Below are 114,063 nucleotides of genomic sequence, written 5' to 3'. Positions count from 1 at the left end.
CGACTGGGCTCCACCGACACCTTGGGCTAGCGCAGGACGGAGCGGTAGACCTCCAGCGTCTTCTCCGCGATCGCCGGCCAGCTGAACGACTCCTGCGCCCGGATCCGCCCCAACCGACCCATCTCGGCGGCTCTCTCCGGATCGGAGACGACCTCGATGAGGGCAGCGGCGAAGTCGGCGACGTACTGCTCGGGGTTCAGCGGCGTCCCGGTGCCGTCGGTGGCCTGCTCGATCGGGACCAGCCGACCCGTCACACCATCGACCACGACCTCGGGGATGCCTCCGGTGGCCGTCGCCACCACCGCGGTCTCGCACGCCATCGCCTCGAGGTTGACGATGCCCAGCGGCTCGTAGATCGAGGGACACACGAAGGCGGTGGCTGCCGACAGCAGCGCGACCACGTCGGCGCGCGGCAGCATCTCGCGGATCCAGACCACCCCCGTGCGGGTGGTCGACAGGTCGTCGACCAGGGCGACCACCTCGGCCTCGATCTCGGGGGTGTCCGGGGCACCGGCACACAGCACGATCTGGACCTCGGGCGGCAGCTGGGCCACGGCCCGCAGGAACAGGGGCAAACCCTTCTGACGGGTGATCCGTCCGACGAAGACCACCGAGGGACGGTCCGGGTCCACTCCCTGGGCACGCACCCGATCGGGGTCCACGACCGGAGCCCAGTCAGCGGTGTCGATGCCGTTGTGCACCACGTGCACCCGGGCGGGGTCGATGTCGGGATAGGAGGCAAGGACATCCTCGCGCATTGCCGCCGACACCGCGATCACCGCCGACGCCGACAGGTAGGAGGTCTTCTCGACCCACGACGACACCGCGTAGCCGCCGCCCAACTGCTCGGCCTTCCAGGGGCGCAACGGCTCCAGCGAATGCGCGCTGATCACATGGGGCACGTCGTAGAGCAGCGAGGACAGGTGGCCGGCGAAATTGGCGTACCAGGTGTGGGAGTGCACCAGATCGGTGCCGGCGCAGCCGCCGACCATGGCCAGGTCCACACCGAGGGTCTGGATGGCGCCGTTGGCCGACGCCAGTTCGGCCAGGTCGGCGTACGACGAGGTGAGGGCCTCATCGCGTGGGCCCCCGAACGCGTGTACGTGCGTGGTCAGATCTTCTCGGGCCCGCAGCGCGCGGACCAGTTCGGCGACGTGCACACCGGCACCGCCGTAGATGGACGGGGGATATTCCTTGGAGAGCACGTCAACTCGCATGCGGTGAAACTACCCCTGTCCCCGGTGTGCCGGACAGGGCTAGCCTCTGTGGCGTGAGCCCATCGACGCGCAAACGAGTCCTGGCCATTGTTCTCGCGGGCGGGGAGGGCAAGAGACTGATGCCGTTGACCGCCGACCGGGCGAAGCCCGCCGTACCGTTCGGAGGGATCTACCGGCTCATCGACTTCGCCTTGTCCAACGTCGTGAACTCCGGCTACCTCAAGGTGGTCGTGCTCACGCAGTACAAGTCCCACAGCCTCGACCGCCACGTCACCACCACCTGGCGGATGTCGACCATGCTGGGCAACTACGTCGCCCCGGTGCCGGCGCAGCAGCGGGTGGGCAAGCACTGGTACCTCGGCAGCGCCGACGCGATCTTCCAGTCGCTCAACCTGATCCGCGACGAGAAGCCGGACATCGTGGTGGTGGTCGGGGCCGACCACGTCTATCGCATGGACTTCTCCCAGATGGTCAACCAGCACGTCGAGTCCGGGGCCGCCTGCACCGTGGCCGCCATCCGGCAGCCGATCGCGATGGCCGACCAGTTCGGGGTCATCGATGTCCAGCCCGAAGACCCGAGCCGCATCCGCGAGTTCCTCGAGAAGCCCACTGACCCAGCAGGACTCCCGGACAATCCCGACGAGATCCTGGCCTCCATGGGCAACTACGTCTTCGACGCGGACGCCCTGGTGGAGGCCGTCACGAAGGACGCGGCACTCGAGGGCTCCAAGCACGACATGGGCGGCGACATCGTGCCCGCCTTCGTGGGGCAGGGCAAGGCCGGTGTCTACGACTTCAAGGACAACGTCGTGCCCGGCTCCACCGACCGCGACCGGGGCTACTGGCGCGACGTGGGAACCATGGGCTCCTACCACGCTGCCCACATGGACCTGGTCTCGGTGCTCCCGATCTTCAACCTCTACAACTACGCCTGGCCCATGTACACCTCCTACGGCCCGCATCCGCCGGCCAAGCTCGTTCGCGGCTCCGGAGGCGAGGCACCCACGACGTACGACGCGGTGCTCTCACCGGGCGTCGTGGTGACCGGCGGCAACGTGAGCCGCTCGGTGCTCTCGCCGTCGGTCCGGGTGGAGACCGGTGCCGATGTCAACAACTCGGTGCTGCTCGACGGTGTCGTGGTGGGTCGTGGCGCCACGGTGCGCAACGCCATCTTGGACAAGGGGGTCGTGATCCCGCCCGGGGCGCAGGTCGGTGTCGACCTGGAGCACGACCGGGCGCGTGGGATGCAGATCCACGACGGGTTGACGGTGATGGGCAAGGAGGAGGCGTTCCCGGAATAGTCCGGCAACGCCCCCTCCAGGTCAGCTCAACGGTGCAGTTGAGCTGCCTCCAGTGCCTCGCGCAGGCGGGACAGGGTGACAGCGCGCTGACCCGTGGCCACCCGTGAGCCGCCCGCGGTCGCCGCCGGCGGCGGAACGGGTCGGCAGACCTTGTCCGAGCGACGCCCACTGAGCCGGGTCGGCACGGTGCCGTCGGTGAGGTAGCGCGCGATCGCGTTGTCGGTGCAGGCGATCCCCGACAGTGAGCCGGCGTGCGTCGTCCCGTTCTTGCCCTCGATCAGCGACGCCGTCGGGAACAGGTGACGCACTCGCAGGCTGCCGCTGAACGGGGTGGCGGCGTCGAAGGTCTCGCCGATCATCAGGATCGGGGTGGTGACCGCCGAGCCGTCGACGTCGACCGGCTTGCCGTGGCCGTACTTCCAGTAGGCGCACGGCCCGTTGAACCAGGCGTTCGACCACGTCATGTAGTCGTGGCGCCGGTCCAGTCGCCAGTTGTCCCGGTTCAGGCGGGCCTGGCTGCGCGGCCAGGCAGCGTCGGTGCACTGGGTGCCGAGGTACATCGCGTAGCCGTTGTCGCCACCGCGGGTCAGGTCGACGCTGTCCTGGTACATCGCGACCAGGTGATCGGCCTTGCCCTTGTTCACGTAGCGCGACCACGCGTCGGCGATGGTGTCCCAGTCGTAGACGTAGTAGCCCGCCGAGGTGAACACGTCGGTGAGCTCGTCGCCGCCGAGCACGCCGCGCGCCGCCTTGCGGTCGAGCTGCTTGATGGCGGCCAGGTAGCGCTGGCGCACCTGGGCCCGGGTCTTGCCCACGTGGTAGGCGCCGCGGTGCTTGGCCAGCCAGGCGAAGTAGACGTTGAACGTCTTCTGGAAGGCGCGGTCCTGGTCCTGGTTGGACTTGTAGAACACGCGGTCGGGGTTGACCGTGCCGTCGAAGACGAAGCGCCGGACCCGGTTGGGGTGCAAGGTGGCGTAGACCGAGCCCAGGTAGGTCCCGTAGGAGAAGCCGTAGAAGTTGATCTGCTCCTGGCCCAGGGCGATGCGCAGGCTCTCCATGTCCTTGACGGTGTCGCGGGTCTTGACGTGGCGCAACAGCTCACTGCGGGGAGCCTGGGCGCAGTCGCGGGCGTAGGCCTTCGAACGGGCGACCCACTTCTTCATGATCGCCGGACGGGTGGGGCGGTAGGGCGGCCGGTCGCCGGCGAGGAACTTCGCGTCGCAGGCGATGGCGGGTGCGCTGGAGCCGACGCCGCGCGGGTCGAAGCCGATCCAGTCGTACGCCGCTCCCGCATCGTTGGGGACGAACGTCTGGTAGACCGACATGATCAGGCCGGAGCCCCCCGGGCCGCCGGGGTTGACCAGCATGACGCCCTGGTAGTCGGCCTCGGAGGTGGTGTGCAGCACCCGCGACACGGCGAGCCGGATCTTGGGGCCGGCCGGCTTGGCGTAGTCGAGCGGCACGACCAGCCGGGCACACTCGGCGCCGTAGGCATCCAAGGTCGGGTCGGTGCAGGTCTGCCAGTTCAGCGCCGGAGGCGCGTAGGCCGCCGTGGTGCTGGTCGAGGCGTTCGCGGGGGCCGGAGAGGGTGTCTCCAGTGCTCCCGAGGTGGTGCTGGTGAGGCCGATCGTGACCCCGGCAGCGGCGATGACCGCCATGAGCTTGCGCATGTGACTCCCCAGTTGAGACGCGGACCCCGGGTCTCGGGGTCCATGGCCCGGCTCACCTTGCCCCGAGACCCGACCGATGTCCAGCGTTGTCACGCGTGCCCGCGCGGCGATTCACAGCCAGCCGCGTCGGCCCGCCTCGAAGCCGAGCTGGAGGCGGGTGTCGACGCGGGCCAGGTCCATCATGTGCCGCACGCGCCGCTGGACGGTGCGCAGGGAGAGACCGAGCTGGCCGCCGATCGACTGGTCGGTGAGGCCGGCCAGCAACAGCGCCAGGACCTGGGCGTCGAGCTGGTCGAGCTGGTCCTCGCCCTCCTCGCGCACTCCCTGGGGGGTCAGTGTGATCGGGGCCGCGCTCTGCCAGACGAAGTCGAACACGCAGCGAAGCGCGTCGAGCAGGCCACTGGGGTGGATCAACAGGGCCCCCGCGGCCGGCTGGCGCTCGGCGGCGGAGTAGAGGGGGACCAACGCGATCTCGTGGTCGACGATGAGCAGGCGCAGTGGCACCGTGGGCGCCACCCGGACCTGCGTGCCGTTGGCCAGTGACTCCTGGACCGCCGCGAGGAAGCCGTCGCGCTCGAAGGCCGGTCGCTCCAGGACGACCTGGTACTGGACGCCGCGCGCCTGGGCGACGGACTCGTCGTCGTCATTGTCCTCGGCCGAGACGACGGCCACCTCGGCGCGCACCAGCACCTGGATGTCGCGGCGGGCGGACTGCTGCAGCTGGGCGAACCGGGTGGCGACGGCTCCGGCGCCGCGGACCACGTCGACGACGTCGCCGATGTCGCGGTGGGCGACCGAGGTGCGATAGAGGCCGACCAGCCCGGCGAGATCGACCTCGGCCCGGCGCAGATCCTCCTGGCGCTGGACCATCAGCGCGCCGAGCGCCACGCCCGGTGGTGAGGCGACGTAGCGGTGGGAGTCGTCGGGGGAGCGTGCCACCAGCCCCTTGTGCTCCAGCCTGTCCAGGGCCTGCTGCGCCACGATCAAGGGTACGGCGAGCAGCCCGGCCAGCTCGGGCGTGGAGCCCGAGGTCCGTTGCACGAGCAGGCGGTAGGCGCCCTCTTCGAGCTCGTCGAGTCCGAGGACCTCGAGCATGACGACCCCCAGCGAGTGGCGAAATGTCCGTTTTGGCGGGTTTGTGACATGACGTAAGCCCGCCATGGCGCCCCACCATTCTACGTGGCACATTTATGCCCCTGGGTACTTTTCCCCCACTGGACCCAGATCCCCCCGGTTACGGAGGGTCACGTGCACACGTGGCCCTCCGTATCCGCATTTCGGGCCAGGCGCAGGTCCGGGCCACCTCCGGCATGATGCTCACATGACCGACTCCGCACTGCTCGGCATCGACTTCCCGCGCACCTCCGCCGACCGGCGGAGCACGACGCACCTCGGGCGCGCGGTTGCCGCCGACGCGCTGCGGTCGGTGGATCCGGCCGGCGCGCGCAGCGCCGAGCAGGAGACGAACTGGCGAACCGGCTACCTCACCCACTACCGACGGCTCCTCGAGGCGGGCATCGGGTCTCGGCCGGCGGCAGTGGCGATCGCCGAGGCGGGCCTGGCCTCGCTCCACGACCGGATGTGCGTCGTCACATCTGAGGGTGATCTGCCGCTGCCCTCGTGGCGGGGCGGTCTGGAACTGTCGACCGTGACGATCGAAGGTCGCGAAGCACCCGAGACCGAGCTCACCTTGCCCTACCACGGTGAGCGGCTCGGGGGTGATGCACTGCGCCGCCGCCTCGACACCTGGGTTCTCGCGGGCGTCGTTGAGCCGACCGTGCGCGAGGCCGTGCTCACGGTGCTCGAGAATCCCGCATGGCTCCGGCTCGAGTCAGACGCGGTCGTGGTCCTCGGCGCCGGGGCCGAGATGGGTCCGCTGCGCGCCCTGCTGCGCTGGGGTGCCAGCGTGGTGGCGCTGGACCTGCCGCGGCCGGCGCTGTGGCAACGGGTGTTGGAGACGTCGTCGGCCGGCACGCTGATCGTGCCGGGGCTGGGCCCCGGGGAGCCTGATCCCCAGCGGTTGGGTGCGGACCTCACCACCGACGTGCCGGCGGTCGCGGCCTGGTTGGCCGGGCTCGAGCCGCGGCTGGTCCTGGGCAACTACGTCTATGCCGACGGCGCTGCCAACGTGCGGGTCTCCGTGGCCGTCGATGAGCTCTCCACCCGTCTGCTCGAGCAGCGGCCCGACACCGCTCTTGCCTTCCTGGCCACTCCGACGGATGTCTTCGCGGTGCCGGGCGAGGCCGTGGCTCAGTCGGTGCTGGCCTACGAGAACCGCTCTCGGGGCGCCAAGCTGGTGAGCCGGCCCTTGCGTGCGGTGAGTGCCGGGCGGCTGCTCCGGCCGGCCTACGTGCCCGGCTCCGACCCCGGCGTCATCGACAGCCTGGTTCCCCAGCAGGGTCCCAACTATGCCCTCGCCAAGCGACTGCAACGTTGGCGCGCCATCGCCGCGCGCGAGGCTGGCGTCACCGTCTCGATGAACGTCGCGCCCCCCACGCGGACCCGCTCGGTGGTCAAGAACCGGGCGCTGGCAGCGGCGTACGCCGGCGCGCACCGCTTCGGCGTGGAGGTCTTCGAGCCGGCGACCGCCAACGTGCTGATGGCCGCGCTGCTCGTCCACGACCTGCGGACCGGTGGTGGACCCCGGCATCAGGAGCCGTGGCAGGACGAGGCGTTCGCGGCCGCCCACGGTGGGCTGTGGCGCGCGGCGTATGCCCCGCGCAGCGCCCTCGGACTCGCCGCGGTGCTCGGCTACGGGTCGGCGCGCTGATCCTGCTCGGAGCGCACGGCGTCGGCGGCCTCGTCGATGATGGCGCGCATGGCCTTCTCGGCCGCGGGCGCGTCCTGCAGACGTACGGCGCGCGCCACCTCGTCGTGCAGCGCGATCGCTTCCGGCTTCGGTTGGCTGGGCATCATGCCGTGGTGGGTGCGGCCGGTCAGGAGCTCGCTGACCACGGCGTCGAGGGCACGGAACATCTCGTTGCCGCTGGCCTCCAGCAGCGTGCGGTGGAAGACCTTGTCGGCGAGCAGATAGGACTCCAGATCACCTGAGCGCCCGTGCATGACCATGTCGGACACCGCGGCGGCAAGGATCCGGCAGTGGTGGGCGTTGGCACGCTCGGCGGCCAGGGCGGCCGCCACCGGCTCGAACCCTCGGCGCAGCTCGGAGAGGGAGAGCAGCTGCTCTGCGCGGTCGCCGGCGTCGAGCCGCCAGCGGATGACCCGGGGGTCGAACACGTTCCAACGCTCGCGGGGGAGCACGGTGATGCCGACGCGGCGACGGGAGGTGACCAGGCGCATCGACTCCAGCACCCGGATGGCCTCACGGGCGACGCTGCGCGAGACCGCGTAGGTGCTGCCGACGTCCTCGAGCGTGAGGACCTGTCCGGGGGCCAGGTCCCCTGATGCGATGCGGCTGCCGAGTGCGGTCAGGACGATGCCGTGGTGGTCACCCGATGCCGTTGTCGTCACTCATTCATCCTCTCATGAGGTGGGTTTGAAGAGAAAGAACAGGTTAATTCTGCCAGAAGGGTTGCAATGATCTGATCATTGCGGGCATCCTGTGACGACAGCCACAACCACGGAGGTGCAGATGACCCACCCACCAGCGCTCGTCGTGATGGGCGTTTCCGGTTCGGGCAAGTCGACCGTGGGGGCGGCCATCGCCCAGCGGCTCCGGGTGCCGTTCGCCGACGCCGACGACTTCCACCCGAGCGCCAACATCGCGAAGATGAGCGCCGGTCAGCCGCTCGACGACGATGACCGTCACCCGTGGCTGGACGCGATCGGCGCGTGGCTCGCCGAGCACGCCGATGGCGGCGTCATGAGTTGCTCGGCCCTCAGGCGTCGCTACCGCGATCAGTTGCGACAGCACCTGCCCGGCGTGACGTTCCTGCACCTGCACGGCAGTCGCGAGGTGATCGCCCGCAGGCAGGCCAGTCGCCCCGGACACTTCATGCCCGCGTCGTTGTTGACCTCCCAGTTCGCCACCCTCGAGCCGCTCGCCCCGGACGAGTCCGGTCTCGTGATCGATGTCGACCAGGACATCGACGCCATCGTCCAGACCTACGTCGACCACCTCAACCAGGAGTCCTGATGCCTGACCTGTCCTTCGCCGCCGTCCTCCCGCTCGCGGGCACCGACCTCGTCGAACCCGTCGCCTCCGGCTGGCAGTTGGTCGTGGCCGCGCTCGGGGGCATCGCCCTGATCGTCGCGCTGATCACCTTCGTCAAGCTCAACCCGTTCCTCGCCCTGATCTTCGGCGGCCTGACCGTCGGCATCGTGGCGGGGGAGAACGTCAACGACGTCCTGACGTCGTTCACGACCGGTTTCGGGACCACGGCGTCCGGGGTCGGCATCCTGATCGCCCTCGGTGCGATGTTCGCCAAGCTGCTGGCCGACTCAGGTGGCGCCGACCAGATCGTCGACACCATCGTCGGCAACGCCACGGTTCGCACGCTGCCCTGGGCGATGGCTGCCGTCGGCGCCATCATCGGCCTGCCGATGTTCTTCGAGATCGGCCTGGTGCTGCTGATGCCGGTGATCTACCTGGTGGCCCGTCGCGCCCAGGTCTCGCTCATCGCCGTGGGCATACCGGCCTTGGCCGGCCTGTCGGCCATGCACGGGCTGGTGCCCCCGCACCCGGGTCCGTTGACCGCCATCGACTACCTGGGCGCCGACCTGGGAGTGACCCTGGCTCTCGGCGTACTCGTCGCGGTGCCGACGGTCATCGTCTCCGGACCGGTCTTCGCGAAGTACGCCGCCCGGTGGGTCGACGTGCCGCCGCCGACCACCTTCGACGCCGCCCAGCGCGGTGACCAGCACGATGACGAGAAGAACCCGCAGCGGCCCTCCTTCGCGATCACGATCTTCAGCGTGCTGCTTCCGGTTGCCCTCATGCTGGGCAAGGCGTTGGCCGACATCTTCATCGAGGACGAGACCCAGCTGCTGCGCCAGATCCTCGACGTCCTCGGCACGCCTTTGGTGGCGCTGCTGATCTCCGTCATCGTGGCCATGTTCACGCTGGGCCGTGGAGCGGGGATGAGCGTGCCGCAGATCTCGAAGTGCGTGGAGTCGGCGCTGCCGGCCATCGCCGGCATCCTCCTGATCGTCGCGGCCGGCGGAGGGTTCAAGCAGGTGCTCGTCGACACCGGCATCGGCACCCTGCTGGCCGACTGGGCCTCGGCGGCCAACATCTCCGTGCTGCTGCTGGCCTGGGTGCTCGCGGTGCTGATCCGCCTGGCCACCGGGTCGGCCACGGTCGCCACGATCACGGCGTCCTCGCTGATGATCGGGCTGATGGATGGGCTCAGCACCGGTGAGACCTCGCTGGTGGTGCTGGCGGTCGGGTCCGGCTCGGTGTTCTTCTCCCACGTCAACGACGCGGGCTTCTGGCTGGTGAAGGAGTACTTCGGGCTCTCGGTCGGGCAGACCCTGAAGACCTGGTCGCTGATGGAGACGATCCTCTCGGTCTCCGGGCTGGTGTTCGTGCTGCTGCTCGGCATCGTCATCTGACCCGATCGGCTCACGATGGTTGATCGCAGTCACCTGGTGGCTGCGATCAACCATCGAGACGTGTCCCGGCACGGAACCGGTCGCGAGCGCCTATCGTCTGATCACCATGCGACACACGCTCGGGATCCTCCTCGCCTCCGCAAGCCTGCTGCTGACGACGGGTTGCGGAGCCGACACCCCCGGCGGCGACGTCGCCCAGGAGCCGTCCGGCCCGACGACCGCCACCTCGGAGGCAGCCGAGCCGGTGGTCCTCGACATCCTGTCCCAGACCGCTGCGGGCGGGGAGACCACCGACCTGGCGATCGACCTGAGCACGCCGGCCGGGGTGGAGGAGCTGGTCGGGCCGGTGAGCCGCGGAGGCCTCGACGACCAGGTGCGCCACCGGGTGGCCGAGATCGACGTACCGCAGGGTCAGCGCCTGGTCGGCGCCGTCGTCAATGTCGGTTGCGACGTGCCCAGTGACGTCACGGTGACCGTGGACGGGGACGACGTCCTGCTCGAACCCGTCTTCACCGGTGATCGGCTCCCGGAGTGCCTGGCGGCGGTGACCTCCATCGCCCTCGTGCTCGTCGCTTCGTGAGGCCCGTCGCCGGGGCCGTTCAGCCCAGGGACTCCTCGTAGGCGTCGACCACTTCGTCGACGGGGCCGTCCATGCGCAGCTGGCCGCGGTGCATCCACAGCCCACGACTGCACGTCTGGCGGATCGTGCTCATCGAGTGGCTGACCAGGACGACGGTGCCTGCGGTGTCACGGATCAGGTCGATGCGCTCCTTGCTCTTCTTGCGGAACTTGGCGTCGCCGGTGGCCAGCGCCTCATCGATGAGCAGGATCTCCGGCTGGGCCGCGGTCGAGATCGCGAAGCGCAGTCGTGCGGCCTGACCCGAGGACAGCGCGCGCATCGGCAGCCTGATGCTGGGGCCGATGTCGGCGAACTCGACCACGGAGTCGAACCGCTCAGCCACCTGCTTCGGCGACAGGCCGAGCGCCAGGCAGCCCAGCGTGATGTTGCGCTCGCCGGTGAGGTCCTTCATCAGGGCGCCGCCCACCCCGAGCAGGGAGGCGCGGCCGTCGGTGTAGACCGACCCGCCGGCGAGCGGGACCAGTCCGGCCATAGCGCGCATCAGGGTGCTCTTGCCCGACCCGTTGTGGCCGATGAGGCCGATGGACTCGCCGTGATGGGCCACGAAGGAGACGTTGCGTACGGCGGGCACGTAGTCCACCGCGCCGATGTGGCCCGACATCCATTTGGGGGTGCGACTGCCCTCGACCGAGCGCTTGCTGCCGAAGGTGCGGTAGGTGACGCTGGCGTCGTCCATCACCAGCGCGGGGACCAGGTCAGCCACGGCCGTACCGCGCTTCGGCCCGCCAGAAGTACACGAAACCGACCCCGAGGGTCAGCAGAGCCCAGAAGATCCCCCACGCCCAGGTGGCGACATCGATGGGGATCTCCTCCACCAGGGCCGAGCGGTTCAGCTCGAGGTAGATCGCGAAGGGCTGGTGCTTCATCACGTCGCCCACCCAGCCGTCGCCGTAGCGATCGAGTGAGAAGAACACGCCGGAGGTGTAGAACAGCGCCCGGTTGAAGAACGGGATCAGCTGCCCCAGGTCCGCGACCATCGCGACCATCCGCGCTGCCAGGAACGCGACCCCGGTGGCGAACAGGAAGGTCAGGACCAGTGCCGGCAGGAACAGGAGCAGGTGCAGGCGCAGCGGCTCGCCGTTGGCAAGGGCCACGGCGAAGAGCACGACCACCGCGGGCAGGAACTGGAACAGGTCGGACAGGGCCGAGGAGATGGGGATCAACGCCCGCGGGAACTGCAGGGACGTGATGAGGTTGTTGCTCTTGTCCAGCGACGTGGCCGCATGGCTCAGCGTCCCGGAGAGGTAGCGGATCGTGAAGATCCCCACCACCAGGAAGGTGGCGTAGTCCTCGATGTCGTCGCTGACCCGCTTCAGCAGCACGCCGAAGACCATGTAGTAGAGCACGGCCCAGAGCACGGGGGTGAGCACCACCCAGGCCTGCCCGAGATAACCGCCCTGGTTCTGGGTGTAGGCCTTGGCGCGAGCCAGGCTGAGGGCGAAATGGCGGCGTTCCCAGATCTGCTTCGCATACTGCAGCAGGGGAGGACGGCCGCCGACCTTCTTGAGGCCGAACTCGCGAGCGAGCGCAGCACCGGAGGCGGGATGGGTCACGTCGAGCAATACTACGAGCACTCACCCGCTGAACCTCACATCCCCGCCGAGAGCGCGCGGGCGTCAGCTCAGGAGCAGGGCACCTGCCCGAGGAGGGCGAGACCGCGCAGGTCGCCGCGACCGTAGGTCGTCACGCGTGGCGAGGGGTTCATCAGCTCTCCGATCCGGTTGACGTGATCGAGGCCCACGAGGTGACCGAACTCATGGTCGAGGATGGCCTGCCGGGAGGCTGCGGAGGTGCCCGCCTCGAAGTTGTCCCGGTCCAGCACGATGCTGCCGGTCACGTAGTAGGGGCGTCCGGTACCCGTGAGCATCGAGCTGCCGCCGATCCCCGCGACGTCGCCGGCCAGCTCGGGGACCTCGTCGGCGTCCGCCCAGAGGACCAGCACCGGGTCCGAGCTGTCGCGCTCGGAGAAGTTCCGCTCGCTGGTGGGCCCGGCGTAGTCGAAGCTCAGGCCCGAGGCACTGCTCGTGTGCTCCATTGCGGTCTCCACGAGGTCGCGATAGTCGTCGGGGGCGCCGTCGGGATCGACAGTGACGACGATCGGCGTGCACGGGTCGTAGCCGATCGGGAGGGTCCCGCCACGCGGGTGGGTGTGCAGGAACCGGTACTCGTCGCGCTTCCCGGTCATCTCCGTCCCCCCGAGCAACCGGTCCAGGGGGTCGTGGGAGTCGGCGGCCATCGCGACGAGGGCGGCCGCGAGCAGCCCGAGCACGCCGATGATCGACAGCCACGACCGCCGGCTGAGCGGGGTGCGCGGTGGTGGCGGCGCGAGCGGCTCGAGGTGCACATCCACATGGTGCCTCGGTCCGCGAAGTCGGTCAGCCGAACTGCGGTAGTCGCTCAGTCGAGCGAGCTGAGATCAGGCGGTACGTCGACGGAGTGACTGGTGAGGGCCGAGAGCGGGATGATCTCCAAGGCCCGTCGGTTGGTCGCGGACAGGACGACCGGTGCGGCGTACCCGTCCTCGTAGGCCTCGAGCCAGCGACTGGCGACCACGCACCATCGATCGCCCGGCGTCAGCCCGGGGAACTGCCATTCCGGTCGGGGCGTGGTCAGGTCGTTGCCGGTGGCTCGCTGATGGGCGAGGAACCCCGCGGTCATGACGGCGCACACGGCGTGGACCCCTGCGTCCTCCGGGCCACAGGTGCACGTGCCGGTGCGGTAGAACCCGGTCACCGGGTCGGTGCCGCAGGGCTCCAGCTCACCGTCGAGGACGTTGCGTTCGCTCACGGGCCCAGAGTGTCACCTGCTCGGGTCCGATATCCACCAACCTTCTCGAAGAGGCTGGCGTGCGAGGCCGCAACGCGCTTGAATCAGGGGACACCGCGAGTTCTGGGTCAGTTCGTAAGGAAAGCCCCCGGATCTCGTCCTGTTGATGTACGGTTCAACTAACTCCCGGGGGGGAGTTGACTACGTCCGGGGGGACAGATGTCACAGGAGTGGCTAGCGCTCGTGCGCCAGTTGTGCACGCCGGAGCAGTCGTTGGTCGTCGAGACCATCGCGGCTGCCCACACCGAGGAGAAGCCGGCCTCGAGCACGGCTGCGGCCGCCGGGCTGGCACGCCGTTTCGGGCTGTCGAGCACCGACGCCGATGTCTGGGCGCGCAGCGAGAGCGCACTCAGCGTCCTTGACTGGCCCAGCGCGGCGCTCGACCAGCTCGTGCCCGACGGCCTGCTCGAGGAGATCGGTCTCGACGACGCCGTCGCCGTCGTCGACCGCCTCGCCCGGGCGGTGGTGGAGGACGACCCGAGCGCGGCCGCCCCGGCTGCGGCCGGCCGCACGGCCGCCTAGCAGGGTGATTGGATGGGGTCACACTCGTTGAAGGGGACCTCCATGAAGATCGCTCCGATCGCGAAGGCAGCCACGGCAGCCGGTGTGCTGGTGGTGAAGTACGGACCTCAGGCCAAGCTGGCCTGGGACAACGGTGGTCGACAGACCGCCGAGGCGGCGCGCAAACGGGCTATGTCGCTCAACGCCCGCCGCAAGGCGCTCAACCACGCCTCAGGCCTCGTCGAGGGCACGATCCTCAAGGTCGCGCCAGCCGGGAGGACGGTCTACGTGGTGTTCAGCGGTGACCGACCGGTCGGTGCCTATCCCGAGCAGGAAGCGCCGCTGGCGAGCCTGCTGGAGAATGCCGACCTCGACAAGCGGGTGCATCCCGACAAGGCCACCAAATCCCTGCGCAGGCCCGGCTCGAGCGTGTCGAAGGCCTGAGGCATGGTCTGGAACGAGTTCATCGAGGGTGACAACCTCGAGGTCCTGTCGCGCCTCGACGATGTCGTCGACCTGATCTACATCGATCCCCCCTACAACACCGGCAACGACTTCGCCTACCGTGACGATCACGGTGTCGGCCGCAACCGGCACCGCGACTGGACCGACATGATGCGGCCCCGCCTGGTGGCCGGCCGGGACCGACTCAAGGACACCGGCGTGCTGTTCGTCAGCATCGACGACAACGAGGCGGCTCACCTGCGACTCCTGCTGGACGAGGTGTTCGGTGAGCGCAACTTCATCGCCCAGATCGTGGTGAACCTCAATCCCAAGGGTCGTCAGCTGGGCCGGCACTTCGCCACCAGCCACGAGTACCTGCTCGTCTACGCCCGCGACGCCGGGCGCACGGTGCTCGATGCGAGCAGCTCGCGGACCGTCGACGAGAGCGACTTCCCCCTCACCGACAACGAGGGTCGGCGCTACCGACACCTGCCGTTGCGCAACACCAACAAGAAGTTCAACCCCGTCACCTCCCGCACCTTGCACTTCCCGGTGTGGGGGGACCCGGCAACCGGCCGGGTGAGCAGCGAGACCTTCGAAGGAGCCCAGCAGATCGAGCCGGTCTTCGGTGACGGGCGTCCTGCGGTGTGGCGCTGGTCGCGGCCCAAGATCGATGCCCAGGCCGGCGACCTCGTGTGCCGCGAGATCGTCGGGCGCGGGGGTCGGCGTACCGATGTCTTCCAGAAGGACTGGCTGCACCCGGACGGCCCGACCCTGCGGCGCAAGAAGCTCAAGACGATCTGGCTCGCCGAGGAGGTCGGCTCCACCGACACCGCCGTCCAGGAGCTCAAGGACCTGCTCGGTCACGTCTTCGAGAGTCCCAAGCCGACCGGTCTGATCCTGAGGATCCTGGAGACGATGCCCTCCGACGCGGTCGTCCTCGACTTCTTCGCCGGCAGTGGCACCACCGGACACGCGGTCGCGCTGGCCAACGCCGAGGACGGCGGCACCCGGCGATGCATCAGCATCAACTCCGCCGAACCGACGCGGCCCGGGTCCAACGCCGACCTGGCCGGACTCCGCACGGTCAGCGCGATCACCGAGGCCAGACTTCGTGAGGTCGCCACGAGCATTGGCGGCGGTTTGCAGGTGACCAGGATGATGGCCCCATGAGCAGACGTGTAGCCATCGTGACCGGAGCCTCCAGCGGGATCGGCGAGCAGACCGCCCTCGCGCTCAAGAAGGAGGGCTACGAGGTCTATGCCGTGGCCCGACGGCTCGACCGCATGCAGGGCCTGGCCGATCAGGGGGTGCACGTCTTCGCCATGGACGTCACCGACGACGCGAGCATGACCGCAGGGATCGCTCGCGTCATGGAGGAGCGGGGGCGCATCGACGTGCTGGTCAACAACGCCGGCTACGGGTCCTACGGGGCTCTCGAGGACGTCCCCATCGACGAGGCGCGACGCCAGTTCGAGGTCAACGTGTTCGGTCTGGCCAGGCTCATCCAGCTCGTCACCCCGCACATGCGGGCCGCGAAACAGGGACGGATCATCAACGTCTCCAGCATCGGCGGCAAGTTCTACGAGCCGATGGGGTCGTGGTACCACGCCACCAAGTTCGCCGTCGAGGGCCTGAGTGACAGCCTGCGCATCGAGTTGCGTCCGCACGGCATCGACGTCGTGATCATCGAGCCCGGCCCGATCCGCACCGAGTGGAACCAGACGAGCCGGGACAACCTCGTCGCGACCTCGCGGGACGGGGCCTATGCCGAGCAGGCCGAGACGGTGCGCCGAGTTCTCGAGAGCGGCGACAGCCGGCGGAGGTCCAGCCCGCCCGAGGTCGTGGCTCGCAAGATCGTCAAGGCCGCCGTCTCGAGCAGTCCGCGAGCGCGCTATCCCGTGGGCAAAGGCGCCGGGACGCTGATGACGGCGCGCAAGCTGCTGCCCGATGTCGCCTTCGATGCCCTCGTCCGGCGGGTCTACAGCTGACTAGCTCCGCTGGATGCCGGCAGCCTTCTCGAGCGCGCGCAGCTCGACGTCGAGGTGGGTCAGCAGGCGCTGCAGGTGCGGGACCGTACGCCGGCAGCCGGTCAGGCCGAAGGCCATGTTCCCGTTGTACGACGTGCAGGTGATGTTGAGCGCCATGCCGTGGATCGGGATGGACAGCGGATAGGTGCCGGTCAGCTCCATCCCGTTGAAGTAGTGCGCGGTCTTGGGCCCGGGCACGTTGGAGATCACCACGTTGTACGGAGGGCGCACCAGGCCTTGCAGCCGCAGCATGGGTGTCAGGATCGCCGGAGCCTGCCCCACGGCGCTCATCGCCAGGATCTGGATCGGGGTCATCGCCGACAGCGCTTCCTTGCCGCTCAGCATGGACCCGTGGATCGCCTCCAGCCGATCACCGGCGTCCTCGAGGTCGGTGCCCAGCTTGACCATGATCGAGCCCACCGCGTTGCCGCCGTCGCCGGAGGCGAGGTGCGACTGCTTGGCGTTGAGCCCGATGGGCACCATCGCGATCAGGGTCTCGGGCGGAAGGTCGTCGACATCGAGCAGGTAGGTGCGCAGAGCGCCCCCGCACATGGCGAGCACGACATCGTTGATCGTGGTGCCAGTGGCCTTGCCGATGGCCCGCATCCGCTGGATGGGCCAGTCCTGGGCGGCGAAGCGACGTGATCCGGTGATGTTCTGGTTCAGCAGGGTGCGGGGCGCGTAGAGCGACAGCGACGAGGTCTCGTTGCGCACGCTCCGGTTGAGGGTCCGGACCAGGGCTCCAGGCAGTCCCGCGGCCTCCGCGGTCATCCCGAACGCCGTGCGTAGGGCTTGGATCGTCAGTTCACCGGGATCCGCCTCACTCGACTCGGGCCGGGGCCGGCTGCTCGGGCGGGCGGCCCAGGGCGCGGGCATGTTGCGCCGGTCGGGGTCGGTGGTCAGCACGCTCTGCAGCAGCCGCATCGCCGACACTCCGTCGACCAGCGCATGGTGGGTCTTGGTGTACATCGCCACCCGCCCGTCACGCAGGCCCTCGATGATGTGGGCCTCCCACAGGGGGCGCTCCCAGGCCAGGCGCTGGCTGTGCAGCCGGGAGCAGAGATCGAGGAGCTCGCGCACCCGTCCGGGCCGGGGCAGGGCGCTGTGACGGACGTGGTGGTCGATGTCGAACAGTTCGTCCTCGACCCAGACGAGCTGGCCGGCGGTCTTGAGCGAGCGCATCGGACGCTTCAGGAAGAGCGGGGCGATCTGGTCGACGTCGCGCATCTGCTCGTAGAGGTCCTGCACGAAGTTGCGGCCGGCGCCCTCCGGCTTCTTGAACAGCTGGAGACCGCCGACATGCATGGGCATGTTGCGGTTCTCGCTCAGCAGGAAGCCGACGGCGGTCGGGTCGATCAGTGAGACCACTTCATGCTCCTTCAGCCGCGCGACGTGACGCCGTTCACTCTGGTGCGACCTTAGCCACCCTGTCGACACTCGTCAGCCGATGTCGACCGGGACTGGCAGGATCGAGGCATGGAAGCCAATCCGCTCGATCGGCTCTGGGCTCGCGGCCGAGTCTCGGCGGGCGACCGGGTGCGCAGGTTACGGGCCAAGGGGTTCCAGGTCGCCCAGTGCGCCATCGCGGCCGGAGTCGCCTGGTGGCTGGCCCAGGAGGTGCTCGGGCACCAGACCCCGTTCTTCGCGCCGATCGCCGCGGTCGTCAGCCTCGGGACGTCCTACGGGCAGCGACTGCGCCGGGTGATGGAGGTCGCGATCGGGGTCGGTGCGGGGGTCCTGGTGGGCGACCTCCTGGTCAACCAGATCGGCACCGGCTGGTGGCAGCTCACCCTGATCGTCGGCCTCGCTATGAGCGCTGCACTGCTCCTGGACGGTGGCCAACTGCTGGTCACCCAGGCGGCCGTGCAGTCCATCGTGGTCAGCACCCTGCTCCCGGACCCGGCCGCCGGGTTGACCCGGTGGAGCGATGCTCTGGTGGGCGGAGCCGTGGCGCTCGTCGCGGCGACCGCGGTCCCCGCTGCCCCCCTGCGGCGACCGCGCGACCAGGCGGCCCTGGTGATCGAGAAGATCGCGGCGCTCCTCCGCGCCGCCTCCGAGGTGATGGTCAGCGGTGAGGTGGAGCCGGCCCTCGACCTCCTGGCCGACGCCCGAGCGACCGACTACCTGATCCGCGAGCTCCAGGACGCCGCAGACGAGGGACTCTCCGTGGTCGCCTCCTCACCGTTCCGGATCCGGCACCGGCCAGGGTTGCGCCAGATGGCCGAGCTCGTCGATCCGCTCGATCGCTCCCTGCGCAGCACCCGCGTGCTGGTCCGCCGCACCGCCGTCGCTGCCTACCATCGTCGCTCGGTGCCCCACTCCTACGCGGTCCTGTGCACCGATCTGGCCGACGCGGCAGACGTGGTGGCGGTCGAGCTGCACGCCAACCGTCGCGCCGACGCCGCCCGGCCGCACCTGCTGGCGGTCGGCAACGCCACGGGTCAGGTCGAGCGCACCGATGACCTGTCGACCGAGGTGGTGCTCGCCCAGATCCGCTCCGTCGTGGTCGACCTGCTCCTGCTCACCGGGCTCGATGCCCTCGAAGCCACCGACGCGCTGCCGCCCCCGCGGCGCTGAGTCCGAGGGCAGGAGGTGGAGCGCGGATGACCACGCAGTGGGTGTTGCACGTCGACCTGGACCAGTTCATCGCTGCCGTCGAGATCCAGCGCCATCCCGAACTCGAGGGTCGACCGGTCGTGGTGGGCGGCCGGGGCGACCCTACCGAGCGGGGGGTGGTCGCGACGGCGTCGTACGCCGCCCGTGAGTTCGGCGTGGGCTCGGGGATGCCACTGCGGATCGCGGCCCGCAAGATCCCCGACGCGGTGTTCCTGCCCGTCGACAAGGAGGCCTACGACGCTGCGTCGGCCCAGGTGATGGGCACGTTGCGCGCCCTGACCTGGGGTGGCGTGCCGGTGGTCGTGGAGGTGCTGGGCTGGGATGAGGCGTTCCTGGCTCCCGGTCCCGGTCACGGCGACCTGGGCGACCCCTTCGCGTTCGCCGCGGGGATCCGCGACGCGGTGCACGACGCGACCGGGCTGCACTGCTCGGTCGGGATCGGCGACAACAAGCTGCGTGCCAAGATCGCCACCGACTTCGGCAAGCCCCGGGGTGCCTGGCAGCTGACCGAGTCGACCTGGTTCGAGGTGATGGGGGCACGCCCGACGACCGCCCTGTGGGGGATCGGCGCCAAGACCGCGAAGAAGCTCGCCGCGCTCGGGATCGACACGGTCGCTCAACTGGCCGCGGCCGACCCGCACCAGCTGGCCGAGACCCTCGGCCCCACGATGGGGCCGTGGTATCGCCGGCTGGGGCGCGGTGTCGACTCCAACCCGGTCGACGCCACGCCCTGGGTGCCGCGGGCGCACGGCCGCGAGACGACGTTCCAGGTGGACCTCGAGGACTGGGACCTCGTGGTCGAGGAGGTGCGCTCGCTGACCGGGCGTGTCGTGGAGGACATCGACGCGGAGGGGCGTCCGGCCATGCGGGTGGGGATCAAGGTCCGCTATCGGCCGTTCATCACGGTGACCCGCAGCCTGACGTTGCCTGCTGCGACCAACGACCCGGCCGTGCTCGCCCAGGCCGCCGTCTCGCTGCTCGACCGGGTCGAGCGGGACCGTCCGGTCAGACTCCTCGGGGTCCGCTTGGAGATGGTCGATCCGTCACCAGCGCCTCCAGCAGGGTGAACCAGGGCGCCGAGCTCGCCGCGTCGAAGGGAGCACCCTCGGCGCTGACCAGGGAATGGATCCGGTCGCAGCTCGCGGAGGCCAAAGCGACGATCCGTTCGGGGTAGCCGAACGTGATCCGGTGCTCGGCGAACTCGTCCTCGTCATCGATCCAGATCCGGCCGCTGGTGCCACGCACGACGTCGAGGTCCAGATCGACCGCCCCCAGGTCCTCGCCCTCCCACACCGGGGGAGTGGTGATGTCGACGTAGACGCTCACCGGGCCGCCGACCGCGTGGAAGGTGGCCACGAAGCTGCGGGCCAGGTCGCTGCCTCTGCCCGGCACCAGGCAGACCTGGTCGACCGGAGCGACGTACTGCGCGCCGGGGCGCTCCATGTGCGTCCCGGCCGGGCAGCCGAACCAGTCCCCGTGCTCGTCACTGCCCAGGAAGATCGCCGAGTAGCGCCAGTGGGGCTGGTCACCCCACTTGCTCATCGCCACCCGGATCGGGGCGCCGACGGGCACGGGCACGCCCGCTGCGGGCGACTCCTGCGATGACCCGGTCACGAGGCAGACCTTAGTGGCGAGGCCGGGCCTTTCGCCCGAAGCGCGCCACAATGTCCTGATACCGCGAGCCGGTGAGCTTGGCGAAGTGGTGGATCAGGTGGGCGTCGAGACCCACGAGAACCCGGGCCCGCCCTTTGAGCACGCTGTCCAAGACGATGGCAGCGGCCTTCTCCGGAGGCATCTTGGCGAGCTTGTCCTCGAAGAGGCGGTCGATGGCGTCCGCGTCGAGACCGGGGTTCTTGCGGCCGTTGCGCGAGATGCCGGTCCTGATCCCCCCGGGATGGACCACGGTCACCCCCACGGGGTGCCCGTTGACCAGCATCTCCTCGCGCAACGCCTCACTGAAGCCGCGCACGGCGTACTTGGTGGCGTTGTAGGCCGACTGGCCGGGCATCGAGACCAGGCCGAACAGCGAGGAGATCGTGACCACGTGCCCATCGCCGGAGGCGATGAGGTGGGGCAGGAACTCCTTGGTGCCATTGACGACGCCCATGAAGTTGATGGCCACGATCCAGTCGAAGTCGGCGTAGGACATCTCCTCGAAGTCCCCCGTGGCGGTGACGCCGGCGTTGCTGATGAGCACGTTGACCCGGCCGAAGTGCTCCGCGACCGCAGCCGCCCACTGCGCCATCGCAGCGCGGTCGGAGACGTCGAGCACGTCGCTGCGCACCTGGGTGACGCCGGCCGCCTTCAGCAGGTCGACCGTCTCGGCCAGGGAGTCGGGGTTCCAGTCCGAGAGCGCCAGGAGCGCGCCGCGGCCGGCGGCGTCGAGGGCCAGAGCCCGGCCGATGCCGGAGCCGGCCCCGGTCAGGGCGATCACCTTGCCGTCCAGCGTCAACATGTGCCCACCGTACGACGCCGGGTGGGCAACGGGGCACGTTGAACTTGTCAGGTGGACAAGTTACGTTCGCAGGGTGGTGTTCACCAGCGACTACCCGATCTTCTCCGTCACGGTGGACATGGTCGCGCTGAGCATCGTCGAGGACGAGCTGGCCGCATTGGTGGTCCGACGAGGTGACGAGCCTTTCCTGGGCCAGTGGGCCCTGCCGGGAGGTTTCGTCGACATCGACGAGGACCTGCTGGCGGCGGCCCAGCGCGAGCTCTTCGAGGAGACCGGAGTGCGTTCGGGCGACCTGGTCTTGGAGCAGTTGCGCACCTACGGCGCCCCCGGCCGCGACCCGCGGGGCCGGATGGTGAGTGTGGCCCATCTCGCGGTGCTGGCCGAAGCGCCCAGCCCGACTGCGGGCAGCGACGCGAGCCACGCCGAGTGGGTGCCGGTGCCTGCGCTGCTGGAAGCCGAGATGGCCTTCGACCACCACCGCATCCTGGCCGACGGAGTCGAACGCGCCCGGTCGAAACTCGAGTACACCACCTTGGCGACGGCCTTCGTCAGTGAGCGGTTCACCTTGTCCGAGCTGCGTCATGTCTACGAGGTGGTGTGGGGGCGCGAGCTCGACCCTGGCAACTTCCAGCGCAAGGTGCGCCACACCGAGGACTTCGTGGAGCCCACCGGGGAGACGTGGCCCTCACCGGGTGGGCGGGGCCGTCCCGCTGCTGTCCACCGGGCCCAGAGTCGCGAGATCCGCGCCCTGGCCACCCCGATCACCCGAGGGTGAGCCCTCGGGGCTGAGGGTCTCGCGGGTGAGGGCCTGGGGCGCAGCGTGGCGAAAGATCCACAGGCGCATGGCCGCGAACCGCATCACCGTGACGGCCAGGTTGGTCAGGGTGAGCACCACGACCTCCGCCCAGTGCGGTGCGGAGCCGAGCAACCAGAGGGCAGCACTGGTCAGCGCCAGCCCCAGCCCGAACACCAGCAGGCCCTGGACATGGTGCCGGATCGGGTCACCGCCACGGATCCCGAACGTGAAACGCCGGTTGAGGGCGGTGTTGGCCACCGCGGTCACGAGCAACGCCACCAGGTTGGCGACCTGGGCCGGCCACCACTGCCGCAGCCCGAGGAACAACACCGCGTAGGCCAGGGTCGAGAGCACGCCGACGCACACGAACAGGGCCAGCTGGGTGGCGACCCGCCCCGAGGCCGCGGCCACGCCGAGCCGGCCCGAGACCTCCTCCAACGGCAGCCTGCCGGTGACCAGGGACCAGCCCAGGCGACGGATGCCACGAAGGTCGTCCAGGGCGGTGCGCAGCACGTCGACCCGTGAGTCCGGGTCGTCGACCCAGTCGACCGGCACCTCGTGGATCCTCAGTCCGGTCCGCTCGGCGAGCACCAGGAGCTCGGTGTCGAAGAACCAGGTGTTGTCCTCCACCAGGGGCAGCAGCTCGGTGGCCACCGACCTACGGATGGCCTTGAACCCGCACTGCGCGTCGCTGAACCTGGCCCGCAGGGTCGAGCGCAGGAGCACGTTGTAGGAGCGGGAGACCAGTTCCCGCTTCGGGCCCCGCACCACCCTGCTCCCGCGGTGCAGCCGAGACCCGATCGCGATGTCGGAGTGCCCCGACAACAGCGGTGCGACCAGCGGCAGGAGTGCGTTGAGGTCGGTGGACAGGTCCACGTCCATGTAGACCAACACCTCTGCGCGGGACGCGGACCACACCTGCTTGAGCGCCCGGCCTCGGCCCTTCTCGACCAGCGACACCACTCGGACCCCGTCGTAGGCCCGGGCCATCTGGCGCGCCACCAGGGGGGTGGCATCCGAGCTGGCGTTGTCGGCGATGGTGATCTCCCACGTCCACGGCAGCCGGTCCAGGGCCGCGGTGAGGCGCTCGATCGCGATCGGCAACGCCACCTGTTCGTTGTGGACCGGGATGACGACCTCGAGGGTGGGAGCCGGCTCGATGACCTCCAGCGCGCTCACGCGATCCCACCGGACAGGTCGTAGACCGTCACGCCGTCCACCGTGGTCGCGGTGAAGTTGTCCGCGACCCAGGTGGCGATGTCGGTGCTGTCGCTCGCGCCCCCCGTCTGGGTGCCGCCCAGACCACCTCCCACGCCTGCGCCCAGGCCGTCCCCGCTGGCCAGGAAGTAGTGGATCTCGCCGTTGGCGACGTACTCCTGGAACTGCGCCAGCGTGGGGCTCGGGTCGGAGCCGTTGAAGCCACCGATGGCCATCACCGGTTCCTGGCTGGCGAGCTGGTAGCCGCTGGCCGCGTTGGAGCCCACGGCTGCCGCCGCCCAGGTGTAGGACGCTGCGTCGGTCTGCAGCAGCGCGGTGATCTGGGCCGTCGACGTGGAGCCGTTGAGGAGCGAGCCGACCCCGCCGGCCATGCCGCCCATCCCCCCAGGCCCAGCGTTGCCGCCGGACGTGCTCGGCCCGGCGGTCGGGATGCTCCCGGTGTGTGGCGTCGCGGCGGTGGCCACGGAGTACGCCGCGGGGGCGGCCAGGGCCGCGATCACGGCAGTGGCGGCGACCATGCGGGCGACCCGGTGCGGCAGGTGCCGGACACCGACGATCATCAGGGCGGTGGCGAAGCCGACGGTGGCCACGACGTACTTGAGCCACGGTTGCCAGTCGGAGCGATCGAGCAGGCTGAAGGCCACGGCCGTGGTGAGGGCGAGCGTGAAGCCGAGCACTGCGCTGGAGACCAGCGAGGCGCGACGCCTCCACAGCACCAGGGCGCCGATGGCCGCTGAGGCGGCGATGGCCGGCGCCAGGGCCACCGTGTAGTAGGCGTGGAAGATCCCGGCCATGAAGCTGAAGGTCAGCGCGGTGACCAGCAGCCAGCCCAGCCACAGGACCAGGGCAGCGCGGACACCACGGGTGAGGCTCGAGCGGCCGATCGCCAGGGCGGCGACACCGAGGATGAGTGCGGCTGGGAGCAGCCAGGCGATCTGGGAGCCGATCTCGGAGTTGAACATCCTGAAGACCCCGGTGGACCCCCAGCCTCCGCCGCCGCCGACCGATCCCGTCTCGTCGCCGGTCAGCCGTCCGAAGCCGTTGTAGCCGAGGGTGAGCTCGAGGATGGAGTTGGTCTGCGAGCCGCCGATGTAGGGGCGCGAGGAGGCCGGCCAGAGCTCCACGATCGCGATCCACCAGCCGCCGGCCAGCACCATGGCGCCGAAGGCGACCAGCAGGTGGCCCAGCCGCTTCCACAGCGGGAGGGCCGCGAAGAGCAGGTAGACCAACGCCAGGGGCGGGAGCACGAGGAAGGCCTGCAGCATCTTGGTCAGGAAGGCCAGTCCCACCAACGCGCCGCCCAGGGCGAGCCAGCGCACCGGGTGTCCGAGGCCGGGCGACTCGGTGGCCTCGACCCCACGCAGTGTCGCGTAGGCCGATCCGATCAGCAGCAGCACGAGCAGTGCGTCGGGGTTGTCGAAGCGGAACATCAGCACGGCCACCGGGGTCAGAGCCAGCATGAGGCCGGCGAGCAGTCCCGCCCCTGCGGAGCCGGTGGCCCGTCGTACCGTCGCGTGCAGGAGGGCGACCGAGGCGACGCCCATGAGGGCCTGCGGCACCAGCAGGCTCCACGACGAGAGCCCGAAGATCCGGATGGACAGGGCCATGGGCCAGATGGACAGGGGCGTCTTGTCGACGGTGATCGCGTTGGCGGCATCCGAGGAGCCGAAGAAGAAGGCCTTCCACGACTCCGAGCCGGCCTGGGCGGCGGCGGCGTAGAAGGAGTTGGCCCAGCCGGAGGCACTGAGGTCCCAGAGGTACAGGGCCCCGGTGAGCACCAGCAGCCCGACCAGCCAGCGGCGCTGGCCGAACGGGGTGTCCTGCGCTGAAATGGGCTCCGCCCCGGACAGCGCACCCCCACTGCGGGTCAGGGACCCGGGGGAGGCGATGTCCGGGGGCGGAGGACTGGAGCGGCCGATGGCGGTCCGGAAGGTCTGCGAAGTCATGACCACCACAGTGGTGGCCGGCGCTGGCAGCACCCTCGGACGCGGCTGTCAGCCGCCTGTGAGCGAGAGGACCGGCCTGGGCCGCGCCCTCCCGCCGGGTCAGTTGAAGATGCTCACGCCACCCGGGCCGACCAGCAGGCCGACGATGATGAGGACGACGCCCCACAGGACCTGTCGACGCACGATGGCGAAGATGCCCGACACCACGAGAACGACGGCGATGAGCCACAACAGGGTATGCATTCTTGTACTCCTTGTCTGGCCAGGGCGTCGATGCCCTGGCAACCCCTCACGCAATCACCTGCGCAAGGGGCCGGAATACACCCCTTTGGGCACTATCTGGGGGTCAGCCGGCGGGCCCGTCCGGAATCCGGACGCTCACCCGGGTCGAGCCGGGCTCGCTGGTCAGCCGCACGGTGCCAGCGTGGGCCCGCACGATCGCCGCCACGATGGACAGCCCCAGTCCGGCGCCGCCCGAGCTCCGGGTGCGGGCGGCGTCGCCGCGGGTGAACCGCTCGAACGCGGTCCGGGTGAGGTCCGGCGGGAAGCCCGGGCCGTCGTCGGCCACCACGAACTCGATGCCCGACCGGTCGAGGGCACGAGCCGACACCGTCACCGTCGTCCCGGGTGGGGTGTGTCGGCGGGCGTTGGTGAGCAGGTTGGTGACGACCTGATGCAGTCGCTGCTCGTCGCCGCGGATCTCGAGCGGCTCGTCGGGCAGCTCGAGGCGCCAGCGGTGCTCGGGCCCGACGACCTGCGCATCGCTGACGGCCTCGAGCAGGAGCCGGGTCAGGTCGACCGGCTCGCTGATCAGGGGACGGCCGGAGTCGATGCGAGCCAGCAGCAGCAGGTCGTCGACCAGGGCACTCATGCGGTCGGCCTCGGTCTCGACCTTGGTCATCGAGGCGGACAGGGTCGCTGCGTCGTTCGGCGTACGTCGCGACAGCTCGGCATACCCACGGATCGTGGACAGTGGAGTCCGCAGTTCGTGGGAGGCGTCGGCCACGAACTGGCGGACCTGCTGCTCCGACTCGTGGCGCGCGGTCAGCGAGGACTCCACGTGGGAGAGCAGCGAGTTCAGGGCCGCACCCACCTGGCCGACCTCGGTGTCCTCGTCGGGGTTCGGCACTCGAGGGGAGAGGTCCACCTCGCCGGAGTCCAGGGGCAGGGTGGCGACCTCGTGGGCCGTGGCGGCCACCTCACGCAGCGGCGCGAGCTGGCGGCGTACGACGATCGTTCCGACCAAGCCCGCGACTGCCACCCCCAGCAGGCCGAGCAGGGCCTCGGCCCAGATCATGGAGGAGATGGTGTCATCCACGGTGCTGGTGGGCAGACCGGTGATCACCGTGCCGGCGTTCGTGACCTGTGCGGCGACCCGGTATTCACCGACGCCAGGGAGATCGACCTCGCGGATGCGCCCATCGGTCGGCACGGCGGCGAGCTCGGCCAGTGCCTGGGTCGACAACGGCTTGTAGCCGTCGCTCGTGATCACCGCACCCCCGTCGTTCGGGCTGGCGACCCTCGCGCTGAGCGTCCCGGGCTGTTGACGGTTCGTGAACCCGTCGTCCCCGTCGCGGTCGTCGTCTCCTGGAGGTGGTTGGTAGGCCCCGCCGGGTCCGTCGGTGAACCGCTTCATCGCAGCCTGGATGTCGCGGTCGAGCCGATCGGTGAGGTTGGCCCGCATGGCGATCGTGGTGGCCGCACCGATCAGCAGGGTGACCACGGCCACCAGCAGGACCGCGGTGACGACCAGCCGCGAGGTCAGTGACTTCATGGCTTGAGGACGTAGCCCGCGCCGCGCATGGTGTGGATCATCGGGTCCCGGCCGGTGTCGATCTTCTTGCGGAGGTAGGAGATGTAGAGCTCGACCACGTTGGCCTGGCCACCGAAGTCGTAGTTCCACACCCGGTCGAGGATCTGGGCCTTGGACAGCACCCGCTTGGGGTTGCGCATCAGGAACCGCAGCAGCTCGAACTCGGTCGCGGTCAGGGAGATCTCCACCCCGCCGCGGGTGACCTCGTGGCTGTCCTCGTCGAGGGTCAGGTCTCCTACGGTCAACAGTGACGTGGAGGCTGCCTGCTGTGCCCCGGAGCGACGGAGCAGGCCCCGCAGCCGGGCCACCACCTCCTCGAGGGAGAACGGCTTGGTGACGTAGTCGTCGCCGCCGGCCGTGAGACCCGCGATCCGGTCCTCGACGGAGTCGCGTGCGGTGAGGAACAGGACGGGCAGGTCGGGCTGGTGGCCGCGCATCCTGCGCAGCACCTCGAGGCCGTCGAAGTCGGGAAGCATCATGTCGAGCACGACGGCGTCGGGCTTGAAGTCCTTGGCAGTGCTCACCGCCTTGCTGCCGGTGTGGGCCTGGGCGGTCTCCCAGCCTTCGTAGCGCAGGGCCATCGCGATCAGTTCGGCGATGTTCTGCTCGTCGTCGACGACCAGCACTCGCGGAGGTGTTCCGTCCGGGCGGGTGAGTTCCATGGGGACACCTTCTCCCAGTGCACCCGTCGTTGTCTGTGTCCTGGCTGTGTGTTCGCTGTGCGTGCGTCCGACTGGGACAGCCACAGCACCCCATCATCACCTCCACAGCCCCTTGACAGGTCGGCGGCGCAACCTCGGCGCCATGACAGAGAACCAGAACCCAGTCCCGAGCGATGCCCCGCTGGTGCCGCCGAGCTACGTGCCCGCTCCGGCGCCCGCCCCGAAGACGTCCCTGCGCCACCGGGTCCTCAGCCTGCCGGCCGTGGCCGGGGTGGCCGTGGCGAGCCTGATCCTGGGTGGGGCCGGCGGCGCCGTACTCGGGGCGGTCAGCGACGGCAGCTCCCAGGGCGACTTCCGTGGCGGACCCGGCGGCCAGGGCGGCACCGGGCAGTTCCCGGGCGGCCAGCCGCCGAATGCGAACACCCAGCAGCAGGGCCAACAGCCGGCGTTGCCGACCGATCAGGACGACGACTGACTTTTACCAGGTGAATCGGCCCGCGGCCGGCGTACCCGGGTTAGGCTCCGGCGACCTGACTTCGAATCACGGGGGATCTCCTTGAAGCTGCGCGCGCTCCTGCCTGTCCTGGTGCTGGCCTCGGCCGGCCTGGCCGTCCCGGCCGAAGCAGCCGATCCGCCCCCGGAGGTGACGTGGCCGACGATCAGCGCGATCAACCCGGACTCGAGCTCCTACGCTTTCACGGTCACCGACTCGGGCCCTGGGACGCTGAAGGCCGAGTGGCAGGGTGCTCGCCAGTCCGTCGCGCAGAACGGCGAGCACACGATGGTGTTCGACACCGACGGATCTGGCGTGATCACGATCCTGCGCTGCTCCACTGAGACCGATTGCGTCAGCACGGGCGTCCAGTCGCCGACGATCGCCGTACGGCGCAGTCTCGGTGTCGCTACCGCCAACGTCGATCCTCTGGTCCGGCCGGGCGTCCCCCTGACCGCCGAGCTGCGGATCACCCCCGCGGAGTCGACCTCGGTCGAGCTCACCTGGCACGTCGCTGCGCCAGGAACGCCGCAGACCGATGTGGCCTCAGGCAGCCAGACGGTCACGACGGACGGCGACGGGCGGGTGAGCTTCCCTTACACGGTGCCTGCGGCCACGGCTTCGGGCAGCTACCAGTTGATCGTCGATGCCACCGCCGACGTGACCGACTTCGGGGTGCTCTCCGGATCGAGTCCGGCGCGTCCCTTCACGATCGATGCCGACAGCCCGGTGCCCACCCTCACCGTGGGCGCCACCTCGTTCTTCCCGCAGCCTGACGGCTACCGCGACACCCTCGACGTCACCTACGGGAGCGACGAGGCGGTCTCGGCCACCCTCGACGTGCTCAATTCCAGCAGCGCCGTGGTGCGGACGCTGATGTCCGGGCAGCTCAGCGCCGGTGCCTCGTTCACCACCGTCTGGAACGGGCGCAACACCGCCGGCACGGTCGTCCCAGCCGGCACCTATCGGGTCCGGATCGTCGTCGTCGACCTGACGGGGAACAGCACGACGCTGACCCGCTCGGTGACGGTGTCGGACAAGAAGCTGGTGACCAAGACCTACACCCGGAAGTTCCGAGCGGCCGACACCCTGATCTACAAGAGCGTCGGCAGCTGTTCGACCCTGAAGAAGCCGTCCTCGCACCGCTGGGCCGGCTCGTTGGGGCTCTACTCCCAGACCAAGTGCACCAAGGCGGCCCAGAGTGGCGTGCTCACCCAGCACGGCATCTACATCCCCAAGTCCGTGGTGAACCGCTACCCGTCCCTGCAGGTGACTGCCTACGGCGGTGGGTCCACCACGAAGACCACCAAGCTGAAGTACCTCGTGATGGGCTACTACAAGCCCACCACCGGGTTCGCGGCCCGCGTCCAGTTCGGGGCCAAGGTCGCCAACCACCCCGGCAGGAAGGTCGCGGCCGGCGCCTACGTGTTCGACAAGACCACCCGCCCCTACGTCGTCTGGTCGGCCGGGCTCACCGACGGCAGCCGTTACGACCTCAAGAGCTTCACCGTGAAGGTCAGCTACGTCGGGCTGGGCTGACCACTTGCCCCGCGGCTTCGGCCGCGGGGCACAATGGCGGACGTTGTGGAGATCTCCTACCCCGCCCAGTTGCCGGTCAGCGCGCGCCGTGAGGACATCGCGGCGGCCATCCGCGACCACCAGGTCGTCATCGTCGCCGGCGAGACCGGCTCGGGGAAGACCACCCAGCTGCCGAAGATCTGCCTGGAGCTCGGTCGCGGTGCCGGAGGACCCGGTGGCCGGCTGATCGGGCACACCCAACCACGACGCATCGCCGCCCGATCGGTGGCCGAGAGGATCGCTGAGGAGCTCAAGACCGAGCTCGGGGACGTGATCGGCTACCAGGTGCGGTTCACCGACCGGACCTCCCAGGCAAGTCGGGTCAAGCTGATGACCGACGGCATCCTGCTCGCCGAGCTACAGCGGGACCGGATGCTGCGCCGCTACGACACCCTCATCATCGACGAGGCCCATGAGCGCAGCCTCAACGTCGACTTCATCCTCGGCTACCTGCGTCAGCTGCTGCCCCGGCGCCCCGACCTGAAGGTGATCATCACCTCCGCGACCATCGACCCCGAGCGGTTCGCGGCGCACTTCGCCGATGCCCAGGGGCGGCCGGCACCGATCATCGAGGTGTCCGGGCGGACCTACCCGGTCGAGGTTCGCTACCGCCCCCTCGTGGAGCTGCCCGAGGAGGACGAGGAGGGCGAGCCGGTTGTCCGCGACCAGACCGAGGCGATCGTCGAGGCCGTGGGGGAGCTCATCCCCGAAGGCCCCGGAGACATCCTCGTCTTCCTGCCGGGCGAGCGTGAGATCCGCGACACCGCCGACGCTCTCAACGACCTCAACGCCCGCAACCAGCGGCGGATCCCCCTCGAGATCGTCCCGCTCTACTCACGACTCTCGGCCGCCGAACAACACAGGGTCTTCAGCGCGCACACCGGTCGCCGGGTGGTCCTGGCCACCAACGTCGCCGAGACCTCGCTCACCGTCCCGGGCATCCGCTACGTCGTCGACTCCGGCGTGGCCCGGATCAGTCGCTACTCCGTGCGCACCAAGGTGCAGCGCCTTCCCATCGAGGCGATCAGCCAGGCCAGCGCCAACCAGCGCTCCGGGCGTTGTGGGCGCGTCGAGGCCGGGATCGCCATCCGCCTCTACTCCGAGGAGGACTTCACCGGGCGCCCCGAGTTCACCGAGCCCGAGATCCTGCGCACCAACCTGGCCAGCGTCATCCTGCAGATGACCGCGCTCGGGCTCGGCGATGTCGCCCGGTTCCCGTTCGTCGAGCCGCCCGACAAGCGCAACGTGGCTGCCGGCGTCCAGCTCCTGGAGGAGCTGGGTGCGCTGGCCGACCAACGTCTCACCAAGCTCGGTCGACGACTCGCCAGGCTGCCCATCGACCCTCGACTCGGGCGGATGGTGCTGGAGGCCGAGCGACTGGGCTGCGTGCGTGAGGTCATCGTCATCGCCGCAGCCCTGAGCCTCCAGGACCCTCGCGAACGGCCGGTCGAGTTCCGCGCCCAGGCCGATCAGCAGCACGCCCGGTTCAAGGCCGAGGACAGTGACTTCCTGACGTGGCTCAACCTGTGGCGACACCTGCGCGAACAGCAGCGCGAACTCGGTTCCAGCGCGTTTCGGCGCATGTGTCGACGGGAGTACCTCAACTACCTGCGCGTTCGGGAGTGGCAGGACTTCGAGTCCCAGCTGCGTCAGGTCTGCAAGGAGATGAAGATCGACGTCGGCCAGCCGGCCGACAGACCCGACGCGGACGGCATCCACCAGGCACTGCTCTCGGGGCTCCTGTCGCACATCGGGCTGCTCGAGGAGCGGTCGAAGACCACCACCCCGGGGGAGCGACGGGCGATGCGCGAGTATCTCGGTGCTCGCGGTGCCCGGTTCGCGATCTTCCCCGGCAGTGGGCTGCGGGGCAAGAACCCCCCCTACGTCATGGCCGGCGAGCTGGTCGAGACCTCTCGTCTCTGGGCCCGCCAGAACGCTGCCATCAAGCCCGAATGGGCCGAACGGCTGGGCGGTGCCCTGGTCAAACGCACCTACTCCGAACCCCACTGGTCCAAGAAGCGTGCCTCGGTGATGGCCTACGAGCGTGCCACGCTGTACGGCGTCCCGCTGGTTGCCGACCGCCTGATCTCCTTCGGCCGGATCGACCCGGGGTTGAGCCGGGAGCTGTTCATCCGCCATGCCCTGGTCTATGGCGAATGGGCGACCAGACACAGGTTCTACGAGAAGAACCTCGCACTGCTGGCCGAGGCCGAGGAGCTCGAGCACCGGGCCCGGCGTCGCGACATCGTGGTGGACGAGCACACCCTGTTCGACTTCTACGACGCCCGGATCGGTGCCGAGGTGGTGAGCGGGGCGCACTTCGACCAGTGGTGGAAGCAGGAGCGGCGCGAGCACCCCGAGCTGCTCACCTTCGACCCCTCGATGCTGACCCATGACACCGCCGACGAGGTGCGCGCCCACGACTACCCCGAGGTCTGGCAGGGCAGCGGTGGCGGGCAGGGGCTGACCTTCCCGATCAGCTACCACTTCGAACCCGGATCGGCCGACGACGGCCTGACCATCGACGTCCCGGTCGCCACCCTCAACCGAGTCGGGGCCGACGACTTCTCGTGGGTGGTGCCCGGCCTGCGGGAGGAGCTGGTGACCGCCCTGATCCGGAGCCTGCCCAAGAGTCTGCGGGTCAACTTCGTGCCCGCACCCAACAAGGCTCGTGAGTTCCTGGCCGCTGTGCCGGCAGGGGAGGAGCCCCTCCTCACGGCGCTGACCCGCTACTTCCGGGCCACCACCGGAGTCGTCGTACCTGATGATGCGTGGGACTGGACCAAGGTGCCTGAGCATCTGCGGCCCACCTTCCGGGTGCTCGACAGCGCGGGACGCGAGCAGGCCAGGGGCAAGGATCTCGAGGGACTCAAGGCGCCGCTGCGACCCAAGTTCGCGCAGGCGCTCGCCGAGGTTGCGGCCGACACCGGCCGATCGGTCACCGCCCAGAGGACATGGACGTTCGGGACGATCGAAGCCTCGTTCACCCAGACGCGAGCCGGGCACGAGGTGCGCGGCTTCCCTGCGCTGGTCGACGAGGGCGCGACCGTGGGGCAGCAGGTGTTCGGCTCGGAGGACGAGGCTGCCGCCCGCCACCGACTGGGGGTACGACGGCTGGTGCTGCTCGGTCTGGGCACCGACCCCACCAAGGCGTTGCTCGACAGCCTGTCCAACGCCGACAAGCTGGCGCTCGCCGGTTCGCCGTACCCATCGGTGGCCGAGCTCCTGGCGGACTGCCGGGCCGCCGCGGTCCAGGCCGTCGTCGACGCCCGGCCCGTGGTTCGCGACCGGGCCGCGTTCGAGGGCCTGGTGGCCGCCGCGGCCCTCGACCAGGAGGGCCAGTTGCGTGCGGTCCTCCAGGACGTGATGCGGGCCCTCCAGGCCTGGCGGCACACCGACAAGGTGCTCTCCGGGCGTGCTGATCTGAACACCCTGCCTGCCCTGACCGACATGAAGTCACAGCTGGCTCGACTGTTCGGACGCGGATTCGTGGCCGACACGGGGGCGCTGCAGCTGCGCCGACTGCCGGTCTACTGCCAGGCGATCGACTATCGGCGCGAACGACTCGACGGGCAGGTCAACCGCGATCGGCAGCTCATGGACCAGCTGGCAGATCTGCAGGAGGCATGGCTGCACCGGGTGGCCGCCCTGCCTGCGGGACGACCGCTGGGCGCTGAACTGACTCGGGTCCGCTGGATGCTGGAGGAGTACCGGGTCTCGCTGTTCGCCCAGCACCTGGGGACCGCATTCGCGGTGAGCGATGCCCGCATTCGTCGTAGCCTGAGCGCGTGACCAGACCACACCACCGGCCGATGACCCCCGGCGCGGGGTATTTCGAGTCGATCGTGGGCGGCACCGATCCTGCGCTCGTCAGCGAGGCTGCCGACCGGGCGGCCGCGCTCCTGGTCCGCGGCGCACACCGGAGCAGTGATGCGGGCGTCGCTGCGCGGGTGCTCCATCTGGCGGAGACCGAGGGACTCGAGACGCTGGCTGATGTCTGGGCGGGGTCCCCGGCAGACTCCCTGGCCGGCTGCCTGTTCCGGCTCTACGTGCTGCGCGCCTGGGTGTACGCCGACCCGCTGCTCGCGTCGGCCCAGTTCGACGCCGGCCGCTCGAGCGCCCAGTTCGCCCAGGTCGTCGCCGGGGTGGCCGACCCTCCTGGGCCCGAGCAGCTCAAGGCGATGACCGACGAGGTGCTGCTCGGGATCGCGGTCGGCGAGTTCGCCGACGTACTCCTGCGGGCCTCGGCTTTCGCCCGCGTGGTCGCAGCCGGAAGGGCGGTCCGCGGTGAGGCCGACGCAGTGGCCATGCTCAGCCTGGCCGAGCAACTCGAGGCTGCCGCTCATCTCGAACTGAGGACCGGGCTGGCCTGAGCCCACTACACTGGGAGAGCACGCCGGACCGCGGCAGCCCCGGGTCCCAAAATTAGCCGCTACGAGCGGCCACGCGCCGTGAGGCGCTCCCGGTCCGGCGTGCATCGAGCGGGGCCGCGGAAGACGGCTGTGCTCAATGGCAAACTCGGGTCATGGACGACTCGATGAACCAGACGCTGCGGGGTGTGGGGCCGAGACTCAAGGCCCTTCGCCTGCGCCGCGAGATCACGCTGTCGGACCTCTCAACCCAGACCGGGATCTCCACCAGCACCCTGTCGCGGCTCGAGGCCGGCCTGCGCCGACCGACGCTGGAGCAGCTGCTGCCGCTGGCGCAGGCGCACGGTGTCACGCTCGACGAGCTCGTCGACGCCCCACCCACCGGAGACCCTCGCATCCACCTGCGTGCGATCGACTACGGCGGCGGCACCACCGTGCTGCCGCTCACCCGGAGGCCCGGCGGCATCCAGGCCTACAAGTTCGTCCTCGAAGCCGCCCCTGACAACCAGGTTCCAGAGCCGCGCACCCATGAGGGCTATGACTGGGTCTACGTCCTCAACGGCACCCTGAGGTTGGTGCTGGCCGAGCACCACCTCCTCCTGGGAGCCGGCGAGGCCGCCGAGTTCGACACCCGCACGCCACACTGGTTCGGCGCGACCAGTGCAGGCCCCGTGGAGTTCCTCAGCCTCATCGGCAAGCAGGGCGAACGGGCCCATCTCCGGGCGGCACCGAAGCGACGCCTGACCAGCGAGAACTGACGTCTCGCGACCCCGTCGCTGGGAGCAGCTCAGGTCGCAGCGGAAGTTCGATCTGTGCGCGGCGAGAGTCTGAACATCCCTCTAGGCTCGGAGCATGACGATCTCCTACCAGCCCGACCTCGACGGTGCACCCGATCCCGGTGAGGTGGTCTGGGCCTGGGTCCCCTACGAGGAGGACGCCAGCCAGGGCAAGGACCGCCCGGTCCTGCTCATCGGTCAGGATGGTGCCGAGTGGCTCGCCCTGCAGCTGACCAGTCAGGATCACGACCGTGACGCGGAGCAGGAGGCGGCCGAGGGTCGCTTCTGGATGGATGTCGGCAGCGGGTCCTGGGACCGCGAGGGCCGACCGAGTGAGGTTCGACTGAACCGGCTGCTGAGGCTCCCGCTCGACGGCGTACGGCGCGAGGGCGCGGCGCTCGAGCCGGACCTGTTCGCCGACGTGGTGGCCGCCGCCCGGCGCCACCTCGTGCTGCCCGACTAGCGCAGCGCTGCCAGCAGCCGATTGATCTGTGCCACGGCCAGCGACGCGGGTTCCTTGCCCCGGGCGTAGTTCCAGTCCTGTCCGAGCACGTCGAACTGCACCAGGGAGATGTGCCGGCCGACCCGGGTCATCCCGTAGGCCACGATCTGGGCGTCGGTGCCGTTGGCGGCCAGGTACGAGACCAGGAAGCGGTGCCCCACGCCGGCTCCGACCGGGACCTCGGTGAGGTCTGAGACCCGCTCGTCGTCGAAGCGCATGAAGTCGGCGCACTGGCTCCGCCACGACTTCAGCACCTCGTAGGTCCGCCAGGCCGACTTCGCGTCAGCGAACCGGGCGACGACCTGCGAGGCGGTGTCGTTGCTGCCTGCCGTGGCAGCGGCATGGGTGCGCACCTGAGCGCTCGTGGCCCCGATGCTCACCAGGGGGGTCTTCTGGCAGACTCCGAACGGCTCGTCGCCCTCGGCGCTGGTGTTCGTCGTGCGCCACGAGAATCCGGTGTTGAGCGGCGGCACCTGGGCGGCCGTCAGGAGTGCGCTGCGCAGGCCCGGGGGGCGGGTGGCGGTTGCGGTGGCTGACGGCTCGTCCGATGCCGTGACCGACACCTCGGCGGACGGCTCCGGGCTGGGCTCGTCGGAGGCGCCGGAGGAGGAGCCCGCCGACGGGCTGGCCGCCGCAGTGCTCGGCCCGTCGCCAGCTGGTGCTCCCTGGTCCCCGCAGCCGGCGGCCGTGACAAGCGTCACGGCGAGGGCGAGAAGCAGGGCCGGACGAGCGGGGAGATGGGCCATGATGCTCACCCTAGGTTGGTGCGGAGGGTCCGGCGACGCCGGACACGGCGTGTCCTGTCCTGGGCTTTGGCTAGGGTGATCGGGTGCCCGCGGGAGGGCGACGACGAAGGAGTCATGACGTGAGGTCTCGACGGGCAACTGCTCTGGGTGTCGTGCCCGTGCTGGCCGCCCTGCTGCTCGCCGGTTGCACCGCAGACTCCGAGCCCCCGGTCGAGAGCCCACCGACCACCGGACCGGTGAGCCTGTCCTTCTCCACCTTCGGCCCGCCGGCCGAGCTCGCGGCGTACCAGGCGCTGGTCGAGGCCTGGAACCTCGACCACCCCGACGAGAAGGTCACGATGACCACCGCCGAGGACCGGGGCCAGCAGGCGGCGAAGCTCGAGTCCGATCCCGACGTGCCCGACGTGTTCCTGCTCAACCGCCTCGATCTGGCCCAGGTGATCGCCGACGACCTGTCCCAGCCCGTGGGGGAGCTGCTCGACGAGCCCGACCGGGACATCGACTTGGGCGACGGCTACCCGATCGATGCCGTGCGCGCGTTCGCCAACGACAACGACCTCCAGTGCATGCCCTACGGCTACTCGCCGATGGTCATGTACATCAACACCGACCTCATCGACTTCACCCGGATGGCAAGGCGTGGGCTCGACGTCCCCAGCACTCCCGGGAGGTGGAGCTTCGAGCAGTTCGCCGAGGCTGCCCGCTTCGCAGCCCGGCCCGCCACCCGCAGCGCCGGGGTCGCCATCGACGCGAGCATCGAGGCCCTGGCGCCGTTCATCTACTCCGGGGGCGGCGAGGTCTTCGACGACGCCACCACCCCGACCTCGCTGAACTTCTCCGACAGCGACAGCCAGTCCGCGCTGGCGACCACGCTGGAGCTGCTGCGCAGTTCGCCGTCGGTCACGCTCACCGACCAGCAGCTGGCCCGCCAGAGCGCGCTCGACTGGTTCAAGGACGGCAAGCTGGGGATGATCGCCGGCTACCGCAACCTGACCCCGGAGCTGCGTGCCACCGGCCTGACGTTCGACGTGATGGCGATGCCGAGTCTCGGCAAGGAGCAGACGGTCGGCGACATCACCGGACTGTGCCTGGCCAAGGACGCCGCCGCGCCTGAGGAGGCCGCGGACTTCATGTACTACCTGGCCAGTGCCGGGGCCGTCTCCCGCGTCGCGGACGCCGGCTACCTGGTGCCGGCCAACCTGGAGGTGGCCGCCAGCGACTCGTTCCTGCAGCCTGGCCGGCAGCCCGCCACCGCGACGGTGTTCAACGAAGCGATCCGCACCATCGTCGTGCCGCCGATGCTGAGCGTCTACCCCGAGCTCGAGAGCGCCGTCGCCGCCGACATCAGACGGCTCTTCTCCATGGGGGTGCTCAACCTCCCGCTGGTCACCGAGCAGATCGACACCGACTCGCAGGCGGTGCTGAGCCCGCCGGAGCCCTCGGAGTCCGCCAGCCCCTCGGAGTGACTAGGGCTCGACGGGTCCCTGGGGCACCTCGGGCTCCTCGTCGCCGCGGATGATCGCGTCGACCAGGACCGGTGAGGCCAGCTCGATCTGCCAGGGACGCGCGCCGAGCGCTGCCAGCGCCTCCGGCACGTCGAGCGCCAATTGGTCGCGGTCACGAGCGGCCGGTGGGGTCCACAGCACCCGACGCAGGTAGTCGGGAGTGACGATGTTCTCGACCGGCAGCCGGTGCTCGGCGGCCAGCGCCGTCATCAGCTCGCGGGCGATGGTGAGGCGTCGGGCCGCGACCGGGTCCTTCTCGGCCCAGGCGCGAGGCACCGGCGGTCCGTCGAGACGTGGCGAACGCGTCGGCAGATCGTCCTCGGGCAGCTCGCGAGCAGTGTCCAGCGCGGCGACCCACTGGCGCGAGTAGCGCTCGGCACCGCGTCCGTGGAACCCCTTGGTCTTGAGCAGGGTGCTGCGGTCCAGCGGTGCGGCCACCGCGGCCTCGATGATGGCCGAGTCCGGCAGGATCCGGCCCGGGGTGACGTCACGTTCGCGAGCGATGCGGTCGCGAGTCTCCCAGAGCTCACGGACGGCTCCCAGTGCGCGGCGCCCGCGCACCTTGTGGAGTCCCGAGGTCCGCCGCCACGGCTCGAAGCGAACGGGTGCCTGATGGTTGAGCAGGTGCGCGAACTCCTGGCGGGCCCACGCATCCTTGCCGGTGTCGATGAGCTCCTGTTCGATGACGTCCTTGAGCTCCACCAGGACCTCGACGTCCAGCGCGGCGTACTCGAGCCAGGGCTGCGGCAACGGCCGGGTCGACCAGTCGACGGCGGAGTGCTCCTTGCGCATCGAGCTGCCGAGGATGGTCTCGACCAGCGTGGCCAGCCCGACGCGGGGATAGCCCAGCAGTCTCCCGGCCAACTCGGTGTCGAAGAGCCGGGTGGGGTGCAGGCCGACCTCGGCCAGGCAGGCCAGGTCCTGGGTGGCCGCGTGCAGGATCCACTCGGTGTCCCCGAGGGCGGCCTGCAGGGGCGCCATCGACTCGAAGGCGATCGGGTCGACCAGTGCGGTGCCCGAGCCCTCACGGCGCAGCTGGATCAGGTAGGCGCGCGCGGAGTAGCGATAGCCCGACGCCCGTTCGGCGTCGATGGCCACCGGACCGGTGCCTGCCGCGAAGTCCGCACACACCCGAGCGAAGGCCTCCTCGGTGTCCACCACCGGCGTCAGACCGTCACGCAACGTCAGGAGCGGAGCCGGCGGCTTCGCAGGGGCCTGGGATTCCTCGGTCGCTTCGGTCGCCTCGGCGTCATCGGGGGCGGGGGAGAGGGCATCGCTGGTCACCGTGGGGTCACCGGCTGGGGCCGCGCTGTCCACGTCGACTCGGCATCACGGTGACGCCTTCGGGGACCGGGGGCAGGCCCGCCGCCGTACACAGCAGCTCACCCCAGGCCTCGACGTGGGCAGACAGGTTGGGTACGTCGCTCGGGGTCCAGGATGCCCTGATCTCCAGCTGGGCGGTGCCCTCCTCGTCGGCCATGCTGCCGTAGGACTCCGTCGCGACCCGGGTGACGGTGCCCGAGGGGGCGAGGTACTCGGCGTGATGGGCGTCGAGGGCCTCGGTGAGCCAGGACCAGCCGACCGCGCCCAGCAGAGGGTCGGTGATCATGTCGGGATCGATCTCGGCGCGCACGTAGGCCACACACCGGAAGGTCCCCTCCCAGGCGTCGTTCCCGGCCGGGTCGTGCAGCAGGATGATGCGTCCGGTGCCGACCTCGTCGTCGTCGACGGTGACGTCGGCCGACAGGGCGGAGGAATAGGGAGCGATGCGCTGTGGCGCCGGCATCTCCTCGCAGAAGATCTCGGGACGCAGTCGAGCCCCCTGCATGCTCTCCACGGCCGCCCGAAACTCGGGGGGCTGCGTGCCCGCACCCGTCGAGGGGTGCGTCTCCTCACGGGCCACCATGGCCTCCACAGTAGGCCCGCCCCCCTGGGGCCGATGTACCGCCACGCCGCCTGACCTGCGAAGATTCACCCGTGACTGCTCCCGCCGACCTGGCCGACTCGGCGTTCCTGCGAGCAGCGCGGGGCGAGACGCCGTCGCACACCCCGGTGTGGTTCATGCGGCAGGCCGGTCGTTCGCTGCCGGAGTACCTCGCGCTGCGCTCGGGGGTCGGGATGCTCGAGTCCTGCATGGACCCTGACCTGGTCACCGAGATCACCCTGCAGCCGGTACGCCGCTACGGCGTCGACGCCGCCATCTTCTTCTCCGACATCGTCCTGCCGCTGAAGGCGGTCGGTGTCGACCTGGACATCAAGCCGGGCGTCGGCCCGGTGGTGGCCACACCGGTGCGCACCCTTGCCGATGTCGCCGCCATCCCGGATCTCGATGCCTCGCACGTCCCCTTCATCACGACGGCGATCAGACGGTTGGTGGCCGAGCTCGGCAGCACGCCGCTGATCGGCTTCGCGGGCGCCCCGTTCACGGTGGCCTCCTACCTCGTGGAGGGCGGGCCCTCGAAGGAGCACGCGAAGACCAAGGCCATGATGTTCGGCGCCCCGGACGTCTGGGCGGCCCTGATGCGCAAGATCGCGGGCATCTCGGCGGCGTACCTCGAGGTCCAGGTGGCTGCCGGCGCGTCAGCGATCCAGCTGTTCGACTCGTGGGCGGGGGCGCTGACCCCGGAGGACTACGCCGCTCACGTGATGCCCTACTCCGCGTCCGTGCTGACCCGGGCGGGGGCGCTCGGCGTCCCCCGGATCCACTTCGGCGTGGGCACCTCGAACCTGCTGACCCTGATGGGGGAGGCGGGTGCCGACGTCGTCGGTGTCGACTGGCGCACCCCACTGGCTGATGCGATCGGGTTGGTCGGCCCGCGCGCGGTGCAGGGCAACCTGGACCCGACCTTGGTCTTCGCCCCGGCAGACGTGATGACCGCGCGTGCTGCTGCGATCATCGAGGCCGGCCGCGCTGCCAGAGGGCACATCTTCAACTTGGGCCACGGGGTGATCCCGTCGACGGACCCCGATCAGCTCAAGCGGCTGACCGAGTTCGTGCGGGCCTACCCGCTCTGAGTCGGAGTGCCCGCGGGGTTGCGTGCTCAGGCGGTCTGCAACCGCATGGCTGCGGCTCGGGCCACGCGGTCAGCGCTCACCACGTTGTGGAGTCCCTCGAGGTCGAGGTAGCTGTCGCAGGCGTCGGCGAAGGCCGCCGTCACGCCGGCGCCGCCGACTCCGATGACGTGGGCCCCGTTCGCGCGCAGGCGCTGTGCCACGGGCAGGTAGGAGTCGTCCTCGCACACGATGGCGAAGGTGTTCACCACGTCGGCGTGCTGAAGGTCCAGTGCGTGGATGACCAGCGCGGTCGGGTTCGAGTGCCGGCCGGCCGACACCTCGTTCTGCTGCATGGGCGCGATGGCGTGGCGCGCCAGTTCGCGGGCCCACGCCTGCGAGTCCGGCGAGCCCCAGTCGGCGTACGCGCGCTTCATCGTGATCTCGCCGTAGCCACTGAGTGCGGCCAGAGCCGGCGAGGCGTACTCGGCGCCCACCTTCTCGGCATCGATGAGCACGCCCAGTGTTCGTCGGTTGACAGTCATCAGAAAAACCCCCTCTAAGACTGGCAAACCCCCCGGCCTGCCAGCATCCCCGAGGTCATTGTTCCCATGTTCTCGCCGCCGTGGGCGGCGAACCTGGGTTATTGGGTCGTCTGGCTAGACCACACCGCACGACTCAACGCGCGGGGCGGCGGGCGAAGCGTCGCAGCACGAACCAGGCAGGCACTGCGAAGAAGCCCAGGACGACGGCGAAGGGGAGCACCGCCCCCAGCACGGTGAGAGCGCCGACGACGAAGGTCTTCAGGCCGGACCAGCCCGCCGAGAGGCCTGTGAGGAAGCCCCTGTCCTTCTCCTTGTGTGCGACCGGTACGTCGGTGCGGTTGATCTCCACCGAGATTGTCGCCAATGAGGTCTGGTCGGCCAGCCATGCCTGCTGCGCCTGGAGCGAGTCCAAGGTGGCCTGGCGGCGGGTCAGCTGAGCCTCGATCGCCATGATGTCGCGGATGCTCTGGGCCCGGTCGAGCAACTCGGTGATCCGCTTGATGCTGCGCACCTGGGCGGCCACGCGCACCCGGGTGTCGATGACCTGGGTGGTCACGTCCTCGGCCTTCTTGGTGGACGTCTCCACCTCCGCGACCTTCTTGAGCTCCTCCAGTGCGGCCTCGAAGTCCGAGCCCGGCACCCGCAGCACCAGCCGCGACGTCTTCAGCGACCCCTTGCTGCTGACCGAGCGTTCGTCGGCGATGGTCCCGCTGTGCGCGGCCACGATGTCGGCCACGTCGTCGCGGATCGCCTGCACGTCGTCTCCGCGCAGGGCGATGCTGCTGGTCGAGATGATCGACTGGGTCGCTTCCGGACTGGCCTTGTCGGCGGCGTTGCGGGCTGAGAACGCGTCGCCGTCGACCGGAGCGTCGGCGGCGGGCTCGGACAGCGCGCTGACCCCCCCGGAGTCGGCCGAGGAGTCGTCCGAGCCCGACGAACAGGCGGTGAGCGCCAGCCCGAGTGACAACAACAACGTGGTCGCGGCCAGCCGCCGCGCAGATGAGGTGGTCCAGGAGATCGTCATGCGGGTCCGACGGCGACGGGTGGTCGCCCGGTTCCCTGCCGTGGCACACCGTGACCAGATCGTTGCCGTCCGTGCTCGCTGGCTAGTCTGCAACCCATGCTCCCCGACTCCCAACGGCTGTCCGTCACTCGCGACGTGGCGGCGCCCGCGCCGCGGATCTTCGCCCTTCTCTGCGACCCCCAGGGGCATGTGCAGCTCGACGGTTCCGGGATGCTCGTGGCCACCGGCGCGGACCGACTCACGGCGGTGGGCGACACGTTCGTCGTCGACATGGACCGTGAGCCGCTCGGCGACCTGCCCTGGGGGCGCTACGCCGTGCGCAACACGGTGACGCAGTACGTCCCCGACGAGCTGCTCGAGTGGGATGTCGCCTCCATGGACCACCACAAGCCCCTGGGTCACGTGTACGGCTACGCCCTCGAGCGCCGGGGCGATGACCTCACCCGGGTGACGTCGTACTGCGACTGGAGCCGGCTCAACCCCAAGCTGCGGGACCGGATGACGTTCCCGATCGTGCCGGCCGCCATGATGGAGCGGACGCTGGACAACCTCGTCGCCCTGGTCGCGCGGTGACCCACGTGCGCACGGTCGTCATCGGTGGCGGTATCGCGGGTCTCGCCGCGGCCTGGCAGCTCGCCGCGGAGGGTGCCGGCGAGGTGGTGGTGCTGGAGGGCTCGCCTCAGGTGGGGGGCAAGCTGCTGGGCCATGACGTCGCCGGGCTCAGGGTGGACGTCGGTGCCGAGGCGATGCTGAACCGGAAGCCCGAGGGCGTCGACCTGGCCACGGCTCTCGGCCTCCCGGTCGTGCACCCCACCCACGCTTCGTCACGGATCTGGGTCGCAGACGCCCTGCGGCCGCTGCCCCGCTCCCTGATGGGGGTGCCGTTGGACCTGGAGGACCTGGCTCGCTCGGCGGTGCTCTCCGAGCACGGTCTGGCCGCGGCCGCCCGTGAGCTCGATCTGCCCGCCGAAGACCTCGAGGGCGACATGTCGGTCGGCGACTTGGTGTCGCGGCGGTTCGGGGCCGAGGTGACCGACAAGCTGGTCGAACCGCTGCTCGGCGGGGTCTACGCGGGACACGCCCGCGAGATCTCGGCGCTCGCCGCCGTACCCCAGCTGGTGACCTACGCCCGACGCGGATCGGTGCTCGCCCAGGCGGCCGGGATCCCCACCACCTACGACGGGCCCGTCTTCGCGGGCATCCCGGGGGGGATGAGCCGGCTCCCTGAGGCGCTGGTCGCCTCCGGCACCTTCGGCGTGCGCACGGGCGCGACCGTGCGCGAGCTGCGCCGGACGTCGAACGGTTTCGCCCTGGTGCTCGGCTCCACCCGGGACGCCGAGGAGCTCACCGCGGACCGGGTCGTGCTCGCCACACCGGCGCCCGCCGCCGCGCGGCTGCTGGCCGACGTGGCTCCGATCGCCTCCGGTGAGCTCGCGCGGATCGAGTCGGCCTCGATGGCGGTGGTGACGATGGCGTTCGGGGCGGAGTCCCTGGGTGCGCTGGCCCGGACCACGTTCTCCGGTTTCCTGGTGCCCCCGATCGAACGGCGCCGGATCAAGGCGGCCACCTTCTCGTTCGCCAAGTGGGGCTGGGTGCGGGAGGCTGGCGCCCAGGACGACCTGTTGGTGCTGCGCACCTCGCTGGGACGTCATCGGGAGGAGGCCTCGCTCCAGCTCTCCGACGAGGAGCTGGTCGCGATCTCACTGGGTGACCTGGAGCTGGCCACCGGTGTGGCGGCCCGGCCTGTCGACGCCCATGTCCAACGCTGGGGCGGCGGTCTCCCGCAGTACGCCGTCGGCCATCTCGACCGCGTGTCCCGGATCCGGGCGGACGTGGATCGGGTCCCCGGCCTGGCGGTGTGTGGGGCGCCGTACGACGGTGTGGGGATTCCGGCAGTGATCGCGTCGGCCCGGCGCGCTGTCGCCCAGATCACAGGAGCAGAATGGGGAGCATGACCAGCGAGACCAGCGACCAGACGACGAACGCCGCCCGGATCCGCGAGCTCAACGAGACCGTCCGCTACACGATGTGGTCGGTGTTCCGGCTCGCGGTGCCGCTGGGCGACGGCGCCGACCGTGGCGCCGAGGCAGCTGAGGTCGACAAGCTGCTCGCCGAGCTCGCCGGGGAGGACGTGGTGACCCGCGGTGTCTACGACGTCTCGGGCATCCGGGCCGATGCCGACGTGATGGTGTGGTGGCACGCCGAGACCAGCGAGGAGCTGCAGGCTGCCTACAACCGCTTCCGGCGGACGGCTTTCGGTCAGCGTCTGGTGCCGGTGTGGAGCCAGATGGCCCTGCACCGCCCTGCCGAGTTCAACCGCAGTCACCTGCCGGCCTTCCTGGCCGACGAGCAGGCGCGGGCGCACGTCTCGGTGTACCCGTTCGTCCGCTCCTACGAGTGGTACCTGCTCGAGGACGCCGAGCGTCGCCGGCTGCTTGCCGAGCACGGCCAGCTCGCACGCGGATTCCCGGACGTGCGGGCCAACACCGTCGCGAGCTTCTCGCTCGGTGACTACGAGTGGATCCTGGCCTTCGAGGCCGACGAGCTCCACCGGATCGTCGACCTGATGCGTCACCTGCGAGGATCCGAGACCCGCCGGCACGTGCGCGAGGAGGTGCCGTTCTACACCGGCGCCCGAGCCGAGCCCGCGGAGCTCATCGCGCGCCTGCCCTGAGTGGCCTATCGGTGAGATTGCTGGCGGGAGTCCGCCTTCGTGTTGCACACTGGTGACATGTCCTCCTTCAGCGTGCTCGACGTTCGCGCCTGTGGCGCGGCCGCACGCTGTTGTTGTTTCGCCTGACCCCAGCCCGTCAGCCGAGACCGCACCCGTCACAGGTGCCTGCCCGAGAGACCATCCGCATGAGTGCCACCACCTTCGAACAACTCTTCCTCGACTCCCCGCGTCCGATCGTCGAGTCGCGCACGGTCAGCGCCCGCGCCGCCTACCAGGCCGTGCTCGGTGAGGACGCCGTGCTCGTCGACCTCCGGGCGGCCCGACTGCGACGTGATCAGGGTGAGGTGCATCCCGATCTCGAGCCTGTGGTTCTCTCTCCTGCCGAACTCGCCGGCATCAGCGGCCGGGTGCTGCTGCTGTGCGCCGACGGACAGTTGGCCGCCCGGGCCGCCGAGGCGCTGCGCAGGCTCGGTCACGTCGGTGCGAGCGCGGTGACAGGCGGGTACGCCGCCTGGCGGGCTGCCGGGATGCCCACGACCTGAGCGGTATCTCGGTGTGCCGTCCGTTTGTCAGTCAGTCGCGCTGCCCGTGGCCTGCCTGCGGCGGGACCTGCGGGTGGCTCACGATTCGTCGGCGGGCTCGAGGGTCAGCGAGATCGAGTTGATGCAGTAGCGGTCGCCCGTGGGGGTGCCGTAGCCGTCGGGGAAGACGTGGCCGAGGTGGGACCCGCAGTTGGCGCAGCGGACCTCGGTGCGCTTCATGCCCAACGTGCTGTCGTCGATGTACTCGATCGTGTCGGTGATGGGCTGGTAGAAGCTTGGCCATCCACAGCCCGAGTGGAACTTCGTGCCCGACTCGAACAGCTTCGCCTGACAGGCCTTGCACCGGTAGACCCCGGTCGTCTCGGTGTCGGTGTACTTGCCGGTGAAGGCACGTTCGGTGCCGGCCTTGCGCAGGACGGCGTACTCATCGGGGGAGAGCGTCTCACGCCACTCCGCATCGGTCTTCTCGACGTCATAGGCCATGGGGGCAACGGTAATCGGGCAGGCAAGCGATGCGGCCCTGGAGATGCTACGGATCGGTGACGTCAGCGCATCCACACCAGCTGTGGCCCGACGTCACTGAAACCTGCCTCCAGCGCCTGAGAGAGCTCGGAGCCGCGTTCGTAGCCCACGATCGCCCGGTCGGGCCAGCGGTCCGCGACCACCCGCAGCAGCTCCGCCCAGTCCAGCTGGGGCCCGCCCCAGACGTTCGACACGGACACGACGCCGGCGCAGAGATGGGTGACCGCTCCTGCCACGACCTCCCCGTCGTGCTGCAGGCAAAGGAAACCGAACGCCGAGCGCTCGAGCAGGCCCGGCAGCAACACATCGGTCGTGTCGTGTCGAGCCGTCCACTGCGCCAGTGCGGTGGCCGTGGTGACCGGGGCCCATCCCGTCGGCAGCGCGCGGGTGCGATCCAGGGGTGGGTGGTGGAGCCAACGAGCCTCGAACATCAGATCCAGCTCACTACTCATGGCACCGTCCGCATCGAGGTCACCGAAGGAGTCGGCGACGCTGCAGTGCTCGTGGGCCTCCACCGCAGCCAGGGCGGCGCCGGCAGGCACCGAGGGCTCGACCGTCTTCGCAGCCGAGTGCAGGGGCGGGGGAGTGCCGTGCCCGGTCCAGAGGCCGTTGACGATGCCGCAGCCGACCCCGTGCAGCGCGAACAGCTCGTCGTACCAGCAGACGCTCTCGTCGACCGCGGCGCGCAGGCGTGGATCCATCGCTCCAGTCTGCCCAGGTCGGGGAGTCGGAGCCACAGGTTAAGTTGGGGCCATGCCGAAGCCAGCGGCCGCCGAGGTCGACGCCGGGGGACGCCTGGTCCGGGTCTCGAGCCCCGACCGGGTCATCTACCAGGCCACCGACACCACGCCCGAAGTCACCAAGCTGATGGTGGCGCAGTACTTCGCCTCGGTCGACGACGGCCTCATGCGTGCCCTCCGGGACCGGCCGACGGCGCTGGAGCGGTGGCCCAAGGGTGTGCTCCCCGGCCTGAAGCTGAGCACCGGGAAGCCGGGGGAGAAGGCCGACGCGTTCTACCAGAAGCGGGTGCCGATGGGCGCTCCGGACTACCTCGAGTCCGCCCGGGTCACCTTCCCCTCGGGGCGCACTGCCGACGAGGTCTGCCCGACCGAGATCGCCGTTCCGGTCTGGTGCGCCCACATGGGCACCCTGACCTTCCACCCCTGGCCGGTGCGCCGCGACGACGTCGACCGTCCCGACGAGCTGCGCATCGACCTCGACCCCCAGCCAGGCACCACGTTCGCCGATGCGGTTCGGGTGGCCGGCGTCGCCAAGGAGCTGCTCGACGACCTGGGACTCGTCGGCTTCCCCAAGACCAGTGGCAACCGTGGCATCCACATCTATCTGCGCATCGAGCCGCGGTGGGACTTCGTCGACGTCCGGCACGCGGCGATCGGGTTCGGGCGCGCCCTCGAACAGCGTGACGACGGGGTCACCACGGCCTGGTGGAAGGAGGAGCGGGGTGCGCGGATGTTCGTCGACTTCAACCAGAACTGCCGCGACCGGACGATCGCCTCCGCCTACTCACTGCGCCCCAAGCCCGGCGCCCCGGTGTCGACGCCGATGACCTGGGAAGAGCTCGCAGGGGTCACCGATCCGGCCGACTACAACCTGTTCACCGTGCCCGCCCGCGTCGCAGCCGGAGACCCCTGGGCGAGGATCGACGACGTCGCGAACTCCATCCAGCCGCTGCTCGACCTCTACGAGGAGTCGGGCCTTGGCGAGATGCCCTACCCGCCCGACCATCCCAAGATGCCCGGCGAGCCGCCGCGCGTGCAGCCCTCGAAGAAGGTGGCCGAGCACTGGGACGACCAGGGCAACCGCATCGAGGGCTGAGGCCTACAGGCCGGTGATGCCCTCGCCGCTGCCGCCGGACTGCTCGTCGAAGTTCTCGTGCTCGAGCAGGTGCAGCACCGGCACGCCGATCTTGCGGCGCGCCTTCGAGGTCCAGTCCACGTGGAAGAACTCCGCGACCACGTGCGGCTGAGTGAGGATGATCGCCTCCTGCGCATCGTGGGCGACGACCGCGGCGGCCAAGGCGTCCACGGGCGGGTCGGAGATCACCACGCCCTCAGCGGTGGCCCCGGCCTCGCTCAGCGCGGCGAGGGTCGCGGCCAGGTCGTGGGCCGACCGGTCGACACAGTCGGCGCGCACCGCGGCGAGCTCGTCCTCGTCCAGGGCCAGTGCCGGGGAGACGGTCAACTCGCCGGCACCCAGGGTGCCCATGGCCGACTCGACCCGGGCGGCGGCATCCTCGATGGGCAGCAGGACGTGGTAGGTCACCGGTTGCTCGAGCGAATCGTGGAGGGAGCGCACCTGTCGGGCGTCCGCGGGGGAGAGGGCCTGCTCGACCAGCAGCACCACGTCGTAGGTCTCGAAGTCAGTCACGTCCCGATCCTAGTTCAGTGGGCGATCACGTGGCGCCCAGGATGCGGGCCAGGTCATAGCTCACGACCTCCTCCAGCTGCTCGTAGCCACAGGACGCCGGGTCCCGGTCCGGGCGCCAGCGCTTGAACTGCGCCGTGTGGCGAAACCGGCGCCCCTCCATGTGGTCGTAGCCGACCTCCAGCACCCGCTCGGGGTGCAACGGAGTGAACGACAGGTCCTTGCCCGCCGACCAGCGCGACTGGGTCCCCGGCACTCGGTCCGGATTCGCGATGGCCCACTGCGCCCACTCGCCCCAAGGGTGCTCGGCGATGTCGCACTCCAAGGGCTTGAGCTCCTCCAGCAGCTCGGCACGGCGTACCTCGGTGAAGCTGGCGCTCACACCGATGTGCTGCAGCTTGCCGTCGGCGTACAGGCCCAGCAGCAGCGAGCCCAGGAGCGGTCGCTCCTCGGTCGAGTTCTTGTGCAGCCGGTAGCCGGCCACCACCACGTCGGCCGTGCGGACATGCTTGATCTTGAACATGGTGCGCGCGTTCTCCTCGTACGGCGCCGTCAGTGGCTTGGCCACCACGCCGTCCAGCCCGGCCCCCTCGAACTGCTGGAACCACTCCTCGGCCACCTCCGGGTCGGTGGTGGTCCGGGTGAGGTAGCAGGGACCCGTGAGTCCGCCCAGGGCCTCCTCGAGGGCGGCGCGTCGCTCGGAGAACTCGCGGGTGAGGTAGGAGTCCTCACCCAGTGCGAGCAGGTCGAAGGCGACGTACGACGCCGGGGTGCTCTCGGCCAGCAGGTCGACGCGCGACTTGGCCGGATGAATGCGCTCCTGGAGCACCTCGAACTCCAGTTTCGCGCCGACCGCGACGAAGATCTCGCCGTCCAGGACGCAGCGTTCGGGCAGCTGTTCGCGACACGCCGCCACGACCTCGGGGAAGTAGCGGGTCAGCGGCTTGGTGTTGCGTGAGGTCAGCTCCACTTCGTCGCCGTCCTTGAAGACCAGGCAGCGGAACCCGTCCCACTTGGGCTCGAACGACAGTCCACCGGTGCGCGGCACCCCCTTGACCGACTTGGCGAGCATCGGACGGACCGGAGGCATGACGGGCAGATCCATGGCTTCGACCCTAGAGCAGGACGTCATCGTCCGTGGTCGCCCCGACCACCAGTTTCGATGACGTCCCCGGGTGGAAGTAGCCTGTGTCGACCGATCCCCGGTTGGTCTGTCGGCAGGGCCCGCCTGACTTTGAATCAGGATTAGCGACGTAGGTTCGACTCCTACCCGGGGAGCGAGGAACGTCCGCGCCCGTCTGCGAAGTCCGAGGAGCCCTTGTGCGCGATGTGACAGTGATCGTCCTTGCCGCCGGTGGCGGCACCCGGATGAGGTCGAAGACGATGAAGGTGCTGCACCCGTTGGCCGGGCGCAGCATGATCGGCCACGTGCTTGCCGCAGTCCAGGAGATGGAGCCACACCGCATCGTCGCCGTCGTGGGCAACCAGCGCGAACAGGTCGGCCCGCACATCCTGGACCTGGTCCCCGACGCCATCCTCGCCGTCCAGGAGGAGCAGCGCGGCACCGGTCACGCGGTGCGCATCGCGATGGACGCGGTCGGGCACACCGCGGGCACGGTGATCGTGGCGTACGCCGACACCCCGCTGCTGAAGGGTGAGAGCCTGCGGGCCTTCGCCGCCAACCACGAGGCCGCCCAGCGCGCCGTCAGCATCCTGTCCGGTCACGTCGTCAACCCGTTCGGCTACGGCCGGGTGCTGCGCGACACCGACGGCGACGTCGAGGGGATCGTCGAGGAGAAGGACGCCTCCGACGAACAGCGCGAGATCAACGAGATCAACTCCGGGATCCTGGCCTTCGACGCCGAGTTCCTGGCCGATGCCCTCCCGCGGATCGGCAACGACAACGCCAACGGGGAGTACTACCTCACCGACACGGTGCGACTGGCGCGCGACGCCGGGCTCGCGGTCGGGGCCTTCGCCATCGACGACGTCATGCAGACCGAGGGCGCCAACGACCGGGTCCAGCTCGCCGACCTCGGGCGCGAGCTCAACCACCGCATCGTGACGGCGTGGATGCGAGCCGGGGTCACCGTCATGGACCCGGCGAGCACCTGGATCGAGGCCGACGTGGTGCTCGCCGAGGACGTGACCCTGCTGCCGGGCACCCAGCTTCTCGGCGCCACCGTCGTGGGCGAGGACGCGGTGATCGGACCGGACACCACCCTCAAGGACTGCGAGATCGGGGTCGGTGCCCGGATCGTGCGCACGCACGGCGAGCTCGCGGTGATCGGCGAGGGCGCCACGGTCGGTCCGTTCGCCTACCTGCGACCGGGCACCCAGCTGGGCAGTCGGGGCAAGATCGGGACCTTCGTGGAGACCAAGAACGCCCAGATCGGCGAGGGTGCCAAGGTCCCGCACCTGTCCTACGTGGGCGACGCGGAGATCGGTGAGGGCACGAACATCGGTGCCGGCACGATCTTCGCGAACTACGACGGGGTCGCCAAGCACCGCACGGTGGTCGGCCGGCACGCCCGCACCGGCTCGGACAACACCTTCGTGGCTCCCGTCCACATCGGGGACGGGGCCAGCACCGGTGCCGGCACGGTCGTACGGCGCGACGTACCCCCCGGAGCCCTGGCGGTGTCGGGGGGGGCGCAGCGCAACCTGGAGGGCTGGGCGCTGTCGCGACGGGCCGGCACCCAGCAGGCGAAGGCAGCTCGCGACGCGCTCGCATCGCAGGACGATCCCCCCTCGGTTGTCGCGGACTGAGCCGGGCAGGGCAGAATCAGGGGGACCGGGCGACCCAACCGCGACAGGAGCAGTCGGCGTGAGTGGAATGAAGCGGACCACTGAGAAGAACCTCATGGTCTTCTCGGGCAGGGCGCACCCCGAACTCGCTGTCGCCGTCGCCGAACAGCTCGGCACGCAGTTGGTTCCCCAGGTGGCCTACGAGTTCGCCAACTCCGAGATCTACATCCGTTTTGAGGAGTCGGTGCGCGGTTGCGATGCCTTCGTGATCCAGAGCCACACGGCTCCGATCAACGAGTGGATCATGGAGCACCTGATCATGGTCGACGCCCTCAAGCGGGCATCGGCCAAGCGGATCACCGTGGTCCAGCCGTTCTACGGCTACGCCCGGCAGGACAAGAAGCACCGTGGTCGCGAACCGATCTCGGCTCGGCTGATGGCTGACCTGTTCAAGACCGCGGGTGCCGACCGCCTGATCGTGGTCGACCTGCACGCCGACCAGATCCAGGGTTTCTTCGACGGCCCCGTCGACCACCTCATGGCCCTGCCGATCCTCGCCGAGTACGTGCTCGAGAAGTACGGCGACCAGAAGCTCGCCGTCGTCTCGCCCGACGCAGGTCGCATCAAGGTGGCCGAGCGCTGGTCGGCCAAGCTGGGTGGTGCGCCGCTGGCGTTCATCCACAAGAGCCGGCGCACCGACCGACCCAACGAGACCGTCGCCAACCGGGTGGTGGGTCAGGTGACCGGGCGCATGTGCGTCTTGGTCGACGACATGATCGACACCGGCGGCACGATCGTCAACGCTGCCGAGGCCCTGATGGCGGACGGCGCCGCGGGAGTCATCATCGCCGCGACCCACGCCATCCTGTCCGACCCGGCCGTGGACCGACTCAAGAACAGCCCAGCCATCGAGATCGTCGTGACCGACACCCTCCCGGTGCCCGAGGACCGGACCTTCGACAAACTCACCTGCCTCTCGATCGCGCCCCTCATCTCCCGGGCCATCAAGGAGGTCTTCGAGGACGGCTCGGTGACGAGCATGTTCGACGGTCACGCCTGAGCTCACAGCAGGTCGTCGAGGCGGTCCTCCCACGAGCGGGTCCGGGTGCCGGTCCCGGATTGGCCGTGCCGCGTCGCGGCGGCTAGGATTCACAGGTTGCCTCGGCGAGGGAGCCCCAGTGATGGGGAGTCCGTGATCGACAGGGCACGGTGCTCCCGGTGCCGCGCGTCCTGTCGGACGTGCGGCTTTTTTGTTCCCCGCGCCCGCAGCCCACCGTTTTCTGAGCCACGAGCACGAGGAGAAGCATGTCCGCCGAGAAGATCACCGCCGAGACCCGCACCGAGTTCGGCAAGGGTGCGGCCCGCCGCATCCGTCGCGACAACAAGATCCCCGCCGTGATCTATGGACACGGCAACGACCCGATCCACGTGACCCTGCCGGGCCACTCCACGATGATGGCGCTCAAGCGGGGCGGGTCCAACTCCCTGCTCGAGCTCGAGATCAACGGCAAGCCCCAGCTCGCGCTGACCAAGGCCGTCCAGGTCGACCCGATCCGCCGGGTGCTGGAGCACATCGACTTCGTCGCGGTCCGTCAGGGCGAGAAGGTCACCGTCGACGTGCGGATCCAACTCGTCGGCGACGCGGCGTCCGAGACGCTGGTCGTCACGGAGAACACCACGATCGAGGTCGAGGCCGAGGCCACGCACATCCCCGAGATGATCGAGATCGACATCGAGGGTCTCGAGGCCGGCGTGCAGATCCACGCGAAGGACCTCAAGCTTCCCGAGGGCACCACCCTCCTGGCCGACCCCGAGCTCCTCATCATCAACGTCACGCAGGCCCAGACCACCGAGGACGTCGAGGCCGAGCTGGCCGAGGCCGAGGCCGAGGCCGGCATCGAGCGCGACGAGCCCGAGGCCGAGTCCGAGTCCGAGGCGCCCGCCTCCGAGTGACCCCTACGCAGGACGCGACCGGGATACTCCTTCCATGACCACCTCCAGCACGGGCGCAAGCGACGTGTGGTTGGTGGTCGGGTTGGGGAATCCCGGTCCTTCCTATTCCGGGCACCGACACAACGTCGGATACCTGGTCACCGACGAGCTCGCGCAGCGCCTCGGAGCGCCCTTCAGGGCCCACAAGTCGGGTCGTGCCGAGGTGGTCGAGGGCCGGCTTGGCGCCCCGGGCCAACCAGCTCCTCGGGTGATCCTGATGCGCGCTCGTGGCTACATGAACGAGTCCGGTGGCGCGGTCTCCACGCTGGCCAAGTTCTACAAGGTCGAGCCGCACCGGATCATCGCCATCCACGACGAGTTGGACCTCCCCTTCGGCAATCTCAGGGTGAAGCTCGGCGGAGGTGATAACGGTCACAATGGTCTGCGATCGATGCGTTCGTCACTCGGATCCGGAGATTTCTACCGGGTACGCGCCGGAATCGGTCGTCCACCCGGCCGTCAGGACGTGGCCGACTTCGTGCTCTCCAACTACTCGAGCAGTGAGCGCAAGGAGCTCGATTTCCAGGTGATCCACGCTGCAGATGCCGTGGAATCGTTGATCTTCGAGGGCCTCGAACGGACCCAGTCGCGGTTCAACTCCTGACTCTTCAGTCAGCCTAGATTCCACCCATGTAGTTCAAGGTTCTGCAACCCCAGCATTCGACCCCAGCAACGACCACTGGGGGCGCCTGCCCCAAGGTGACCATCACCCGAGTATCAGAATTGACCGCCCAAGTTGCGTCTCATAGGCGATACCTGACGCTCCTGTTCCCAGACAGTCTTGTGGGGTGCCCCGGGGGGAAACGGGGTGCCAGTTCTATTGGGGGTTTGGGTGTCAGAAATTCAGGTCGGGATCAGTCTCCCGCAGCTCAACCATGATTTGGCACAAATCTTCGAAAACGGTCAGGAAACAGCTGTCGACGTCCGGGTGCCCGGCCCTCGACCTCCGTCGGATGAAGCCGGCAGTCGCCATCACCTGCACCTCGCGCCTCCGGTCCCCGAGATCGCGCTCGAGCCGGTCCGCGAAACCTTCGCCGTCGGGCGCCAGTGGCGCCAGTCGCCCTGGGTCTCCGACCTTCCCGTCGCGGCTGCGGCGGCGATCGTGGTGGGTCTGGCGGCCCAGACGCCGCTTTCCTACATCTTCGGCGTGATGCTGGTCTGGTCCTACTCAGCCCTCCACGCCAGTCACGCACTCATGGCCCCCGGAGTCACCGCGTTCCGTGGCCTGATGCCGGCGCTGTCGCCGCCGATCGCGGCCGCAGGCCTGGCGGTCGCCCTGACCGACACGTCCACGATGGTGATCGGCAAGGCCGCACTGATCGTGTTCGTCGCCACGCTCTCCGTCGTCATCCTGCGCGCCCTGCGGGTGACCCGCCCTGTTCGCGCCGTGGTCCTGGGCGACGGCGCCGCCATCGCCGCGGCGGCTGCCCGCTGGCAGGGTCACCAGAGGATCAAGGTCGTCGGTGCCTGCTCGGCCGAGTCCGCGGAGGACGGTTCGCTGCCCGGCGACTTCGAGGGCCTGCCGTGGGTGCACGGCCCGAAGCTGCTCGGCACCCTGGTGGACGACACCCGTGCCGACCTGGTCGTCATGGCACCCGGCGCGAGTGCCGAACTGTTGCGCCACGCGTCCTGGGAGCTGGAGGACCGCCCGGTTCGGCTCGCTGTCCTCGGAGCCCTCGACGCTGTTGCCCCGCACCGGCTGAGCACCACCTCGTTCGCCGGGTCGACGCTGGTGCACGTCGCGCCGAGCCGGCCCTCCACCCTCACCCGCACCATCAAGGGCATGCTGGACCGCACGCTGGGCCTGGCGCTGCTGGTGGCCGTGGCCCCGCTCCTGGCGATCTTGGCGGTGCTGATCCGATTGGACTCGCCCGGCGCTGCGATGTTCCGGCAGACCCGGGTCGGCCTCAACGGGCGTCCCTTCACGATCTTCAAGCTGCGCACGATGTCCGACGACGCAGAGGCCCTGCTGGCCGACAACGAGGTCGACGGCAACCTGTTCAAGATCAAGGCAGACCCGCGGGTCACCAAGGTCGGCAAGTTCCTGCGCCGCTCGTCGCTCGACGAACTTCCGCAGCTGATCAACGTCGTGCGTGGCGAGATGTCGATCATCGGTCCGCGCCCGGCGCTGCCTGAGGAGGTCGCTGCCTACGACACCGCCACGAGCCGACGGCTCGCGGTCAAGCCGGGCATCACCGGTCTCTGGCAGGTCAGCGGTCGCTCGGACCTGCCCTACGACGAGGCCGTGCGACTCGACCTGCACTACGCGGACAACTGGCGGATCTCCGATGACGCGGTGATCGTGCTGCGCACGGCCCACGCCGTGGTCGCCTCCCGCGGCGCCTACTGAGCAGCTTGGTCGAAAGCCCCCGCCGGCGTAGGTTGCGTCGATACCATCGGCCCACCCACATCCCTGCAGAGGAGCACGTTCCACGATGATGTCTCGGCGTGGTGCCGACCGTCCGGACGAGCCGCGCGTGCTCCTGGTCGGCTCGAGCGGTGGTCACCTGACTCAACTGCTGGCCCTCGAGCCGTGGTGGGGTCAGCACGAGCGCGGCTGGGTCACCTTCGACACGCCGGACGCGACGAACGCGCTGGCTGACGAGCCGAAGGTCTGGTGGGCCTTCCATCCCACCACGCGCAACGTGAGGAACCTGCTGCGCAACTCGCGGCTGGCTGTGAGCGTGATGCGGACCTTCCGTCCGACCAGTGTCGTCTCCACCGGGGCAGCAGTGGCATTGCCCTTCTTCATCCTGGGACGGCTCATGGGAGCTCGGACGGTCTACATCGAGGTCTACGACCGCATCGAGACCCCCACCCTGACCGGTCGGCTCTGTCGCCCCTTCACCGACCTCATGCTCGTGCAGTGGCCCGAGCAGGCGGCCTTGTACGACGACGCGATCGTCGTGGGGCCGCTGCTGTGAAGGCCCCCACCATCGTGATCCTGGTCGGCACCGACCACCATCGCTTCGACCGCGTCGTCACCTGGGCCGACCGTCGGCAGCGGGCACACCCGGACGGCCAGGTCTACGTCCAGTACGGCCAGTCCACCCCTCCGAGCGCCGCCGCCGGCGCCGCATTCGTCTCGCCCGTGGAGCTGAAGTCGTTGGTGGCAGGTGCCGACGTGGTGATCACCCACGGCGGGCCGGGGACCATCCACGACGCCCGCAGCGCCGGGCATCGACCCATCGTGCTGCCGCGGGACCCCGGTCACGGCGAGCACGTCGACGACCACCAGCAGCGCTTCGGTGCTTGGTGTGAGGAACGAGGGCTGGTGAGCCTGGCGCGGACCGTGGAGGACCTCGATCCGCTGCTGGACAGCCTCGGCGCCACCGGCACCCGCGTGACCCCCACCGAAGCCGAGTCACGGGTCAGCGTCGCCCTGGTCGAGGCGCTCGTGGCCGCGCCCGCCGGTCCACGTCGCCGCATGCCCCTGGTCCCGGGCAGTCCCCTGGTGCTCAACGTGGGGGCGGCCACCGACGCCGGGGGTCGCAGACGGCTCGAGGATGCCTTCTGTGGTGTGGGCGGTGCCCTGGTGCTCGGGAGTGTCGCCGGGGTCTGGGACGCACTGCACACCGGCGATGCCGCGTGCGCGTGCGGCGCCCCGTTCCGCGGTTGCGCGTTCTGGGTCGAGGTCGGTGAGCGCGCCTACGGCGGCTGGGACCAGCTCGATCCGGCGGAGCGTGACTGGCTCGCGGCGTTCCCGTCCACCACGAACGTGCTGGCGGCCTCCCGCAGGCACCCCGGCGCCCGGGTTCGTGCCGACCTGCTGCGCCACGCGAGCCACCAGCGGCGCGTCCTCGCTGCGGCGCAGGCGGCCACCGGCGCCCGCGTGCTGGTGGACAGCAGCCCACTGATCTCGCTGCTGACGCAGAGCCACGATCGCCATCTCGACGTACGCCTGCTGTCCCAGCAGCCAGGTGCCGGGCTTGCGGGGACGGCGGCCGTCGCGGCCGCCAACCACCGTCGGGTCCCGGTGCTGGCGCTGCCCGGCGCGCCGGGGACCGCGGAGCTGACCCGGCTGGTGTCCAGTCTCGGTGGGCCGGCCGCGGCCCCGGGCCAGGTCGACCACGGCCCCGACGTGCGGCTGTCTGCTGTCTGATGGTCTAGATTCCGTAGCCGTGAGTGCCCAAGCCCCCTCGGCAGTGATCCTGGTCCGTGCCACCAACTTCGTCCCGAACCCCGCGACTGCGGCGGACAACGCCTTCCAGGCAGAGCCCCCGGAAGGGCAGTCCGACGACGCCACGGCCGCGAAGGCCCTGGCGGAGATGGACGCCCTCGCGGACGCCCTGCGGGATGCGGGCGTGCGGGTCCACGTGTTCGCCGACGAGGACCACACCCGACCTGACAGCGTGTTCCCCAACAACTGGCTCTCCACCCATGCCGGTGGCTATGTCGCGGTCTACCCGATGTACGCCTCCAACCGGCGCCACGAGCGCCGCGCCGACGTGCTCGAGATGTTGAAATCGGACTACCGGGTGCAGTCCATCGTGGACTACTCGGGCCTCGAGCCCGACGGGATCTTCCTCGAGGGCACCGGGGCGATGGTGCTCGACCATGTCTCCCGGGTCGCGTACACCGCGCGGAGCTATCGAGCCGACATCGCGGTCCTGGAGCGGTTCTGCACGGACTTCAACTACGAGCCGATGGCCTTCGAGGCCGTCGACTCCGACGGGGTCCCGGTGTACCACACCAACGTCATCGCCTGCGTGGGCACTGACGTCGCGATGATCGCGCTCGACATGATCCCCGACAAGAACCGCCGTGAGCAGGTCCGTGAGCGGCTCTCGGTCAACGGACGCCGGGTCGTGGAGCTGAGCGAGGACCAGATCAGGGAGTTCGCGGGCAACGCGGTGGAGCTTTGCGGACGCACGAGCGAGGGGCGTCGTCGCTACATCATGGCCATGTCGGCGCGCGCTCGCCGCAGCCTGCGGCCCGACCAGGTCGCAGTGATCGAGGAGTCGTGCGAGATCGTTGCCGTCGACATCCCGACGATCGAGCTTGCGGGAGGTTCCGTGCGCTGCATGATCGCCGGCGTGCACCTGGACCGTCGCCCGGACCAGGAGCCGGTGCTCACCGAAGCCGTCGAGGCGATCAATGAGGACGATCCCGTGACCGCTGACGGTCGCGACGTGGCCTAGGCGCTGGCCTGCTGCCGGTTGCGACGGCCCAGCCTGGGCGCGACGGCCGCGAAGAGCTCCACCAGCAGCAGGGGGCCTCGGAAGCGCCACAGCAGGGCCACGAACATGAGCAGTCCGACGCCGAGGAGCAGAGCCTGCCCGGCGTCGGTGTCGAGGCCGGCCAGGCGCCCGGCCAACGGCAGGGCTCCGAAGGGCACCAGCGTCGCGCCCACAGCGAACAGGGTGGCGCGGTCCCACGGATTGCCCAGCACCTTGCGGATCTGCCAGGTGGGCAGCGCGTTGCTGACCAGGATCGAGGCAGCCCACGCGGTGGCGGCTCCGGTGATGCCCATGATCGGGATCAGCAGCAGGTTGAGGGCCAGGTTGGTGACCAGGGCCGCCATGTTGTTGGCCAGGCTCTGGGTGCTGCGTCCCAGCATCAGCAGGGCGATGTCCACCGGACCGGCTGCGGTGCCGATCAACATCGCCAGGGCGAGGATGACCACGACCGGCTTGCCCGAGGAGTAGTTCGGTCCGAAGAGCGACAGCACCAGGTCCGGCATCGCCGCACAGGTGAGGTAGAGCGGCCAGGCGACCAGCACGTTCCAGGTGGTGGCCGTCCGCAGCGCGGTCCCGGCTTCCTCCAGGCGCCCCGCACCGACCAGACGGGCCATCTGCGGGCCGACCATCTGCTGGGTGCCCCGGATCGCCTGCAGTCCGGCCGCGACGAAGCGCGAGGCCGCTGTGTAGACACCGGCCGCGGCCGGACCGGCGATGGCCGTCACCAGCGGGATGTCGGCGCGCCGGATGCCGATCTGAGCGATCTGGGTGACGCTGCGCGGAGCGTGGAAGCGCCACACCTCGGCCCAGACACCTTGGGTGCTCGGGGACCACGGGGCGGTGATGGGGGCGACCTTCACCTTGCGGCACATCCGCACGTAGGCCATCCACCCGGCGACTGCCGACACGGCGTACGGCGTCACCCAGGCGGCGACCAACCAGAACGGATCGGACGCCTGCCAGGCGACCACAAGCGCCAGCAATGGCTGCAGGCCCTGTCTGAGCAGGCCGTCGATGGTCACCGTGGGACGCACGGTGCCCAGTCCGCGGGTCCCCGCCAGGGACAGGTTCGAGATGGCGGCCATCGGCAGGAACACCGCCAACAGCCGCGCCATGTCGGTCTTCTCGGTCGAGAACACCAATGGGAGTGTGAACCAGAGGGCGCTGGCAGTGGCGATCGAGAGGAGGATCACCGGGCCGAGGGTGACGGCCATGACGGCAGAGAGATGGTCGTCTCGTCCTTGGGCACGCTTCACCGCCAGGAAGCGCACGATGCCGACATCCGTGCCGAGAGTGACCACGGCGACCGCGATGAGGAACAGCGAGGTCAGGGCGAAGGTGGTGCCGACGTCGGCCTTGGAGAAGCTGCGGGCGGCGATGGTGATGAAGACGAGGCCACCGAGCCCGGACACGGCGGCAGCCATCAGGCCGCCGACGCCGCCGCGAGCGAGCCTGCGGAGCTCGGTGTTGTCGCTCATGCCTTGCGCTGGCGCCAGCGCCGTACCGGGTGCGGCATCCGCACCCAGGAGGGCAGCCGGCTGGTCTTGCTGGCGGCGCTCGCCAGCACCACGACGCCCACGGGCTGGGTGCTGGTCACCTTGGCCCAGCTCAGTGCGCGGGCCAGCTCTGCGCGGTTGGTCGACTCCAGCTCCACCACGAGGACCCAGTAGTGACAGGCACCCACAGCAGCCCGGCCGGGTGAGGCGCCCGCATCCTCACCCTGGACCAGGACCCAGGGGAAACGCTCCTGGGCATCGCGCAACAGGTCACCCATGCGCGAGGAGGCCAGCAGCTCTGCGGCCTGGTCCGGCTCCCGGCCGACCGGCAGCCTGGTCACCCCGCGCGGTGGAGGGCCCTGTTGGCGCATCCGCCCGTTGCCCTGGAGGGCGTCGGAGAGGCCGGGCTTGGCGGAGGGCTCCTTGGCCGCGGCATCGATGAGCAGCACGCTCTGCTGCCCGCGTCCGAGCACCCGCGCCAGGTCGTTGGTGAACGACTCCACGGGCAGGGACGTGCCGATCGCGCTGACCGCGATCGTGGCCGGGGACTCGACCCGGCGATGCAGGACCACACCGGTCATCATCGCCACCGAGGCCGGCGGGTCATCGGTGTCCGTGGCGCCCGACGTGGGCACCTGGCCGACTCCCTGGCCGATCACCGGGACGCCGAGGTACTCGATGTCGTCGAACGTGTGCAGGAGGTCGGCGCGGCGGACCCGGGTGAAGGCGATGGCGATCGCCACCATGAGGCCGCCGATGAGGCCGGCCGGGATGGTGAGGAACAGGGGCAGCTGCAGGCCGACCGACTTGGCGCTCGCCGTGGCGATCACCTCGCCGGGGCTGCTCGAGGTGTCGATCGCCGCCTGTTGGAGCTTGACGTTGAGCAGCTGGCCGCCCAGCGCCTTCACCTCAGGAGAGTTGTTGCCCTTGCCCTGCGCGTTCAACCGGTCCAACTGCTCGGTGAGGCTCTTGCTCCGCTCGTTGAGCTGGTCCTCCCGGGCGCCGATGAGGGTGTCGCGGCGCGATTCACGGTAGGAGAGGTAGCTGGCGGCGTACTGGTCGGCGACGGCCTCGATGAGCGCCTTGTCGGTGCCCTCGTAGGCCAGCTGGATGATCTGGGTGTTGGAGGCGACCGAGACCGACAGCAGCTTGGCGAGGTTGTCGCGGCGGTATTTCGGGTCGATGTTGTCCAGCACGTCCTGGGTGACCACGTCGGACCCGGCCACCGAGGCCTCGGTCTCGAGGTTGACCAGGTCGCTGCCCTGTCCGGTGGGGTTGTAGGGGTTGCCCTCCAGGGGCTGGATCAGGACTCTCGTGGTGGCGACGTAGTCCGTCGGCAGCAACGAGCCAAGGCCGACGGCGACGAGAGCCCCCAGCAGCGGCAGGGCGATGAGCGTGGCCTTGTGTGCGCGCAGCGTGTTGCCGATGTTGATCCGGCTTCGCTGCCCTGTCGTGGCGTCCATCAGGTGTGCCCTACCTCCAGTCGGATCCGTGGCTCCGGCGCGTCGGCATCGGCACGATGCTCTCCCTGCAGCCCCCCTGCTCGGGCCAGAATACAGGGGCCCGACGCCTCCTGTTCACGGCTGTCACGAAGTCGTACGGCGGGCTCGGTCGTCATGAGCGCTCCCATGGGGCGGGCCGGGGAGCCGAGGTGGCCTGCACCACACCGGCCGAGAGCAGGGCGAACAGGAGGCCGAGGGCAAGACCACCGGCAACGAAGACGATGAGCTCGCCGGGGCGGCCGGCATTGATCCGCGGCTGCGTGATCACCGAGCTGCGGGTGTTGTTGGTCGCGGCGGCCTGGTCGAGCCGGGTCTGGGCGATCTCCAGCGCGTCGACGACGTTCTGCGACGTGGAGCTCGACGTCAGCTGTTCCTGCGCGGCGGCCTGCAGCACGTTGACCCGGTTGCGGAGCAGTCGCACCCGGTCCTCGGGGAGCGCGAACTTCTCCGACTGCAGCGACAGCAGCGCGGCGATGGCGGCCCGGCTGCCCGACGCCGCCTGCTTCGAGGTCACGCCGGTGATCCGGATCACCAGCACCCGTGACAGCGGCTTGGCCGAGACGATCATCCGGTCCGAGGCCTCCTGGGGGCTCAGCCCCATGGACTGCCCGATCAGGTCCAGCGCCTCGTCGGAGCGCAGGAGTGCGGCAGTGGTGTCGACGGTGACCACCGGTTGCTTCTCGGGCTTGGGGTTGAGCGACAGGTAGGTCAGCTGTGGCGACAGGGCCACGGTGGAGGTGGCGCGGTATTCGTCGGCGCGTTGCAGGAACAGGGCACCTCCGATGGCGGCTCCGAGCACGCCGAAGACCAGCATGCGCTTGTAGTAGCGCCGCACGTGCGTGAAGTAGTCGCCGATCCTCGGCAGTGGCCGTTCTTCGCTCACTCAGTCGACCGCCAGACAGGCGCGTGCCCGAGCAGGTCGCCGAGGGCGGCGTCGTGCGGGGCGAAGTGGGCCTCGAGCTCGGCACGCACCTCCGGGCTCAGCCCGCGCCCCGGTCGCGCGTTGTAGCGCTCGAACTTGTCGGGCACGAACGAGGACACGTCGAGGAAGGCGTTGACCCGGGCGTACTCCTTCTCCGGCTCGGACCAGAACGACTCGCTCTCGATCACCAGCACGTTGTCGCGCCCCAGAGCCTTGATGAACGGCTCGAGGAGGCGGGCGTACTCGCCGCGCCGGCGGTAGGCGTGGTGGCGATGGTTGAAGCTGGCATAGGTCGGGTCGGCCACCATCCGCTCGATCTCACCCTCGAGCCGGGCGTCCTCGAGCTCCAGGGCGCGCTCGAAGCTCTTCTCCCACTCGAAGCCGCGGGCGAACTCGTGCTTGTACGCCGAATAGGCCCGTTCCACGGGGTCGCGGACCATCGCGATCACCTTGATGCCGGGCAGGTCCGCGCCGATGCGCTCGGCTGCGAGCGGGTGGAACATGTAGTAGCCGCTGGCGTCGAAGACATGTGTGTCCGCCGCCGCCGCACGCATCGGGAAGTGGGCGCGGTACCACGCCTCGCCCTGGTCGTAGTTGAGGTCGAAGTAGTTGACCCCCTTGTGCATCGTGGGCCGCTCGATCTGGGGGTGGTCCATCAGGGCGCGGAAGAGCGACGTGGTGCCACAGCGCTGGCCCCCGATGACCAGGAAGTCCGGCAGCGGCCGGCGACCGACCGTCCGCTTGCCGAAGGCGACGCTGAGCCTGCGGCCGCGCACCTGCACCCAGTCCGGTGCCATCTTTCGTAGGTTCATTGCGGACCTTCTTCCTCGAGCAGCTCGATCTGCGAGCCCAACAGCCGGATCACCCAGTGCAGTCGCTTGACCACCGCGGGCGCCGGTGCCCGCTCCAGGTCGCGGGCGTAGCGCCGCCCGATCGCGAGCAGGTAGGTGCACAACAGGGTGGTGGTCAGCACCGGCTCGACGTCGCACCGCTCGAGCTGGCGGGGGAGGGTGTCCATGAAGGCGGGCTCGGTCACGTCCGTCTGGAAGGACAGCACCTTGGAGGCCTCGAAGTGGACCGCGTCGAAGCCCTGTGGCACGCCGGTGGCGAAGCGCTCCCAGTCCCACACCTCGAGGTCCTCGTTGCTCCAGGCCATGTTCCACGGCGTCCAGTCGCCGTGGGAAGCCCCGAGCGGGATGCGTCGATCGCCGACGACGTCCATCAGCCGGGCACCGAGCTCCTCGAGGCGGACCCCTTCGCCGGAGCGCGGCGCCTCGACCAGTGCCATCCCGGTGGCGGCCTTCAGGGGCACATCGACCTGTGAGCACTGGGTGAACAGGGTGCGGGTGGCGGCGATCGGGAGCTCCGAGGGCTGACGCTGGTCGGCGTCGAGAGCCAGCGCCGCGGTGAGGAGCACCGAGCGGCCACGCCAGGTGCCGTGCTTGAGGACCGCAGGGACGATGATGCCGGGCAGGTCCAGCTCGCCGACAGCGGTGAGGGCCGCGATCTCCTGCTCGACGAGCTGGTTGGTCAGGTCGTTGATGCCCATCTTGGCGTAGCCCCAGGTCTCGCCGTCGGCCCCGAACAGCCGGAGCACCGGCTTGCGGTTGGCGCGCGGCGGCCCGACCATCACGCCCACGGTGGCCGCCGGCCGTGCCGGGTCGCCGAGCCAGCCGAGCAGTTCGGCCAGCGCAGGGTCCCGGGTCTGCAGCCGCCGCAGCGGCAGTCGGCGCGACCACGTTGCGCCCAGGCTGCGGCGAGCCAGTTCCCGGCGTACGACGGCCACCCGGCCACGGGCTCGCCGTTCGGCGATCATGGGCCCGGCACCCTGGCTCAGCGGCACCAGCACCTGGGGTCGCTTGACCGAGGGCAGCACCATCCAGCCCGGACCCTGCTGACGGGTCAGCCGGGACGCGGCCGGGTCCAGCCCGAGCTCGAGGAGCAGATCGTTGAGAGCGGACGACAAGTGGTCCGCCGGCGCCCTGGTCACGTGACCCCCTGAGGTGGTGGGAGCGGAGGTGGCGAGTGCTCGCGCGCCGACAATCCGATGGCCATCATGGTGACCAGCATGGGCACGTCGAGGGAGTCGTAGAACAAGAAGTAGAAGACGCTCGCGAGCACGACGGTGGAAGTGACCAGGCCGAGCGTGGTCGGGACCCGCATGTTGATCCAGAACTGGGTCATCAGGAAGCCGACGAGCAGCACGGCTCCCACGAAACCGGTCATGAAGATCAGCCCCCACAGGAAGCCCTGCGTGCCGAGAGGTGGCGCCGAGCACTGGTGACACTCGGGGTTGCCGCCGGCCAGCGAGTTGAAGTTGGCCACCATGTTGCGGGTCCCGCCGTAGCCGAGGATCGGGGAGGCGTCCCAGGTCGAGCGGATCACCTCGGTGGCGGTGTCCTGGCGACGGTCGTCGCTCTGCGGTGTGGCCAGCCGGGTGGTGATGGTCTGCCCCAGGGGGGTGAGCAGCAGGGCCCCCGCGACCGTCATGACCGCCGCGGTCGCGGCGATGAGTGCCCGGAAGTCACCGGCCCACAGTCGGCGCACGGTCACCCAGGTCACGGAGACAGCGAGCCCGAGCCACAGTCCGCGGTTGAGGGAGTAGACGATGGGGACGACGGCCAGCAGGAGGATGAAGGGTGAGACGAAGCGGCGCCACCCGGCGGCGCGTCCGAACCAGGTGGCGATGAAGAACGGGAGCAGGAGTCCGACGGCGTTGCCCCAGGTGTTGGGGTAGGAGAAAGGCGCGGTCACCCGCGGCTGGGAGTAGCCCAGGAACTCGGAGTTCAGGACCACCCGGGGATGGAAGATCGTGTTGAGGAACTCGGTCTTCATCGCGCCCTTGGGCAGCCCCAGTTCCAGCAGCGAGGGGAAGTCGAGCGTCGGCATCGCCAGGCCGAGCAGCCCGCCGGAGATCGTGATGAGGAACAGGAACGCGAGCATGCGCCCCAGTCGCACCGCGGTCAGCCGGGTGCGATCCGCGTTGAGGACGTAGAGGCAGGCGATCGTGACCGAGGCGTACCACAGGATCCGGAAAGTGAAGCCGATGAGCGGACCCAGCCCGTGCTTGGGATCGGTGCCCGGTGCCTGCACCCAGAGCATGGTGACCCCGAGACCGAACCACATCAGGAAGAGCAGGTAGAAGCCGAACCCTCGGGGCACCCGCAGGTCGTGGTGGCGCACCAACGAGACCAGCATCGGCACGGCCATGAAGAAGATGATCAGCTTGGACAGGCCGAGCACCCACCACAGCGGATAGAGGTAGAAGTAGAGCGTCAACGGCCAGAACTCGTCGAGGCGTCCCCGGATGAAGGTACGCCGCGGCCTCCTCACCGCTGTCGTCTCGAAGTCGGCGAAGGAGTGCGTGAGGGTCTGGACGCTCACACCCAGCCCCAGCGAGACTTCAGCTCGAGGCCGTAGTCGCGCTCGAGCCGATCGACCTCGTCGGCCAGGGACTCCCGGACGAAGTCCACGGCGTCTGCATCGGGACGAACCGCGGCGCGGTCGATCTCGCGGTAGAGCACCTTGTGCACCAGCGGGGACCGCTTGACCGCACCGACGATCCGGGCGCCGTCATGCTCACGCGCCCAGTCCGCGGTACGGCGCACGAGATGCGCGATCCTGGTCGACCGGGCGGCCGCCGCAGGCAGGCGCGCCTTGACCTGCTCCTCCGAGAGGGGCATCCGGGCGATGCCCAGGAAGTCGGTCGTCGCATCCAGGAAGGCCTGCGGGTCGGCGGCGAGGTCGTCGAACACGGCGATGTGGATGGAGTCGCGCTCGAAGTGCTCCAGGAACCGGTCGAGCCCCGAGGCGTAGCGGCCGTGTTCGAGGAGGGCGGGCTCGGTGCGCAGAGCGGTCAGGAAGTCGTCCGGCCCGACGCCGTGCTTGCGGGCATAGAGCCACGACGACCAGGCCCGCTCCACCGGGTCACGCAGCGACACCATGGTCTGGACCGTGCCGAGCACCTCAGCCATGCGGGCCGGTGTCGGCGGGTCGAACAGGTAGTCCTGGCAGACCTCGCCGACGATCTTGTGCTGCGGTTGGGCGTCGGCGAACTGGTCGGCGTACCACTGTGGGCCGCGGTCGAAGTAGCGGTCGAAGAAGTAGAGGTCCTTGGCCGGAGTGAAGTAGACCTCGGGGTGGTCGATCAGGATCTCGTGGAGCCACGAGGACCCCGCCTTGTCCGGGCCGATGTAGATGAAGTTGGGCAGCCTGCTCACGAGACACCCCGTCCGAACTTGCGGGCCACGAGGAGGACCCGCTGTGGGTCGACGCCGGTGGTCGCGCTCATCAGCCCCAGCCAGGCGTGCGGTGCGACCGGGTGGATCCTCAGCGCCTTGGTGGACTGGCGCAGCGCGGTGCGGCGCTCACCGGCGGTGGCCCGGGCGTAGGCGATCTGGCCCAGGATCCGGGCGTGCCCGCGGGGATGGGTCGCGAAGTCCTTGTGCTTGTCGAGCATGTATTCGAGCGCGTCGGCGGTGTTGAGAGACTTGCCCCGGAACCACGACGGCACGTCCTTGCGGATGTCGGCCAGGATCTCGTTGACCACGCCGACCTTGCCGACCCGCGAGGCGCGCAGCAGCCAGTCGTAGTCCTCGCCGTAGCCGTGCGGCAGGTCCTCGTCGTACTCCCCGGCCTTGGCGAAGGCGGTGCGCCGGATCGCCAGCGTGGAGGAGTGCAGCTCCTTGACCCGGTTGCCGAGCAGGCGCTCGTGGCTCACCACGGCGGACTGCCCCGGCCAGTCGACGTCGCGGTCACCCATCAGCAGGCGGATCCCGGCGCCGACGGCCAACAGGGTGGGGTCCGCGGTCAAGCGGTCCATCTGCTTGCGGATCTTCTCAGGGTGCCAGAGGTCGTCGTCGTCGCAGCTGGCCACCACCACGCCCGAGGTCTTCCGCAGACCGGTGTTGCGACCTCCGGCGAGACCCGGGGTGCCGGTGTTGGTCATGGAGCGGACCTCACGACCGGGCTGGCTCAGCTCGGACAGGCTCGGGTCGGCGTCCTCCCGGTCGTGCACGACCAGGATCTCCATGGGGCCGGCGTAGTCCTGGGCGATGATCGTCGCCAGCGTCTCGCGCAGGAGCTCAGGGCGGCCCCGGGTGGGGATGACGACCGAGACCAGGGGGTGCTCGGTCGGGTCCGGCTGGGTCACGAGGGGTGCTCCGTTCGCTGGGCGGCTCCGGAGCCCTGGGGGTTGCCCGAGGTGCTCGCGGAGGGTCGTGGTCTGACGTCGTAGCCGTAGGCGGTGAGCCACGGCAGGGTGAGGGCGGTGACGGTACGGCGCTCGCCGGCGGGCAGGTCGCGGGCCCACTGCTCGTCGAGCTCGAGATCGATGCGGCCGTTGCGGAAGCGGCTCGGGTTGCCGGAGAGCCCGTGACTCGAGGTGAGGGTCACAGCATGTTCCTCGAGGTGGTCCAGGCCTCCGTCGACGGCGGCCAGGCCCAGCCGCTCGAGCAGCCCGCGGACGGTGGCGCGGGGGTGGGCGACCAGGTCCTCGTAGCGCACCCGGTGGGACTCGATCGGGCGCGCGACGAGCTGCATCTCAGTCTGGAGCGCGGCCCACTGGGCGGCCGAACGGGTGGGGGAGATCGTCCACATCTCGGTGTTGGTCGCCCCGGCCTGGGGGCGTGACCCGGTGCGTCGCGACCAGGAGTAGGCCACGCCACGGGGGTCGCGCACCAGATTGACCATGCTCATGCCGTAGCCGCGATCGGTGACGAAGCTCGGGTCGGGGGCCGCGGCCAGGGCCAGCCCGTGGGCGGGGCCTTTGCTGGCGTCCACGACGACGCTGGCCCCGCTGGCCTGGGCGACCGCCTGGTAGATCCGTCCGTAGGCCTGCTGGTAGTCGCGGACCTGGGCCAGGTGGCTGGCTCGGGCGCGACCCGAGGCCAGGGCCAACAGGGCCGGCAGGTGACGCTGGCGGGCGACGCCGATGCGCAGGTCGGCGAGGTGGTTCATCGTGTCCTCGCTCCAGCCGCCGAAGGCGATCTCCCCGACCTCCAGCCACAAGGGACACGCCGAGAATCGTTCGCCGCAGCCGCAGAGCTCGTCCTGCGGCCAGACCGAACGGGGCAGGTCGACCAGCTCGCCGACGTTGGCCCAACCCGGGATGGCGCCCAGGATGCGCTCGAGCAGCGTGCTTCCCGACCGCCCGAACCCGCCGACGTAGACGACGTGGACCGGCGCCGTGGATGACCCGAAACTCATGGGGAGATGCCGCCGTTCTCACTCGGTCTTGGCAGGACTGGACCAGTTTAGGTGCGGTCGCGTGGCCACGGTGCCAAACGGGGGTCGTGGGACGCAAGGTGACCTGGACGCGTCAGGCGCGTCCAGGTCACCGTGGTCCGGAAGGACTAGTTTCAGCCTCGGGTGAACGTCAGGTAGTCGATCATTCCGCTGAAGTAGTCGCAGGTGACCTTGACCTGGTCGCAGTTGATCTTGCCGCCGATGGTGAGCGGGATCTTGTTGTCGATCACTCCGGTGCTGCCGTTCTTGAGGCTCATGAAAGCGCCGTCGACGTACATCGTCACCCGGGTGGGCGTCTTGACGCACTTCAGGGTGTGCCAGGCGTTGTCGTTGAGGGCGACCTTGGACCGGGTGGCCACCTGGCCGGACGGTCCCTTGAAGAGGCAGGAAGGCATGCCGCCGGGGTTCTGGATCTTGAACTGGCCACCCTTCGTGGCTGACTGACCCTTCTGGGTGATGTTGCCGAACTTGTACTTGGTGCGGTAGCGCAGCTCCACGGTCCAGGTGTCGTTGCGTGGGTCGAGATTGGGGTTGTCCGGGACCTGGATCACTCGCTCCGGTGAGGCCGGAGGAGCGGTCGGGCTGCGGAAGGCCCACTCGTAGCCGGTGGCGCCGTTGAAGGTGACGCCGGTGTCAAGGCCAGCCTGGTTGATGGTGCCGTTGAGACCGTTGCCCGAGCTGTCCACCATGACGGTGGCGCCCGAGGGCTCGTTCATGTCGTACGTCGCCTCCATGGTCGCGGCCGAGGCCGGCGACGCGCAGAGCGCGGCGAGCACGCCACTGGTGACGATGACGGACAGGTAGTGCGCGGTTCTGCGCATGAAGCGCCCCCCTACATAGACAAACATGCGGGCACCGCCGATCAGCACCCCAGAATGTCCAGATTGTCCGTCGCGCGGACGAAGTGGGTCCACCCCTATTACGGCCCGCTGGGGAAAGGCTGGGGGGCGGGCTGATCCGAAAGGGTCATGGGCCCCGCACTTGTGTGCGGACCGGTGGGGTCCGTTTGTGCGGTCGCACGCGATCGGCTCGTTGGGGGCATTGCGGATGTGACAGGCTGGTCCGGTGCCAGCACCTGGAGCGAAGCAGCCCCTGCTCGTGACCGGCGTGCCCAGGTCGGGCACCACGTGGGTGGCTCGACTGCTGGCTACCGCGCGAGGGACCGCCCTGACCGGACGCGAGCCCATGAACCCCCGGGAGCGGCAGTACGCCTTGGGTGGCACTCTGACCGGTTGGGTGCGACTCGAGTCGATCACCCCACGCCAGCGGCGGGCGCTGCGCACGGCGTACCGCGGACTGAACCCGCGGGTCTTCGGACGTTATGGTCGGCGCCAGGCGCTTGCCCCGCTGCCCGGCACCCGGGTCGTGATCAAGGATCCCTTCGCGATGCTCTCGGTGCCGCTGATCACTCGGGAGACCGGGGCGCGAGCCGTGCAGGTCTACCGGCACCCCGGAGCCGTCCTGGCCAGCTATCGCCGGATGGGGTGGACGCCCGACCTCGACGAGATCGCGGACCTGATCGAGGCACACCCCGACGGCGACGACGGCGTACGCCGATTGTGGGACCGGCGCAGCGACGGGCTGAGTGATGCGGAGGCGATGGGCATCTTCTGGGCCGTGCTCAACACCGTGGTCCTCGAGGACCTCGCAGCGGCGCCTGACACGGTCCTGCTGGCCCACCACGAGCTCGCCGCAGCCGGCGCACCGGCCGTGCGCTCGATGTTCACCACCCTCGGCCTGGTGCCCACCGGCGCGACCGCTGCGGAGATGACCAAGGAGGGCCCGGCTGCCCCGGCTGCCCCGGGGACCCCGACGACCCCGACGACCCCGACGACGGAGCCTCAGACGCTGCACCGATTCGACCGGAGCCCGGCGGAGGTGGCGCAGTCGTGGCGCAACCACGTGACGGCCGAGGACATCGCACGAATCGAGGAGATCACCGGCACCGTGCAGGCCGGCTTCGAGCAGCACAAGCTGTCGCTCGACATCTGACCGGTCGCCGACCGGCCGCATGTGACTATCCCGAGGGCGAGTGCGGCCAGGACCGTCAGTCGGTGATCCGGGCGACCTCGGGGCGGTCGAGCAACCCGGCGAGCGTGGCGCGTTCCGCCGCGTCGAGGCGGAACTCGATGTCCTCGGCGTACTCGGAGTTGAACCAGGCCAGGCCGACCACGCCCAGCCAGTGGGCATCGTCGAAGGCCGCGCTCATCCACCGGCTCGCCCGCTCCGGGTCGTCCGGGTCGTTGCGGCAACCGAGCTCCGGCGCGATGATCGGCACGTTGGGTCCGATCACCTCCCGCACCTGCCCCACGAGCTCGAGCAGCTCGGTCCACGGAGCCAGAAGGTCCGGAGCCCACTGGTTGTAGAAGTCAAAACCCATCAGCCTGCAGTGCGGCACCACCCAGTCGCGTGGCACCCGGCCGGACTCGGGGTTGAAGGTCCACGACATGAGCACCGGGACCACCGTCACGAGATCCGACTTGCGGCGCACCAGCTTGAAGGCCCGGCGCTGCATGGCCACCCAGTCCGCGGGCTTGTTGTCCGTGTCGTGGTCGTTCTCCGGTTCGTGGTGGATCGCGAGGAAGACCGGTGCGGTGACCACCTGGAGGCTGGACAACACCGCCTCCAGCCAACCGTCGTCGTTCTCGTCGGCCACCTCGGCCCACGACAGGTCTGGCTTGATCGAGACGAACGGCACGACCCCGTCTCGGTGGTCGGCGGTGATGTCGTCGAGCATCAGCGCGATCTGGTCGGCCTGGTAGTAGCGCCGGCTCATCGAGATCCGGGTGCCATTGAGCCAGCGCCCGCTGTCAGCCGGCTGGGCAACCGCCCGGCTGACGCCCAGGTAGCTGCGCTCGGTGCCCGGGTCGCCCGGGAACCGGGGATCCACCGGGGCTGCCGAGGACGAGATCGCCTCCGCCGGAGTTCGTTTCGTCCGACAGGCCGCCAGACCCGACACTGCGAGTGCGCTCACCCCGAGCGTCAGCACACCTCGCCGGCTCGGCGTTGCCCCGTTGAACATGCGTTGATTCTCCCATTGATGCAAACTGATGTGATTGTTGAGCGCCAGATCTTGCCATTGCGGAGTCAAGCCCCCAGCGAAGGACCGGTTGCCCGTGGACGTGTCACGTCGTCGATTGCTCGAACTGCCCGTCGGACTCGCGGCGGCCGGCCTGGTGGCCGGCACGGCCACCGGGACCGCCCCCGCGGTGGCCGCGGCACGGAGGTTCCCGGGTGATCCGGGTGTGGGCCGCGTGCTCTACGGGGCGCGTGTGCGTGACGGCATCGGCATCCGCGCCTGGGAGCGGCGACTCGGCCACCGGCTCGGCAGTCAGCGCGCCTTCTTCCAGCCCAGCCGGATCGACGCCCTTGTCGCCAGGGCTCGCGGCAACGTCAACCGCGGGCGCCTGCCGGTGCTGTCGATCAAGCCGCCGGGCAGTTGGCAGGATGTGGCCGAGGGACGACACAACGCCTGGGTCGACAGGCTGCTGGAGGGTCTCGGCGAGCTGAACGCCCCGATCTGCCTCACCGTGAACCATGAGCCCGAGAACGACGTCGCGGGCTCGGAGAACACGCCGTACTGGCACGTGGCCATGACCGAGCACGTGCTCGCACGGGCCGCCAGTAGGGCGCCGAAGGTCAACGTGATCCAGATCCTCATGCAGTGGACCTTCGACCCGAACTCGCCGCGTGTCCCGGCGCAGTGGGTCGCGCCGTCCCCGAAGCTCTTCGGACTCGACGCCTACAACTACTGGGAGCCCGGGGGCGACGTGAAGTGGATCCCGTTCGCCGGCCTGGTCGGCCGCGCCCAGCGGCACGCGAGCGGTCGCCCGGTGATCATCGGAGAGTTCGGTGTGCGTGACGACCCGCGCCGACCCGAACGGGGAGCCAACTGGATCCGCAACGCGTTCGAGTACGCCACGAACCACGACGTCGTGGCCATGAACTACTTCAACCACCGCCCGCCGGGCATCAGCAAACCCTTCACCCTGCGAGGTCGGCGCTTGCGCGCGTTCAAGGAGTGCCTGCGCGACCCGCGTTCGGTGCACCTCAGGTAGGACGAGCTCCTCCACTAGGGCGCCGGCGGGAGGGCGATGGTCCAGGAGATCGCACGAGTGCTTGCCTGGGGAGCCGAGGTCGCCGTTACGCCGCCGGCGACGCCCGGTGCCGCGACCGGTCCGGCTCCGTCGGAGACGGACGAGGTGATCCTGGCGCTACCGGTGCCCAGCGCGGTGGCCCGTTGGACCTGGCCCCCTGGAACCGACCAGCCGGTGGTCCAGGACGACTTGTCCGCCCAGTAGCTGAGCACCCAGGACCCCGACGAGGCGTCCACCGTCGGTGCCGTGTGCGTCAGGCTCGAGTTGTCGGTCGCGGACGCGATGGCCGTGGGCGCCAGCGTGGCACCGGCGTTGCGGTAGACCACGAGGGTCAGCGTCGACTTCACCGACGCGGGAAGGGTCACCTGGAGACTGGATCCGGCCGTGGCCGGACCGGCCGTGCCCACCCAGACGCTGGAAGCCAGCCCGGTGACGCTCCTCGTGCCCACCTTGGCCCACGGCTGGTTCAGGGTCGCGTCGCCCGGATCCGCCCAACTGCCGTAGAGCACGAGGGTGTCGCCGGCGATCACCCCTGCCGGCACCGTCACCGAGGCGCTGGTCGCGGCAACCGTCGCCGCGGACGTGGCCGAGTCGACATAGGAGATGTTGGAGGCGATGGGAGCGACGGCCGTCACCGTCTTGGTCACCGAGCCCGTCGAGCCCTCGTTGTCGGTGACCGTGAGGGTCACCGACTTGTCGCCGGCATCGGCGAACGTGCGTGACGCCGTCGGCCCGGTCGCGGTCGTGCCGTCCCCGAAGTCCCAGGAGTACGACGCCACGCTGCCGTCGGGGTCGCTCGAGGCGCTGGCGTCGAACGAGCACGTGAGCTCGACGCAGCTGGAGCTGAAGTCGGCGACAGGGGCGAGGTTGACGTTGAACGGGGCGAGGAAGCTGGCTCGACCACTCCAGTCCCGCGAGGTGTTGACCACTGTGACCGCACCGGTGGGCAGGCTGTTCACCAGGCTGATCCGCTTGAGCTGACCAGTCGCCCGGGAGGCGAAGTACAGATCGTTGCCGTTGGCGAAGGTGAGCTGGGCGTCGCTCCAGCTCAGCCCGTTGGAGACCGTGAAGGCCTCGCTGCCCACGATGCCGGAGTCGGCGTTGAAGTAGCGGTAGAACAGCGAGGAGCTGTTGGTCTGGGTGTAGTACAGACGACCGTCGGTGTAGGCGAGCCCGTTGATGTTGGCGTTGAAGCTGCCGAACAACGCCGGGACGACGCCGGTGTAGGTCGAGGTGCCGGAGCCGGTGGGCTGACCGGTCCAGTAGGGATCGTGGTACGGGTCGACCTTGACGGCGGGCCCGAAGGCTCCCTTCACGAACGTGCGGCTGTAGAGGAAGCCGTCGTCGTAGCCGTACCAGATCTTCCCGCCCGCGAAGAATGCGCCGCGGGTCTTGCTCCACGGGATCCCGCTGGTGCTCACCGTCGTGGCCGGGCCGGCGGTGCTGCCGTCGAACGACTGTTGGGTCAGGGTGTCCTGGGTCCCACCGCTGCGAGGTGCGGCGATGAACACGTCGGCGGGCAGGCTGGCCGTCGCGTCGGAGGCCACCTGGTGCCCCCCGGCGAGCGGGAAGAAGGCCAGTCGCGGGCGCTTGTACTCGAAGTTGCCGATGTACTCCTCGTCGGTCCCGATGTAGAGCCCGTTGTCGGTGGCCAGGATCGTGTAGACCGCCACGCCGCGAGGGTGGCGACCGGGGTTCCAGTCCAGCGGGATGCCGTTCTTCGGGCTCAGCGCGACGATGCCCGGCCGCGGGACCGAGCCCTGGCCGGCGGAGTCCCGGCCGTTGACGTTGTTCATCCACCGCATGTGCCCACCGACGTACACCGCCGAGTCGGTGATCTCCACCGCCGTCAGGGTGTCACCACCGCTGTAGGCCACCCAGCTCGGCTGGACGTCAGCGGCGACGGCACCGGTCTCGAAGCGGGCGGCCGCGTCACACAGGGTGCCGGCGTAGCCGCCGCCGGTGGCGGCGATCACGAAGTAGCTGCCGTCGGGGGAGAAACTCACGTCGCGGACGTAGGAGTCGAACGCGTTCTTCGAGCAGTACGGCGAGTAGCGCGACGTCGTCCACGTGGCCAGCGTCGCGGAGCCGGTCGGGGTGAGGTCGGCCAGGAGGACCTGGTCTCGCAGCACACCGTCGACCCGCTTGAAGTTGCCGACCGCGACCAGGCGCGAGCCGTCCGGGGTGATGTCGAGGGACTTGACGCCGACCGGGGCCTTGGCGCCCGAGCCACTGTCGTTGTGCCGTCCGCTGAGCTGCAGGTTCATGTAGGGATCGAGCGCGCCCGTGCTCGCCGAGAGGCTTGCCAGGCCGCCATGGGCGACGCCGCCCACCTTGGTGAACTGGCCGCCGACGAACACCCGTGCTCCGGAGAGTCGCAGGGACTGCACCAGGCCGTTGATGGCGGGAGCCTTGAAGGCACTCACCCGCGCACCGGTCGTCGCGTTGAGGACGACGACCTTGCCGACCGAGACCGTGCCCAGCTTGGTGAACGAGCCGCCGGCCATCACGGTGCCGGCCTGGGGGCCGGGGATGAGTGCGTCCACCTCGCCGTTCAGGGCCGGAACGAAGGTGTCGGAGATGACGCCGGTTGTGGCATCGAAGGCCAGGATCCCGGCCCGGGGCAGCACGGTCGTGCTGTTCCAGGAGCTGGCGGAGGTGAAGGTGCCGCCAGCGATCACCGTGTCGCCGATCTTGACCAGCGACAACACCTCGCCGTCCAGGACTGACGGTGTCTTGCCGGGGACCGCCGAGACGATCGGGGTGGGGTCGGCGTTGGCGGGGGCCATCGAGGCCAATGCCGCACCGGAGAAGAGCAGCGCGAGCGCGCAGAGCGCGGTGACGAGACGGTGCGGGCGAGCTTGACGCATGATGTGGTCCCCCCCGGGATCGGTGAAACGGATCGTTGACGTCGAGGTCGTTCTCGAGGAGCCCGCGCGCCGCGGCGAGATACGCGAGAGCGCGGACGCGCCCACAGCGGCCAGGCGTGCGGTGCTGGTCATGCGTGAGATCCCCCCTGCTCCGTGGTGCCCAGGGAACCCCGAGAGAGGACGACATACTTTGCCGTGTTAAGGCTAGTTTGGGCGGGTATGAGGTGTCGGTAGCACGATGAGGCAGTCGCACCCCAGACATGTGCGGCGGGACCCCAGACGCGTAGATAGTCACTTCGTGTCGGGATGACATGGACCCTCCGGGAGGCGGGCTTCGCTCGTGAGAGGCTTGGCCCCATGAGCGATTTCAATCCAGGGACTCCGCCGGCCGAGGCAGCCACCGACGACCACGTCTTCGCGGCCTGGGCGGCCACGGTGGCCGGTGACCGTCTGCTGCAGGTGCGCGCCGAGGGCCTGGAGGGCCGCGAGCTCAAGGACGCTGGCGATCGCGCCGCTCACGAACTGCTGATGGAACTGATCGCGCAGCACCGTCCGGGGGACGCGGTGCTCTCGGAGGAGGCCGCCGAGAGTTCCGGCGACAAGGTGGACAGGCTCTCGGCCACGCGCGTGTGGATCGTCGACCCGCTCGACGGCACCCGGGAGTTCTCCGAGCCACCACGCGACGACTGGGCCGTCCACGTGGCCCTGTGGTCCGAGGGGGACCTGGTCGCCGGTGCGGTCGCCCAACCTGCCCTGGGGGAGACGTTCAACACCGGTCAGCCGCCCGTCGTACCACCGCGCACGTCGACCCGCCCACGGATCGCGGTGTCACGCTCCCGCCCGCCGGCCTTCGTCCAGGCGCTGGCCGAGGAGATCGACGCCGAGCTGGTGCCGATGGGCTCGGCGGGCGTCAAGGTCATCTCGGTCACGCGAGACCTCACCGATGCCTACGTGCACGCCGGCGGTCAGTACGAGTGGGACTCCGCCGCCCCGGTTGCTGTCGCCCGCGCGGCCGGCCTGTTCACCTCGCGGGTCGACGGGACGCCTCTTGAGTACAACCAGGAGAACGTCTACCTGCCCGACCTGATCGTGTGCCGCCCCGAGCTCGCCGAGCAGATCGTGGAGTTCGTCAAGCGACACGGCACTGAGTGATCGCTCACGTCCTCCTCGACGCCGACGGAGTCCTGCAGTCGCGGCCCGGCGGCTGGCTCGACCCGCTCGTGCCGCTGCTCGGTGACCGGGCGGAGGCGTTCCTGACCGAGGCCATGCAGTCGGAGGAGGACGGCCTGCACGGCCGCGAGGACTTCGTCGCGGTCCTGGGCGCGATCATGGCCGACTACGGACTGACCGTGTCGCCGGCGGACCTGTACGCCGAGCTGTGGCTGGAGATCGGCGTCGACCCGATGATGCTCGAGCTCATCGAGGAGCTGCGGGGCGCCGGCCTCGGCATCCATCTCGGCACCAACCAGCAGTCGCTGCGCGCGGCGTACATGCGCGAGAGCCTGGGCTACGACGAGTTGTTCGACGAGTCCTTCTACTCCTGTGAGCTGGGTGCGGCCAAGCCTGCACCGGCCTTCTTCGAGGCGGCGGTGCGCACCATCGGGGTCGACCCGCACCAGGTCCTGTTCGTCGACGACCTGGCGGTCAACGTCGCTGCCGCCCGCGACGTCGGCCTGGTTGCCGAGCAGTGGACGCTGGTCGACGGCATCGGCCGGCTGCGGGCCCGCCTGACCGAGCTGGGTCTGCTCGTCGCCTGACCCTTCCCAGCCCGGCCCACCCGGCGCGAGGATGGCCCCATGACCTCGTTCATCGCCCACACGAGCCTCGACTGTGCCCACGCCTTCACCCTGTCCGAGTGGTGGAAACAGGTCCTCGACTACGTGGACCTGCCTGACGACCCCAATGAGCCGAGCCACCCCGAGTGCATGATCCAGAGCCGTGATGGTGCCCACCAGGTGCTGTTCATCGAGGTGCCCGACGCCAAGACAGTGAAGAACCGGCTCCACTTCGACCTGCGGCCGGCCACCGGCACCCGCGACGAGGAGGTCGCCCGGCTCATCGCGCTGGGGGCCACCCAGCTCGACGACCTGCGCGACCACTACGGACCCGGCGTCGGTTGGGTGGTGCTGGCCGACCCGGAGGGCAACGAGTTCTGTGTGCTCCGCTCGGTTGCCGAGCGCGATGCGGCCGACGCCTGACCGGCCTGTCGGAGGGCCGCCGTAGACTGGCACCTCACCCCCCGCCCTGCCTGGTCGGGGGCTGCCTGCGTTGTCGAAGGGGAGCTTGTGCACCTGACCGGACTGGCTGACGCCGTCCTCGCGGACCCGACCCTCACGAGTGCACTCGCGGACGCCGCGAGCATCGATGCCTTGGACCTGACCGGCCCGGCGGCGCTGCGTCCCTTCGCGGTCGCGGGCCTGGTCAGGGCCGGGCGGACCGTGCTGGCCGTCACCGCTACTGCCCGTGAGGCCGAGGACCTGGTCGCCGAGCTGGGCTGCCTGATCGACCCCGACCTCGTGGCCCACTATCCGAGCTGGGAGACCCTTCCGCACGAGCGGCTGAGCCCACGCAGCGACACGGTGGGACGCCGGCTGGCTGTGCTGCGCCGGATCTGCCACCCCGGTGACACCGCCCAGGACGGCCCGATCCGGGTGGTGGTGGCGCCGGTCCGTTCCCTGTTGCAGCCGCAGGTCAAGGGCCTGGGAGATCTCGCCCCCGTGAGTCTGGCCAAGGGGGACAGTGTCGACCTGGACGACGTGGTGCGCCGCCTCGCGGACGCGGCGTACTCCCGGGTCGACCTGGTCGAGAAGCGCGGCGAGTTCGCCGTGCGTGGTGGCATCGTCGACGTGTTCCCCCCGACCGAGGAGCACCCGATCCGCGTGGAGTTCTGGGGCGACGAGGTCGAGGAGATCCGGTCCTTCGCGGTCGCCGACCAACGCACCATCGAGACGCTGCCCCAGCTCTGGGCGCCACCCTGCCGCGAGCTCCTGCTGAGTGTCGAGGTCCGGCGCAGGGCGGCCGAGCTGGGCGCGGCGCACCCGCAGCTGATGGAGCTGACCGACAAGATCGCGGCCGGGATCGCGGTGGAGGGCATGGAGTCCCTGGCGCCGGTGCTGGTGGACGACATGGAGATGTTGGTCGACCTGATGCCGGCCGACACCACCGTGCTGGTGCTGGACCCCGAGCGGGCGCGCTCTCGCGCCCACGACCTGGTGGCCACCAGCGAGGAGTTCCTCGGCGCCTCCTGGGCAGCCGCGGCCAGCGGTGGCGTGGCGCCCATCGACCTGGGGGCGGCCTCCTACCGGGAGCTGGGCACCGTGCGCGCGCAGACCCTCGCCCAGGGCAAGGCCTGGTGGGCGCTCAGCCCGTTCGGACTCGCCGCCGAGCCCACGCTCGAGGTGCGCGAGAGCGACCCGCGTGAGCTGCGCGAGCTCGGACTCGACGCCTACCTCGGGCAGGCCGTCGACGGCGTCGAGTCCCGCGCCACCGGCATCAAGCCGGCCGAGGCCTACCGCGGCGACATGGAGCAGGCCGTCGCGGACATCGCCGGATGGGTCGCCGACGGCTGGCGCGTCATCGTCCTGCACCAGGGCCACGGACCCGCACAGCGCATGGTCGAGGTCCTCGGCGAGCACGACCTGGCAGCGCGCCTGCTCGAGGACATCTCGGTGGCCGCGTTGGCCGGGGACACCCACGTCGTCACCGTCTCGACCGGCGCCCTGGAGCACGGTCTTGTGCACGAGGGCCTCAAGCTGGCTGTGCTCACCGGTGACGACCTCTCCGGGCAGAAGGCCTCGACGCGCGACATGCGCAAGATGCCGACGCGGCGCAAGAAGCAGATCGACCCCCTGGAGCTGAAGGCCGGCGACTACGTCGTCCACGAGCAGCACGGTGTCGGCCGGTTCGTGGAGATGAAGCAGCGCGAGATCCACGGCGCGACCCGCGAGTACCTCGTCCTGGAGTACGGCGCCGCGAAGCGCGGGGCCCCGCCGGACCGGCTCTTCGTGCCTGCCGACGCCCTCGACCAGGTCACTCGCTACGTGGGGGGCGAGCAGCCGTCCCTCGACCGGCTGGGTGGTGCCGACTGGGCCAAGCGCAAGAGCCGGGCCCGCAAGGCCGTGCGCCAGATCGCTGCCGAGCTCATCAAGCTCTACGCCGCACGCCAGGCGACGAAGGGCTTCGCGTTCGGCCCGGACACGCCGTGGCAGCGTGAGCTCGAGGACGCCTTCCCGTTCCACGAGACCCCCGACCAGCTGACCACCGTCGACGAGGTCAAGGCCGACATGCGCCGCACCGTGCCGATGGACCGACTCGTCTGTGGCGATGTCGGCTACGGCAAGACCGAGATCGCGGTCCGGGCCGCCTTCAAGGCGATCCAGGACGGCAAGCAGGTGGCCGTGCTGGTGCCCACCACCCTGCTGGTCACCCAGCACTTCTCCACGTTCTCGGAGCGGATGAGCGGCTTCCCGGTCGTGCTCAAGGGCCTGAGCCGGTTCCAGACCGACAAGGAAGCCCGGGAGGTCATCGCCGGGTTGGCCGACGGGTCGGTGGACATCGTGATCGGCACCCACCGGCTGCTCAACCCCGACATCCGGATGAAGGACCTCGGCCTCATCATCGTCGACGAGGAGCAGCGCTTCGGGGTCGAGCACAAGGAGCAGATGAAGCGCCTGCGGACCTCGGTCGACGTGCTGTCGATGAGTGCCACGCCGATCCCACGCACCCTGGAGATGGCCATCACCGGCATCCGGGAGATGTCGACGATCACCACGCCCCCGGAGGAGAGGCACCCGGTCCTGACCTACGTCGGTGCCTACGAGGACCGCCAGATCGTCGCGGCCGTGCGTCGCGAGCTGTTGCGTGAGGGCCAGGTGTTCTACATCCACAACAGGGTCAACTCGATCGAGCGGGCGGCCGCGAAGATCAAGGAGCTGGTGCCCGAGGCGAGGGTCGCGACCGCCCACGGCCAGATGGGCGAGCACCAGCTCGAGCAGGTGATGCTGGACTTCTGGGAGAAGCGCTTCGACGTGCTCGTGTGCACCACGATCGTGGAGTCCGGGCTCGACGTCTCCAACGCCAACACCATGATCATCGAACGATCCGACACCCTGGGGCTCTCGCAGCTGCACCAGCTGCGGGGACGGGTGGGGCGCTCGCGGGAGCGTGCCTACGCCTACTTCCTCTACCCCGAGGACAAGCCCCTGACCGAGACCGCCCACGAGCGACTCGCGACCTTGGCCCAGCACTCCGACCTCGGTGGCGGCATGGCGATCGCCATGAAGGACCTCGAGATCCGGGGGGCCGGCAACCTGCTCGGCGGGGAGCAGTCCGGGCACATCGCCGATGTCGGCTTCGATCTCTACGTCCGTCTGGTCGGGGAGGCCGTGCAGGAGTTCCGCGGCGACGGGGGAGAGGTCGAGCCCTTCCAGGAGGTCCGCATCGAGCTGCCCATCGACGCCCACCTGCCCCATGACTACATCCCCAGCGAACGGTTGCGCCTGGAGATGTACAAGCGGTTGGCCGAGGTCCGCGAGGACGAGGACGTCGAGCTGCTGCGCGCCGAGCTCCAGGACCGCTACGGTCCGCTGCCCGAGCCGGTGGCAACCCTGCTCGAGGTGGCCCGGTTCCGCGGACGGGCCCGCCGTGCAGGTGTCTCGGAGGTCACGATCGCCGGTCGCAACGTGCGCTTCGCGCCCGTCGTACTCCCCGAATCACGGGTCGTGCGGTTGCAGCGGATCCACCCCAAGAGCCTGGTGAAGGAGGCGGTCCGGACGATCCTCGTGCCTCGTCCACAGACCGCAGTGGTCGGGGGGCATCCGATCACCGGGATGCCTTTGCTTGAATGGGCACGAAGCGTGATCGATGCGATCATCGATCCGAGCGATGGAGGAACACCCCGGTGAAGATGTTGCGCACCCGCACCCGACTGGCCGCACTGGCCCTGATCTCGCTCGGCGCGCTCAGCGGCTGCGGCGGACTGCACCCGGGACTGGCGGCCGTGGTGGGGGACAGCACGATCAGCAACAACGACGTCGACAGCCTGGGTCGCGACCTGTGCACCGTGGTGACCTCGTCGCCGGAACAGCAGACCACGGCCTTCCCGCGCTCGACCGCCCTGGAAGCCGTCGTGCAGCGGTTCGTGATGCGCTCGATCGCCGATCAGATGGGCGAGGAGTACGACGTGAGCGCCTCCTCGACGTACGACGCCGACGTCGACGCGGCCAAGCAGCAGTTCTCCTACGTCGACCCTGAGGTGCTCGACCGGGTCCTCGACCTGCTCGTGGCGGACCGCTACTTCAACGATGTGCTCACGAGCATCGGCAAGGAGGCCCTCGTGGCGGAGGGTGCGTCGCAGCCGACCGCCGAGGACCAGTTGGCCAAGGGCGTGCAGCTGGCCCAGGTCTGGGAGACCACCCACGACGTTGCCATCAACCCGCGGTTCCCCTCGCTGAGCCTGGGCGACACCTCGTTCACCCAGACGCCGGACCAGACATCCGTCGCGGTGAGCGACTTCGCCCGCCAGGCGGCGAAGACCCCGCCGGATGCCGAGTGGATCGCCGGGCTGCCGGCCGCGCAGCGGTGTGGCTGACCCGGACCGGGGGGCGGCGCTCGTCGACCTGATCGAGGTCATGGGCCGTTTGCGCGTCGAGTGCGACTGGAAGGCCGCGCAGACCCATCGGTCGTTGGCGCGACATCTGCTCGAGGAGACCTACGAGACGCTCGAGGCGATCGAGACCGGGGACGCGGCCCACCTGCGTGAGGAGCTCGGCGACCTGCTGCTTCAGGTCTACTTCCACGCCGCGATCGCCGAGCAGCGTGGAGACTTCGACATCGACGACGTCGCCGCCGACCTGATCGCCAAGCTCGTGCGGCGCAACCCCCATGTGTTCGGCGACGAGACCATGCGCGGCACCGTCTCGGGCGCCGCATCGGTCAACGACCTCTGGGAGTCGATGAAGGCAGCCGAGAAGCAGCGCGACTCGGTGCTCGACGGAATCCCGCCCGAGCTTCCCGCACTGCTCCTCGCCGACAAGGTGCTCGAACGGCTGGCACGCGCCGATTCGGTGGTCGAACCGAGTCCGGTCCTTGAGCCGGTTCCGGTGGTCGAGCCGGTTCCGGTGGTCGAGCCGGGTCCGGTCCTCGAGCCGGTTCCGGTGGTCGAGCCTGTCGAGACCACGCTCGGTGACCGCCTCCTCGCACTCGTGGCCGAGTGCCGCGCGGAGGGCGTCGACCCGGAGCAGGCGCTGCGCGACGCCGTACGACGCCTGCTCTGAGCCCCCGATCCGCGCGGGTGCTGCCGCCATTGGGCTGTCGGCGCCGCTAGGGTGAGAGCGCCCCCTTTTCGTCTGACTCAGGAGCATCACCGTGGCCGCCATCGAAGCCGTCAACGCACGCGAGATCCTGGACTCGCGAGGAAACCCCACAGTCGAGGTCGAGGTCCTCCTCGAGGACGGTGCCTTCGGCCGCGCCGCGGTCCCCAGCGGGGCCTCTACAGGCGCCTTCGAGGCCGTCGAGCTTCGTGACGGCGGTGAGCGCTATCTCGGCAAGGGCGTGCAGCACGCCGTGGATGCCGTCGTGCAGACCATCGCCCCGGCCGTCGAGGGCCTCGAGGCCTCGGACCAGCGCCTCATCGACCAGACGATGATCGCCGCCGACACCACGCCCAACAAGGCCCAGTTCGGCGCCAACGCCATCCTCGGGGTGTCCCTCGCTGTCGCGCACGCCGCCGCCGAGTCGGCAGGCCTGCCCCTGTTCCGCTACGTCGGTGGTCCCAACGCCCACGTGTTGCCGGTCCCGATGATGAACATCCTCAACGGCGGGTCGCACGCCGACTCCAACGTCGATGTCCAAGAGTTCATGATCGCGCCGATCGGTGCGCCGACGTTCCGCGAGGCCCTGCGTCAGGGTGCTGAGGTCTACCACGCGCTCAAGTCCGTGCTGAAGAAGAAGGGCCTGGCCACCGGCCTCGGCGACGAGGGCGGGTTCGCGCCCAACCTGGCCAGCAACCGTGCCGCGCTCGACCTGATCGCCGAGGCCGTCTCCAGCGCCGGGCTCAACCTCGGCACCGACATCGCGCTGGCGATGGATGTCGCGGCGAGCGAGTTCCACGACTCCGGAAGCTACGCGTTCGAGGGTCAGCAGAAGTCCTCCGAGGAGATGGTCGCCTACTACGCCGACCTGGTGGCTGCCTACCCGATCGTCTCGATCGAGGACCCGCTGGACGAGGAGGACTGGGAGGGATGGAAGGCGATGACCGACCAGCTCGGCTCCCAGATCCAGATCGTCGGCGACGACCTGTTCGTCACCAACGTCGAGCGCCTGCAGCGCGGCATCTCCGGTGGCCAGGCCAACGCGCTCCTGGTCAAGGTCAACCAGATCGGCTCGCTCACCGAGACCCTCGACTCCGTCGAGCTTGCGCAGCGCAACGGCTACCGCTGCATGATGAGCCACCGCTCGGGCGAGACCGAGGACGTCACGATCGCTGACCTGGCCGTGGCCACCAACTGCGGCCAGATCAAGACAGGCGCCCCGGCTCGCAGCGAGCGCGTCGCGAAGTACAACCAGCTGCTGCGCATCGAGGAGCTTCTCGAGGACGCGGCTCGCTACGCAGGCGCCGGGGCTTTCCCGCGCTACCAGGGCTGACCGGGGCACCATGGCCGACCCACGTCGTTCGAACCCCTCTCGCCGCCCGGCCGCCCGGCCGGGTCAGCGCGGCGCGGTTCGACCACGTCCCGCCGGCGCTCCGGGCGCTGCGGGCGTGGCGGGGCGACCGACGGCCGCGCGCCCGCCCCGGCCGCGTTTGACGGGTCGCGCCGCGATCCTGATCCTCCTGATCGCCGTCCTCACGGTGTCCTACGCCTCGAGCATGCGTGCCTACCTCCAGCAACGCGACCAGATCTCGGACCTGAAGGCGGAGATCGCCCAGCGTTCGGCCAACATCGACGAACTCGAGGGCGAGAAGTCGCGCTGGAACGACCCCGCCTTCCTTGAGCTCCAGGCGCGTGAGCGGTTCGGTTTCGCCTACCCGGGCGAGACCAGCTACGAGGTCATCGACGGCGGCAAGCCGCTGGACGGCGAGGGGGCCCTCCACGAACCGGCAGACGTGGTGAAGAAGGCTCCCACCGCGTGGTGGTCGACAGCCTGGGCGTCGGTCGAAGCCGCTGGCAATCCGTCGACCGCCCCGGCCGGTCCTGCAGCGCCGTGATCGCTGCCTCGGACCAGGCGGCCGTGTCGGCCCAGCTCGGGCGAACCGCACGTTCCATCCACGAGATCGGGCATCGGTGCCCGTGCGGCAACCCCGATGTGGTCACCACCGAGCCACGACTCGAGGACGGCACCCCGTTCCCGACGACCTTCTACCTCACCTGCCCTCGCGCCGCCTCCCGGATCGGCACCCTCGAGGCGTCCGGCCTGATGAAGCAGATGCAGGACCGGCTCGCCGAGGATCCCGCGCTCGCCGAGGCGTACGCCGCGGCCCACGAGGCCTACCTGGCGGCTCGCGACGCGATCGGCAGCGTCCCGGAGATCGACGGCATCTCCGCCGGCGGGATGCCCGATCGGGTGAAGTGTCTGCACGTGCTGGCCGGACAGTCGCTGGCCCAGGGGCGTGGCGTGAATCCACTGGGTGACGAGGTGCTCGATCTGCTCGGTGACTGGTGGGCCTCGGGACCATGCGTCAGCCCCTGACGGTCGCGGCGATCGACTGCGGCACCAACACCATCAAGCTGCTGATCGGCGCGCTGCCCGCGGTCTCGGTGCACGAGGCCCGCATGGTCCGGCTGGGGCAGGGGGTCGACCGCACCGGGCGACTCGCCGACGAGGCGCTGGAGCGGACCTTCGCCGCGATCGACGAGTTCGCCGCACTGATCGCCACCCATCAGGTGGACCGGATCCGTTTCTGCGCGACCTCGGCCTCGCGCGACGCCAGCAATGCCGCGGTGTTCGTCGCTGGGGTGCGCGAACGGCTCGGGGTGGAGCCCGAGGTGATCTCCGGCGACGAGGAGGCTGCGCTGGCCTTCTCCGGCGCGCTGCGCGGGCTCTCCCCGTCGGTGCCGCGGCCGGTGCTGATCGTCGACGTGGGGGGCGGGTCGACCGAACTGATCCTGGGCACGACGGCGCCGCAGGCGGCCCACTCGATGGACATCGGGTCGGTGCGGCTGCACGAGCGGCACCTGCATTCCGACCCCCCGACGGCCGCCGAGATCGCAGCGGCGGTGTCCGACATCGACGCGGCGCTCGACGCATGTCCGGTGGACCCAGCGGCGGCAGCCGCAGTGGTGGGCATCGCGGGGACCGCCTGCACCGTGGTCGCCGGCGTCCTCGACCTCCCGGCGTACGACCGGGACCGGATCGACCAGGCGACGGTTTCGGTGGCCGCCGTCCAGGATTTCGTGCGGGACCTGGTGGCGATGCCCGTGGCCGAACGGTTGTCGTTGCCCTACCTGCATCCTGGGCGCGCCGACGTCATCGGAGCCGGGGCGCTGATCGTGTCGCGGGTCCTCGTCCGCACCAACCTGACCTCGATGACCGCCTCGGAGTCCGACATCCTTGAGGGGATCGCCTGGTCCCTGGTCGAGGATTAGGTCCGTGTCATGACGCAGTGGCTCCCGCACCCGCTGACCGGGCAGCTGTTCGCATCCCCCGTCCCGCCGGACACCGGTTGGCCGGACGATCCGGCCAGCGCCGGTGACTCGGAGCTGGACCGGCTGGGTGCCGCGATCTCGGTGTGCCGACGGTGCCCACGGCTGGTGGAGTGGAGAGAGGATGTGGCCAGGGTCAAGCGGGCGTCGTACGCCGGGGAGCCGTACTGGGGCAGACCGATCGCCGGGTGGGGTTCGGCGAAACCCAAGGTCCTGATCGTGGGGCTGGCACCAGCGGCCCACGGGGGCAACCGGACCGGGCGGGTCTTCACCGGCGACCGTTCCGGGGACTGGCTGTTCGCCTCGCTGCACCGGGTCGGCCTGGCCACTCAGGCGACCAGTGTGCACGCGGGCGACGGCCAGCGACTGATCGAGACCAGAATGGTGGCGGCGGTGCGCTGTGCGCCGCCCCTCAACAAGCCGACCGTCGCCGAGCGGGACGCCTGCGCGCCCTGGCTGGACGCCGAGCTCGAGCTGATCCAGGACCACCTGCGCGTCATCGTCGCCCTCGGTTCGTTCGGCTGGGATGCGAGCCTGAGGGCGCTCGGGCGGGCCGACTACGACGTACCGCGACCCAAACCGCGGTTCGGGCACGGTGCGACCGCCGAGGTCGGCGGCCTGACCTTGCTGGGCAGCTATCACCCGAGTCAGCAGAACACCTTCACCGGCAAGCTCACCACCGACATGCTCGACGACGTGCTCGGGCGGGCTGCGACAATCGCCCGGTGACGGCGGGCCCCCGTATCCCAATCGGTAGAGGAAGTCGCCTTAAAAGCGATCCAGTCTGGGTTCGAACCCCAGCGGGGGCACACCACCAGTCACATGAATCCCCGGCTGACCGGGTGTCTTCGCGGTTGTCAGCCTCTGCAAAGGCTGACAACCGCCGGTTCCCCCGGTCGACCGGGGAAACCTGGCCCGCCCTGGAACAGAGCGCAGACTTCGTTCGTTCATACGGATGCGACCCTGACTAGAATGGGCTGCAACCGGCGGGTCGTCACGGAGACGGCCACCACGGCCTCCAGGGAGGAGACCAATCATGCAGAGCAACAACCCCGTCTTTCGCAATGCGGAGGGCTTCAACGGCAAGGCACCTGCCAACGCCACGGCGTCCTATCCGGGCATGACCGACCCGTCCACGTGGGGCACCGGCACGCCGGGCGCACCGGTGGACACCCGCGGCACCGGCCGGATGACCATCGACTCGGTCGTGCAGAAGACCGCCATCTCGCTGGTCGTCGTGATCGCAGCGGCCATCGCCACCTGGATCTACATCGGCGACATCACCACGGGTGAGCCGCTCAACCAGCAGGACAACCTCGCCCAGCTGAGCACCGCGCTGCTCGTCGGCTCCGGTGGCGCCTTCATCCTGTCGCTGTTCATCTCGTTCCGTCGCACCGTCAGCCCCGCGCTGGTCATGGTGTTCGCGGTGCTGGAGGGTGTCGCCCTGGGCGCGATCAGCAAGGCGTTCGAGACCCAGTTCGGTGACGGCATCGTGATGCAGGCTGTCGTCGGCACGTTCGCCGCCTTCGCCGGCACGCTCGCGGCCTACAAGTTCTTCAACATCCAGGTCAGCAGCCGGTTCCGCACCTTCGTGGTCGCGGCCATGTTCGGCATGGTGGCCCTCGGCCTGCTGGAGCTGGTCCTGGGCATGTTCGGCAACGCGATCGGCTTCTACGGCTTCGGCGGACTCGGCCTGGTCTTCGCCATCGCGGGCCTGGCACTGGGCGTGTTCATGCTGATCTTGGACTTCGACTTCGTGGAGCGCGGCGTCGCCGCCGGTCTCGAGGAGCGTGAGTCCTGGCGTGCCGCCTTCGGGATCACCGTCAGCCTGGTCTGGATCTACACCAACCTGCTGCGCATCCTGGCGATCATCCGCAACTGATCACCGAGCAGGATCGACGGCCCCGGGTTCGCCCGGGGCTTTGTCGATTTCGGAGCGTTCCTCTTCGGCCGCGTCGGGCGCCGCAGCGTCGGGTTGGGGGTGCCTGCGGCGGTGGCGTAGCTCGACCCAGAGTCCACGGACGCCGCGTCGGGCTCCGCCCACCTCGGCTCCGCCGAGCTCGGTGCCGGGAGTCTTGACCGCCTCGACGGCTGCCGCGGCCACCGGAAGGACACCTTCGCCGCGCAGCGCCTCGGGCTGCACCTCCTCCTCCGGGACCAGGTCCAGGACGGCCAGCAGGGACGGCAGCATCACGCCGGCCAGGGACGCGTAGCCCTGGGCGGACGGGTGGAACCGGTCCGGCCCGAAGAGCACCGAGGGGGCCGCGGCGAACTCCGGGCCCAGGATGGACCCGAGGGAGACCGTGCGTCCGCCGGCCTCCACCACCGTGATGGTCTGGGCCGCGGCCAACCGCCTCGACCACGATCGGGCGACCTGCTTGAGGGGCGGCGGGATCGGCTGGATCGTGCCCAGGTCGGGACAGGTGCCGACCAGCACGTGGACGTCGGCCTCGCGCAGGCGGCGTACGGCCTCGCCCAGGTGACGCACGGACTGCGAGGGCAGCACGCTGTGGGTGACGTCGTTGGCCCCGATGAGGATGACCGCGACGTCCGGTTCGATGGGCAGGGTCGCATCGACCTGTCGCTTCAGGTCCGAGGACTGGGCGCCGACCTTGGCGAATCCGCGCAGGTAGACCCTGCGGTCGGCGCGCTCGGCCAGCCCGGAGGCCAGCACCGCGCCGGGAACCTCCTCGACCCGGTCCACGCCGTAGCCCGCGGCGCTGGAGTCACCGAGCAGGGCGACCTTGAGGGCGGGCCCTGGGCGGCCGCGGCCGTACCATCCGGTCGCGTCCGGGGGCGTGCCGTCGGCGTTGCCGATGGCGCGCCTGGCGAGCTTGGCCTCGGCCGAGAGCACCCCGTAGAGACCTGCGCCCAGCACGGACAGGCCGCCACCACCGAAAGCGGCGGCGGAGGCGAGCTTTCTGGCTGCTGCTGCTTTCCCCACGTGCACCACCTTACGGAGAACGCATTAGCCTGCAGGAGTGGACTACGTGAACTCTCTCCTCGACCTCATCGGCAACACGCCGCTCCTGCGGCTCCGGACCTCCCTCGACGGGCTCGGCGACTCACCGCTGGTGCTGGCCAAGGTGGAGTACCTCAATCCGGGCGGATCGGTGAAGGACCGCATCGCCACCCGGATGATCGAGGCAGCCGAGGCCTCGGGCGAGCTGCAACCAGGTGGCACGATCGTGGAACCCACCTCCGGCAACACCGGGGTGGGGTTGGCCATGGTGGCCCAGGCGAAGGGCTACAAGTGCGTGTTCGTGTGCCCCGACAAGGTGAGCGAGGACAAGCGCAACGTGCTCAAGGCGTACGGCGCTGAGGTCGTCGTCTGCCCGACCGCAGTGGCCCCCGAGCACCCGGACTCCTACTACAACGTCTCCGACCGGCTCTCCTCGCAGCCCGGTGCCTGGAAGCCCGACCAGTACTCCAACCCCAACAACCCGCGTTCGCACTACGAGACCACCGGACCCGAGATCTGGAGGCAGACCGAGGGCCGGATCACGCACTTCGTCGCCGGCGTCGGCACGGGCGGCACCATCAGCGGCATCGGGCGCTACCTCAAGGAGCAGAACCCGGCCATCCAGGTGATCGGTGCCGACCCGGCCGGGTCGGTCTACTCCGGCGGCACCGGCCGCCCCTATCTGGTCGAGGGAGTGGGTGAGGACTTCTGGCCCGAGTGCTACGACCGTGAGATCGCCGACCGGATCATCGAGGTCTCCGACGCCGACTCGTTCGCCTTCACGCGCCGGCTGGCCCGGGAGGAGGCGCTGCTCGTCGGCGGCTCGTCCGGGATGGCGGCCTTCGCGGCCAAGCAGCTCGCCCATGAGCTGGCCGGCACCCCGGAGGGCAAGGACGCGGTCATCGTCGTGCTGCTCCCGGACTCCGGACGCGGCTACCTGACCAAGGTGTTCAACGACGACTGGCTCAGCCAGTACGGATTCCCCCTCGCCGACGGCGCTACCCGCGACGCCCAGACCGTGGGTGAGGTGCTGCGCGGCAAGGACGGCCGCCTGCCCGATCTCGTGCACACCCACCCGGCCGAGACGATCGCCGAGGCGGTCCACATCCTTCAGGAGTACGGCGTCTCGCAGATGCCGGTCGTGCGGGCAGAGCCCCCGATCGTGGCGGCCGAAGTCGCCGGGTCGGTGTCCGAGCGGACCCTGCTCGACGCGCTGTTCGCCGGCAACGCCAAGCTCACCGACCAGGTCGAGGACCACATGTCGCCGGCGTTGCCCACGATCGGCTCCACCGAGTCGGCCCGCGACGCCGTACGGCTCCTGGAGCATGCCGACGCCGTCCTGGTCCAGGAGGACGGCAAGCCGGTCGGCGTACTCACCCGACAGGACCTGCTGGCGTTCCTGGCGCGCGCCTGACGGGACGCCGGGTCAGCTGTGCAGCAGGCTGGCCAGGTCCTCGATGCCGTCGACCAGGCGGGGCCCCGGGCGAGCCCAGGACGCGTTGGAGTCGACGGCGTGCACGGGCACCCCGGGCGGCAGCATCCCGGCGGCCACGAGCTGGTCTGCCTGGGCCTGTGCGGCCGGCTGGTCGAAGCCGCAGGGAGCACACACGATCACGTCCGGCTCGCAGGCCCGGACCTCGTCCCAGGTGATCCGGTGCGAGGCGGTGCCCGCGACGCCCAGGGCGGGCACCCCACCGGCAAGCGTGATCATCTCCGGGATCCAGTGCCCGGGAGCGAACGGGGGGTCAAGCCACTCGAGCACCAGCACCCGCGGGTGCCGGCGCCCGACGGTGCCGCCCCAGATCCCCGCGACCCGGCGACGCAGTCCGGCGACCAGAGCGGCCGCCTGCTGGGCCCGCCCGACCGCCTCCCCGATGGTGCTGATCGAGGCGAACACCTCGTCGAGGGTGTGCGGATCGACGGTGAGTACGTCGGCGGTGCAGCCGAGGTGCGTGAGAGCGTCGGCCACCACCGAGACGTGGACCGCGCACACGGCGCAGAGGTCCTGGGTGATCACCAGGTCGGCATCGAGCTCGGCCAGTGCGTCCGCAGCCAGGTGGTAGAGGTCCTCGCCCCGCTGCACGGCCGCCACCACCCAGTCGTCGATCTCGCGGGGACTGAGGCCCTCGGGCATCGCCGACGTCGAGACGATGCGCCGCGAGCGCGCCTCCTCAGGGAAGTCGCACTCGAAGGTCACGCCCACCACGTCGTCTCCGGCACCGAGTGCGAAGAGGATCTCGGTGGTCGAGGGCAGAAGGGACACGATGCGCACGAGGCACACCCTAGGATGTCGGTATGTTCGGGGGAGCAGCACGGTGGGCGGCGGTGGCGCTGGTGTCCCTGCTGGTCGCCGGGTGTCGCGTCGATGGTGGTGGCACAGCCGGCGACACCCAGGCTGCGCAGGGCTGCGTGCGCGAGCAGCGGTGCGTGCGGGTGGACTTCCCGTTCCGGCATTTCGTGCCCCAGGGGCTGGCGCTCGCGCCAGGCAACGCGGCGTACCTCTCGGGCTACCAGTGGAAGCCCCAACGAGGCCGACGCCACTGCCAGGTGGTGAAGGTCGACCGGCGCTCCGGCGCCGTACTCGCCGCCAGCCTGCTGCCCGAGTGCCGCCACGGCGGCGGCGCGGTGCTGACCCGCCACGGGCTGTGGGTCACCGGGCCGAGCCGGCTGTGGCTGCTCGACCCCGAAGCCATCGGTCGCCGCGACCCCGTGCTGCGCGAGTGGGCCGTGGACAAGCCGATCACCGCCTCAACCCTGACCACGACCGGATCGGGACTGTTGATGGCCACGTTCGCCCAGTCCGCGGAAGGCCACACCTACGGATTCGACTTCGCACAACTGATGGCTCCCGGGGCCACGACGCTCGTGGACCGGGGCGAGGGTGCTGGCCGTGTCGCGGCCAGCACGGTGCGCGACTCACCGGCCTGGGTGCAGGGGGTGACGCACGATCGGCGTGGCACCTGGTTCGCCAGCAGCTCCACCTACTGCGGGGCGCTCACCCTGCCCTCCGGACGACGCGTCGCCCTGGTCCCCGGCGCGGAGGGCCTGGGCTTCGATCACAAGGGCGACCTGTGGGTGGTCAGCGAGTCCAGCGCCGGGCCCTACGCCCTGGCGGGGGACCGGCCGCGCACGCCGACGCTGACCCGGATCCCAGCGGCCGAGCTGCGCACGGGCGGCGAACCCGACTGTGCGTGGGACTGAGGCGAGCGCTCGAGTCGTGTGGTCACTGCCGCAACAGCAGTGACCTGGCCGGTAGCGTTGCCTCGTGGGCAATGTCGCGAACGCGCTGGACCGGTTCCAGCGCAAGCACCCGCGCACATCCATTCCCCTGGCGGTGCTCTACAAGTTCTTCGACGACCAGGGCAACTACCTGGCCGCGATCCTGACCTACTACGCCTTCATCTCGATCTTCCCCCTGCTCCTGCTGGCCTCCTCGATCCTCGGGTTCGTGCTGCAGGGCGACCCGGAACTCCAGCAGACGATCCTGGACTCGGCGTTGGCGAACTTCCCGATCATCGGGGACCAGCTGGGCCGTCCCGAGGGTCTGCAGGGTTCGACGGGCGGGGTCGTCGTCGGCTCGTTGGCCGCGCTGTACGGCGCCATGGGGCTCGGTCAGGCGATCCAGAACACCATGCACGTGGCCTGGTCGGTGCCCCGCAACAGCCGCCCCAATCCGTTCCTGCAGCGACTCAAGAGCCTGTTGCTCCTGCTGACCGCGGGGCTGTCGGTCCTGGCGGTCTCGGTGGTCTCCGCGCTCGGCAGCAGCACCCAGGTGTTCAGTGACCGGGTCGATGCCGGGCTGAAGTGGCTGATCGTCGTCGCGACGGTCCTGGTGGTCGGCACCGTCTTCGCGCTGCTGTTCCGGCTCGCCGCGGCCGGGGGCAGCGGCGGGCGAAGCCTGCGCCGGGCAGCTCCGGGGGCCTTCGCGGTCGCGATCATGTGGCAGGGCCTGCAGTACGCCGGCACCTTCTTCGTGTCCCGGGTCCTGGTGAACACGAGCGCGATGACCAAGACCTTCGGGCTGGTGCTCGGGCTCATCGGACTGATCTACATCGCCGCGGTGATGGCGGTGCTCGGCATCCAGATCAACGTGGTGCTGGCGCGCAAGCTGTATCCCCGGGCCCTGCTCACGCCGTTCACCGACGCCGTGGACCTCACCGATGCGGACCGCCGGGCCTATGCGAGCTATGCCCGCGCCCAGCGCCACAAAGGCTTCGAGACGGTGGAGGTCACGTTCGCCGAACGGGTCACGAAGCCACCGGATCCGGCGGCCGAGACGACGCCCGAGGAGCCCGAGGAACCCGAGGAACCCGAGGAACCCGAGGAGCCCGAGGAACCCGAGGAACCCGGGTCCCAGGCGGAGTCGAGGTCGGCGCCCGGGGATCGCGTCACGCCGTGAGCGTGGAGCACTACCTCGTGCCGGCCGGCGAGGGAGTCGCGGAGATCGAGGTGAAGCGGTCGCGCTTCCGGGCGCTGGTGGTCCGCGTCGAGGACGAGGACGCGGCCCGTGCCGTCGTCGAGCGATCGCGACGGGTGCACTGGGATGCCCGACACCACTGCTCGGCGTTCGTGATCGGACCCGACGCCCGGCTGCAACGATCCTCCGACGACGGCGAGCCGGCCGGCACGGCCGGCGCCCCGATGCTGGAGGTCCTGCGCGGCCGAGGGGTGTGCGACGTCGTGGTGGTGGTGACGCGCTGGTTCGGCGGAGTGCTGCTCGGCGCCGGAGGCCTGGTGCGTGCCTACGCGGACGCGGTGCGTGCCGGTCTCGACGACGCAGGCACTCTGACCAGGCAGCGCGTCTGGGAGCAGCTGTTGATCCTCGATCACGCAGAGGCGGGACGGGTCGAGGGCGAGCTGCGGCAGCGTGGCTTCCACGTCCTCGACGCGGCGTACGCCGACCGGGTGACGTTGCGGCTGGGCACTCCCGCCGCCCGCCTGGGCGAGCTCGGTGCCATGGTGGCCGAACTGACGGCCGGCAGCGCTGCGCCGGTCGACCTCGCTCAGTCCTGGGTGGACGTGAGCGCCTCCACGTAGACCCACCGCCCCCCGCGCAGCTCGAACCGGCTGCGTTCGTGCAGGACGTCGTCGCCGGCGGGGGTGCGGAAGTGAGCCCGGAACTCGACGATGTCGTCGTCGGCGGCCACCACCTCGAGGCCGGTCCAGGTGAGCGCGGGGCTGGTGGTGACGTCGTGGGGCCTGGTCCGCGGATGCCACGTGCGGAACACGTAGTCGAACTCGCCGAGCGCGTACGCCGCGTAGCGCGCACGCATCAGCTGCTCGGGGGATCCGGCCTGGCCGGTCCCGCGGTGGAGCGGGCCGCAGCAGGCGTCGTAGGCGAGCGTGGTGCCGCAGGGGCATTCCTGGGAGAACTGCACGCGCTCTAGTGTGACGCCATGGTCTTCTGGGTCACCGCCTTCTTGGACTTCGCGGCCGACGACGCCGAGCGCGGCCTCGCCTTCTGGCGCGATGTGACCGGGTACGCCGTGTCCGCGCGCCGCGGCGAGGACGACGAGTTCGCCACCCTGGTGCCGCCGGACGGCGACGAGTTCCTCAAGGTCCAGCGTCGTGGCGAGGGCAGCTCCCGGATCCACCTCGACGTGCACCACCACGATCCTCGGGCGGCCGCCGACCGAGCCGTGGAGCGGGGTGCCCACGAGGTGTTCGCGTCGCCGCACGGCTACGTGGTCCTGACCTCGCCCGGGGGGCTGACCTTCTGCATCGTCAGCCATCCCGGGCAGCGGCGACCCACTCCGGTGGTGTGGCCGACCGGCCACCACAGCATGGTCTACCAGGTCTGCCTGGACCTGCCCACGGCGACGTACGAGCAGGAGTTGGCGTTCTGGACGGCGACCTTGGGGGCGCGAGCGGAGGTGCTGGCCAGTCGAGCTGAGTTCTCGTGGCTGCGCCCGCCGCGGCAGTTCGCCCTGGACCTGCTCGTGCAGCGCCTCGACGACGCGCACGGACCCGTGCGTGCCCACCTCGATCTCGGCACGCCGCAGCGCCCGGCCGAGGTGGCCCGACATGAGGGCCTCGGCGCCACGGCGCTGGTCACTGAGGAGTTCTGGACCGTGATGGCCGACCCCGGAGGGCTCCGCTACTGCATCACCGATCGTGACCCGCGGACCGGGAGGCTGGCATGACCCGTGTGACGCGCCGGCTCGACCCGCCGCTCGCAGCCGACGAGGCCACGACCCTCCTGGCCTTCCTCGACTACCACCGAGACACCCTTCGTCGAAAGACCGAGGGCCTGACGCAGGAACAGCTCGCCATGACGCTCGCGCCGGCCACGCTCACGTTGGGCGGGCTGCTCAAGCACATGGCCCTGGTCGAGTCGAGCTGGTTCTCCGAGGTCTTCCTGGGTGAGCCGATGATGGAGCCGTTCGCCAGCGCCGACTGGGAGTCCGACCGGGACTGGGAGTTCACCTCGGCGCCGCAGGATTCTCCGGGCGAGCTTCGTTCACTCTTCGACCGGGCGGTGGCGCGCTCGGACGACGTCATCCGGGTGGCTCTCGACCTGGGCGGGCTGGACGGCCTGTCGGCCAAGGAGAGCCGCCGGGCGCAGCAGCCCTACAGCCTGCGCTGGATCCTGGTCCACATGATCGAGGAGTACGCGCGCCACAACGGTCACGCGGACCTGATCCGCGAGTCCATCGACGGGGTGACCGGCGAGTGAGTTCCTCAGAGCGTCTCGTGCAGGCAGAGTACGTTGCCGTCCGGGTCAAGGAACCAGGCCGCCTTCTCGCTCGCCATCACGCAGACGTGGTCGGTGGTCCTGAGCTCGGGCAGGTCGTAGTCCTGGAAGACCACGCCCCGCGCCTGCAGGCCGGCGATCTCGTCCTCGATCCCGGCGACCTCGAAGCTGAGCGCCGTACTCGGCGACGGGGTGGAGTCCGGGCGGGGGAGCAGCACCAACTCGGAGCCGCCTGCGAGCCGGTAGACCAGGCTGCCCTCGGCGTTGGTGCCGACGTAGGCGAGTCCGAGGTTCTCGGTGTAGAACTGCTGCGCGCGTTGCGGATCGGTCACGGGGAGCATCATCGCGACCGTGCTCTGGGAGAGAGCCATGGCGCACCTCCTTTGTCACCACCACCATGCCGCTCCCGACCCGTCGGCACCATGGCGCGTTCATCCCGTTCGACCCCGGGGTGCCCGTGACCATCCGGCTGGCCGTCGAGGACGACTGGCCAGGGATCTGGCCGTTCTTCTCAGCCACGGTGGCGCAGGGGGAGACCTACGCCTACCCGCTGGACCTCACCCCCGAGACCGGTCGGGAGTGGTGGCTCGCTCCACCTCCGTCGGCGACGGTCGTCCTGGAGGAGGAGGGGCTGATCCTGGGGTCGGCGAAGATGGGTCCCAACCGCCCCGGGCACGGCGACCACATCGGCACCGCCAGCTTCATGGTGGCACCGTCGGCTCGCGGCCGTGGGGTCGGGCGCGCGCTGGCGGAGTACGCCGTGCAGTGGCACCGGGAGCGCGACTTCCACGGAATCCAGTTCAACGCGGTGGTGGCCACCAACACGGTGGCCGTCCGGCTGTGGCGCGATCTCGGGTTCCAGATCATCGGCACGGTGCCCGATGCCTTCCGCTCTCCGGCCCACGGGCTGGTCGGGTTGCACGTGATGTACCTGCCACTCAGCAGGCCCTAGGTCCCTTGCCGGAGGTCCTTTGCGCCCTGCCTGTCGCTATCCGTGGGGGCAAGGCTGGGGCCAGGAGGAGATCATGGAGAACACCACCGTTCAACCCGGCTCGATCGTGGTCGGGGTCGATGGCTCGACAGCGAGCGACCGGGCCCTGTACTGGGCGGTCGACCAGGCGCTGCTGGAGAACCGGTCCCTCACGCTCGCCCACGGAGTCGGTCCGCACAGCATCATCATCGACCAGGCGGGCGTGGATCGTCTGGCGATCCTGGATGCCATGCGCGAGGACGGTCACGAACTGCTCGAGCGGGCGCGCACGCTCGCGCTCGGCAAGGCTCCCGAGCTGGTCGTCGACATGGTGCTGCGCATGCAGGACGCCAGGATCGTCCTCCTGGAGCTCTCGCACCAGGCCAGCATGCTGGTGCTCGGCTCCCACGGTCGCGGGCCGGTGCGCAGCCTGCTGCTGGGGTCGGTCGGACTCGCGGTGTCGGAGCAGGCATCCTGCCCGGTGGTGGTGTTGCGGCCCGAGCACGTCGGTGTGGTCCGCCGTGGCGTGCTGGTCGGGATCGACGGCACCCCGGAGTCCGCCGGCACGCTGGAGGTCGCCTATCGGCTGGCTTCCCTGCGCGGACTGCCGTTGGAGGTGATGCACTGCTACTGGGACGTGCGTGGATACGACCTCGAGAACGGCGTCGAGGAGGAGCGGCTGCTGGTCTCGGAGACCCTCAGCGGCATGGGCGAGAAGTATCCCGAGGTCCATGTCACCCGCACCATCAGCCGAGGCCTTCCCGACAAGTGCCTGCTGGAGGCTGCTCGGCGCATGGACGCCGTCGTGGTGGGTTCACGGCCCAAGACCTTTGCCGAGAACGTCTTCTTCGGCTCCGTCAGCCGTGGTGTCCTCGAACACGCGGATTCCGTCGTGGTCGTGGTTCCCCAGTAGCCGGGGAACCGGCGTTACCCGGGCGAAACCTGCTGCTTGGCGCGCGGGGTTAGCGTGAGGACGTGACCTCTGCTACCAGCGTTGCCCCCTCGATCAGCACCGTCGGCGAACTGCGTGCCTCGGGCCATGTGCAGAAGGGCCTCAAGCAGGAACTGCGTGACAATCTTCTCGCGGCCCTGAGGGAGGGCCGCGATCCGTGGCCGGGCCTGCACGGCTTCGAGGACACTGTCGTGCCGCAGTTGGAGCGCGCGCTCATCGCCGGCCACGACGTCGTACTCCTCGGAGAGCGCGGTCAGGGCAAGACGCGTCTGCTGCGCACCCTGGTCGGGCTCCTCGACGAGTGGACCCCGGTGATCGAGGGCTCAGAGCTCGGCGAGCACCCCTTCGACCCGATCATCCCGGTGTCGATCCGGCGCGCCGCGGCCGAAGGCGACGCGCTGCCGGTGGCCTGGCGGCACCGTGACGAGCGGTACGCCGAGAAGCTGGCGACACCGGACACCAGCGTCGCCGACCTGATCGGCGACGTCGACCCCATGAAGGTGGCTGAGGGACGTTCGCTCGGCGACCCCGAGACGATCCACTTCGGCCTCATCCCGCGCTCGCACCGGGGCATCGTGGCCATCAACGAGCTCCCGGACCTCGCCGAGCGGATCCAGGTGGCGATGCTCAACGTGATGGAGGAGCGCGACATCCAGATCCGGGGCTACGTGCTGCGCCTTCCCCTGGACGTCCTGGTCATGGCCAGCGCCAACCCGGAGGACTACACCAACCGCGGCCGGATCATCACCCCGCTCAAGGACCGGTTCGGTGCCGAGATCCGCACGCACTACCCGGTCCAGCTCGACGACGAGGTCGCCGTGATCCGGCAGGAGGCCGGCCTGGTGGCCGAGGTCCCGGACCACCTCATCGAGATCCTGGCCCGCTTCACCCGCAACCTGCGCGACTCCAGCAGCGTCGACCAGCGCTCTGGCGTGAGCGCGCGGTTCGCGATCGCCGGCGCCGAGACGATCGCTGCTGCCGCGCTGCACCGGGCCACCAGCCAGGGCGAGGACGAGGCCGTGGCGCGCGTGGTCGACCTCGAGACGGCAGTCGAGGTGCTCGGCGGCAAGGTGGAGTTCGAGAGCGGCGAGGAGGGTCGCGAGCACGAGATCCTGACCCACCTGCTGCGCACGGCCACCGCGGAGACGGTGCGACAGCACTTCCGCGGCATCGACTTCGCGCTGCTCGTCGACGCGATCGAGGCCGGCTCCATGGTGACCACCGGCGAACAGGTCACCGCCCGCGACTTCCTCACCGGGCTGCCGGTCCTCGGCGAGTCCGAGCTGTACGACGAGGTCTGTGACCGCCTCGGCGCCACCACCGACGGCACCCGGGCCGGCGCCATCGAGTTGGCCCTCGAAGGGCTCTACCTGGCCCGCAAGGTCAGCAAGGAGTCCGGTGGCGGGGAGACGGTCTATGGGTGACCTGTCCGTGCTCGAACAACCCCCGGTGGGGGAGCAAACCTCGGTGGTCGAGCAACCCCCGGTGGTCGCGCAACCCCCGGTGGTCGAGCAACCCCCGGTGGTCGCGCAACCCCCGGTGGTCGAGCAAACCTCGGTGGTCGAGCTTGTCGAGACCACATCATGAAGACGCGCTACGGACGCTACGACGGCGGGCCGGACCCGCTGGCGGCACCGGTCGATCTCGCCGAGGCGCTGGACGCCATCGGGGAGGACGTGATGGCCGGCTACTCACCTGAGCGGGCGATGCGCGAGTTCCTGCGTCGTGGCGGCCAGGACCAGAAGGGTCTCGACGACCTGGCCCGCCGGGTGGCGCAGAAGCGACGTGACCTGCTGCAGCAGCACAACCTTGACGGCACGATGGCCGAGGTGCGCGAGCTGCTGGACCGAGCCCTCCTGGAGGAACGCAAGCAGCTGGCCCGCGACGTCGACCTCGACGATGCCGACCGGGCCTTCGCGGAGCTGCAGCTGGACAACCTGCCCCCGAGCACGGCAGCAGCGGTGAGCGAGCTGGCGTCGTACGACTGGCAGAGCAGCCAGGCGCGGGCGGACTACGAGAAGATCAAGGACCTGTTGGGCCGCGAGATGCTCGACCAGCGGTTCGCCGGCATGAAGCAGGCCCTGGAGAACGCCACCGACGAGGACCGCGCTGCGGTCAACGAGATGCTGGGCGACCTGAACGAGCTGCTCGAGGCGCATCGCAACGGCGAGGACACCACCCAGCAGTTCGCCGACTTCATGGACAAGCACGGCGACTTCTTCCCCGAGAACCCCCAGTCGGTCGACGAGCTCCTCGACTCCCTGGCGCAGCGGGCTGCCGCCGCCCAGCGGATGCGCAACTCGATGACCCAGGAGCAGCGCGACGAGCTCGACGCGCTGGCGCAGCAGGCGTTCGGCTCACCGGACCTGATGCAGTCGCTGTCGCAGCTCGATGCCAACCTCCAGGCGCTGCGCCCCGGCGAGGACTGGGGCGGGTCCGAGGGTTTCGACGGGGAGCAGGGGCTGGGCCTGGGCGATGGGACCGGCGTACTGCAGGACCTGGCCGATCTCGACGCGCTCGCCGAACAGCTCGCCCAGTCCTACGACGGCTCCCGGATGGACGACGTCGACCTCGACAAGCTCGCTCGCCAGCTGGGCGACGAGGCTGCCGTCGACGCGCGGACGCTGGCCCAGTTGGAGAAGGCGCTGCGCGACACCGGCTACCTCAAGCGCGGCTCCGACGGCCAGCTCCGCTTGTCGCCCAAGGCGATGCGCGAGCTCGGGAAGGCGCTGCTGCGTGACGTGGCCGCTCGGATCTCCGGGCGCCAGGGCCAGCGCGACGTGCGCCACTCGGGAGCCGCGGGCGAACGCTCCGGAGCCACCCGGGAGTGGGCGTTCGGGGACACCGAGCCCTGGGACGTCACCCGGACCGTGACCAACGCCGTGATCCGGACCGTGGGGGAGGGCGGAGATGCTCGCGCCGGCGTCCGCCTCGACATCCGAGACGTCGAGGTCACCGAGACCGAGGCGCGCACCCAGGCGGCCGTCGCGCTCCTGGTGGACACGTCGTTCTCGATGGCGATGGACGGGCGCTGGGTGCCGATGAAACGTACGGCGCTCGCGCTGCACCAGCTCATCAGCACCCGCTTCCGAGGTGACGCCCTGCAGATGATCGCCTTCGGGCGCCATGCGGAGGTCATGGAGATCGAGCAGCTGACCGCGCTCGATGCGAAGTGGGACAAGGGCACCAACCTGCACCACGGGTTGCTGCTGGCCAACCGGCACTTCCGCAAGCACCCCAATGCCCAGCCGGTGCTCCTGATCGTGACCGACGGTGAGCCGACCTCCCATCTGGAGCCCGACGGCGAGGTCTACTTCTCCTACCCGCCGCACCCGTTGACCATCGCCCACAGCGTCAGGGAGCTCGAGAACGCCGGGCGACTCGGCGCCCAGACCACCTTCTTCAAGCTGGGGGAGGACCCGGGCCTGGCCAGGTTCATCGACCAGATGGCCAAGCGGGTCGACGGCAAGGTCATCGCTCCCGAGCTGGACGACCTCGGTGCCGCCGTCGTGGGCTCCTACCTGGGTGCCCGCGGTGGCGCGTCGTCCTACCGCGACCACTTCGGCGACTTCGGCGACCGGGGCTTCTGGGTCTGAGCCCCCGGCTCAGGGCCGCACGTCGGTTGCGAGGCGCATCCGCCACGGTTGCCCGGTCACCGAACCGGACTGCACGAACCCCACCAGACAGCTGTCCGCGGTGAACCTGATGATGTCGCCGTAGTCGGTGAGAACGACCAGCCTCCCGGCGGTCCGGTCCTCGCATCCCCGTGCGATGCCACCCCCGGGGATGCTCAGTGCGTCGCGCCACGCATCCTGCACGACCTGCAGCTCGTCGGCATCGAGCGCGCGCTGCTGGCGGCCCGGTCCGCAGAGGGCGGCTTTGCTGATCGACTCGACTGCCGGGTCGAAGTGGATCTCGGTGGTGCGCCAAGCGCACAGGTCGGAGGCGTCGAAGCTGGCTGAGGGCCGTTCGAGCTCGCGGCGTTGGCCCGCGAGCTGTTCGAGGAGCACCTGACGCATCCCCAGGGCGTCGCGGAGGGTGCCCGACACGTCGGCCAAGGCGCAGGCCATCACCGGCACCACCGCCTGCTCGCCAGCGGTGCCGGTGAACACCATCACCGCTGTCGGCGGCGCCGGCGTCACCGCCATGCAGGCGGCCGGGTCGCCCGCCGGGAGGCTCTCGAGTCGGGCGACGAGGTCGGGCAGGCCGGTGACGAGGGCGTCCTTCGGCAGGGACGGCACGAGGCTGGTGAGCGTGCCGACGTCGCAGAACCGCACGCTGACCAGGTCCGTCGGGAGTGGTTCGCTCGCGTAGGTGTCCAGGCCGGTGTCCGGGCACGGACTGGTCGTGAACGGGTCCGGCGTCGCGCTCGCAGGGTCGGCAGCACCGTCGTGTGGTGCACCGGACCGCAGAGCTAGCGGCACGAGGACGGCGGCCAGCACCGCGGCGCCTGCGATCGACGCGGCGACGGTACGCTGAGCGCGGACGGTGCGGCCGCGGCCCTCGATGCTGCGCGGGTCCACGACGGTGTCCGGGGCGTCGGGGACGAGCCGGGCGAACTTCTGGCGCAGTTGGTCCTCGGTGTTCATCAGTCCTCCTCGGTGAGCAGGTGGGAGGCACGCAGCGAGGCGAGCGCCCGGGACGACTGGCTCTTCACGGTGCCGATCGAGACGCCGAGTGCCTCAGCCGTCTGGGCTTCGGTGAGGTCCTCGAAATACCTCAGCACCAGCACTGCGCGCTGCCCGCGGGGCAGGGTGGCCAGGGCCAGCACGAGGTCACGGCGTTCGTCGGACAGGGTGGTGTCGGCGAGCCTCGCGGTGTCCGGCAGCGCGCCGGTCGGGATCTCGCCGGTCCAGCGGCGCCGCCACCAGTCGGTGTAGGTGGTGACCAGCGCGCGCCGTACGTAGGACTCGACGGCGTCACCCTTGGTGATCGAGGACCACCGCAGCCAGCACTTGACCAGGGCCGTCTGGAGCAGGTCCTCGGCCTTCTGGGCGTCACCGGTCAGCAGCCACGCGCTGCGCCACAGGTCTCGACCCCGCGCCGCCACGAACTCCTCGAACGTGGGGGCACGTTGCTCGCTCACCACCGCAGCCTCTCGCATCGCGTCCTCCTTCACCTGCTAGAACGAGGTGGCGGCGCGCGATGGTTGTCACGGATGCGCAGGCGGCTGCGGGCCTCGGGCGAGTTCCTGCGCCATCCGCGGCATCAGGGCGTTGAGCCCGGACAGCGGCCGCACCATGACGGTGAAGTTCGAGATCAGCCCGTCAGCGTCCCAGGTGATCATGTCGATGCCGTGCAGCTCACGGCCGTCCACCTCGGAGACGAACTCCAGGACGGCGGAGTCGGCCCCGACCCACTCGCGCTCGTAGCGGAAGTGATCGCCCAGCACCGACATCGCGGCGGTGAGATAGGCGGCCACGAGGTCCGCCCCTTCCTGTGGCGCGTAGACGGCGGGGGAGCGGAACACCGCGTCGGGTGCCAGCAGCCGGCGTACCCCGGCCACGTCCCCGGTCTCGATGACGGCGTGCCAACGGGCGAGGGCAGAGCTGAGGTCGGTCATGTCTGCGATCCTCGCATCCCCTGCCAGGGATCAGGCCGGGTCGGCGAAGCCCGGCAGCGACTCGGTCAGGATCTGCCGGAAGCCGGCCTCGGCTCCCAGCTGGCTCAGGACGCCGAGTCCGCCCAGCCAGGTGCGGTGGATCAGCAGGTACGACGGCGGCAGGTTGATCTTCAGTGCCAGCGTGTACGCCGGGTCGCGGGGATTGTTGATGCGCTGGAACTGCGCGCGCATCCAGTCGCGGGAGAACTGGAAGGTCTCCACCTGGGCCGGCTCGACGAACGGGGAGAGGTAGTCGAGCAGCTGGTCGGGGTCGATCTTGACCCCGGGCTTGATGAAGCCCTCGTCGCGCAGCCCCTCGAGAAGCTCGGTGGGGTCCTCGAGGGCCGCGATGCGGATCAACGCGCCCATGGCGGGGGGCAGGGTGCCGCCGGCGAGCCTGGCCACCGCGCCGAAGTCGAGCACGCCCATCCGGCCCGGCTCGCCGTTCGGGCCGGGGATGATGCGGAAGTTGCCCGGGTGGGGGTCGGCGTGCAGCATGCCGGTGCGTGCCGGTCCTGCGAACAGGAAGCGGAAGAAGAGCTCGCCGTAGTGGTTGCGCTCGGCTTCGGTCCCTTCCGCGATCACGCGAGCCAACGAGTAGGGACTGTCGAGCCATTCGGTGATCAGCACGGTCTCGCCGACGGCGACCACGTCCGGCACCACGATGTCGGGGTCGTCACGGAACGCTTCGGCGAAGGTGCGCTGGGCATCAGCCTCGAGCTGGTAGTCGAGCTCCTCGTTGGCCCGCTCGAGCAGCTCTGCGATGAGGGGCTTGATGTCGACGCCGGGCAACATCGAGCCCACCGTGCGGCCGAGGCGGGCCAGCTGCTTGAGGTCGGAGCGCAGCGCGTCGCCCGCACCGGGGTACTGGACCTTGACGGCGACCTCACGCCCGTCGTGCCAGCGTCCCTTGTGCACCTGCCCGATCGACGCGGCAGCGGTGGGGCCACCGTCCAGCCAGACCAGTTGCGTGCGCCAGTCCGCACCGAGGTCGCGGGCCAGGGCCTCACGGACCTGACCGGTGGGCATCGGGGGAGCCGAGTCCTGGAGCTTGGTGAGCTGTTCGCGATAGGGCCCGATCACGTCCTCGGGCAGGGCCGACTCGAGCACCGACATCGCCTGGCCGAACTTCATCGCTCCGCCCTTGAGGTCTCCCAAGGTGCGGAACACCTGCTCGGCGGTGCGCTGTTGGACCTCGGCCAGGACGACTTCAGCCGGCTTGCCACCGATCCTCTTGCCCAAGCCGAGGGCGCTGCGTCCGGCGAACCCCAACGGGAGGGCAGCCAGGCGGGCCGTGCGCGCGGCGGCCTTGCGGGGGAGTTCGGTCACGCCCTCAGTGTTGCCTATTGCGCCAACCTGGATGCCTGATCACCGCACGGGGTGCCCGACGGGTCTGCCGGGGTCGTGATCACATCGTTATTTTAGTCGGGGTGCAAGCCGCCACATTTCGGGCGTGAGTTGTCGGCGCGCGTTGGTGGGATGGGGTCATGACAGCTCTGGCCTCCGATGACCGGCATGTGGTGACACGTGTGGTCGATGAGCTGTCTGCGGACGTGTCGGGACTGGTGGGGGTGTCGTTGTGGTCGATGGACGCTGCGGAGACCGCCTCGACGTTGGTGGCCCTGACCCGGCTTTCGGCGCAGGTCGCCGAGCTGGAGCTGCGGGTGGCTGCGCATGCCGAGCGGATCCGGGTCGAGGACGCCAGCGGGGCGACGTCTGCGGCGTCGTGGTGGGCACATGTCACGCGCCTGACCCGACGCACGGCGCAGCACCGGATGGCTCTGGCCCGGGCGTTGGACACCGGGCACGAACCGGTGCGTGACGCGTTCGCGGCCGGTGCCGTCGTGCTCGAGCAGGCCGAGGTCATCGTCCGTGCGGTGGCCGAGCTTCCCGACGACGTGGGCCCCGCGAACGTGGCCCGTGCCGAGTCCGAGCTCGTGGCGTTGGCTGGTGAACATGACGCGAAGCGCCTACGGGTGCTGGGGCGCCGCATCCTCGACGTCGTGGCCTCCGAGGTCGCTGAGGCCCAGGAGGCCCGGTTGCTGGCGCGCGAGGAACGCGCAGCCCAGGCATCGGCGAGGTTCACCATGGCCGACGACGGCCACGGTCGGGTGCATGGACGGTTCACCCTGCCGGCCGCGCAGGGCGCGATGCTCCGCACCGCGCTGACCGCGCTGGCCGCACCGCGCCATCTCGCCGCGCACAGCGGCGGTGGGGGTGGGCCGATGCCGTCGGCGCAGAGGCTGGCGACCCCCGAGCGACTGGGGCAGGCGTTCGCGGAGTACGTCGAACGCTTCCCCACCGATCATCTCCCGAGCACCGGTGGCGTCAACGCGACCATCGTGGTGACCATCCCGCTCAGCACTCTGCAGGCCGGGGCCGGTGCCGGCACGCTGGACACCGGCGAGCCGATCACCGCCGACCAGGCCCGTCGACTGGCCTGTGAGGCCGCGATCATCCCCGTCGTCCTCGGCGGGAACTCCCAGGTCCTCGACCTCGGCCGGCGACGCCGCCTGCACACCCGAGCGCAACGCATCGCCCTCGCGCTGCGCGATCGCGGCTGCACTGCCGAGGGCTGCGACTGGCCCCCCGCACTGTGCCACGCCCACCACGACCATCCCTGGTCCCACGGCGGACCCACCAACCTCATCAATGGCCGTCTGCTCTGCCCCAGGCACCACACCCGAATCCACGACCCCACCTACCAGACCACCCACCTACCCAACGGCAAGATCACCTTCACCAGACGCACCTGAGCCCGAAAGCCGTTCAGGTCGCCTGACTCCGGTTGGTTCAGCTCGCTTCGAGCTCGAAGAACAGGAAGCTGATGAATGAGCTGCCGTCCGACTTGGGCAGCAGTTCCGTCGGAGTGTCTGCCGCGGGTGGCGGCTCGATGACCGCCCTGATCCGGAACCCTGCGTCGACGAACGAGCTGATGACAGGCGGTGGAGCTGATCTCGGTTCAGGCATGACAACTCTTCCACCTGACCGGCGCGCCGGAGCCGGCGATTTCAGTCGAAGCTCGAGTGTCCGAGGGCCAGCGCCGCCGTGGCGGTGATATCGAAGAGGTCCTCCCGGACGTCGGAGAGGCTCTGCCAGGAGCGGTGATTCCACGAGGAGCCGGAGAGGTCGTCTCCGCAGTAGACGACCTGCGCGAGCCGAACGCCTCTGAATCTCGCGACGGCCGCCAGTGCCGCCGCCTCCATCTCGACCGTGAGGCATCCCTCGTCTCGTCTGGCGGCGATCTTCTTGGGAGTCTCGCGGTAGGGCGCGTCCGTGGTCCAGGTCAGGCCGGAGACGTACGGTGCGCGGCGGCTTGCAAGGACCCGTTCGAGCGTACGGCGGGCCTCGGGGTCCGCTTCGATCTGGCGTCCGGGAGGCAGATAGTGAAAGGACGTCCCCTCGTCACGAAGGGCCGCGGACACCACCACGAAATGTCCCAGGGTCAAGTCCTCATGGAGGGCGCCGGCCCCGCCGCAGACCATGAAGGAGCGGCACCCCAGGGCGATCACCTCTTCCAGAAGCGCCCCGGCCAAGGGGGCGCCGACCCCTGACCGGAGCACCGCCAGCCGGCGACCGTCGTGCTCGACCTCGAGGAGAGGATGTGGCCCGTCCTCCCACCGGTTCTCGGCCAGCACGCGTGCACCCCGACGTTCCACGAGTCGATCAACGACGTCCCCGAAGAACGTGATGACGCAGGCCTCGGGAACATCGCGCCGGGCGATCTGCTCCGAGGGCTCGATGAACGCCTGAGGTGTGTCGTCGTGCTCGCTCAACGGGATGTGGAAGTGCCCGCCTCGACTTTCGGTCCTGTGCTCCACCTAGCAGGGTCAGGCGGTCTCGGGGAACTTGACGCCGGTGTTCGCGTGGCAGCGGTAGCCGAATGGGTTCTTCGCCAGGTACTGCTGGTGCTGATCCTCCGCGTAGTAGTACGTCGGCGCCTCACGCACCTCGGTGGTGATCTCACCGAGGCGGCGACGGGCCAGTTCCGCGCCGTACGTCGCGGTGAGCTCACGCGCGGTGGCCTCCTGCTCGGGGGAGGTGAAGTAGATGGCCGAGCGGTACTGGGTGCCGATGTCATTGCCCTGGCGCATGCCCTGGGTGGGGTCGTGGACCTCGAAGAACCGCTTGACCAGGTCCGCATAGGACACCACGGCTGGGTCGAACACGATCCGGATCGCCTCGGTGTGCCCGGTGCGCCCCGAGCAGACCTCTTCGTACGACGGGTGGGGTGTCGAGCCTCCGGCGTACCCGACCGACGTGGACCACACGCCCGGGATCTGCCAGTAGATCTCCTCGGCACCCCAGAAGCAGCCGAGCCCGAAGATCGCGACCTCATATCCTTCCGGCGCGGTGTCAGTGACGACCGGGGCGTCGAGCACGCGGTGCTTCTCGGCGATGTGGAACGGACTCTCCGAGCGCCCGGGCAGGGCGCGATCAGGGGTGACCATCTCAGTCTTGTTGCGGCCGAACACGTGTGCCTCCTGGTGATCGAATCTGGGTTCCAGTGTGTCCAACACGCTCAAGCGCCGGTTCGTTCCCGCTCGTGAGCCGTGTCCGCTGGGGTGTTCGGCAGACCGGTACAGTCTGCGCATGCCTGAGGCTCCTGACCGTCGGGGCCCGAGACGCTAGGGGAGATCGTGCTGAAGTCCAGCCGCATGTTGATCGTGGCCGTCGCCTTGCTGGTGAGCACCGCAGCGTGCTCGGGAGACGACGACCCCAAGGGCGACAAATCGCCCAGCGCATCCCCGACGGCGGCCAGCTCCGGGGTGATCACCCCGACCAAGCTGCCCGACATCCCCAAGTTCGACGGCAAGAACCAGGGCATCATCAAGGACGTCGTCGTCGACTCCTGCGACACCGACCCAGGCACGGTCAAGGCGGCCGGCACGGTCACCAACTCCGCCAAGCAGAGCAAGGACATCGTGGTCGTCATGGGCTGGGCAGCCACCACCGGTGGCGACCTCGTCGCCCGCGGAGTAGCCACCCTGAAGGACGTCCCTTCCGGTGAGACCGTCGACTGGGACGTCGAGGCCGATCTCAAGTTCGACGGCGCCGTCGGCTGCGTCCCGACCGCGTGGCGCGGCACCCTTCGCTGAAGACGGGCGCGGAGAGTACCCACTCCGCCGAAAATCATGTTGGGATTTCCCCCTTTCTAGTGGCGTTTGTCCAGACAACCTCGATAGCATGACGCGCGCAGTCGGCCTCGGGACTGTGGGGACGCTGGGGCTGACTGGTCACTGGGAAGAAATGGGGATGGGATGCGCCGTTGCGCACGGGTGCTGGTCTCTGCACTCGTTGTGCTCGCCGTCCTTCCCGTTCTCACACTCACACCTCCGGCGGCTGCCTATCGGGTGAACACAGCGGCCTGGACCGGCACCACCGCCACTCCCTCCACCGTGACCATGCCCGACGGGCTCGTCGTGAGCTCGGCGGTCACCGGCGGGATGAGCCACGTCGGCCCTGTCGCGATGAACACCAACGGTGGCACCTCGGCGATGTACACCCCCGGGATCGGGACCGGCACCCCGTTCAAGCAGGGCCGCCTCGACACCGGAGACTGTCCGGCCACGGGACTCTGTTCCAACCTCGGCACCTGGACCATCTCCTTCAGCCAGCCCGTCACCAACCCCGTCATCCACCTCACCGGCATCGGCGGCGCGAGCCTGACCGAAGGAGGCGGTGGCGTCACCGCGATGTCGTCCCTGCGCGCCGTCCCCGTGCTCACCGGCAGCTCGCCGGCGGGAGCCACCCTCGGGGCGCCGAGTGCGGGCTCGACCAACCTGGCGGTGACCGGTGGCGCCACGGTGGGCGCGGACAACGGAAGCACCGCACCCTCCTGCAACTCCCGGAGCGCGACCACGACGAATGGCAACACCGTCACCTTCGCCGACTTCGCCGGCTGCGGCAGCGTCCCGGTCGTCGGGACCGTTACGTCGGTCACCTTCCGGATGGACGCACTGTTCACCGCTGTCATCGGTGGGGGGACCAACTCGGCCACGTCGGCTGACGCCTTCAGTTGGGGTGTCACCTACGACGAGGACTTCGGCGATGCGCCCGCGTCGTACGACCCCACCCGGGCGGCCGCCCACGCGATCGGTGACCTGAAGATGGGGTCGATCGTCGAGGCCGACAACGTCACCGTCGCCAACGCGACGACGAGCCCCAACGCGGTGGCCGCCGGCGCCAGCGCCAACGGGAGCAACGGCGACGGCCTGGAGGAAGATGCCTTCACGGCCCTCCCGGTGATCAAGACCAGTCAGATCGGCTCGGCCTACAACCTGACCGTCCCCATCTCCGGGGCCTCGAAGGCCGGGCAGGTCTGTGGGTGGATCGACTTCGACGGCAGCGGCACCTTCGCCACCGGTGAGCGGGTGTGCGGGAACTTCGCGGCCGGTGCCACGAGCGTCGCCCTGAGCTGGACGATCCCGACGACCGCGGAGGCACGGGTCACCTATGCGCGCTTCCGGGCGGCGTACGGCACGACCCAACTTGCCAACGCCACCGGCTTCGCCGACTCCGGTGAGGTCGAGGACTACACCCTCGTGATCCAGCCCACGATCAATGTCGCCAAGGTGATCCCCGGCGGCGCCGCGGGCGCCTTCAACCTGTCGGTCAACGGCACGCAGGTCCGAGCCGCAGCCAGCAACGGCGACAGCAGCGGACCCAAGACCTTCTTCAACAACTCGACCTTCGGGGTCCCCGACCTCACGGTCGCCACCAACCCGGCCACCACGGCCACCCCGCTCACCATCACCGAGGCGCCGACCGCCGCGACCACCGGCACCTACACGACCACGTGGGCGTGTGTGAACGCCGTCGGGACCACGGTCTCGACCGGCACCGGGACGAGCATCTCCCTCAACTTCCCGGCCTCCACCTCGGTCACGTCGGGGCGCCAGCAGGACATCACCTGCACGTTCACCAACACCGCGCAGCCGTCGATCGACCTGGTGAAGACCGCCGGCACCCCTGTCGACGTGAACAGCAACGGCCGGGTCGACGCGGGCGACACCATCCCCTACAGCTTCCTGGTCACCAACAACGGTGGGTCGGCCCTCACCGCCGTGGGCGTCAGTGACCCGAAGGTCGGTCCGGTGACCTGCCCGGTGACCACGCTGGCCGTCGGGGCGAGCACGACCTGCACGAAGAGCTACACGATCACGCAGGCTGACGTGAACAGCGGATCGGTCAACAACACCGCCACGGCCACGGGCACCTCACCCACGTCGGTCGTGGTGACAGCCAACTCGTCCACGTCGACCCCGACCAGCACCGTGCGCTCGGTCAGCCTGGTGAAGACCGCGGGGACGCCGGTCGACGTCAATGGCGACGGGCGGGTCAACGCGGGCGACACCATCGCCTACACCTTCCTGGTCACCAACACCGGAGCGCAGACCCTGACCGCGGTCGGGGTCACCGATGCCAAGGTCGGCACGGTCACCTGCCCGGTGAGCACGCTGGCTCCCGGCGCCTCGACCACCTGCACGGCCGCGGCCTACACGATCACCCAGGCCGACGTGAACTCAGGAAGCGTCGCCAACACGGCCACGGCGACCGGGACCCCGCCGACCGGAGCGGCGGTCACCGCGACCTCCTCGACCTCCACCACGACGAGTGCCCTGAAGCGGATCGTGCTGGACAAGGTGGCCGGCACGCCGGTGGACGTCAACGCCAACGGGCTGGTCGACGCCGGGGACCGCATCACCTACACGTTCCTGGTGACCAACACCGGCGACGTCACGTTGACCTCGGTGGGTGTCACCGACAACCTGGTGGCATCGGTCAGCTGCCCGGTGACCACGCTGGCCCCCGGCGCCTCGACCACCTGCACCGCACCGGTCTACGTCATCACCCAGGCCAACGTCGACGCCGGCAGCGTGAACAACACCGCAACCGCGACCGGCACCCCGCCCACGGGGGCGGCGACGACCAGCACCGACAGCACCTCGACCGCGACCAGCGGTGCGGCCACGCTCACGCTCACCAAGTCCGCCGGGACCCCGGTCGATGTCAACGCGAACGGCCGGGTGGATGCCGGCGACACCATCGCCTACAGCTTCCTGGTCCGCAACACCGGCGCGGTCACCCTGACCGCCGTCGCGGTCAACGACGCCAAGGTCGGCACGGTCACCTGCCCGGTCACCACGCTCGCCCCCAACGCCACCACGACATGTACGGCGACCTACACGATCACGCAGGCAGACGTGAACACCGGCGCCGTCGCCAACTCGGCGACCGCCTCAGGCACGCCCCCGTCGGGCCCACGGGTCACCTCGTCACCGTCGACCACGTCGACCCCCACCAGCACGATCCGCACGATCACCCTGGACAAGGCCGTCGGTGGCATCACCGACGTGAACGGCAACGGCCGGGTGGACGCCGGTGACACGATCGCCTACACGTTCCTGGTCACCAACACCGGGGCCCAGACCCTCACCTCGGTCAGCATCACCGATCCCAAGACCGCCCCGGTCTCCTGCCCGGTCACGACGTTGCAGCCGGGTGCCTCGACCACCTGCACGAAGACCTACGCGATCACGCAGGCCGACGTGAACGCAGGCGCCGTCAACAACACAGCCACGGCCAACGGCACCCCGCCCACCGGAGCGGCCATCGCCTCTGCGCCTGACTCGACCTCGACGCCGACCTCGACCATCGCCACCCTGACCCTGGTCAAGGCGGCGGCGGCCCCGGTCGACGTCAACGCCAACGGCCGGGTGGATGCCGGCGACACGATCGCCTACTCGTTCCGGGTCACCAACACCGGCGCTGTCACGCTCACGTCGCTCGCGATCGCCGACGCCAAGGTCGGCACCGTCACCTGCCCGGTCACCACGCTCGCCCCGACCGACCAGACGACGTGTACGGCGACCTACACGATCACGCAGGCCGACGTGAACGCCGGCTCGGTGGTCAACACCGCCACGGCCAACGGTCGCAACCCCGGCAACACGCTGATCACCTCGGCGCCCTCCGGGACCACGACTCCGACCTCGACCGTTGCCACGCTGTCGCTCACCAAGTCCGCTGGCACCCCGGTCGATGTGAACGCCAACGGTCGGGTGGATGCGGGGGACACGATCGCCTACAGCTTCCTGGTCCGCAACACCGGTGCCGTCACGCTGTCGACCGTCGCGGTGAACGACGCGAAGGTCGGCACGGTGAGTTGTCCGCTGACGACGTTGGCGCCGAACGCGACCACGACGTGTACGGCGACGTACACGATCACGCAGGCTGATGTGAACTCTGGCGCGGTGGCGAACACGGCGACGGCGAGCGGGACGCCGCCGACGGGTCCGGCGGTGACGTCGGCTCCGTCGAGCACCTCGACGCCGACCTCCACGGTGCGCAGCCTCTCCCTGGACAAGACCGCCGCAGCTCCCACGGACGTGAACAACAACGGCCGGGTGGATGCGGGCGACACGATCGCCTATGCCTTCCTGGTGACCAACACGGGCGCCCAGACGCTGACCGGGGTCAGCATCAGCGACCCCAAGGTCGGCACGGTCTCCTGCCCGGTGACGACGTTGCAGCCGGGGGCCTCGACGACGTGTACGGCGACCTACACGATCACGCAGGCCGACGTGAACTCCGGTGCGGTCAACAACACAGCGACGGCCAACGGCACGCCACCCACTGGCGCGGCCATCGCCTCCCTGCCGGACAGCACCACGACGCCCACCTCGACCATCTCCGCCCTCACCATCGACAAGAACGCCGGCACCCCGGTCGACTTCAACGGCACTGGTCGGGTGGATGCGGGGGACACGATCGCCTACACGTTCCTGGTGACCAACACCGGTGCGGTGACGCTTACCGCGGTCGGGGTGACGGATGCGAAGGTCGGCACGGTCACCTGTCCCAGCACGACCCTGGCTCCCGGCGCCTCGACGACGTGTACGGCGACCTACACGATCACCCAGGCCGACGTGAACACCGGGGCGGTCAACAACTCGGCCACCGCACGTGGCACGCCGCCGACGGGACCGGTGGCCAACTCGGCCCCCGACACCACCACGACGCCGACCTCGACCCTGCGCTCGCTGAGCCTGGACAAGACCGCGGGGGCGCCGGTCGATGTGAATGCGAATGGTCGGGTGGATGCGGGCGACACGATCGCGTACAGCTTCCTGGTGACCAACACCGGTGCCCAGACCCTCACTTCGGTGGGGATCTCGGATGCGAAGGTCGGTGCGGTGACGTGTCCGGTGACGACGTTGCAGCCGGGGGCCTCGACGACGTGTACGGCGTCGTACACGATCACGCAGGCTGATGTGAATGCGGGTGCGGTGAACAACACCGCGACGGCGAACGGGACGCCGCCGACGGGTGGTCCGATCGCTTCGGCGCCTGACTCCACGAGCACGCCGACCAGCACGGTGGCGACGTTGTCGTTGACGAAGTCGGCTGGGACGCCGGTGGATGTGAACACCAACGGTCGGGTGGATGCCGGGGACACGATCGCCTACAGCTTCCTGGTCCGCAACACCGGTGCGGTGACGTTGACCGGGGTCGCGGTGAGTGATGCGAAGGTCGGCACGGTGAGTTGTCCGGTGACGACGTTGGCGCCGAATGCGACCACGACGTGTACGGCGTCGTACACGATCACGCAGGCTGATGTGAACTCCGGTGCGGTGGCGAACACGGCGACGGCGAGCGGGACGCCGCCGACGGGTCCGGCGGTGACGTCGGCGCCGTCGAGCACCTCGACGCCGACCTCCACGGTGCGCAGCATCTTCCTGGACAAGACCGCGGGGACGCCGGTCGATGTGAATGCGAATGGTCGGGTGGATGCGGGCGACACGATCGCGTACAGCTTCCTGGTGACCAACACCGGTGCCCAGACCCTCACTTCGGTGGGGATCTCGGATGCGAAGGTCGGTGC

110 protein-coding genes and 2 tRNA genes (1 of these 112 only partly in view) are annotated in these 114,063 nt (G+C 69.8%); 64 read left to right on the top strand and 48 right to left on the bottom strand.

What is annotated here, in order from left to right:
- On the top strand, positions 1-30 hold the 3' end of the coding sequence (locus AB7I40_RS02855) for a glycosyl hydrolase family 18 protein (protein ID WP_428343532.1). It extends 963 nt beyond the left edge of the window; 30 of the gene's 993 nt are visible here — the last part of the coding sequence; its start codon lies off the left edge, out of view; the stop codon is at positions 28-30.
- On the opposite strand, the gene glgA is transcribed toward AB7I40_RS02855, so the two are convergent.
- Positions 27-1,217 carry a glycogen synthase gene (gene glgA, locus AB7I40_RS02850; protein WP_428343531.1) on the bottom strand — a complete coding sequence of 397 codons (1,191 nt, stop codon included), beginning with the start codon at positions 1,215-1,217 and terminating at the stop codon, positions 27-29. The two genes, AB7I40_RS02855 and glgA, sit on opposite strands and share 4 nt — an antisense overlap.
- 53 nt (positions 1,218-1,270) lie before the next feature.
- Here glgA and glgC point away from each other — a divergent pair, with 53 nt between their 5' ends.
- A complete protein-coding gene (glgC, locus tag AB7I40_RS02845; protein WP_428343530.1) occupies positions 1,271-2,518 on the top strand; it encodes a glucose-1-phosphate adenylyltransferase in 1,248 nt (415 codons plus the stop codon).
- Positions 2,519-2,544: 26 nt separating this feature from the next.
- Here glgC and AB7I40_RS02840 read toward each other — a convergent pair whose 3' ends face one another.
- Both AB7I40_RS02840 and AB7I40_RS02835 read right to left on the bottom strand, forming a co-directional pair.
- The gene (locus AB7I40_RS02840; protein ID WP_428343529.1) at positions 2,545-4,188 is read right to left on the bottom strand and encodes an alpha/beta hydrolase; all 1,644 of its coding nucleotides are present in this window, start codon (positions 4,186-4,188) and stop codon (positions 2,545-2,547) included.
- A gap of 111 nt (positions 4,189-4,299) precedes the next feature.
- Complete coding sequence (locus AB7I40_RS02835; RefSeq protein WP_428343528.1) at positions 4,300-5,283, bottom strand: helix-turn-helix domain-containing protein; 984 nt, start codon at positions 5,281-5,283, stop codon at positions 4,300-4,302.
- Positions 5,284-5,509: 226 nt separating this feature from the next.
- Between AB7I40_RS02835 and AB7I40_RS02830 the strand changes: the two genes are divergently transcribed.
- Positions 5,510-6,958, top strand: coding sequence for a hypothetical protein (locus tag AB7I40_RS02830; protein ID WP_428343527.1), 1,449 nt, complete (start codon positions 5,510-5,512; stop codon positions 6,956-6,958).
- Here the strand turns inward: AB7I40_RS02830 and AB7I40_RS02825 are convergent.
- Positions 6,940-7,659 (bottom strand): FadR/GntR family transcriptional regulator, encoded by a 720-nt coding sequence (locus tag AB7I40_RS02825; protein WP_428343526.1) that lies wholly within the window; start codon positions 7,657-7,659, stop codon positions 6,940-6,942. The genes AB7I40_RS02830 and AB7I40_RS02825 overlap by 19 nt on opposite strands.
- Before the next feature lie 121 nt (positions 7,660-7,780).
- Here AB7I40_RS02825 and AB7I40_RS02820 point away from each other — a divergent pair, with 121 nt between their 5' ends.
- The 3 genes from AB7I40_RS02820 (at position 7,781) to AB7I40_RS02810 (ending at position 10,282) form a co-directional block, all read left to right on the top strand.
- Positions 7,781-8,284 carry a gluconokinase gene (locus AB7I40_RS02820; RefSeq protein WP_428343525.1) on the top strand — a complete coding sequence of 168 codons (504 nt, stop codon included), beginning with the start codon at positions 7,781-7,783 and terminating at the stop codon, positions 8,282-8,284.
- A complete protein-coding gene (locus AB7I40_RS02815; protein WP_428343524.1) occupies positions 8,284-9,702 on the top strand; it encodes a GntP family permease in 1,419 nt (472 codons plus the stop codon). Before AB7I40_RS02820 ends, AB7I40_RS02815 begins: the two co-directional genes overlap by 1 nt.
- 106 nt (positions 9,703-9,808) lie before the next feature.
- Positions 9,809-10,282, top strand: a complete 474-nt coding sequence (locus tag AB7I40_RS02810; protein ID WP_428343523.1) for a hypothetical protein — start codon at positions 9,809-9,811, stop codon at positions 10,280-10,282.
- Between the two features lie 19 nt (positions 10,283-10,301).
- Here AB7I40_RS02810 and AB7I40_RS02805 read toward each other — a convergent pair whose 3' ends face one another.
- The 4 genes from AB7I40_RS02805 to AB7I40_RS02790 form a co-directional block, all read right to left on the bottom strand.
- Positions 10,302-11,045 (bottom strand): ABC transporter ATP-binding protein, encoded by a 744-nt coding sequence (locus tag AB7I40_RS02805; RefSeq protein ID WP_428343522.1) that lies wholly within the window; start codon positions 11,043-11,045, stop codon positions 10,302-10,304.
- The gene (locus AB7I40_RS02800) at positions 11,038-11,895 is read right to left on the bottom strand and encodes an ABC transporter permease (RefSeq protein WP_428343521.1); all 858 of its coding nucleotides are present in this window, start codon (positions 11,893-11,895) and stop codon (positions 11,038-11,040) included. Before AB7I40_RS02800 ends, AB7I40_RS02805 begins: the two co-directional genes overlap by 8 nt.
- 68 nt (positions 11,896-11,963) lie before the next feature.
- Positions 11,964-12,686, bottom strand: coding sequence for a matrixin family metalloprotease (locus tag AB7I40_RS02795; RefSeq protein ID WP_428343520.1), 723 nt, complete (start codon positions 12,684-12,686; stop codon positions 11,964-11,966).
- 53 nt (positions 12,687-12,739) lie between these two features.
- On the bottom strand, positions 12,740-13,129 hold the full coding sequence (locus AB7I40_RS02790) for a DUF2237 family protein (protein WP_428343519.1): 390 nt from the start codon (positions 13,127-13,129) through the stop codon (positions 12,740-12,742).
- Between the two features lie 198 nt (positions 13,130-13,327).
- On the opposite strand from AB7I40_RS02790, the gene AB7I40_RS02785 reads away from it, so the two are divergent.
- From AB7I40_RS02785 to AB7I40_RS02770, 4 genes are read left to right on the top strand one after another with little or no spacing between them, the layout of a single operon-like run.
- Positions 13,328-13,690 carry a hypothetical protein gene (locus tag AB7I40_RS02785; RefSeq protein WP_428343518.1) on the top strand — a complete coding sequence of 121 codons (363 nt, stop codon included), beginning with the start codon at positions 13,328-13,330 and terminating at the stop codon, positions 13,688-13,690.
- A gap of 42 nt (positions 13,691-13,732) precedes the next feature.
- Positions 13,733-14,113, top strand: a complete 381-nt coding sequence (locus tag AB7I40_RS02780) for a hypothetical protein (protein ID WP_428343517.1) — start codon at positions 13,733-13,735, stop codon at positions 14,111-14,113.
- A gap of 3 nt (positions 14,114-14,116) precedes the next feature.
- The gene (locus AB7I40_RS02775) at positions 14,117-15,286 is read left to right on the top strand and encodes a site-specific DNA-methyltransferase (RefSeq protein WP_428343516.1); all 1,170 of its coding nucleotides are present in this window, start codon (positions 14,117-14,119) and stop codon (positions 15,284-15,286) included.
- Positions 15,283-16,104 (top strand): oxidoreductase, encoded by an 822-nt coding sequence (locus AB7I40_RS02770; protein ID WP_428343515.1) that lies wholly within the window; start codon positions 15,283-15,285, stop codon positions 16,102-16,104. The genes AB7I40_RS02775 and AB7I40_RS02770 overlap by 4 nt, the downstream gene beginning before the upstream one ends.
- Here AB7I40_RS02770 and AB7I40_RS02765 read toward each other — a convergent pair whose 3' ends face one another.
- Positions 16,105-17,511, bottom strand: a complete 1,407-nt coding sequence (locus AB7I40_RS02765) for a WS/DGAT/MGAT family O-acyltransferase (RefSeq protein WP_428343514.1) — start codon at positions 17,509-17,511, stop codon at positions 16,105-16,107. It lies immediately after the preceding gene.
- 108 nt (positions 17,512-17,619) lie between these two features.
- On the opposite strand from AB7I40_RS02765, the gene AB7I40_RS02760 reads away from it, so the two are divergent.
- The gene (locus tag AB7I40_RS02760) at positions 17,620-18,720 is read left to right on the top strand and encodes an FUSC family protein (protein ID WP_428343513.1); all 1,101 of its coding nucleotides are present in this window, start codon (positions 17,620-17,622) and stop codon (positions 18,718-18,720) included.
- A gap of 26 nt (positions 18,721-18,746) precedes the next feature.
- Positions 18,747-19,826 carry a DNA polymerase IV gene (locus tag AB7I40_RS02755; RefSeq protein ID WP_428343512.1) on the top strand — a complete coding sequence of 360 codons (1,080 nt, stop codon included), beginning with the start codon at positions 18,747-18,749 and terminating at the stop codon, positions 19,824-19,826.
- On the opposite strand, the gene AB7I40_RS02750 is transcribed toward AB7I40_RS02755, so the two are convergent.
- Together AB7I40_RS02750 and AB7I40_RS02745 are read right to left on the bottom strand one after the other, a co-directional pair.
- A complete protein-coding gene (locus AB7I40_RS02750; RefSeq protein WP_428343511.1) occupies positions 19,765-20,373 on the bottom strand; it encodes a DUF402 domain-containing protein in 609 nt (202 codons plus the stop codon). The two genes, AB7I40_RS02755 and AB7I40_RS02750, sit on opposite strands and share 62 nt — an antisense overlap.
- Positions 20,374-20,383: 10 nt before the next feature.
- Entirely contained in the window at positions 20,384-21,214 is an 831-nt protein-coding gene (locus tag AB7I40_RS02745; protein WP_428343510.1) for an SDR family NAD(P)-dependent oxidoreductase, read from the bottom strand.
- Between the two features lie 73 nt (positions 21,215-21,287).
- Between AB7I40_RS02745 and AB7I40_RS02740 the strand changes: the two genes are divergently transcribed.
- Positions 21,288-21,989: an NUDIX hydrolase gene (locus tag AB7I40_RS02740; RefSeq protein WP_428343509.1), complete on the top strand. Its 702-nt coding sequence runs from the start codon at positions 21,288-21,290 to the stop codon at positions 21,987-21,989.
- On the opposite strand, the gene AB7I40_RS02735 is transcribed toward AB7I40_RS02740, so the two are convergent.
- From AB7I40_RS02735 to AB7I40_RS02715, 5 genes are all read right to left on the bottom strand, one after another.
- A complete protein-coding gene (locus AB7I40_RS02735) occupies positions 21,900-23,189 on the bottom strand; it encodes a glycosyltransferase (RefSeq protein WP_428343508.1) in 1,290 nt (429 codons plus the stop codon). The genes AB7I40_RS02740 and AB7I40_RS02735 overlap by 90 nt on opposite strands.
- Positions 23,186-25,174: an ArnT family glycosyltransferase gene (locus AB7I40_RS02730; protein WP_428343507.1), complete on the bottom strand. Its 1,989-nt coding sequence runs from the start codon at positions 25,172-25,174 to the stop codon at positions 23,186-23,188. Before AB7I40_RS02730 ends, AB7I40_RS02735 begins: the two co-directional genes overlap by 4 nt.
- Positions 25,175-25,273: 99 nt before the next feature.
- Positions 25,274-25,417 (bottom strand): GPGG-motif small membrane protein, encoded by a 144-nt coding sequence (locus AB7I40_RS02725; protein ID WP_428343506.1) that lies wholly within the window; start codon positions 25,415-25,417, stop codon positions 25,274-25,276.
- Positions 25,418-25,520: 103 nt separating this feature from the next.
- A complete protein-coding gene (locus AB7I40_RS02720) occupies positions 25,521-26,948 on the bottom strand; it encodes a sensor histidine kinase (RefSeq protein ID WP_428343505.1) in 1,428 nt (475 codons plus the stop codon).
- A complete protein-coding gene (locus AB7I40_RS02715) occupies positions 26,945-27,649 on the bottom strand; it encodes a response regulator transcription factor (RefSeq protein ID WP_428343504.1) in 705 nt (234 codons plus the stop codon). Before AB7I40_RS02715 ends, AB7I40_RS02720 begins: the two co-directional genes overlap by 4 nt.
- Positions 27,650-27,791: 142 nt before the next feature.
- Between AB7I40_RS02715 and AB7I40_RS02710 the strand changes: the two genes are divergently transcribed.
- The 6 genes from AB7I40_RS02710 (at position 27,792) to AB7I40_RS02685 (ending at position 35,329) form a co-directional block, all read left to right on the top strand.
- On the top strand, positions 27,792-28,124 hold the full coding sequence (locus AB7I40_RS02710; RefSeq protein WP_428343503.1) for a hypothetical protein: 333 nt from the start codon (positions 27,792-27,794) through the stop codon (positions 28,122-28,124).
- Positions 28,125-28,205: 81 nt separating this feature from the next.
- Entirely contained in the window at positions 28,206-29,681 is a 1,476-nt protein-coding gene (locus AB7I40_RS02705) for a FlgD immunoglobulin-like domain containing protein (protein WP_428343502.1), read from the top strand.
- Positions 29,682-29,714: 33 nt separating this feature from the next.
- Complete coding sequence (hrpA, locus tag AB7I40_RS02700) at positions 29,715-33,512, top strand: ATP-dependent RNA helicase HrpA (protein WP_428343501.1); 3,798 nt, start codon at positions 29,715-29,717, stop codon at positions 33,510-33,512.
- Positions 33,509-34,093, top strand: coding sequence for a hypothetical protein (locus tag AB7I40_RS02695; protein WP_428343500.1), 585 nt, complete (start codon positions 33,509-33,511; stop codon positions 34,091-34,093). The genes hrpA and AB7I40_RS02695 overlap by 4 nt, the downstream gene beginning before the upstream one ends.
- 152 nt (positions 34,094-34,245) lie before the next feature.
- Complete coding sequence (locus AB7I40_RS02690; RefSeq protein ID WP_428343499.1) at positions 34,246-34,848, top strand: helix-turn-helix domain-containing protein; 603 nt, start codon at positions 34,246-34,248, stop codon at positions 34,846-34,848.
- Between the two features lie 94 nt (positions 34,849-34,942).
- Positions 34,943-35,329, top strand: coding sequence for a type II toxin-antitoxin system PemK/MazF family toxin (locus tag AB7I40_RS02685; RefSeq protein ID WP_428343498.1), 387 nt, complete (start codon positions 34,943-34,945; stop codon positions 35,327-35,329).
- Here AB7I40_RS02685 and AB7I40_RS02680 read toward each other — a convergent pair.
- A complete protein-coding gene (locus tag AB7I40_RS02680) occupies positions 35,326-36,114 on the bottom strand; it encodes a hypothetical protein (RefSeq protein ID WP_428343497.1) in 789 nt (262 codons plus the stop codon). The two genes, AB7I40_RS02685 and AB7I40_RS02680, sit on opposite strands and share 4 nt — an antisense overlap.
- Positions 36,115-36,233: 119 nt before the next feature.
- On the opposite strand from AB7I40_RS02680, the gene AB7I40_RS02675 reads away from it, so the two are divergent.
- Entirely contained in the window at positions 36,234-37,580 is a 1,347-nt protein-coding gene (locus AB7I40_RS02675) for an ABC transporter substrate-binding protein (RefSeq protein ID WP_428343496.1), read from the top strand.
- On the opposite strand, the gene AB7I40_RS02670 is transcribed toward AB7I40_RS02675, so the two are convergent.
- The gene (locus AB7I40_RS02670) at positions 37,581-38,936 is read right to left on the bottom strand and encodes a ribonuclease D (RefSeq protein ID WP_428343495.1); all 1,356 of its coding nucleotides are present in this window, start codon (positions 38,934-38,936) and stop codon (positions 37,581-37,583) included.
- Entirely contained in the window at positions 38,911-39,525 is a 615-nt protein-coding gene (locus AB7I40_RS02665; protein WP_428343494.1) for a DUF3000 domain-containing protein, read from the bottom strand. Before AB7I40_RS02665 ends, AB7I40_RS02670 begins: the two co-directional genes overlap by 26 nt.
- A 71-nt stretch (positions 39,526-39,596) precedes the next feature.
- Here AB7I40_RS02665 and hemE point away from each other — a divergent pair, with 71 nt between their 5' ends.
- Positions 39,597-40,634, top strand: a complete 1,038-nt coding sequence (hemE, locus tag AB7I40_RS02660) for a uroporphyrinogen decarboxylase (RefSeq protein ID WP_428343493.1) — start codon at positions 39,597-39,599, stop codon at positions 40,632-40,634.
- A gap of 26 nt (positions 40,635-40,660) precedes the next feature.
- Here the strand turns inward: hemE and AB7I40_RS02655 are convergent, their stop codons facing one another.
- Both AB7I40_RS02655 and AB7I40_RS02650 read right to left on the bottom strand, forming a co-directional pair.
- Positions 40,661-41,155 (bottom strand): NYN domain-containing protein, encoded by a 495-nt coding sequence (locus tag AB7I40_RS02655; RefSeq protein ID WP_428343492.1) that lies wholly within the window; start codon positions 41,153-41,155, stop codon positions 40,661-40,663.
- Positions 41,156-41,288: 133 nt separating this feature from the next.
- Complete coding sequence (locus AB7I40_RS02650; RefSeq protein WP_428343491.1) at positions 41,289-42,179, bottom strand: DUF4349 domain-containing protein; 891 nt, start codon at positions 42,177-42,179, stop codon at positions 41,289-41,291.
- A 96-nt stretch (positions 42,180-42,275) separates the two neighbouring features.
- Here AB7I40_RS02650 and AB7I40_RS02645 point away from each other — a divergent pair, with 96 nt between their 5' ends.
- From AB7I40_RS02645 to AB7I40_RS02630, 4 genes are all read left to right on the top strand, one after another.
- Positions 42,276-42,752, top strand: a complete 477-nt coding sequence (locus AB7I40_RS02645) for a polyketide cyclase (protein WP_428343490.1) — start codon at positions 42,276-42,278, stop codon at positions 42,750-42,752.
- A complete protein-coding gene (hemG, locus tag AB7I40_RS02640) occupies positions 42,749-44,134 on the top strand; it encodes a protoporphyrinogen oxidase (protein ID WP_428347912.1) in 1,386 nt (461 codons plus the stop codon). The genes AB7I40_RS02645 and hemG overlap by 4 nt, the downstream gene beginning before the upstream one ends.
- Positions 44,122-44,853 (top strand): hydrogen peroxide-dependent heme synthase, encoded by a 732-nt coding sequence (hemQ, locus tag AB7I40_RS02635; RefSeq protein ID WP_428343488.1) that lies wholly within the window; start codon positions 44,122-44,124, stop codon positions 44,851-44,853. The genes hemG and hemQ overlap by 13 nt, the downstream gene beginning before the upstream one ends.
- 185 nt (positions 44,854-45,038) lie before the next feature.
- Positions 45,039-45,395: a rhodanese-like domain-containing protein gene (locus AB7I40_RS02630; RefSeq protein ID WP_428343487.1), complete on the top strand. Its 357-nt coding sequence runs from the start codon at positions 45,039-45,041 to the stop codon at positions 45,393-45,395.
- Between the two features lie 78 nt (positions 45,396-45,473).
- Here AB7I40_RS02630 and msrB read toward each other — a convergent pair whose 3' ends face one another.
- Both msrB and AB7I40_RS02620 read right to left on the bottom strand, forming a co-directional pair.
- Positions 45,474-45,878 carry a peptide-methionine (R)-S-oxide reductase MsrB gene (gene msrB / locus AB7I40_RS02625; RefSeq protein ID WP_428343486.1) on the bottom strand — a complete coding sequence of 135 codons (405 nt, stop codon included), beginning with the start codon at positions 45,876-45,878 and terminating at the stop codon, positions 45,474-45,476.
- A gap of 62 nt (positions 45,879-45,940) precedes the next feature.
- Positions 45,941-46,618 carry a hypothetical protein gene (locus tag AB7I40_RS02620; RefSeq protein ID WP_428343485.1) on the bottom strand — a complete coding sequence of 226 codons (678 nt, stop codon included), beginning with the start codon at positions 46,616-46,618 and terminating at the stop codon, positions 45,941-45,943.
- Positions 46,619-46,670: 52 nt separating this feature from the next.
- On the opposite strand from AB7I40_RS02620, the gene AB7I40_RS02615 reads away from it, so the two are divergent.
- Complete coding sequence (locus AB7I40_RS02615) at positions 46,671-47,753, top strand: DNA polymerase domain-containing protein (protein WP_428343484.1); 1,083 nt, start codon at positions 46,671-46,673, stop codon at positions 47,751-47,753.
- A gap of 3 nt (positions 47,754-47,756) precedes the next feature.
- On the opposite strand, the gene AB7I40_RS02610 is transcribed toward AB7I40_RS02615, so the two are convergent.
- Both AB7I40_RS02610 and AB7I40_RS02605 read right to left on the bottom strand, forming a co-directional pair.
- Positions 47,757-48,305, bottom strand: coding sequence for a hypothetical protein (locus tag AB7I40_RS02610; protein WP_428343483.1), 549 nt, complete (start codon positions 48,303-48,305; stop codon positions 47,757-47,759).
- Between the two features lie 25 nt (positions 48,306-48,330).
- Entirely contained in the window at positions 48,331-49,407 is a 1,077-nt protein-coding gene (locus AB7I40_RS02605) for an ATP-dependent DNA ligase (RefSeq protein WP_428343482.1), read from the bottom strand.
- A gap of 94 nt (positions 49,408-49,501) precedes the next feature.
- Here AB7I40_RS02605 and AB7I40_RS02600 point away from each other — a divergent pair.
- From AB7I40_RS02600 to ctlX, 9 genes are all read left to right on the top strand, one after another.
- Positions 49,502-49,580: transfer RNA gene (locus AB7I40_RS02600), tRNA-Gln, on the top strand.
- 42 nt (positions 49,581-49,622) lie between these two features.
- Positions 49,623-51,071 (top strand): bifunctional UDP-N-acetylglucosamine diphosphorylase/glucosamine-1-phosphate N-acetyltransferase GlmU, encoded by a 1,449-nt coding sequence (gene glmU, locus AB7I40_RS02595; RefSeq protein ID WP_428343481.1) that lies wholly within the window; start codon positions 49,623-49,625, stop codon positions 51,069-51,071.
- Between the two features lie 58 nt (positions 51,072-51,129).
- Positions 51,130-52,110: a ribose-phosphate diphosphokinase gene (locus tag AB7I40_RS02590; protein ID WP_428343480.1), complete on the top strand. Its 981-nt coding sequence runs from the start codon at positions 51,130-51,132 to the stop codon at positions 52,108-52,110.
- A gap of 245 nt (positions 52,111-52,355) precedes the next feature.
- A complete protein-coding gene (locus AB7I40_RS02585) occupies positions 52,356-53,003 on the top strand; it encodes a 50S ribosomal protein L25/general stress protein Ctc (protein WP_428343479.1) in 648 nt (215 codons plus the stop codon).
- A gap of 34 nt (positions 53,004-53,037) precedes the next feature.
- On the top strand, positions 53,038-53,646 hold the full coding sequence (gene pth / locus AB7I40_RS02580; RefSeq protein ID WP_428343478.1) for an aminoacyl-tRNA hydrolase: 609 nt from the start codon (positions 53,038-53,040) through the stop codon (positions 53,644-53,646).
- A gap of 324 nt (positions 53,647-53,970) precedes the next feature.
- Positions 53,971-55,392, top strand: a complete 1,422-nt coding sequence (locus tag AB7I40_RS02575; protein ID WP_428343477.1) for a sugar transferase — start codon at positions 53,971-53,973, stop codon at positions 55,390-55,392.
- An 85-nt stretch (positions 55,393-55,477) separates the two neighbouring features.
- Positions 55,478-55,966, top strand: a complete 489-nt coding sequence (locus AB7I40_RS02570; RefSeq protein ID WP_428343476.1) for a UDP-N-acetylglucosamine--LPS N-acetylglucosamine transferase — start codon at positions 55,478-55,480, stop codon at positions 55,964-55,966.
- Positions 55,963-57,144 carry a glycosyltransferase gene (locus AB7I40_RS02565; protein WP_428343475.1) on the top strand — a complete coding sequence of 394 codons (1,182 nt, stop codon included), beginning with the start codon at positions 55,963-55,965 and terminating at the stop codon, positions 57,142-57,144. Before AB7I40_RS02570 ends, AB7I40_RS02565 begins: the two co-directional genes overlap by 4 nt.
- A gap of 19 nt (positions 57,145-57,163) precedes the next feature.
- Entirely contained in the window at positions 57,164-58,183 is a 1,020-nt protein-coding gene (ctlX, locus tag AB7I40_RS02560) for a citrulline utilization hydrolase CtlX (protein ID WP_428343474.1), read from the top strand.
- Here the strand turns inward: ctlX and AB7I40_RS02555 are convergent.
- From AB7I40_RS02555 to AB7I40_RS02510, 10 genes are all read right to left on the bottom strand, one after another.
- The gene (locus AB7I40_RS02555; protein ID WP_428343473.1) at positions 58,180-59,700 is read right to left on the bottom strand and encodes a polysaccharide biosynthesis C-terminal domain-containing protein; all 1,521 of its coding nucleotides are present in this window, start codon (positions 59,698-59,700) and stop codon (positions 58,180-58,182) included. The genes ctlX and AB7I40_RS02555 overlap by 4 nt on opposite strands.
- A complete protein-coding gene (locus tag AB7I40_RS02550; protein WP_428343472.1) occupies positions 59,697-61,181 on the bottom strand; it encodes a hypothetical protein in 1,485 nt (494 codons plus the stop codon). The genes AB7I40_RS02555 and AB7I40_RS02550 overlap by 4 nt, the downstream gene beginning before the upstream one ends.
- 151 nt (positions 61,182-61,332) lie before the next feature.
- The gene (locus AB7I40_RS02545) at positions 61,333-62,103 is read right to left on the bottom strand and encodes a hypothetical protein (protein ID WP_428343471.1); all 771 of its coding nucleotides are present in this window, start codon (positions 62,101-62,103) and stop codon (positions 61,333-61,335) included.
- Positions 62,100-62,954: a sulfotransferase domain-containing protein gene (locus AB7I40_RS02540; RefSeq protein WP_428343470.1), complete on the bottom strand. Its 855-nt coding sequence runs from the start codon at positions 62,952-62,954 to the stop codon at positions 62,100-62,102. Before AB7I40_RS02540 ends, AB7I40_RS02545 begins: the two co-directional genes overlap by 4 nt.
- Positions 62,951-64,132: a hypothetical protein gene (locus tag AB7I40_RS02535; RefSeq protein ID WP_428343469.1), complete on the bottom strand. Its 1,182-nt coding sequence runs from the start codon at positions 64,130-64,132 to the stop codon at positions 62,951-62,953. The genes AB7I40_RS02540 and AB7I40_RS02535 overlap by 4 nt, the downstream gene beginning before the upstream one ends.
- Complete coding sequence (locus AB7I40_RS02530) at positions 64,129-65,526, bottom strand: O-antigen ligase family protein (RefSeq protein WP_428343468.1); 1,398 nt, start codon at positions 65,524-65,526, stop codon at positions 64,129-64,131. The genes AB7I40_RS02535 and AB7I40_RS02530 overlap by 4 nt, the downstream gene beginning before the upstream one ends.
- Positions 65,523-66,362, bottom strand: coding sequence for a sulfotransferase domain-containing protein (locus tag AB7I40_RS02525; protein WP_428343467.1), 840 nt, complete (start codon positions 66,360-66,362; stop codon positions 65,523-65,525). The genes AB7I40_RS02530 and AB7I40_RS02525 overlap by 4 nt, the downstream gene beginning before the upstream one ends.
- On the bottom strand, positions 66,359-67,294 hold the full coding sequence (locus AB7I40_RS02520; RefSeq protein WP_428343466.1) for a glycosyltransferase family 2 protein: 936 nt from the start codon (positions 67,292-67,294) through the stop codon (positions 66,359-66,361). Before AB7I40_RS02520 ends, AB7I40_RS02525 begins: the two co-directional genes overlap by 4 nt.
- Positions 67,291-68,349, bottom strand: coding sequence for a sulfotransferase family protein (locus AB7I40_RS02515; RefSeq protein ID WP_428343465.1), 1,059 nt, complete (start codon positions 68,347-68,349; stop codon positions 67,291-67,293). Before AB7I40_RS02515 ends, AB7I40_RS02520 begins: the two co-directional genes overlap by 4 nt.
- Before the next feature lie 152 nt (positions 68,350-68,501).
- On the bottom strand, positions 68,502-69,209 hold the full coding sequence (locus AB7I40_RS02510) for a LamG-like jellyroll fold domain-containing protein (RefSeq protein ID WP_428343464.1): 708 nt from the start codon (positions 69,207-69,209) through the stop codon (positions 68,502-68,504).
- 244 nt (positions 69,210-69,453) lie between these two features.
- Here AB7I40_RS02510 and AB7I40_RS02505 point away from each other — a divergent pair, with 244 nt between their 5' ends.
- Entirely contained in the window at positions 69,454-70,380 is a 927-nt protein-coding gene (locus tag AB7I40_RS02505) for a sulfotransferase (protein ID WP_428343463.1), read from the top strand.
- Positions 70,381-70,435: 55 nt separating this feature from the next.
- Here the strand turns inward: AB7I40_RS02505 and AB7I40_RS02500 are convergent, their stop codons facing one another.
- A complete protein-coding gene (locus AB7I40_RS02500) occupies positions 70,436-71,410 on the bottom strand; it encodes a hypothetical protein (protein ID WP_428343462.1) in 975 nt (324 codons plus the stop codon).
- Between the two features lie 94 nt (positions 71,411-71,504).
- Between AB7I40_RS02500 and AB7I40_RS02495 the strand changes: the two genes are divergently transcribed.
- A complete protein-coding gene (locus AB7I40_RS02495; RefSeq protein ID WP_428343461.1) occupies positions 71,505-72,446 on the top strand; it encodes a hypothetical protein in 942 nt (313 codons plus the stop codon).
- A 14-nt stretch (positions 72,447-72,460) separates the two neighbouring features.
- Here AB7I40_RS02495 and AB7I40_RS02490 read toward each other — a convergent pair whose 3' ends face one another.
- On the bottom strand, positions 72,461-75,487 hold the full coding sequence (locus AB7I40_RS02490; RefSeq protein ID WP_428343460.1) for a PKD domain-containing protein: 3,027 nt from the start codon (positions 75,485-75,487) through the stop codon (positions 72,461-72,463).
- A gap of 225 nt (positions 75,488-75,712) precedes the next feature.
- Between AB7I40_RS02490 and AB7I40_RS02485 the strand changes: the two genes are divergently transcribed.
- The 13 genes from AB7I40_RS02485 (at position 75,713) to AB7I40_RS02425 (ending at position 87,877) form a co-directional block, all read left to right on the top strand.
- Positions 75,713-76,507 carry a 3'(2'),5'-bisphosphate nucleotidase CysQ gene (locus tag AB7I40_RS02485; RefSeq protein WP_428343459.1) on the top strand — a complete coding sequence of 265 codons (795 nt, stop codon included), beginning with the start codon at positions 75,713-75,715 and terminating at the stop codon, positions 76,505-76,507.
- Entirely contained in the window at positions 76,504-77,112 is a 609-nt protein-coding gene (locus AB7I40_RS02480) for an HAD family hydrolase (RefSeq protein ID WP_428343458.1), read from the top strand. Before AB7I40_RS02485 ends, AB7I40_RS02480 begins: the two co-directional genes overlap by 4 nt.
- 39 nt (positions 77,113-77,151) lie before the next feature.
- On the top strand, positions 77,152-77,553 hold the full coding sequence (locus tag AB7I40_RS02475; protein WP_428343457.1) for a VOC family protein: 402 nt from the start codon (positions 77,152-77,154) through the stop codon (positions 77,551-77,553).
- 87 nt (positions 77,554-77,640) lie between these two features.
- Entirely contained in the window at positions 77,641-81,258 is a 3,618-nt protein-coding gene (gene mfd, locus AB7I40_RS02470) for a transcription-repair coupling factor (protein WP_428343456.1), read from the top strand.
- On the top strand, positions 81,255-81,944 hold the full coding sequence (locus AB7I40_RS02465) for a hypothetical protein (protein WP_428343455.1): 690 nt from the start codon (positions 81,255-81,257) through the stop codon (positions 81,942-81,944). The genes mfd and AB7I40_RS02465 overlap by 4 nt, the downstream gene beginning before the upstream one ends.
- Positions 81,937-82,629: a MazG family protein gene (locus AB7I40_RS02460; RefSeq protein ID WP_428343454.1), complete on the top strand. Its 693-nt coding sequence runs from the start codon at positions 81,937-81,939 to the stop codon at positions 82,627-82,629. Before AB7I40_RS02465 ends, AB7I40_RS02460 begins: the two co-directional genes overlap by 8 nt.
- Before the next feature lie 91 nt (positions 82,630-82,720).
- Positions 82,721-83,998 carry a phosphopyruvate hydratase gene (gene eno / locus AB7I40_RS02455; protein WP_428343453.1) on the top strand — a complete coding sequence of 426 codons (1,278 nt, stop codon included), beginning with the start codon at positions 82,721-82,723 and terminating at the stop codon, positions 83,996-83,998.
- A gap of 10 nt (positions 83,999-84,008) precedes the next feature.
- The gene (locus AB7I40_RS02450; protein WP_428343452.1) at positions 84,009-84,560 is read left to right on the top strand and encodes an FtsB family cell division protein; all 552 of its coding nucleotides are present in this window, start codon (positions 84,009-84,011) and stop codon (positions 84,558-84,560) included.
- Positions 84,557-85,042 (top strand): DUF501 domain-containing protein, encoded by a 486-nt coding sequence (locus AB7I40_RS02445; protein ID WP_428343451.1) that lies wholly within the window; start codon positions 84,557-84,559, stop codon positions 85,040-85,042. The genes AB7I40_RS02450 and AB7I40_RS02445 overlap by 4 nt, the downstream gene beginning before the upstream one ends.
- Positions 85,027-85,938 (top strand): exopolyphosphatase, encoded by a 912-nt coding sequence (locus tag AB7I40_RS02440; protein WP_428343450.1) that lies wholly within the window; start codon positions 85,027-85,029, stop codon positions 85,936-85,938. The genes AB7I40_RS02445 and AB7I40_RS02440 overlap by 16 nt, the downstream gene beginning before the upstream one ends.
- 9 nt (positions 85,939-85,947) lie before the next feature.
- Entirely contained in the window at positions 85,948-86,724 is a 777-nt protein-coding gene (locus AB7I40_RS02435) for a uracil-DNA glycosylase (protein WP_428343449.1), read from the top strand.
- Positions 86,725-86,730: 6 nt separating this feature from the next.
- Positions 86,731-86,804, top strand: a tRNA-Leu gene (locus AB7I40_RS02430).
- A gap of 227 nt (positions 86,805-87,031) precedes the next feature.
- The gene (locus AB7I40_RS02425; protein WP_428343448.1) at positions 87,032-87,877 is read left to right on the top strand and encodes a Bax inhibitor-1/YccA family protein; all 846 of its coding nucleotides are present in this window, start codon (positions 87,032-87,034) and stop codon (positions 87,875-87,877) included.
- Here the strand turns inward: AB7I40_RS02425 and AB7I40_RS02420 are convergent, their stop codons facing one another.
- A complete protein-coding gene (locus tag AB7I40_RS02420; protein ID WP_428343447.1) occupies positions 87,878-88,939 on the bottom strand; it encodes an SGNH/GDSL hydrolase family protein in 1,062 nt (353 codons plus the stop codon).
- A gap of 46 nt (positions 88,940-88,985) precedes the next feature.
- On the opposite strand from AB7I40_RS02420, the gene AB7I40_RS02415 reads away from it, so the two are divergent.
- On the top strand, positions 88,986-90,371 hold the full coding sequence (locus AB7I40_RS02415; RefSeq protein ID WP_428343446.1) for a cystathionine beta-synthase: 1,386 nt from the start codon (positions 88,986-88,988) through the stop codon (positions 90,369-90,371).
- A gap of 12 nt (positions 90,372-90,383) precedes the next feature.
- On the opposite strand, the gene AB7I40_RS02410 is transcribed toward AB7I40_RS02415, so the two are convergent.
- Positions 90,384-91,229 (bottom strand): ABC transporter substrate-binding protein, encoded by an 846-nt coding sequence (locus AB7I40_RS02410; protein ID WP_428343445.1) that lies wholly within the window; start codon positions 91,227-91,229, stop codon positions 90,384-90,386.
- A 23-nt stretch (positions 91,230-91,252) separates the two neighbouring features.
- On the opposite strand from AB7I40_RS02410, the gene AB7I40_RS02405 reads away from it, so the two are divergent.
- The 3 genes from AB7I40_RS02405 (at position 91,253) to AB7I40_RS02395 (ending at position 93,994) form a co-directional block, all read left to right on the top strand.
- On the top strand, positions 91,253-92,158 hold the full coding sequence (locus AB7I40_RS02405) for a hypothetical protein (protein WP_428343444.1): 906 nt from the start codon (positions 91,253-91,255) through the stop codon (positions 92,156-92,158).
- Between the two features lie 64 nt (positions 92,159-92,222).
- On the top strand, positions 92,223-93,356 hold the full coding sequence (locus AB7I40_RS02400; RefSeq protein WP_428343443.1) for a YihY/virulence factor BrkB family protein: 1,134 nt from the start codon (positions 92,223-92,225) through the stop codon (positions 93,354-93,356).
- Complete coding sequence (locus tag AB7I40_RS02395) at positions 93,353-93,994, top strand: YigZ family protein (RefSeq protein WP_428343442.1); 642 nt, start codon at positions 93,353-93,355, stop codon at positions 93,992-93,994. Before AB7I40_RS02400 ends, AB7I40_RS02395 begins: the two co-directional genes overlap by 4 nt.
- On the opposite strand, the gene AB7I40_RS02390 is transcribed toward AB7I40_RS02395, so the two are convergent.
- On the bottom strand, positions 93,961-94,335 hold the full coding sequence (locus tag AB7I40_RS02390; protein ID WP_428343441.1) for a YchJ family protein: 375 nt from the start codon (positions 94,333-94,335) through the stop codon (positions 93,961-93,963). The genes AB7I40_RS02395 and AB7I40_RS02390 overlap by 34 nt on opposite strands.
- A gap of 18 nt (positions 94,336-94,353) precedes the next feature.
- On the opposite strand from AB7I40_RS02390, the gene AB7I40_RS02385 reads away from it, so the two are divergent.
- Both AB7I40_RS02385 and AB7I40_RS02380 read left to right on the top strand, forming a co-directional pair.
- Positions 94,354-95,100, top strand: coding sequence for a VOC family protein (locus tag AB7I40_RS02385; RefSeq protein WP_428343440.1), 747 nt, complete (start codon positions 94,354-94,356; stop codon positions 95,098-95,100).
- On the top strand, positions 95,097-95,633 hold the full coding sequence (locus AB7I40_RS02380; protein WP_428343439.1) for a DinB family protein: 537 nt from the start codon (positions 95,097-95,099) through the stop codon (positions 95,631-95,633). Before AB7I40_RS02385 ends, AB7I40_RS02380 begins: the two co-directional genes overlap by 4 nt.
- Positions 95,634-95,638: 5 nt before the next feature.
- Here the strand turns inward: AB7I40_RS02380 and AB7I40_RS02375 are convergent, their stop codons facing one another.
- Entirely contained in the window at positions 95,639-96,022 is a 384-nt protein-coding gene (locus tag AB7I40_RS02375; RefSeq protein ID WP_428343438.1) for a VOC family protein, read from the bottom strand.
- Between the two features lie 26 nt (positions 96,023-96,048).
- Here AB7I40_RS02375 and AB7I40_RS02370 point away from each other — a divergent pair, with 26 nt between their 5' ends.
- The 5 genes from AB7I40_RS02370 (at position 96,049) to AB7I40_RS02350 (ending at position 101,169) form a co-directional block, all read left to right on the top strand.
- Entirely contained in the window at positions 96,049-96,603 is a 555-nt protein-coding gene (locus AB7I40_RS02370) for an N-acetyltransferase family protein (protein ID WP_428343437.1), read from the top strand.
- A gap of 73 nt (positions 96,604-96,676) precedes the next feature.
- Entirely contained in the window at positions 96,677-97,534 is an 858-nt protein-coding gene (locus AB7I40_RS02365) for a universal stress protein (RefSeq protein WP_428343436.1), read from the top strand.
- A 62-nt stretch (positions 97,535-97,596) separates the two neighbouring features.
- On the top strand, positions 97,597-98,997 hold the full coding sequence (locus AB7I40_RS02360) for a magnesium chelatase (protein ID WP_428343435.1): 1,401 nt from the start codon (positions 97,597-97,599) through the stop codon (positions 98,995-98,997).
- Positions 98,990-99,160, top strand: a complete 171-nt coding sequence (locus tag AB7I40_RS02355; RefSeq protein ID WP_428343434.1) for a hypothetical protein — start codon at positions 98,990-98,992, stop codon at positions 99,158-99,160. The genes AB7I40_RS02360 and AB7I40_RS02355 overlap by 8 nt, the downstream gene beginning before the upstream one ends.
- Positions 99,157-101,169 carry a vWA domain-containing protein gene (locus AB7I40_RS02350; RefSeq protein WP_428343433.1) on the top strand — a complete coding sequence of 671 codons (2,013 nt, stop codon included), beginning with the start codon at positions 99,157-99,159 and terminating at the stop codon, positions 101,167-101,169. The genes AB7I40_RS02355 and AB7I40_RS02350 overlap by 4 nt, the downstream gene beginning before the upstream one ends.
- A gap of 9 nt (positions 101,170-101,178) precedes the next feature.
- Here the strand turns inward: AB7I40_RS02350 and AB7I40_RS02345 are convergent, their stop codons facing one another.
- From AB7I40_RS02345 to AB7I40_RS02330, 4 genes are read right to left on the bottom strand one after another with little or no spacing between them, the layout of a single operon-like run.
- A complete protein-coding gene (locus AB7I40_RS02345) occupies positions 101,179-102,162 on the bottom strand; it encodes a hypothetical protein (RefSeq protein ID WP_428343432.1) in 984 nt (327 codons plus the stop codon).
- Complete coding sequence (locus tag AB7I40_RS02340; RefSeq protein WP_428343431.1) at positions 102,162-102,677, bottom strand: SigE family RNA polymerase sigma factor; 516 nt, start codon at positions 102,675-102,677, stop codon at positions 102,162-102,164. Before AB7I40_RS02340 ends, AB7I40_RS02345 begins: the two co-directional genes overlap by 1 nt.
- A gap of 48 nt (positions 102,678-102,725) precedes the next feature.
- Positions 102,726-103,136, bottom strand: coding sequence for a nuclear transport factor 2 family protein (locus tag AB7I40_RS02335; RefSeq protein WP_428343430.1), 411 nt, complete (start codon positions 103,134-103,136; stop codon positions 102,726-102,728).
- A gap of 30 nt (positions 103,137-103,166) precedes the next feature.
- On the bottom strand, positions 103,167-104,504 hold the full coding sequence (locus AB7I40_RS02330; protein WP_428343429.1) for an ABC1 kinase family protein: 1,338 nt from the start codon (positions 104,502-104,504) through the stop codon (positions 103,167-103,169).
- Positions 104,505-104,662: 158 nt separating this feature from the next.
- On the opposite strand from AB7I40_RS02330, the gene AB7I40_RS02325 reads away from it, so the two are divergent.
- A complete protein-coding gene (locus AB7I40_RS02325; protein WP_428343428.1) occupies positions 104,663-105,931 on the top strand; it encodes a DUF222 domain-containing protein in 1,269 nt (422 codons plus the stop codon).
- 37 nt (positions 105,932-105,968) lie between these two features.
- Here the strand turns inward: AB7I40_RS02325 and AB7I40_RS02320 are convergent, their stop codons facing one another.
- From AB7I40_RS02320 to msrA, 3 genes are read right to left on the bottom strand one after another with little or no spacing between them, the layout of a single operon-like run.
- Positions 105,969-106,145, bottom strand: coding sequence for a hypothetical protein (locus tag AB7I40_RS02320; RefSeq protein WP_428343427.1), 177 nt, complete (start codon positions 106,143-106,145; stop codon positions 105,969-105,971).
- Between the two features lie 41 nt (positions 106,146-106,186).
- The gene (locus tag AB7I40_RS02315) at positions 106,187-106,951 is read right to left on the bottom strand and encodes a nucleoside phosphorylase (protein ID WP_428343426.1); all 765 of its coding nucleotides are present in this window, start codon (positions 106,949-106,951) and stop codon (positions 106,187-106,189) included.
- Positions 106,952-107,005: 54 nt separating this feature from the next.
- On the bottom strand, positions 107,006-107,650 hold the full coding sequence (msrA, locus tag AB7I40_RS02310; protein WP_428343425.1) for a peptide-methionine (S)-S-oxide reductase MsrA: 645 nt from the start codon (positions 107,648-107,650) through the stop codon (positions 107,006-107,008).
- Positions 107,651-107,815: 165 nt separating this feature from the next.
- Here msrA and AB7I40_RS02305 point away from each other — a divergent pair, with 165 nt between their 5' ends.
- Both AB7I40_RS02305 and AB7I40_RS02300 read left to right on the top strand, forming a co-directional pair.
- Positions 107,816-108,274, top strand: coding sequence for a hypothetical protein (locus AB7I40_RS02305; RefSeq protein ID WP_428343424.1), 459 nt, complete (start codon positions 107,816-107,818; stop codon positions 108,272-108,274).
- A gap of 255 nt (positions 108,275-108,529) precedes the next feature.
- On the top strand, positions 108,530-114,063 hold a 5,534-nt coding region (locus tag AB7I40_RS02300), incomplete at its 3' end, for a beta strand repeat-containing protein (RefSeq protein WP_428343423.1).

Source organism: Nocardioides sp. (genome assembly GCF_050246775.1).
Lineage (GTDB): Bacteria > Actinomycetota > Actinomycetes > Propionibacteriales > Nocardioidaceae > Nocardioides.
The sequence above is the reverse complement of the archived record's forward strand: the minus strand, read 5'-3'. Positions and strand labels throughout refer to the sequence as shown.

Bases quoted from the DNA above. Each gene is read 5' to 3' on its own strand.
- glgA (WP_428343531.1), bottom strand. From the start codon at position 1,217: ATGCGAGTTGACGTGCTCTCCAAGGAATATCCCCCGTCCATCTACGGC.
- AB7I40_RS02840 (WP_428343529.1), bottom strand. From the start codon at position 4,188: ATGCGCAAGCTCATGGCGGTCATCGCCGCTGCCGGGGTCACGATCGGC.
- AB7I40_RS02835 (WP_428343528.1), bottom strand. From the start codon at position 5,283: ATGCTCGAGGTCCTCGGACTCGACGAGCTCGAAGAGGGCGCCTACCGC.
- AB7I40_RS02830 (WP_428343527.1), top strand. From the start codon at position 5,510: ATGACCGACTCCGCACTGCTCGGCATCGACTTCCCGCGCACCTCCGCC.
- AB7I40_RS02820 (WP_428343525.1), top strand. From the start codon at position 7,781: ATGACCCACCCACCAGCGCTCGTCGTGATGGGCGTTTCCGGTTCGGGC.
- AB7I40_RS02815 (WP_428343524.1), top strand. From the start codon at position 8,284: ATGCCTGACCTGTCCTTCGCCGCCGTCCTCCCGCTCGCGGGCACCGAC.
- AB7I40_RS02810 (WP_428343523.1), top strand. From the start codon at position 9,809: ATGCGACACACGCTCGGGATCCTCCTCGCCTCCGCAAGCCTGCTGCTG.
- AB7I40_RS02785 (WP_428343518.1), top strand. From the start codon at position 13,328: ATGTCACAGGAGTGGCTAGCGCTCGTGCGCCAGTTGTGCACGCCGGAG.
- AB7I40_RS02780 (WP_428343517.1), top strand. From the start codon at position 13,733: ATGAAGATCGCTCCGATCGCGAAGGCAGCCACGGCAGCCGGTGTGCTG.
- AB7I40_RS02775 (WP_428343516.1), top strand. From the start codon at position 14,117: ATGGTCTGGAACGAGTTCATCGAGGGTGACAACCTCGAGGTCCTGTCG.
- AB7I40_RS02770 (WP_428343515.1), top strand. From the start codon at position 15,283: ATGAGCAGACGTGTAGCCATCGTGACCGGAGCCTCCAGCGGGATCGGC.
- AB7I40_RS02760 (WP_428343513.1), top strand. From the start codon at position 17,620: ATGGAAGCCAATCCGCTCGATCGGCTCTGGGCTCGCGGCCGAGTCTCG.
- AB7I40_RS02755 (WP_428343512.1), top strand. From the start codon at position 18,747: ATGACCACGCAGTGGGTGTTGCACGTCGACCTGGACCAGTTCATCGCT.
- AB7I40_RS02745 (WP_428343510.1), bottom strand. From the start codon at position 21,214: ATGTTGACGCTGGACGGCAAGGTGATCGCCCTGACCGGGGCCGGCTCC.
- AB7I40_RS02730 (WP_428343507.1), bottom strand. From the start codon at position 25,174: ATGACTTCGCAGACCTTCCGGACCGCCATCGGCCGCTCCAGTCCTCCG.
- AB7I40_RS02725 (WP_428343506.1), bottom strand. From the start codon at position 25,417: ATGCATACCCTGTTGTGGCTCATCGCCGTCGTTCTCGTGGTGTCGGGC.
- AB7I40_RS02720 (WP_428343505.1), bottom strand. From the start codon at position 26,948: ATGAAGTCACTGACCTCGCGGCTGGTCGTCACCGCGGTCCTGCTGGTG.
- AB7I40_RS02715 (WP_428343504.1), bottom strand. From the start codon at position 27,649: ATGGAACTCACCCGCCCGGACGGAACACCTCCGCGAGTGCTGGTCGTC.
- AB7I40_RS02710 (WP_428343503.1), top strand. From the start codon at position 27,792: ATGACAGAGAACCAGAACCCAGTCCCGAGCGATGCCCCGCTGGTGCCG.
- hrpA (WP_428343501.1), top strand. From the start codon at position 29,715: ATGGCGGACGTTGTGGAGATCTCCTACCCCGCCCAGTTGCCGGTCAGC.
- AB7I40_RS02690 (WP_428343499.1), top strand. From the start codon at position 34,246: ATGGACGACTCGATGAACCAGACGCTGCGGGGTGTGGGGCCGAGACTC.
- AB7I40_RS02685 (WP_428343498.1), top strand. From the start codon at position 34,943: ATGACGATCTCCTACCAGCCCGACCTCGACGGTGCACCCGATCCCGGT.
- AB7I40_RS02680 (WP_428343497.1), bottom strand. From the start codon at position 36,114: ATGGCCCATCTCCCCGCTCGTCCGGCCCTGCTTCTCGCCCTCGCCGTG.
- AB7I40_RS02665 (WP_428343494.1), bottom strand. From the start codon at position 39,525: ATGGTGGCCCGTGAGGAGACGCACCCCTCGACGGGTGCGGGCACGCAG.
- AB7I40_RS02655 (WP_428343492.1), bottom strand. From the start codon at position 41,155: ATGACTGTCAACCGACGAACACTGGGCGTGCTCATCGATGCCGAGAAG.
- AB7I40_RS02650 (WP_428343491.1), bottom strand. From the start codon at position 42,179: ATGACGATCTCCTGGACCACCTCATCTGCGCGGCGGCTGGCCGCGACC.
- AB7I40_RS02645 (WP_428343490.1), top strand. From the start codon at position 42,276: ATGCTCCCCGACTCCCAACGGCTGTCCGTCACTCGCGACGTGGCGGCG.
- hemQ (WP_428343488.1), top strand. From the start codon at position 44,122: ATGGGGAGCATGACCAGCGAGACCAGCGACCAGACGACGAACGCCGCC.
- AB7I40_RS02630 (WP_428343487.1), top strand. From the start codon at position 45,039: ATGAGTGCCACCACCTTCGAACAACTCTTCCTCGACTCCCCGCGTCCG.
- msrB (WP_428343486.1), bottom strand. From the start codon at position 45,878: ATGGCCTATGACGTCGAGAAGACCGATGCGGAGTGGCGTGAGACGCTC.
- AB7I40_RS02620 (WP_428343485.1), bottom strand. From the start codon at position 46,618: ATGGATCCACGCCTGCGCGCCGCGGTCGACGAGAGCGTCTGCTGGTAC.
- AB7I40_RS02615 (WP_428343484.1), top strand. From the start codon at position 46,671: ATGCCGAAGCCAGCGGCCGCCGAGGTCGACGCCGGGGGACGCCTGGTC.
- AB7I40_RS02605 (WP_428343482.1), bottom strand. From the start codon at position 49,407: ATGGATCTGCCCGTCATGCCTCCGGTCCGTCCGATGCTCGCCAAGTCG.
- AB7I40_RS02585 (WP_428343479.1), top strand. From the start codon at position 52,356: ATGTCCGCCGAGAAGATCACCGCCGAGACCCGCACCGAGTTCGGCAAG.
- pth (WP_428343478.1), top strand. From the start codon at position 53,038: ATGACCACCTCCAGCACGGGCGCAAGCGACGTGTGGTTGGTGGTCGGG.
- AB7I40_RS02570 (WP_428343476.1), top strand. From the start codon at position 55,478: ATGATGTCTCGGCGTGGTGCCGACCGTCCGGACGAGCCGCGCGTGCTC.
- AB7I40_RS02555 (WP_428343473.1), bottom strand. From the start codon at position 59,700: ATGAGCGACAACACCGAGCTCCGCAGGCTCGCTCGCGGCGGCGTCGGC.
- AB7I40_RS02550 (WP_428343472.1), bottom strand. From the start codon at position 61,181: ATGGACGCCACGACAGGGCAGCGAAGCCGGATCAACATCGGCAACACG.
- AB7I40_RS02540 (WP_428343470.1), bottom strand. From the start codon at position 62,954: ATGAACCTACGAAAGATGGCACCGGACTGGGTGCAGGTGCGCGGCCGC.
- AB7I40_RS02515 (WP_428343465.1), bottom strand. From the start codon at position 68,349: ATGAGTTTCGGGTCATCCACGGCGCCGGTCCACGTCGTCTACGTCGGC.
- AB7I40_RS02510 (WP_428343464.1), bottom strand. From the start codon at position 69,209: ATGCGCAGAACCGCGCACTACCTGTCCGTCATCGTCACCAGTGGCGTG.
- AB7I40_RS02500 (WP_428343462.1), bottom strand. From the start codon at position 71,410: ATGTTCAACGGGGCAACGCCGAGCCGGCGAGGTGTGCTGACGCTCGGG.
- AB7I40_RS02490 (WP_428343460.1), bottom strand. From the start codon at position 75,487: ATGACCAGCACCGCACGCCTGGCCGCTGTGGGCGCGTCCGCGCTCTCG.
- AB7I40_RS02485 (WP_428343459.1), top strand. From the start codon at position 75,713: ATGAGCGATTTCAATCCAGGGACTCCGCCGGCCGAGGCAGCCACCGAC.
- AB7I40_RS02475 (WP_428343457.1), top strand. From the start codon at position 77,152: ATGACCTCGTTCATCGCCCACACGAGCCTCGACTGTGCCCACGCCTTC.
- AB7I40_RS02450 (WP_428343452.1), top strand. From the start codon at position 84,009: ATGGCCGACCCACGTCGTTCGAACCCCTCTCGCCGCCCGGCCGCCCGG.
- AB7I40_RS02440 (WP_428343450.1), top strand. From the start codon at position 85,027: ATGCGTCAGCCCCTGACGGTCGCGGCGATCGACTGCGGCACCAACACC.
- AB7I40_RS02435 (WP_428343449.1), top strand. From the start codon at position 85,948: ATGACGCAGTGGCTCCCGCACCCGCTGACCGGGCAGCTGTTCGCATCC.
- AB7I40_RS02425 (WP_428343448.1), top strand. From the start codon at position 87,032: ATGCAGAGCAACAACCCCGTCTTTCGCAATGCGGAGGGCTTCAACGGC.
- AB7I40_RS02405 (WP_428343444.1), top strand. From the start codon at position 91,253: ATGTTCGGGGGAGCAGCACGGTGGGCGGCGGTGGCGCTGGTGTCCCTG.
- AB7I40_RS02385 (WP_428343440.1), top strand. From the start codon at position 94,354: ATGGTCTTCTGGGTCACCGCCTTCTTGGACTTCGCGGCCGACGACGCC.
- AB7I40_RS02380 (WP_428343439.1), top strand. From the start codon at position 95,097: ATGACCCGTGTGACGCGCCGGCTCGACCCGCCGCTCGCAGCCGACGAG.
- AB7I40_RS02375 (WP_428343438.1), bottom strand. From the start codon at position 96,022: ATGGCTCTCTCCCAGAGCACGGTCGCGATGATGCTCCCCGTGACCGAT.
- AB7I40_RS02370 (WP_428343437.1), top strand. From the start codon at position 96,049: ATGCCGCTCCCGACCCGTCGGCACCATGGCGCGTTCATCCCGTTCGAC.
- AB7I40_RS02365 (WP_428343436.1), top strand. From the start codon at position 96,677: ATGGAGAACACCACCGTTCAACCCGGCTCGATCGTGGTCGGGGTCGAT.
- AB7I40_RS02355 (WP_428343434.1), top strand. From the start codon at position 98,990: ATGGGTGACCTGTCCGTGCTCGAACAACCCCCGGTGGGGGAGCAAACC.
- AB7I40_RS02350 (WP_428343433.1), top strand. From the start codon at position 99,157: ATGAAGACGCGCTACGGACGCTACGACGGCGGGCCGGACCCGCTGGCG.
- AB7I40_RS02345 (WP_428343432.1), bottom strand. From the start codon at position 102,162: ATGAACACCGAGGACCAACTGCGCCAGAAGTTCGCCCGGCTCGTCCCC.
- AB7I40_RS02340 (WP_428343431.1), bottom strand. From the start codon at position 102,677: ATGCGAGAGGCTGCGGTGGTGAGCGAGCAACGTGCCCCCACGTTCGAG.
- AB7I40_RS02335 (WP_428343430.1), bottom strand. From the start codon at position 103,136: ATGACCGACCTCAGCTCTGCCCTCGCCCGTTGGCACGCCGTCATCGAG.
- AB7I40_RS02325 (WP_428343428.1), top strand. From the start codon at position 104,663: ATGACAGCTCTGGCCTCCGATGACCGGCATGTGGTGACACGTGTGGTC.
- AB7I40_RS02320 (WP_428343427.1), bottom strand. From the start codon at position 106,145: ATGCCTGAACCGAGATCAGCTCCACCGCCTGTCATCAGCTCGTTCGTC.